111 protein-coding genes (1 of these 111 cut by a window edge) are annotated in these 110479 nt (G+C 61.1%); 53 read left to right on the top strand and 58 right to left on the bottom strand.

From position 1 onward, the window contains the following. From ACRAWE_RS08575 to ACRAWE_RS08560, 4 genes are all read right to left on the bottom strand, one after another. Positions 1-224: the 5' portion of an alkene reductase gene (locus ACRAWE_RS08575; protein ID WP_019455985.1), read on the bottom strand. It extends 880 nt beyond the left edge of the window; 224 of the gene's 1104 nt are visible here — the first part of the coding sequence; it begins with the start codon at positions 222-224; its stop codon lies beyond the left edge, outside the window. Between the two features lie 90 nt (positions 225-314). Beyond that, positions 315-935: a TetR/AcrR family transcriptional regulator gene (locus ACRAWE_RS08570; RefSeq protein WP_019455984.1), complete on the bottom strand. Its 621-nt coding sequence runs from the start codon at positions 933-935 to the stop codon at positions 315-317. Between the two features lie 103 nt (positions 936-1038). Further along, positions 1039-2676, bottom strand: a complete 1638-nt coding sequence (gene eptA / locus ACRAWE_RS08565; RefSeq protein ID WP_063919365.1) for a phosphoethanolamine transferase EptA — start codon at positions 2674-2676, stop codon at positions 1039-1041. Between the two features lie 138 nt (positions 2677-2814). Next, a complete protein-coding gene (locus ACRAWE_RS08560; protein ID WP_432525243.1) occupies positions 2815-3456 on the bottom strand; it encodes an NAD(P)-dependent oxidoreductase in 642 nt (213 codons plus the stop codon). A gap of 138 nt (positions 3457-3594) precedes the next feature. Between ACRAWE_RS08560 and ACRAWE_RS08555 the strand changes: the two genes are divergently transcribed. The 3 genes from ACRAWE_RS08555 (at position 3595) to ACRAWE_RS08545 (ending at position 5781) form a co-directional block, all read left to right on the top strand. Then, a complete protein-coding gene (locus ACRAWE_RS08555) occupies positions 3595-4524 on the top strand; it encodes a LysR substrate-binding domain-containing protein (protein WP_025159706.1) in 930 nt (309 codons plus the stop codon). Between the two features lie 21 nt (positions 4525-4545). Beyond that, positions 4546-4785 (top strand): DUF1289 domain-containing protein, encoded by a 240-nt coding sequence (locus ACRAWE_RS08550; protein ID WP_019455980.1) that lies wholly within the window; start codon positions 4546-4548, stop codon positions 4783-4785. Between the two features lie 99 nt (positions 4786-4884). Continuing rightward, entirely contained in the window at positions 4885-5781 is an 897-nt protein-coding gene (locus tag ACRAWE_RS08545) for an aldo/keto reductase (protein ID WP_019455979.1), read from the top strand. Between the two features lie 60 nt (positions 5782-5841). Here ACRAWE_RS08545 and ACRAWE_RS08540 read toward each other — a convergent pair whose 3' ends face one another. After that, positions 5842-7686: a polyurethane esterase gene (locus ACRAWE_RS08540; protein WP_063919368.1), complete on the bottom strand. Its 1845-nt coding sequence runs from the start codon at positions 7684-7686 to the stop codon at positions 5842-5844. A gap of 241 nt (positions 7687-7927) precedes the next feature. Between ACRAWE_RS08540 and sodC the strand changes: the two genes are divergently transcribed. After that, positions 7928-8449, top strand: coding sequence for a superoxide dismutase [Cu-Zn] SodC (sodC, locus tag ACRAWE_RS08535; RefSeq protein WP_432525242.1), 522 nt, complete (start codon positions 7928-7930; stop codon positions 8447-8449). Here sodC and ACRAWE_RS08530 read toward each other — a convergent pair whose 3' ends face one another. From ACRAWE_RS08530 to ACRAWE_RS08520, 3 genes are read right to left on the bottom strand one after another with little or no spacing between them, the layout of a single operon-like run. Then, positions 8450-10480, bottom strand: a complete 2031-nt coding sequence (locus tag ACRAWE_RS08530; RefSeq protein ID WP_432525241.1) for an FUSC family protein — start codon at positions 10478-10480, stop codon at positions 8450-8452. Between the two features lie 3 nt (positions 10481-10483). Beyond that, positions 10484-11347 (bottom strand): efflux RND transporter periplasmic adaptor subunit, encoded by an 864-nt coding sequence (locus tag ACRAWE_RS08525; protein WP_025159707.1) that lies wholly within the window; start codon positions 11345-11347, stop codon positions 10484-10486. Positions 11348-11350: 3 nt separating this feature from the next. Then, complete coding sequence (locus tag ACRAWE_RS08520) at positions 11351-11587, bottom strand: DUF1656 domain-containing protein (RefSeq protein ID WP_025159708.1); 237 nt, start codon at positions 11585-11587, stop codon at positions 11351-11353. 180 nt (positions 11588-11767) lie between these two features. Here ACRAWE_RS08520 and slyA point away from each other — a divergent pair, with 180 nt between their 5' ends. Next, positions 11768-12199 carry a transcriptional regulator SlyA gene (gene slyA / locus ACRAWE_RS08515; RefSeq protein ID WP_025159709.1) on the top strand — a complete coding sequence of 144 codons (432 nt, stop codon included), beginning with the start codon at positions 11768-11770 and terminating at the stop codon, positions 12197-12199. Between the two features lie 94 nt (positions 12200-12293). Here the strand turns inward: slyA and ACRAWE_RS08510 are convergent, their stop codons facing one another. Beyond that, positions 12294-12758 (bottom strand): glycine zipper 2TM domain-containing protein, encoded by a 465-nt coding sequence (locus ACRAWE_RS08510; protein ID WP_025159710.1) that lies wholly within the window; start codon positions 12756-12758, stop codon positions 12294-12296. A gap of 351 nt (positions 12759-13109) precedes the next feature. Here ACRAWE_RS08510 and anmK point away from each other — a divergent pair, with 351 nt between their 5' ends. The 5 genes from anmK (at position 13110) to pdxY (ending at position 17680) form a co-directional block, all read left to right on the top strand. Next, positions 13110-14231: an anhydro-N-acetylmuramic acid kinase gene (gene anmK / locus ACRAWE_RS08505; RefSeq protein WP_197667555.1), complete on the top strand. Its 1122-nt coding sequence runs from the start codon at positions 13110-13112 to the stop codon at positions 14229-14231. A gap of 45 nt (positions 14232-14276) precedes the next feature. Continuing rightward, positions 14277-14579 carry an MliC family protein gene (locus ACRAWE_RS08500; RefSeq protein WP_019455971.1) on the top strand — a complete coding sequence of 101 codons (303 nt, stop codon included), beginning with the start codon at positions 14277-14279 and terminating at the stop codon, positions 14577-14579. Between the two features lie 89 nt (positions 14580-14668). Further along, on the top strand, positions 14669-15322 hold the full coding sequence (gene pdxH, locus ACRAWE_RS08495) for a pyridoxamine 5'-phosphate oxidase (RefSeq protein ID WP_063919370.1): 654 nt from the start codon (positions 14669-14671) through the stop codon (positions 15320-15322). A 138-nt stretch (positions 15323-15460) separates the two neighbouring features. Beyond that, entirely contained in the window at positions 15461-16735 is a 1275-nt protein-coding gene (gene tyrS / locus ACRAWE_RS08490) for a tyrosine--tRNA ligase (protein ID WP_309531178.1), read from the top strand. Positions 16736-16819: 84 nt separating this feature from the next. Next, positions 16820-17680, top strand: coding sequence for a pyridoxal kinase PdxY (gene pdxY, locus ACRAWE_RS08485; protein ID WP_197798832.1), 861 nt, complete (start codon positions 16820-16822; stop codon positions 17678-17680). Positions 17681-17719: 39 nt separating this feature from the next. Here pdxY and gstA read toward each other — a convergent pair whose 3' ends face one another. The 4 genes from gstA to ACRAWE_RS08465 all read right to left on the bottom strand — a co-directional run bounded on the left by gstA (position 17720) and on the right by ACRAWE_RS08465 (position 20714). Then, positions 17720-18325 carry a glutathione transferase GstA gene (gene gstA, locus ACRAWE_RS08480; RefSeq protein ID WP_432525240.1) on the bottom strand — a complete coding sequence of 202 codons (606 nt, stop codon included), beginning with the start codon at positions 18323-18325 and terminating at the stop codon, positions 17720-17722. Between the two features lie 92 nt (positions 18326-18417). Further along, a complete protein-coding gene (gene dapA, locus ACRAWE_RS08475) occupies positions 18418-19302 on the bottom strand; it encodes a 4-hydroxy-tetrahydrodipicolinate synthase (RefSeq protein WP_432525239.1) in 885 nt (294 codons plus the stop codon). A gap of 357 nt (positions 19303-19659) precedes the next feature. Beyond that, entirely contained in the window at positions 19660-19923 is a 264-nt protein-coding gene (locus ACRAWE_RS08470; RefSeq protein ID WP_019455965.1) for a DUF3811 domain-containing protein, read from the bottom strand. 95 nt (positions 19924-20018) lie between these two features. Next, a complete protein-coding gene (locus ACRAWE_RS08465; protein ID WP_019455964.1) occupies positions 20019-20714 on the bottom strand; it encodes an HD domain-containing protein in 696 nt (231 codons plus the stop codon). A 201-nt stretch (positions 20715-20915) separates the two neighbouring features. On the opposite strand from ACRAWE_RS08465, the gene ACRAWE_RS08460 reads away from it, so the two are divergent. Continuing rightward, entirely contained in the window at positions 20916-21308 is a 393-nt protein-coding gene (locus tag ACRAWE_RS08460) for a nuclear transport factor 2 family protein (protein WP_063919374.1), read from the top strand. On the opposite strand, the gene ACRAWE_RS08455 is transcribed toward ACRAWE_RS08460, so the two are convergent. Continuing rightward, the gene (locus tag ACRAWE_RS08455) at positions 21305-21574 is read right to left on the bottom strand and encodes a hypothetical protein (protein ID WP_019455962.1); all 270 of its coding nucleotides are present in this window, start codon (positions 21572-21574) and stop codon (positions 21305-21307) included. The genes ACRAWE_RS08460 and ACRAWE_RS08455 overlap by 4 nt on opposite strands. Before the next feature lie 275 nt (positions 21575-21849). On the opposite strand from ACRAWE_RS08455, the gene ACRAWE_RS08450 reads away from it, so the two are divergent. Continuing rightward, a complete protein-coding gene (locus ACRAWE_RS08450) occupies positions 21850-22230 on the top strand; it encodes a nuclear transport factor 2 family protein (RefSeq protein ID WP_019455961.1) in 381 nt (126 codons plus the stop codon). Between the two features lie 7 nt (positions 22231-22237). On the opposite strand, the gene ACRAWE_RS08445 is transcribed toward ACRAWE_RS08450, so the two are convergent. Continuing rightward, positions 22238-22618, bottom strand: coding sequence for a RidA family protein (locus ACRAWE_RS08445; RefSeq protein WP_063919375.1), 381 nt, complete (start codon positions 22616-22618; stop codon positions 22238-22240). A gap of 182 nt (positions 22619-22800) precedes the next feature. Between ACRAWE_RS08445 and ACRAWE_RS08440 the strand changes: the two genes are divergently transcribed. Beyond that, positions 22801-23655, top strand: a complete 855-nt coding sequence (locus tag ACRAWE_RS08440) for an aminoglycoside phosphotransferase family protein (protein WP_019455959.1) — start codon at positions 22801-22803, stop codon at positions 23653-23655. Here the strand turns inward: ACRAWE_RS08440 and ACRAWE_RS08435 are convergent. From ACRAWE_RS08435 to ACRAWE_RS08425, 3 genes are all read right to left on the bottom strand, one after another. Further along, positions 23620-24123, bottom strand: coding sequence for a cupin domain-containing protein (locus ACRAWE_RS08435; protein ID WP_063919376.1), 504 nt, complete (start codon positions 24121-24123; stop codon positions 23620-23622). The two genes, ACRAWE_RS08440 and ACRAWE_RS08435, sit on opposite strands and share 36 nt — an antisense overlap. A gap of 24 nt (positions 24124-24147) precedes the next feature. Beyond that, the gene (locus ACRAWE_RS08430; RefSeq protein WP_063919616.1) at positions 24148-24813 is read right to left on the bottom strand and encodes an O-methyltransferase; all 666 of its coding nucleotides are present in this window, start codon (positions 24811-24813) and stop codon (positions 24148-24150) included. A gap of 86 nt (positions 24814-24899) precedes the next feature. Beyond that, on the bottom strand, positions 24900-26087 hold the full coding sequence (locus ACRAWE_RS08425; RefSeq protein WP_063919377.1) for a benzoate/H(+) symporter BenE family transporter: 1188 nt from the start codon (positions 26085-26087) through the stop codon (positions 24900-24902). A 115-nt stretch (positions 26088-26202) separates the two neighbouring features. On the opposite strand from ACRAWE_RS08425, the gene ACRAWE_RS08420 reads away from it, so the two are divergent. Together ACRAWE_RS08420 and ACRAWE_RS08415 are read left to right on the top strand one after the other, a co-directional pair. Further along, entirely contained in the window at positions 26203-26766 is a 564-nt protein-coding gene (locus ACRAWE_RS08420; protein ID WP_019455955.1) for a helix-turn-helix domain-containing protein, read from the top strand. Positions 26767-26960: 194 nt separating this feature from the next. Continuing rightward, positions 26961-29054, top strand: a complete 2094-nt coding sequence (locus ACRAWE_RS08415; protein ID WP_019455954.1) for a prolyl oligopeptidase family serine peptidase — start codon at positions 26961-26963, stop codon at positions 29052-29054. Between the two features lie 77 nt (positions 29055-29131). Here ACRAWE_RS08415 and dtpA read toward each other — a convergent pair whose 3' ends face one another. From dtpA to rsxD, 5 genes are all read right to left on the bottom strand, one after another. Then, positions 29132-30646, bottom strand: coding sequence for a dipeptide/tripeptide permease DtpA (gene dtpA / locus ACRAWE_RS08410; RefSeq protein WP_063919378.1), 1515 nt, complete (start codon positions 30644-30646; stop codon positions 29132-29134). Positions 30647-31250: 604 nt separating this feature from the next. Next, entirely contained in the window at positions 31251-31892 is a 642-nt protein-coding gene (nth, locus tag ACRAWE_RS08405; RefSeq protein ID WP_049201934.1) for an endonuclease III, read from the bottom strand. Further along, positions 31892-32590: an electron transport complex subunit E gene (locus ACRAWE_RS08400; protein WP_019455951.1), complete on the bottom strand. Its 699-nt coding sequence runs from the start codon at positions 32588-32590 to the stop codon at positions 31892-31894. Before ACRAWE_RS08400 ends, nth begins: the two co-directional genes overlap by 1 nt. After that, positions 32587-33216: an electron transport complex subunit RsxG gene (gene rsxG / locus ACRAWE_RS08395; RefSeq protein WP_019455950.1), complete on the bottom strand. Its 630-nt coding sequence runs from the start codon at positions 33214-33216 to the stop codon at positions 32587-32589. Before rsxG ends, ACRAWE_RS08400 begins: the two co-directional genes overlap by 4 nt. A 9-nt stretch (positions 33217-33225) precedes the next feature. Then, on the bottom strand, positions 33226-34311 hold the full coding sequence (rsxD, locus tag ACRAWE_RS08390; protein ID WP_432525238.1) for an electron transport complex subunit RsxD: 1086 nt from the start codon (positions 34309-34311) through the stop codon (positions 33226-33228). Between the two features lie 365 nt (positions 34312-34676). Between rsxD and ACRAWE_RS08385 the strand changes: the two genes are divergently transcribed. Then, the gene (locus ACRAWE_RS08385; protein WP_019455948.1) at positions 34677-35570 is read left to right on the top strand and encodes a helix-turn-helix domain-containing protein; all 894 of its coding nucleotides are present in this window, start codon (positions 34677-34679) and stop codon (positions 35568-35570) included. Positions 35571-35603: 33 nt separating this feature from the next. Here ACRAWE_RS08385 and rsxC read toward each other — a convergent pair whose 3' ends face one another. The 4 genes from rsxC to ACRAWE_RS08365 all read right to left on the bottom strand — a co-directional run bounded on the left by rsxC (position 35604) and on the right by ACRAWE_RS08365 (position 39641). Beyond that, on the bottom strand, positions 35604-37919 hold the full coding sequence (rsxC, locus tag ACRAWE_RS08380; RefSeq protein ID WP_432525237.1) for an electron transport complex subunit RsxC: 2316 nt from the start codon (positions 37917-37919) through the stop codon (positions 35604-35606). Continuing rightward, the gene (gene rsxB / locus ACRAWE_RS08375; protein ID WP_432525236.1) at positions 37912-38484 is read right to left on the bottom strand and encodes an electron transport complex subunit RsxB; all 573 of its coding nucleotides are present in this window, start codon (positions 38482-38484) and stop codon (positions 37912-37914) included. Before rsxB ends, rsxC begins: the two co-directional genes overlap by 8 nt. Further along, positions 38484-39065: an electron transport complex subunit RsxA gene (rsxA, locus tag ACRAWE_RS08370; protein WP_004938443.1), complete on the bottom strand. Its 582-nt coding sequence runs from the start codon at positions 39063-39065 to the stop codon at positions 38484-38486. The genes rsxB and rsxA overlap by 1 nt, the downstream gene beginning before the upstream one ends. A 135-nt stretch (positions 39066-39200) precedes the next feature. Further along, complete coding sequence (locus ACRAWE_RS08365; RefSeq protein WP_019455945.1) at positions 39201-39641, bottom strand: DUF2569 domain-containing protein; 441 nt, start codon at positions 39639-39641, stop codon at positions 39201-39203. A 235-nt stretch (positions 39642-39876) separates the two neighbouring features. Between ACRAWE_RS08365 and ACRAWE_RS08360 the strand changes: the two genes are divergently transcribed. Both ACRAWE_RS08360 and ACRAWE_RS08355 read left to right on the top strand, forming a co-directional pair. Next, positions 39877-40917 (top strand): oxidoreductase, encoded by a 1041-nt coding sequence (locus tag ACRAWE_RS08360; RefSeq protein WP_154746149.1) that lies wholly within the window; start codon positions 39877-39879, stop codon positions 40915-40917. A 75-nt stretch (positions 40918-40992) separates the two neighbouring features. Beyond that, positions 40993-41997 carry a bile acid:sodium symporter family protein gene (locus ACRAWE_RS08355; protein ID WP_019455943.1) on the top strand — a complete coding sequence of 335 codons (1005 nt, stop codon included), beginning with the start codon at positions 40993-40995 and terminating at the stop codon, positions 41995-41997. Positions 41998-42008: 11 nt separating this feature from the next. Here the strand turns inward: ACRAWE_RS08355 and ACRAWE_RS08350 are convergent, their stop codons facing one another. From ACRAWE_RS08350 to ACRAWE_RS08340, 3 genes are all read right to left on the bottom strand, one after another. Beyond that, positions 42009-42554, bottom strand: a complete 546-nt coding sequence (locus tag ACRAWE_RS08350; RefSeq protein WP_019455942.1) for an AAA family ATPase — start codon at positions 42552-42554, stop codon at positions 42009-42011. A 110-nt stretch (positions 42555-42664) separates the two neighbouring features. Further along, a complete protein-coding gene (add, locus tag ACRAWE_RS08345; RefSeq protein WP_019455941.1) occupies positions 42665-43663 on the bottom strand; it encodes an adenosine deaminase in 999 nt (332 codons plus the stop codon). A 135-nt stretch (positions 43664-43798) separates the two neighbouring features. Next, positions 43799-44554 (bottom strand): DeoR/GlpR family DNA-binding transcription regulator, encoded by a 756-nt coding sequence (locus tag ACRAWE_RS08340; protein ID WP_432525575.1) that lies wholly within the window; start codon positions 44552-44554, stop codon positions 43799-43801. A gap of 97 nt (positions 44555-44651) precedes the next feature. Here ACRAWE_RS08340 and ACRAWE_RS08335 point away from each other — a divergent pair, with 97 nt between their 5' ends. After that, positions 44652-45248, top strand: a complete 597-nt coding sequence (locus ACRAWE_RS08335) for an NUDIX domain-containing protein (RefSeq protein WP_063919382.1) — start codon at positions 44652-44654, stop codon at positions 45246-45248. Continuing rightward, on the top strand, positions 45245-45613 hold the full coding sequence (locus tag ACRAWE_RS08330) for a hypothetical protein (RefSeq protein ID WP_019455938.1): 369 nt from the start codon (positions 45245-45247) through the stop codon (positions 45611-45613). Before ACRAWE_RS08335 ends, ACRAWE_RS08330 begins: the two co-directional genes overlap by 4 nt. A gap of 32 nt (positions 45614-45645) precedes the next feature. On the opposite strand, the gene ACRAWE_RS08325 is transcribed toward ACRAWE_RS08330, so the two are convergent. After that, positions 45646-46827: a MalY/PatB family protein gene (locus tag ACRAWE_RS08325; protein ID WP_432525235.1), complete on the bottom strand. Its 1182-nt coding sequence runs from the start codon at positions 46825-46827 to the stop codon at positions 45646-45648. Further along, positions 46820-48439 carry a maltose/glucose-specific PTS transporter subunit IIBC gene (gene malX / locus ACRAWE_RS08320; RefSeq protein ID WP_019455936.1) on the bottom strand — a complete coding sequence of 540 codons (1620 nt, stop codon included), beginning with the start codon at positions 48437-48439 and terminating at the stop codon, positions 46820-46822. The genes ACRAWE_RS08325 and malX overlap by 8 nt, the downstream gene beginning before the upstream one ends. A 223-nt stretch (positions 48440-48662) precedes the next feature. Here malX and ACRAWE_RS08315 point away from each other — a divergent pair, with 223 nt between their 5' ends. Then, entirely contained in the window at positions 48663-49694 is a 1032-nt protein-coding gene (locus ACRAWE_RS08315) for a Mal regulon transcriptional regulator MalI (RefSeq protein WP_019455935.1), read from the top strand. Here the strand turns inward: ACRAWE_RS08315 and ACRAWE_RS08310 are convergent. Continuing rightward, the gene (locus tag ACRAWE_RS08310; protein WP_025159716.1) at positions 49691-50572 is read right to left on the bottom strand and encodes a LysR family transcriptional regulator; all 882 of its coding nucleotides are present in this window, start codon (positions 50570-50572) and stop codon (positions 49691-49693) included. The two genes, ACRAWE_RS08315 and ACRAWE_RS08310, sit on opposite strands and share 4 nt — an antisense overlap. Before the next feature lie 205 nt (positions 50573-50777). Here ACRAWE_RS08310 and blaSRT point away from each other — a divergent pair, with 205 nt between their 5' ends. Next, the gene (blaSRT, locus tag ACRAWE_RS08305) at positions 50778-51914 is read left to right on the top strand and encodes an SRT/SST family class C beta-lactamase (RefSeq protein WP_432525234.1); all 1137 of its coding nucleotides are present in this window, start codon (positions 50778-50780) and stop codon (positions 51912-51914) included. 29 nt (positions 51915-51943) lie between these two features. Here the strand turns inward: blaSRT and ACRAWE_RS08300 are convergent, their stop codons facing one another. Next, on the bottom strand, positions 51944-52849 hold the full coding sequence (locus ACRAWE_RS08300) for a LysR family transcriptional regulator (protein WP_432525233.1): 906 nt from the start codon (positions 52847-52849) through the stop codon (positions 51944-51946). 101 nt (positions 52850-52950) lie between these two features. Between ACRAWE_RS08300 and ACRAWE_RS08295 the strand changes: the two genes are divergently transcribed. Beyond that, on the top strand, positions 52951-54102 hold the full coding sequence (locus ACRAWE_RS08295; RefSeq protein WP_432525232.1) for a serine hydrolase domain-containing protein: 1152 nt from the start codon (positions 52951-52953) through the stop codon (positions 54100-54102). Positions 54103-54147: 45 nt separating this feature from the next. On the opposite strand, the gene ACRAWE_RS08290 is transcribed toward ACRAWE_RS08295, so the two are convergent. The 3 genes from ACRAWE_RS08290 to ACRAWE_RS08280 all read right to left on the bottom strand — a co-directional run bounded on the left by ACRAWE_RS08290 (position 54148) and on the right by ACRAWE_RS08280 (position 57303). Further along, entirely contained in the window at positions 54148-55686 is a 1539-nt protein-coding gene (locus tag ACRAWE_RS08290; protein ID WP_025159720.1) for a YdgA family protein, read from the bottom strand. A 141-nt stretch (positions 55687-55827) separates the two neighbouring features. Continuing rightward, complete coding sequence (gene manA, locus ACRAWE_RS08285; RefSeq protein WP_025159721.1) at positions 55828-57006, bottom strand: mannose-6-phosphate isomerase; 1179 nt, start codon at positions 57004-57006, stop codon at positions 55828-55830. Positions 57007-57075: 69 nt separating this feature from the next. Beyond that, positions 57076-57303: a hypothetical protein gene (locus tag ACRAWE_RS08280; protein WP_154746156.1), complete on the bottom strand. Its 228-nt coding sequence runs from the start codon at positions 57301-57303 to the stop codon at positions 57076-57078. 180 nt (positions 57304-57483) lie between these two features. Here ACRAWE_RS08280 and ACRAWE_RS08275 point away from each other — a divergent pair, with 180 nt between their 5' ends. Next, positions 57484-57816 carry a hypothetical protein gene (locus ACRAWE_RS08275; RefSeq protein WP_019455931.1) on the top strand — a complete coding sequence of 111 codons (333 nt, stop codon included), beginning with the start codon at positions 57484-57486 and terminating at the stop codon, positions 57814-57816. Between the two features lie 229 nt (positions 57817-58045). After that, positions 58046-59443 (top strand): class II fumarate hydratase, encoded by a 1398-nt coding sequence (fumC, locus tag ACRAWE_RS08270; RefSeq protein WP_063919390.1) that lies wholly within the window; start codon positions 58046-58048, stop codon positions 59441-59443. A gap of 48 nt (positions 59444-59491) precedes the next feature. Here fumC and ACRAWE_RS08265 read toward each other — a convergent pair whose 3' ends face one another. Then, a complete protein-coding gene (locus ACRAWE_RS08265; RefSeq protein ID WP_197667571.1) occupies positions 59492-60157 on the bottom strand; it encodes a peroxiredoxin-like family protein in 666 nt (221 codons plus the stop codon). Positions 60158-60259: 102 nt separating this feature from the next. On the opposite strand from ACRAWE_RS08265, the gene ACRAWE_RS08260 reads away from it, so the two are divergent. From ACRAWE_RS08260 to ACRAWE_RS08250, 3 genes are all read left to right on the top strand, one after another. Continuing rightward, positions 60260-61150, top strand: coding sequence for a LysR family transcriptional regulator (locus tag ACRAWE_RS08260; RefSeq protein ID WP_019455928.1), 891 nt, complete (start codon positions 60260-60262; stop codon positions 61148-61150). 1 nt (position 61151) lies between these two features. Beyond that, positions 61152-61841, top strand: coding sequence for a helix-turn-helix transcriptional regulator (locus tag ACRAWE_RS08255; protein ID WP_019455927.1), 690 nt, complete (start codon positions 61152-61154; stop codon positions 61839-61841). Between the two features lie 90 nt (positions 61842-61931). Further along, positions 61932-62300 (top strand): VOC family protein, encoded by a 369-nt coding sequence (locus ACRAWE_RS08250; RefSeq protein ID WP_025159723.1) that lies wholly within the window; start codon positions 61932-61934, stop codon positions 62298-62300. On the opposite strand, the gene tus is transcribed toward ACRAWE_RS08250, so the two are convergent. Further along, on the bottom strand, positions 62290-63228 hold the full coding sequence (gene tus / locus ACRAWE_RS08245; RefSeq protein ID WP_025159724.1) for a DNA replication terminus site-binding protein: 939 nt from the start codon (positions 63226-63228) through the stop codon (positions 62290-62292). The genes ACRAWE_RS08250 and tus overlap by 11 nt on opposite strands. 331 nt (positions 63229-63559) lie before the next feature. On the opposite strand from tus, the gene ACRAWE_RS08240 reads away from it, so the two are divergent. Together ACRAWE_RS08240 and ACRAWE_RS08235 are read left to right on the top strand one after the other, a co-directional pair. After that, positions 63560-65356, top strand: coding sequence for a glycoside hydrolase family 3 N-terminal domain-containing protein (locus ACRAWE_RS08240; RefSeq protein ID WP_432525231.1), 1797 nt, complete (start codon positions 63560-63562; stop codon positions 65354-65356). A gap of 127 nt (positions 65357-65483) precedes the next feature. After that, positions 65484-66770, top strand: coding sequence for a glycoside hydrolase family 10 protein (locus ACRAWE_RS08235; RefSeq protein ID WP_432525230.1), 1287 nt, complete (start codon positions 65484-65486; stop codon positions 66768-66770). A gap of 50 nt (positions 66771-66820) precedes the next feature. Here the strand turns inward: ACRAWE_RS08235 and ACRAWE_RS08230 are convergent, their stop codons facing one another. After that, positions 66821-68089 (bottom strand): MFS transporter, encoded by a 1269-nt coding sequence (locus tag ACRAWE_RS08230; RefSeq protein ID WP_029988790.1) that lies wholly within the window; start codon positions 68087-68089, stop codon positions 66821-66823. Between the two features lie 146 nt (positions 68090-68235). Between ACRAWE_RS08230 and ACRAWE_RS08225 the strand changes: the two genes are divergently transcribed. The 3 genes from ACRAWE_RS08225 to bioD all read left to right on the top strand — a co-directional run bounded on the left by ACRAWE_RS08225 (position 68236) and on the right by bioD (position 71315). Next, positions 68236-69126, top strand: a complete 891-nt coding sequence (locus ACRAWE_RS08225) for a LysR family transcriptional regulator (protein WP_063919397.1) — start codon at positions 68236-68238, stop codon at positions 69124-69126. 159 nt (positions 69127-69285) lie between these two features. Further along, positions 69286-70503, top strand: coding sequence for a sugar metabolism global transcriptional regulator Mlc (gene mlc, locus ACRAWE_RS08220; RefSeq protein WP_004938526.1), 1218 nt, complete (start codon positions 69286-69288; stop codon positions 70501-70503). 143 nt (positions 70504-70646) lie between these two features. Then, a complete protein-coding gene (bioD, locus tag ACRAWE_RS08215) occupies positions 70647-71315 on the top strand; it encodes a dethiobiotin synthase (RefSeq protein WP_019455919.1) in 669 nt (222 codons plus the stop codon). Between the two features lie 5 nt (positions 71316-71320). Here bioD and ACRAWE_RS08210 read toward each other — a convergent pair whose 3' ends face one another. Next, a complete protein-coding gene (locus tag ACRAWE_RS08210) occupies positions 71321-71815 on the bottom strand; it encodes a DUF2938 domain-containing protein (RefSeq protein ID WP_025159726.1) in 495 nt (164 codons plus the stop codon). A 70-nt stretch (positions 71816-71885) separates the two neighbouring features. On the opposite strand from ACRAWE_RS08210, the gene ACRAWE_RS08205 reads away from it, so the two are divergent. Next, the gene (locus ACRAWE_RS08205) at positions 71886-72278 is read left to right on the top strand and encodes a helix-turn-helix domain-containing protein (protein WP_049241177.1); all 393 of its coding nucleotides are present in this window, start codon (positions 71886-71888) and stop codon (positions 72276-72278) included. On the opposite strand, the gene clcB is transcribed toward ACRAWE_RS08205, so the two are convergent. From clcB to ACRAWE_RS08180, 5 genes are all read right to left on the bottom strand, one after another. Continuing rightward, positions 72275-73576 (bottom strand): voltage-gated ClC-type chloride channel ClcB, encoded by a 1302-nt coding sequence (gene clcB / locus ACRAWE_RS08200; RefSeq protein WP_063919399.1) that lies wholly within the window; start codon positions 73574-73576, stop codon positions 72275-72277. The two genes, ACRAWE_RS08205 and clcB, sit on opposite strands and share 4 nt — an antisense overlap. A gap of 125 nt (positions 73577-73701) precedes the next feature. Then, positions 73702-74841, bottom strand: coding sequence for an osmoprotectant ABC transporter ATP-binding protein OsmV (gene osmV, locus ACRAWE_RS08195; protein WP_019455915.1), 1140 nt, complete (start codon positions 74839-74841; stop codon positions 73702-73704). Further along, positions 74838-75488, bottom strand: coding sequence for an osmoprotectant ABC transporter permease OsmW (osmW, locus tag ACRAWE_RS08190; RefSeq protein WP_015377782.1), 651 nt, complete (start codon positions 75486-75488; stop codon positions 74838-74840). The genes osmV and osmW overlap by 4 nt, the downstream gene beginning before the upstream one ends. Positions 75489-75497: 9 nt before the next feature. Further along, positions 75498-76355 (bottom strand): glycine betaine ABC transporter substrate-binding protein, encoded by an 858-nt coding sequence (locus tag ACRAWE_RS08185; protein WP_230328935.1) that lies wholly within the window; start codon positions 76353-76355, stop codon positions 75498-75500. Between the two features lie 64 nt (positions 76356-76419). Further along, positions 76420-77136 carry an ABC transporter permease gene (locus tag ACRAWE_RS08180; RefSeq protein ID WP_019455913.1) on the bottom strand — a complete coding sequence of 239 codons (717 nt, stop codon included), beginning with the start codon at positions 77134-77136 and terminating at the stop codon, positions 76420-76422. Positions 77137-77640: 504 nt separating this feature from the next. Between ACRAWE_RS08180 and ACRAWE_RS08175 the strand changes: the two genes are divergently transcribed. Beyond that, a complete protein-coding gene (locus ACRAWE_RS08175) occupies positions 77641-79128 on the top strand; it encodes an MDR family MFS transporter (protein WP_063919401.1) in 1488 nt (495 codons plus the stop codon). A 50-nt stretch (positions 79129-79178) separates the two neighbouring features. Here the strand turns inward: ACRAWE_RS08175 and ACRAWE_RS08170 are convergent, their stop codons facing one another. Then, positions 79179-79478, bottom strand: a complete 300-nt coding sequence (locus ACRAWE_RS08170; protein ID WP_019455911.1) for a DUF1161 domain-containing protein — start codon at positions 79476-79478, stop codon at positions 79179-79181. An 89-nt stretch (positions 79479-79567) separates the two neighbouring features. Further along, positions 79568-79936: a DUF1283 family protein gene (locus ACRAWE_RS08165; RefSeq protein ID WP_019455910.1), complete on the bottom strand. Its 369-nt coding sequence runs from the start codon at positions 79934-79936 to the stop codon at positions 79568-79570. 148 nt (positions 79937-80084) lie between these two features. Between ACRAWE_RS08165 and ACRAWE_RS08160 the strand changes: the two genes are divergently transcribed. After that, a complete protein-coding gene (locus ACRAWE_RS08160) occupies positions 80085-80411 on the top strand; it encodes a YnfA family protein (protein WP_004938563.1) in 327 nt (108 codons plus the stop codon). A 36-nt stretch (positions 80412-80447) separates the two neighbouring features. Here the strand turns inward: ACRAWE_RS08160 and ydfG are convergent, their stop codons facing one another. The 5 genes from ydfG to fecI all read right to left on the bottom strand — a co-directional run bounded on the left by ydfG (position 80448) and on the right by fecI (position 85970). Beyond that, positions 80448-81197, bottom strand: a complete 750-nt coding sequence (gene ydfG / locus ACRAWE_RS08155; protein WP_198636415.1) for a bifunctional NADP-dependent 3-hydroxy acid dehydrogenase/3-hydroxypropionate dehydrogenase YdfG — start codon at positions 81195-81197, stop codon at positions 80448-80450. A 109-nt stretch (positions 81198-81306) separates the two neighbouring features. Then, a complete protein-coding gene (locus ACRAWE_RS08150; protein ID WP_019456504.1) occupies positions 81307-81828 on the bottom strand; it encodes a GNAT family N-acetyltransferase in 522 nt (173 codons plus the stop codon). A 199-nt stretch (positions 81829-82027) separates the two neighbouring features. Next, positions 82028-84379: a TonB-dependent Fe(3+) dicitrate receptor FecA gene (gene fecA / locus ACRAWE_RS08145; RefSeq protein ID WP_432525229.1), complete on the bottom strand. Its 2352-nt coding sequence runs from the start codon at positions 84377-84379 to the stop codon at positions 82028-82030. Between the two features lie 113 nt (positions 84380-84492). Continuing rightward, entirely contained in the window at positions 84493-85449 is a 957-nt protein-coding gene (gene fecR, locus ACRAWE_RS08140; RefSeq protein ID WP_063919402.1) for a ferric citrate uptake sigma factor regulator FecR, read from the bottom strand. Next, positions 85446-85970, bottom strand: coding sequence for a ferric citrate uptake sigma factor FecI (gene fecI, locus ACRAWE_RS08135; RefSeq protein WP_025159729.1), 525 nt, complete (start codon positions 85968-85970; stop codon positions 85446-85448). The genes fecR and fecI overlap by 4 nt, the downstream gene beginning before the upstream one ends. Before the next feature lie 427 nt (positions 85971-86397). Here fecI and guaD point away from each other — a divergent pair, with 427 nt between their 5' ends. Continuing rightward, positions 86398-87714, top strand: a complete 1317-nt coding sequence (gene guaD, locus ACRAWE_RS08130; protein ID WP_432525228.1) for a guanine deaminase — start codon at positions 86398-86400, stop codon at positions 87712-87714. Here guaD and ACRAWE_RS08125 read toward each other — a convergent pair. After that, entirely contained in the window at positions 87699-88862 is a 1164-nt protein-coding gene (locus ACRAWE_RS08125; RefSeq protein WP_211129414.1) for an MFS transporter, read from the bottom strand. The two genes, guaD and ACRAWE_RS08125, sit on opposite strands and share 16 nt — an antisense overlap. Before the next feature lie 103 nt (positions 88863-88965). On the opposite strand from ACRAWE_RS08125, the gene ACRAWE_RS08120 reads away from it, so the two are divergent. Both ACRAWE_RS08120 and dcp read left to right on the top strand, forming a co-directional pair. After that, a complete protein-coding gene (locus ACRAWE_RS08120; RefSeq protein ID WP_063919617.1) occupies positions 88966-89880 on the top strand; it encodes a LysR family transcriptional regulator in 915 nt (304 codons plus the stop codon). Positions 89881-89986: 106 nt separating this feature from the next. Continuing rightward, positions 89987-92188 (top strand): peptidyl-dipeptidase Dcp, encoded by a 2202-nt coding sequence (dcp, locus tag ACRAWE_RS08115; protein WP_432525227.1) that lies wholly within the window; start codon positions 89987-89989, stop codon positions 92186-92188. 88 nt (positions 92189-92276) lie between these two features. Here dcp and ACRAWE_RS08110 read toward each other — a convergent pair whose 3' ends face one another. After that, positions 92277-93191, bottom strand: coding sequence for a LysR substrate-binding domain-containing protein (locus ACRAWE_RS08110; protein ID WP_063919405.1), 915 nt, complete (start codon positions 93189-93191; stop codon positions 92277-92279). A gap of 106 nt (positions 93192-93297) precedes the next feature. Between ACRAWE_RS08110 and ACRAWE_RS08105 the strand changes: the two genes are divergently transcribed. The 3 genes from ACRAWE_RS08105 to ACRAWE_RS08095 all read left to right on the top strand — a co-directional run bounded on the left by ACRAWE_RS08105 (position 93298) and on the right by ACRAWE_RS08095 (position 96042). Next, on the top strand, positions 93298-94044 hold the full coding sequence (locus ACRAWE_RS08105; protein WP_063919406.1) for a sulfite exporter TauE/SafE family protein: 747 nt from the start codon (positions 93298-93300) through the stop codon (positions 94042-94044). 98 nt (positions 94045-94142) lie between these two features. Further along, entirely contained in the window at positions 94143-95201 is a 1059-nt protein-coding gene (locus ACRAWE_RS08100) for a P1 family peptidase (RefSeq protein ID WP_063919407.1), read from the top strand. A 16-nt stretch (positions 95202-95217) separates the two neighbouring features. Beyond that, entirely contained in the window at positions 95218-96042 is an 825-nt protein-coding gene (locus tag ACRAWE_RS08095) for a M55 family metallopeptidase (protein WP_025159731.1), read from the top strand. Positions 96043-96054: 12 nt separating this feature from the next. On the opposite strand, the gene ACRAWE_RS08090 is transcribed toward ACRAWE_RS08095, so the two are convergent. Continuing rightward, on the bottom strand, positions 96055-96546 hold the full coding sequence (locus ACRAWE_RS08090; RefSeq protein ID WP_019456353.1) for a DUF1003 domain-containing protein: 492 nt from the start codon (positions 96544-96546) through the stop codon (positions 96055-96057). 271 nt (positions 96547-96817) lie between these two features. Here ACRAWE_RS08090 and ACRAWE_RS08085 point away from each other — a divergent pair, with 271 nt between their 5' ends. The 3 genes from ACRAWE_RS08085 to ACRAWE_RS08075 are packed head-to-tail and all read left to right on the top strand — an operon-like array spanning position 96818 to position 100814. After that, entirely contained in the window at positions 96818-99040 is a 2223-nt protein-coding gene (locus ACRAWE_RS08085) for a molybdopterin cofactor-binding domain-containing protein (RefSeq protein WP_432525226.1), read from the top strand. Continuing rightward, the gene (locus ACRAWE_RS08080; protein ID WP_063919409.1) at positions 99040-99498 is read left to right on the top strand and encodes a (2Fe-2S)-binding protein; all 459 of its coding nucleotides are present in this window, start codon (positions 99040-99042) and stop codon (positions 99496-99498) included. Before ACRAWE_RS08085 ends, ACRAWE_RS08080 begins: the two co-directional genes overlap by 1 nt. Before the next feature lie 11 nt (positions 99499-99509). Then, positions 99510-100814: a c-type cytochrome gene (locus tag ACRAWE_RS08075; protein WP_432525225.1), complete on the top strand. Its 1305-nt coding sequence runs from the start codon at positions 99510-99512 to the stop codon at positions 100812-100814. Between the two features lie 98 nt (positions 100815-100912). On the opposite strand, the gene ACRAWE_RS08070 is transcribed toward ACRAWE_RS08075, so the two are convergent. Further along, positions 100913-101803: a LysR family transcriptional regulator gene (locus tag ACRAWE_RS08070; protein WP_432525224.1), complete on the bottom strand. Its 891-nt coding sequence runs from the start codon at positions 101801-101803 to the stop codon at positions 100913-100915. A 110-nt stretch (positions 101804-101913) separates the two neighbouring features. On the opposite strand from ACRAWE_RS08070, the gene ACRAWE_RS08065 reads away from it, so the two are divergent. From ACRAWE_RS08065 to ACRAWE_RS08035, 7 genes are all read left to right on the top strand, one after another. Next, positions 101914-102657, top strand: a complete 744-nt coding sequence (locus tag ACRAWE_RS08065; RefSeq protein WP_063919411.1) for an SDR family oxidoreductase — start codon at positions 101914-101916, stop codon at positions 102655-102657. 59 nt (positions 102658-102716) lie between these two features. Then, positions 102717-103667, top strand: a complete 951-nt coding sequence (locus ACRAWE_RS08060) for an MBL fold metallo-hydrolase (RefSeq protein ID WP_432525223.1) — start codon at positions 102717-102719, stop codon at positions 103665-103667. Between the two features lie 166 nt (positions 103668-103833). Next, positions 103834-104058 carry an AraC family ligand binding domain-containing protein gene (locus tag ACRAWE_RS08055; RefSeq protein WP_432525574.1) on the top strand — a complete coding sequence of 75 codons (225 nt, stop codon included), beginning with the start codon at positions 103834-103836 and terminating at the stop codon, positions 104056-104058. Positions 104059-104077: 19 nt separating this feature from the next. Beyond that, a complete protein-coding gene (locus tag ACRAWE_RS08050) occupies positions 104078-104638 on the top strand; it encodes a helix-turn-helix transcriptional regulator (RefSeq protein ID WP_432525222.1) in 561 nt (186 codons plus the stop codon). Between the two features lie 67 nt (positions 104639-104705). Beyond that, a complete protein-coding gene (locus ACRAWE_RS08045; RefSeq protein ID WP_211129407.1) occupies positions 104706-105338 on the top strand; it encodes a LysE family translocator in 633 nt (210 codons plus the stop codon). Positions 105339-105464: 126 nt separating this feature from the next. After that, on the top strand, positions 105465-106214 hold the full coding sequence (locus tag ACRAWE_RS08040; RefSeq protein WP_154746168.1) for an SDR family NAD(P)-dependent oxidoreductase: 750 nt from the start codon (positions 105465-105467) through the stop codon (positions 106212-106214). Between the two features lie 22 nt (positions 106215-106236). Next, positions 106237-107700 (top strand): aldehyde dehydrogenase family protein, encoded by a 1464-nt coding sequence (locus tag ACRAWE_RS08035; protein WP_432525221.1) that lies wholly within the window; start codon positions 106237-106239, stop codon positions 107698-107700. A 39-nt stretch (positions 107701-107739) separates the two neighbouring features. Here the strand turns inward: ACRAWE_RS08035 and ACRAWE_RS08030 are convergent, their stop codons facing one another. Next, a complete protein-coding gene (locus tag ACRAWE_RS08030; RefSeq protein ID WP_432525220.1) occupies positions 107740-108657 on the bottom strand; it encodes an AraC family transcriptional regulator in 918 nt (305 codons plus the stop codon). Positions 108658-108814: 157 nt separating this feature from the next. On the opposite strand from ACRAWE_RS08030, the gene ACRAWE_RS08025 reads away from it, so the two are divergent. Further along, entirely contained in the window at positions 108815-110083 is a 1269-nt protein-coding gene (locus ACRAWE_RS08025; protein ID WP_432525219.1) for an MFS transporter, read from the top strand. The last annotated feature ends 396 nt before the right edge of the window (positions 110084-110479 follow it).

Raw genomic sequence — 110479 nt, 5'->3', positions numbered from 1 at the left:
AGGCCCGGTGCACCGGCGTAGCCTTTCGCCTGGAAAGAAACCTGCGTCGCTTCGGTCACGATCAGGCCGGCGCTGGCGCGCTGCGCATAGTATTCCGCCATCAGCGGCGTAGGAATGTCGCCCGGCTCGATGCTGCGCAGACGCGTCAGCGGAGCCATAAACACGCGGTTGGGCAGGGTGACGGCGCCAACTTTCAGCGGAGAGAGCAATTTTTCAGTCTTCATAGTGCATCCTGTATTTAATAGACCAGTCGTCTAGTAATGGGCGATAAAAAAACACGAACTGCATTTTTCAATAAAAAGAGATTGTTACCGTTACGGCTGCGGCGAGCGCAGCAGCAACTCGATGCTTTCCAGCGCGCTGGTCAACGGCGCCAACGAGCGACGGATCTTGGCGCGCAGCGAGGCGCCGAGCCACAGTGAATACAGCGTCTCTGCAGTCGCCGCCGGGCTCATGGCTACCGACAGCGAGCCCTCGGCGATACCGCGCTCAATAGCCGCCTGCAGGTGGCCAATCACGCGAGCGGTCCCGATTTCCAGGGCATGACGCATCGGTTCCGACAGATCGCTCACCTCGGCGGAAAGCTTCACCGCCAGGCAGGCGTTGTGGCACTCGCTGCGGCAATGGTAGCTGATGGCCTGGGCGTAATAGCCGAGCAGCTGGTGGCGGGCATCGCCGCGTTCGTCGGCGAACAGCGCCTGCATTTGCGCGTCATAGTGCGTGAAATAGCGTTGTAGCATCGCTTCGCCGAAGGCTTCCTTCGAGCGAAAATAGTGGTAGAACGAGCCTTTCGGCACGCCCGCGGTGGCCAGCAGCTCGCTCAGCCCCATGCCGGTAAAGCCAAGGCGCAGGCTGAGAGTTTCGCCGGTGGCGAGCAGATGTTCACGTGTGTCCACGTTGCAATGCGTTGATTTGGTCATCATGGTGCCGAGCATAATAGACCGATTGGTCTAGGTCAATGGGAATAAAAAAACCGGCGCACAAAACGCCGGTTGTCTGTAAACCATTGTGCCTCAGCGGCACGAGGAAGTTAAGCGCTTACGCCGCGCTGCGGCAACGCTGCAGGATATCCAACCGGGACTGATATTCGCGGGTTTGTACGTTCAGCATGCCCAGCAGGGTGTGGAACAGGTTATCCTGCGAAACCTCGTCTTGTTCCGCCAGCGCGTTCAGGCACTGGCGATCGATGCCGAAGTTGCGTTGATAATCTGCGGACATCCACATCAGGAAAGGCACGTGAGTTTGCTGACTCGGCGCGAAGACATAAGGCGTGCCGTGCAGATACATGCCGTTTTCACCCAGCGATTCGCCATGATCGGACAAGTAAACCAGCGCGGTATTGAACCTATCGTCATACTGCTGCAGCAGCTTGACGGTGGCATCGAGCATCGCGTCGGTATACAGAATCGAGTTGTCGTAGGTGTTCACCAGCTGTTCATGGCTGCAATCCTGAATCTGATTGCTGTTGCAGGTCGGCGTAAACGTCTGGAACTCTGGCGTGCTGCGACGGTAATAAGCGGGTCCGTGGCTGCCCATCTGATGCAGCACGATCACGCCGTCGTCTTTCAGGCTACTGATGTAGTCGTTCAGCTTGTACAGCAGCGCGTTGTCCATGCACACCTCGCCGTCACAGTCCTGCGGCAGTTTCAGCTTGGTCATGTCGATGTGCGGTACCCGGTCGCAAGCGCCTTTGCAGCCGCCGTCGTTATCGCGCCACAGCACGTTGACGCCGGCGTGCGCCAGCACGTCGAGCATGCCTTCCTGGTGCGCCGCCAGAGTCGCGTCGTACTCTCTGCGCGGCATGTTGGAGAACATGCAGGGCACGGAGATCGCCGTCTCGGTACCGCATGAGCTGGCGTTCTTGAAGTAGACCACGTCGTCCTGCTTCAGGCGCGGGTTGGTTTCGCGCGCGTAGCCGCCGAGGGAGAAGTTTTCGGCGCGGGCGGTTTCGCCTACCACCAGGATCACCAGCGTTTTCTTGGCCTGCCCGGCGATCAGCGGCCCTTTGCGCGCGTCTTCGCCGATTTTGACCAACGGCAGATTACGGGTGAAGTAACGCTGTTCGGTGAACTTGATAGAACCGGCGACGAAGTTGGAAGGCGTCAACATTTTCACCACGCTTTTATTGTTGCGGATCAGCGAAGCGTAGTCTTTGTAGAACAGGGCGGCGACGATCAGGATCACCACCAACGACAGCATGACGTTGGCGGCGCGCAGCCCGACCATATACCACCAGGGGCGAGTCTGGCGAATATGGGTGAAGCAGACCGCCAGCGCCGGCAGAATGCCGAGCAGCGCCAGCCACACCCCCATGCGCGGCGTCAGCAGCGCCGTCGCTTCCTGGGTATTGGTTTCGAAGGCGTTTTGCATCATGTTGCCGTCGATCACTACGCCATAGCTGTACATGAAATAGTTGGCTGCGGCGCTGCCGAGCAAGAAAAAGACGATCAGCGGCTTGCGCAGATAGGGCACGGTCAACACGCTGAAGATGATATTCAGCGCACAAAAGATCACCACCGGCATGCTGGCGGCGAAAATCACGCTGTGGACGCTATCGAAGGCGATATACGACCAGGCGCGATGCAGGAATAACGCGTTTTGAAACAGAGTGAAGAACAGGGCGGTGGCGAGGATAAAACCGAGGCTGTTGCACTGTAAGCGTTGACGTAACCACATTGCCAAATCTGGATCCTGAGAGTAGATAATGCCTTGAAATCTACCGGATGAAACTTAAGAAAACCTTAGAAATTCAGAATACTGGCGGCGGTGAACGCGGGGAAAACGCCAGGCCGGGCGGCCTGGCGGCGAGACGGTTTAGTAGGCGGCGGTGAACTGCGCGCGAATAAACTGAGGTTTTTCAATCTCATCAACGATAGCGACCGCCAAATCTTCCACCGAAATGCTGGCTGGTGCTTCGCCGTTCATCAGCAACTGCGTGGTGCCGAGGCGGAACTGACCGGTGCGTTTGCCCGGTTCCAGCAGGGCGGCCGGCGAGAGATAGGTCCAGTCGAGCGCCGATTCGTTGCGCAGTTTGTTGCGCAGATCGCGTACCGCCTGAGCGCCAGGGCGAATCTCTTCCGGGAACTGCGGCGTATCCACCAGTTCAACCCCCGGCGCCACTTCCAGGCTGCCGGCGCCGCCGACCACCAGCAGGCGCTTGACGCCGGCCTGTTCGACCGCGGTGAGGATCTGCTGGGCGCCGCGGACGGTTTTCTCATACAGGTGGTCTTCGCCCCAGCCGGGGTTGTAGGCGCTGATCACCGCATCCTGACCGCGCAACTGTCCCGCCAGCCAGGCGGTATCGGCAACGTCGCCCAGCGCGACGGTCAGATGGGCGTGCTCCGGCAAATCTTTGTTCTGGCGGGCGATCGCCGTCACCTGAATGCCGCGAGCCAGCGCTTCATCCATCACGCGGCGGCCAACAAAACCGGTTGCTCCAATAATGGCTACTTTCATCTGCATGCTCCTTCGGGGATGGGTCAATATCGTGAGGCAGGCCAGTGTGCCTGCTGCGTGGGTTCTACTCTAGCCCTTAACAATAGCCGTGATTAGTGCCATATTCATGCTTTCTTGATTAAGTAAAACTTCCTAATCGTGGATAAACTCAATCGAATGGCAGTATTCGCCACCGTAGTGGCGGAGGGATCGCTGGCCGGCGCCGCGCGGCGGCTGGGCATGACGCCGTCGGCGGTCAGCCAGCACATGCGCTCGCTGGAGAAGGCGCTTGGGGTGCCGCTGCTGCACCGTTCCACCCGTCGTCTGGCGCTGACCGAGGCGGGGGCGGCGTTTTACCCCGGCTGCGAGGCGATGTTGCAACAGGCGCAGCAGGCGGAGCAGCGGTTGGCCGAGCTGCGGGATACGCTGGTGGGCGAGCTGCGCATCGCTACCCCGGTCGGCATCGGCGGCCGCTCGCTGGCGGAGGCGTTGTCGCCGCTGTTGCAGGCGCATCCCAAGCTGACGCTACGGGTGCTGGCGGACGATCGCATCGTCGATATGATAGAACAGCGGGTCGACATTGCGCTGCGAGCCAATCGTCAACTGGCGGACGCCAATATGATCGCCCACCCGCTGACGGAATGGCCGATGGTGCTGTGCGCCGCGCCCCGTTATCTCAGCCAGCATGGGGTGCCGGAAAGGCCGCAGGATTTGGTGCAGCACCGCTGGATCTCCAGCGGCTACAGCGGGGCGCACCTGGACTTGCTGCATCAGTCCGGGCAGCAGGTCAAGCTGCGGCTGGCAGAAGGGCAGATCGTCAGCGAGAGCATGAACGTGATGCGTGCCTTTACCCGCGCCGGGCTAGGGATTTCCGTTCAGCCGCTGTATGAAATTGGCGACGAGTTGCAGCGCGGCGAGCTGTTGTTGCTGCTGCCGGAATGGCGGCCTGCGCCGCTCCGCTTGCACGCGCTGACCCTCGAACGCACCATGCCGGAGAAAAGTCGCCAGGCGCTGCGCTATTTGCGCGACTATTTTCGCCGCAATGGCGAAAAGGGACTTGCCAGCGGCGGCGATGGCGTCTTCAATTAGCAAGAGAATGCAGGAGGCCCCGTGGCGCAGCAGCTTGAATTTTTCGACATCCCCAGCCCGTGTCGCGGCATTTGCCAGGCCGACGATCGCGGTTTCTGCCGTGGCTGCCTGCGCAGCCGCGAGGAGCGCTTCGGCTGGATGAGCATGAGCGACGCGCAAAAGCGCGAGGTGCTGCGCCTGTGCCGTCAACGCTTCCTGCGCCTGCAGCGCGCCAATAAAGCCCCCGACGAGCCGTTGCCGGAACAGCCTTCGTTGTTTTAACCTTTCCTGATCTGCCGCACGTTCGCGCGGCTTAGCGCTTCCCTGGGCCTCACCGGCTTGTGTATGCTGGCTGACAACTAATGTCATGAGGTTTTCGCAATGGTAGAACGTATTCGTCTCGCGCCGCAGGGGCCTGAGTTTTCCCGCATGATTTGCGGTTACTGGCGGTTGATGGAGTGGGGCATGTCGCCGCAGCAGCTGCTGACGTTTATCGAACAGCATGTCGAGTTGGGCGTCACCACCGCCGATCACGCGGATATCTACGGCGGTTATGCCTGCGAACAGGCGTTCGGCGACGCGCTGCGCCTGAAGCCGGCGCTGCGCCAGTCGCTGGAGCTGGTGACCAAGTGCGGCATCGCCACGACCGCCAGGCCCGGCAACCCGATCGGCCACTACATCACCGACCGCGATCATATCGTACAGAGCGCGGAACAGTCGCTGCGCCATCTGCATACCGACTACCTCGATCTGCTGCTGATCCACCGCCCGGACCCGTTGATGGATGCCGACGACGTGGCCGAAGCCTTTGTCGCGCTGCACAAAAGCGGCAAGGTGCGCCATTTCGGCGTCTCCAATTTTACCCCCGCGCAGTTCCAACTGCTGCAGTCGCGCCTGCCGTTCACGCTGGCCACCAATCAGGTGGAAATTTCGCCGATTCATCAACCGGCCATTCTCGACGGCACGCTCGACCAGTGCCAACAGCTGCGCATCAAACCGATGGCCTGGTCTTGTCTGGGCGGCGGGCGCTTGTTCAACGACGCCGAGTTCCAGCCGCTGCGCGATGAGCTGCAGCGGGTGGCGCAAGAGATTGGCGCCGAGACCATCGAGCAGGTGGTGTACGCCTGGGTGATGCGCCTGCCGTCGTCACCGTTGCCGATTATCGGCTCCGGCAAGATTGAGCGGGTGCGTTCGGCGCTGAAGGCGCAGAAATTGGTGTTGAACCGCCAGCAGTGGTTCCGCATTCGCAAGGCGGCGCTGGGGTATGACGTGCCTTAAGGCGGAGCGGCAAGAGCAAAGCCGGGCGGCGCAAGCGCCCGGCTTTTTTTACGTTGGTCCTTAGGCCAACACCACCTGATCGGTGTTGAAGTGATCGAGCGAGACGCCGATCAGCGTTACCTGGCTGTTGCCGAAGGCCAGCACCAGATCGTCGTTTTGCTGCGTGGCGTAGTCGCGGATATTGCCGCTGGCGCCTTCGGTGCCGATAAACACCAGTTTATCGGTGGCGTTGAAGCCATACAGCTGGTCGTGGCCGAAATCGCCGCTGAACAGGAAGGTATTGCCGTTGCCGACGCCCTTCAGGATGTCATCGCCGCTGCCGCCGACGAAGGTCAGGTTGCCGCCGGCGTGGCCGATAAGCGTGTCGTTGCCGGCATTGCCGAACAGCCAGGCGTCGTGGCTGCGAGCCTGCAGGACGTCATCGCCGTCGCCGCCGGTGGTGGCGGCCGCATAGGCTTTGAGGCCCGAATCCGATTTCAATCCGGCGGCGGTCACCTGATGATCCACCTCTTTGCTGAAAATCAGCCAGGAGGTTTCTTTACTGCGCAAGGTGCTGATGTCGTCCGCCAATGTAATGCCGCCCTTGGCGTCGCGCAGGTAAAGCGTATTGCCGTCGTAGGCGACCTCGGTGTTTTTCAACGCCTGCTGGGTATCGAAGATATTGTGACCTTTGCCGCCGGCGATCAGATTATAGCCACCGGCGTCGCGGAAGATATCGTCGCCGTCGCGGCCCTCGAGATAGTCGTTGCCTTTGCCGCCCTTGATCAGGTCATTGCCGTCGCTGCCGATGATAAACGTCGGCCCGCTGTGGGTTTCCGCGTTGCGGTTCAGATCTTCCACCCAGGTATTGCCGCGCGTGACGTTCGACAGGTTGGAGACGATGATGGTCGAGTCTTTGTCGGTCAGCGAATAAAACTCGGAGTTCAGCACCCGCATCAGACCATCCTGATAGAAAAACGGCAGGTGGGACAGCCAGGTTGGAATGTTGAGGATGGAGAACGGCAGCAGGTTCCAGGCGTCCGACGCGTAGTGGTCGTTGAAGTTGACGATATTGTTGGTGGCGGAGGTATGCGGCGCATCGTGGACGCCCAGTGACGGCAGGGTCAGCGAAGTGCCGTCGAGCGCACGGAACACCGGATCGTTCTCATAGCCGATATTGATCACCTTGCCGCCGGCTTCGTACTGGGTCGGCGAGGCGAAGGCGACATAGTTGGACTGCGCGTAGAAACCACCCCAGTTGGCGTCGCTCTGCGCCGCCATGCTGTTGACCGCCAGTCCGCCGAGGCTATGGCCGCTAACCACCACGTCCTCGCCGCTCAGCCCGTGCGCCTGCGCGAATTTTGCCACGTCGCCCAGCAGTTGGCCGAAGGCCTTCAGCGTGTAGCCGTCGGCGTAGCCTTTCGGCCCGAACCCGGCCAACAGATCGTTAATCACATCGCCGATGGTATCGCCGATCAGCGTCTCGCGCGGGCCGCTGGTACCGCGAAATGAGATGCCAATGGCGGTGAGATTGCCTTCGCTGTCATATTTTCCCAGCACCTCGGCCTGCGCGGTGGTGTAACCGGCGGTTTCGCCGTAGTAGGTGCCGCGCGCATCGGTTTTACCGGCGTAGCCCAGCTGCGCGGCGCTGATGACCGACCAGCCGGCATTGTTCACCGCCTCCTGCGCGGCCTGTTCGGAGTCGGGGTTCCAGGGAAGGCCGGGCAGACCGCCCTGTGATTGGGTGCTGCCGATGAGCGCGGTGATCAGCGTCAGCGGCAGGCCCAACCCGAAACCGGTTTGGTGGTAGCCTTCATCGAAGCCGTTATCGATATTGTGGTAAGCGTAGGTAGAGATGGCCAAGGCGTCGGAGAACAGCGCCTTCGACGCGTTTTCGTCAAGATCCTTATAGCTAAAGATGCCCATATCAGTTCCTTATGAAGTATGCCGCCTGGCCTGGATGTGAACTCTCATGCGCTGGCGGTAGAAACAGGGAAACAACGTTAGCCGAACGACAGCTGGTCAGAGGACCAACATCGGTAAAATGATTATTAGCGCTAAATATTAGGCCTGCGAATCAAATTGGCGAGATTGTGCGTTGGTTAACAGTGCCGGCACTGGCTCTCCTATACTGATAACTCGATATAGTCATTAAGGAGACTGATTGATGAAACGTTATTGGTATGCGGCGTTTGGCCTGATGGCCTGTGGGGCCGCTCAGGCGGCAACGGTCGACGTTGAGATGAATTTGGTGACCGGGCAGGGCATCGGTCAGGATATCGGCAAAGTGGTCATCAGCGAAACGCCGTACGGCTTGCTGTTCACGCCGGATTTGAAAGCGTTGCCGGCCGGGGTGCACGGTTTCCACGTGCATGAGAAAGGTAGCTGCGAACCGGGCATGAAGGACGGCAAGGCGGTGGCGGCGCTGGCGGCCGGCGGCCATTTCGATCCGCAAAAGACCGGCAAACATCTCGGGCCGTATGCCGACGGGCATCTGGGTGACCTGCCGGCCATCTATGTGACCGCCGACGGCGTGGCTACCTATCCGGTGTTGGCGCCGCGGCTGAAGAAAATCAGCGAAATTGAAGGCAAAGCGCTGATGGTGCACGCCGGCGGCGATAATCATTCGGATCATCCACTGCCGCTCGGCGGTGGCGGTGAACGTTTCGCCTGCGGCGTGATTAAGTGATCATCCGCCGCTAACGGCCGGGGCAGCGGCGGGCTGGCCGGTAGCCAGCTGCAGCTGCTGCAGCGAACAGTAGAGCCGCCAAATCAGGCCGGCCAGATCGCGCGCCGCCTGTTCCGGGTGGTGCGCCAGCGCGTTGCTGATGCGCTGCAGCTCCTGCAGCGTGGCGTCGAGCGAGCTGTGCTGCACGCCTTTCTCCGTCATGATGCCGCGCAGGTGGTGAATGCAGACGTTGCGCACCGCCGACAGCGGATCGGAACGGGTTTGCCAGTCGCGCAGTTGCCAGACGATATGGCTGCAGTTGAGCAGCACCACGCCCCAGCGCAACAGCCAGGTGCGCGCCTCTTGATCCTGACTTTGGTTAAGCTGGCTGATGCGGTGGTAGATCAGCGATTCGAACTGACTTTCGCTCTGCTGCGGCCGTTTGCTCAACTGATCGATAAAATCGCGCCGCAGCGCGCGGATAATGCGGCGGCTTTTGCGTTTGTCCGAACTGGGGCGCAGGATTTGAAACGCCAGCCCGGCCAGCAGCACGCCGACGACTTTAGCGATATTGTCATTGATAAAGGACTGGTAGTCATAACTCGGCGGATTGCTGACGGTCAGGAACGAGCCCATAAAGACGATCAGCTGCCCCCAGAGCGCGGCATAAGGCGGATGCTGCAGCTTGAGCATCTGCATGGTCACCAGGATCGGGAACAGGAAGGCGCAGAACACCCAAAAATCGTCGATCTGGATCATCAAACCGAATTTCACCACGAAACAGGCGACCGAGAGCAGCAACACCGCCTTGAGCAAGGTGCTGATGCTGTTGATCGGTGAAGGCGTCGAAGAGTAAAGCACGCAGCTGATGGCGGTGAGCGTCAGCGCCGCGCTGCCGGCGTCCCACTGCGTGTTGATCCAGTAGGCACAGCCGATCACGATGCATAAAAAGGTGCGCAGGCCGTTGTAAGCGGCCTCATAACTGTCGGTGTGGCGCGCCAGCGAGGTGACGCGCGGCGGCTGGAGTTCGCTGACCGCCGTGGCGTTCTCCAGCCGCTGCAGCCAACGGTTGCAGCGCAGGTAAAGCCAGCAGAAATGTCGCAGACGCAGCCAGAAGGCGCGATGGCGATAGTCCGTCGGATCTTGCGGGGCGATTTGCTGGAGCAGGCGCGCCAAACGGTATTTGTCGGTGGCGGGATCGCGCAGTTCGTCCAGCAGCTGCGTCAGCACCGGCATCAGGTTGGCGGGGCGAGCCGGCCAGTTCAGCAGCATGCGGCGCAGGCTGGAAATAACGCTGGTAATGCGCAGCTGCTGGTGCAACAGATAATTGAGCAGATTGTTTTGCCGCCGCAGCCGGTAGTGGCTCCAAAACGCCTGAATACGCAGCAGGTTCATGGTCAGGATTTGGCCGATGACCCCTTCGTGCGAGGTACGCATCTGCGCGGTGACCTCCGGCTGCCACAGCATGGCGGCGTGTTCCAGCAGGCGCAACTGCATGCGCCGCAGCGAGGTCAGCAAGGCTTCGCCGTCGGAGGTGCTGGGCAGGATCATCATCATCAACCCGCCGCACAGAATGCCGGTGATCACTTCACAAACCCGTGCCTGGGCAATATCGAAGATCTGCTGGGTATCGGTGACGTTGACCGTACCGAAGGCGATGATGGCGGCGGTATACCCCGCCAGCGCGAAGGCATACGAGACGTTGTTCTGGTAATGGTTGGAGATATAGGTGCACAGCCCGATCCAGGCGGCGATGAACAGCGTGAACAGCCAGGGATCGTTCAGACAGTGGCCGGCGATCGCCACCGACGCGGCGGCGCCCAGCAGGCTGCCGAAGATGCGGCCGATGCTTTTGCTGATCACGCCGCCGATGGTGGGGAAGCTGACCACCGCGGCAGAGGTCAGCGCCCAATAGGGTTCGTCGAGCTCGAGTACGAACGCCACCCACAGCGCCAGACACATCGCCAGCGAATTGCGCAGCGCGTAGCGCCATTGGCCGCCGGTCGCCTTACCCCAGGGGGTGCGGCTCCACTCCAGAAAAGACAGGTTCACACTTTAGTTCCGCTGATGAATCGAAATGGTGCAGGTGGTGCCGGCGACCAGCGTCAAATCGGCGGGCACATTGAGCAATTTTATCCGTACCGGCACGCGCTGGGCCAAACGTACCCAGGGAACATTAGGCTTAACATCCATTAATAGATCGTTGCTGCTGTCAACGCTCTGATCGTAAATGGCGCGGCCGATGCTCTCTACTTCCCCCTGCAGCGGCGTGTTGCCGTTATATAAAACGATGTCCGCTTTATTGCCTTCTTTTATATGCTTCAGCTTGGTTTCTTCGAAATAACCGAGTACATAAAACGAGTGCACATCCACCAGCGCCACCAAGGGCGTGCCGGCGTTGGCGTAGTTTCCGACTCGCGCCTGCAGGTTGGTGATATAACCGTCCGTCGGGGCGTAAATTTTGGTTTTGCTCAAATTCCATTTGGCCTGCTCCAGGTTGGCCTGAGCGGCTTTATAGGCGGCCTTCATTGCCTGAGCGGCTAAATTGGACTCGTCCAAATCTTCAGCGGAAATAACGTTGCGCGGCAAACCGCGGCGGCGGGCGGCCTCGTGGTCCGCCTTGGCCAGATCGGATTGCGCTTTTGCCACAGCGGCCTCGGCATTGTCCAGCGCGATCTGGTAGGGCACCGGGTCGAGGGTAAAAATCAGACTTCCCGCAGGTACGAACTGATTGTCATTCGCGCTTATTTTCTCTAATCTTCCAGAGACTTCAGGGGTGATATTGACGAGTTCGGCGCGCACTTTTCCATCACGGGTCCATGGCGATTGCATATAATAATTCCAGAGCCACCAACCGGCACAGACGGCAATGGCGCAGACGATCACCGTAGAAAAGTATTTTAATGTTTTATGCTGCATGGGTTACCAACTCGCTAAAATCCATAAGGAACCGCTGACGGTCAGAACGAAAATGGACAGATCCATCAACATGGGATGCCAGATTTCGCCGGAATACATCCAGTCTCGCAGCAGCTGATGAATCAGCAGCCATAAGACCAGCCCTAGCAAAAAAGCTTTAAATATAGGCGGAAAATAAAGCGATGCCCCCAGCACCAAATCGGGCAAGGGGGAAGAGGCGTGTAACCATGATGTATTCACATTAACAATCCCTAAGGGTGAATATGTTGAATATTTGCATAACGATTAAACAATAGCGGCTAAAAACAGTGGCTATTTCCACAATATACATTATATACATTTGTGTTTTTAATGTGAGTTACCCAAAATAGTCTAAACTCTGGGAGGTAATGTTAGCATGCTAATTATAAGGAGGGGGAAGTGGAGTCAACATTAGGTTCAGATTTAGCACGATTGGTTCGTGTTTGGCGCGCGCTCATCGATCATCGGCTCAAGCCGTTGGAGCTGACCCAAACACACTGGGTCACTTTGCACAATATCAATCGTTTGCCGCCGGAGCAGTCGCAGATTCAGCTGGCGAAGGCGATCGGTATCGAGCAACCGTCACTGGTTCGTACGCTGGACCAATTGGAGGAGAAGGGGCTGATTACGCGCCACACCTGTGCCAACGATCGCCGCGCGAAGCGCATCAAGCTGACCGAAGCGGCCGATCCGATCATCAGGGAAGTGGACAGCGTGATCACGTCTACGCGCAGTGAGATTTTAAGCGGCATTACCGCCGACGAAGTGCATCTGTTGGTTGGGCTGATTGGCAAGTTAGAACAAAATATCACCGAACTGCAAAGCAAATAATAATATTCTTATTTTTTCTACGATTACAGTTTCACAGCATCAGAAATAAAACCGGAGGCGATTGCCTCCGGTTTGCCGTGTGTCGCCTGCTGACTTACAGCGGAGAGACGGTGATGGTGTCGCCCATGCGCGCCATGCGTACGCGCTGGCCCGGGCTGAACTTGGTGTCGCCCGCTTTCTGTACCACCACGATGTTCTCTTTCTGGTCGGTTTTGATTTCCAGCTCGTAGCCTGAGGTACGGCCGGCCACTTCACCGATGCTGTTGCCTGCCGCGCCGCCGGCGATAGCGCCCGCCGCGGTAGCCAGCGTACGGCCGGTGCCGCCGCCAACGGTGTTACCCAACAGGCCGCCAATCACCGCGCCGCCGATCATCCCCAAGGCGTTGGAGCCTTCGCCGCCCTGAATTTTCACCGGACGCACGGAAACCAGCGTCCCGTAGGTGACGTTCTGCACCTGTTTGGCCTGCGAGGACGAGTAGACATCGCCGGACATGGATTCATTGGCGCACCCAGCCAGCGTAACGGCGGCGACGGCAACGACGAGAAGACGCTTGATCATATAAAACTCCTGATGGTAGTAGTCCATAACCTGGCAATGCTCTCCAGGCAAGATTCAGTGAAAATGATAGACAAAGTATGGCGGAAAGTTGGCATATCACCATGCTCCATCGCTGCACGCAGCTTAACTTTTCTCTGTTCAACCAATAATAAACCGCGGTTTACCTTTATGACAGCCTCGGCGACATTCCGTTGCCGGTTAAGGCACGGTTTAACACATAAAGTGTGCGACAGCGGCGCATCTGGCTCACGCCCCGCAAAAAAAGCATCATAATTCATGGCGTTAATTCGTCAATTCTGGTTTATTTGTCAGGATGAAATTTGCTTACCGCGCAGGTTAGAGGATGTTGCTATGAAGTCAGGCCGCTATATAGGCGTCATGTCCGGCACCAGTCTGGACGGGATCGATGTGGTATTGGCCGCGATCGACGATCGCATGGTGGCGCAGCAGGCCAGCTATAGCCATCCGATGCCGATCGCGCTGAAAAAAGAGATTCTTGGCATGTGCCAGGGGCAGCAGACCACCCTGGCCGCCGTCGGCCGGTTGGACGCTCAGTTGGGCACGCTGTTCGGCGAAGCGGTGCTCGGCCTGCTGAAGCAAACCGGCATCGACGCGGAGCAGATCACCGCCATCGGTTGTCACGGCCAGACGGTGTGGCACGAACCGGAGGGCGACGCGCGTTTCTCAATGCAGCTCGGCGACAACAACCGCATCGCGGCGTTGACCGATATCACCACCGTCGGCGATTTCCGCAGGCGCGATATGGCCTACGGCGGGCAGGGCGCGCCGCTGGTGCCGGCGTTTCATCAGGCGCTGCTGGGGCATCCGCTCGAACGGCGCATGGTGCTGAACGTTGGCGGCATCGCCAACCTGTCTTTGCTGCTGCCCGGTACGCCGGTGCGCGGTTTCGACACCGGGCCGGGCAACATGCTGATGGATGCCTGGGTGTGGCGCCACCGCGCGCAGCCTTACGATCAGGACGGCGGCTGGGCTATGCAGGGGCGAGTCTGCTTGCCGCTGCTGCAGCAGATGCTGGCGGATCCTTACTTCGCGCTGCCGGCACCGAAAAGCACTGGGCGCGAGTATTTCAATATCGCCTGGCTGGAGCGCCAGCTGGCCGGATTGCCGGCAATTGCGCCGGTCGACGTGCAGGCCACGCTCACGGAGTTGACCGCGGTCAGCATCAGTGAGCAGGTGCAGCTGGCCGGCGGGTGTGAAAGGCTGCTGGTATGCGGCGGCGGGGCGCGCAACACGCTGCTGATGGCGCGCCTGTCGGCGTTGCTGCCGGGGACGGAAGTCGGGTTGACCGACGACTGCGGCGTCAGCGGCGACGACATGGAGGCGCTGGCTTTCGCCTGGCTGGCGTTTCGCACGCTGTCCGGCCAGGCCGGTAACCTGCCGTCGGTGACCGGCGCCAGCCGTGAAACGGTGCTGGGTGGGATTTATCCGGTTTTGCCATTGGGGGGCCGTTAGCTCTGTTAGGATAGCCTGTGAAGGATTTTTCTAAGGAGCAACAGCATGAAAAAAGTCATTTTCGTCGCCGGCGCGCTGGCGCTGTCCGGCTGCAGCTACATCCTGCCGCAGAGCAGCCAGACGATGCACTATCAGTGCGGCACCACGCCGCTGACGGTGGCGCTGGACGGCAAGGCGAGCGAAGTCAGCCTGCTGATGGATGGCGAACAGCTGCATCTCAAGCAGGTGCTGGCGTTGACCGGCGCCAAATACAGCGACGGTAAATACACGTTTTGGTCGAAAGACCGCAACGCCTATCTTGAACGCAACGGCAAAGTTGTGATGAGCGACTGCGTGCTGACGGACTAAAGGCCGGTGGCGGCGTCGGAGCGATTGAGTTCCTGACGCCGCAGGCGCAGAATGTAACGACGGATTTTTTCAGTTGGTCGATAACCCAGATGATTGAAAAGAATGAGTTTGATGTTGCGGACCTGCGCCGTGAATACACCCGAGGCGGTCTGCGCCGCAACGATCTGACCGCCAGCCCGCTCGAGCTGTTCGAGCGTTGGTTGAAACAGGCCTGCGACGCGCGCCTGGCCGATCCCACCGCCATGTGCGTCGCGACCGTCGACGAGCACGGCCAGCCTTATCAACGCATCGTGCTGCTGAAGCACTTCGATGAGCAGGGGCTGGTGTTCTACACCAATCTCGGCAGTCGCAAGGCGCAGCAGCTGGCGCACAACCCGCATATCAGCCTGCTGTTCCCCTGGCACATGCTCGATCGCCAGGTGATTTTCCTCGGCCAGGTGGAGCGCCTGTCGACTTTCGAAGTGCTGAAGTATTTCAACAGCCGGCCGAAAGACAGCCAGATCGGCGCCTGGGTTTCGCAGCAGTCGTCGCGCATTTCCGCGCGCGGCGTGCTGGAAAGCAAATTCCTCGAGCTGAAGCAGAAGTTCCAGCAGGGCGAGGTGCCGCTGCCGAGTTTCTGGGGCGGATTCCGCGTGAAATTCGACTCCGTCGAGTTCTGGCAGGGCGGCGCCCATCGCCTGCATGACCGTTTCCTGTATCAGCGGGACGGGAATGACTGGAAAATTGACCGACTGGCACCCTGAAGACGGAAAATCCCCTCTAAGCGCTGGTGCTGACGCCGCCGGCGCTTTATTCTATGCGCTACCCTGAATTTTTATTTCGCCACTGGGCGAAAGGCCGTGTACCGGCAAAGGTGCATTCGTTTATACATGGAGTCATTGATGGCAAGCAGCAACTTGATTAAACAACTGCAAGAGCGGGGCCTCGTTGCCCAGGTTACGGATGAGGAAGCGTTAGCGGAGCGACTGGCGCAAGGGCCAATTGCACTGTATTGCGGTTTCGATCCGACCGCTGACAGCTTGCATTTGGGCCATCTGGTTCCTCTGTTGTGCCTGAAGCGCTTCCAACTGGCCGGCCACAAGCCGGTAGCGTTGGTGGGCGGCGCCACTGGCCTCATCGGCGATCCGAGCTTCAAAGCGGCGGAGCGCAAGCTGAACACCACCGATACGGTGAACGAGTGGGTCGAGAAGATCCGCAAGCAGGTTTCCCCGTTCCTCGATTTCGACTGCGGCAGCAACAGCGCTATCGCCGCCAACAACTACGACTGGTTCGGCGGCATGAACGTGCTGACCTTCCTGCGCGACATCGGCAAGCACTTCTCCGTCAACCAGATGATCAACAAGGAAGCGGTCAAGCAGCGCCTGAATCGCGACGACTCCGGCATCTCCTTCACCGAGTTCTCCTACAACCTGCTGCAGGGCTTCGATTTCTCCGAGCTGTATAACCGCCACCAGGTGGAGCTGCAGATCGGCGGTTCCGACCAGTGGGGCAACATCACCTCGGGTATCGATCTGACGCGTCGTCAGCACCAGAAACAGGTGTTCGGCCTGACCGTGCCGTTGATCACCAAGGCAGACGGCACCAAGTTCGGTAAAACCGAAGGCGGCGCGGTCTGGCTGGCGCCGGAAAAAACCAGCCCATACAAGTTCTACCAGTTCTGGATCAACACCGCCGACGCCGATGTCTACCGTTTCCTGAAGTTCTTCACCTTCATGAGCCTGGAAGACATCAACGCGCTGGAAGAAGAAGACAAGAACAGCGGCAAGGCGCCGCGTGCCCAGTATGTGCTGGCGGAAGAAGTGACCGGAATGGTGCACGGTGCGGAAGGTTTGGCGGCCGCCAAGCGCATCACCCAGAGCCTGTTCTCCGGTGCGCTGCACGACATGACCGAAGCGGACTTCGCCCAGCTGGCGCAGGACGGCATGCCGACCATCAAACTGGACCGCGACGCCGATCTGCAGCAGGCGCTGGTGAATGCCGAGCTGGTGCCGTCACGCGGCCAGGCGCGCACCATGATCGGCTCCAACGCGGTAACCATCAACGGCGAGAAACAATCCGATGCCGAATACCGCTTCAGCGACGTGGACCGTCTGTTCGGCCGCTACACGCTGCTGCGCCGCGGCAAAAAACACTACTGCCTGGTGGATTGGCAGTAAGCGAATCATGACGGTAAGGGGCCCTGGCGGCCCCTTTATTTTTGGGCAGCCGCCCGGCTGCCATATCCCGAACGAGTTCTGTCGATGAAAAACATTCTTTCTATCCAGTCGCACGTGGTGTTTGGTCACGCCGGCAACAGTGCGGCTGAATTTCCGATGCGCCGCATGGGCGTCAACGTCTGGCCGCTGAACACGGTACAGTTCTCCAACCATACGCAATACGGCCAGTGGACCGGCTGCGTCATGCCGGCCAATCACCTGACCGAGATCGCGCAGGGCATCGCCAATATCGATCAACTGAAGCGCTGTGATGCGGTGTTGAGTGGCTATATCGGTTCGCCGGAGCAGGGTGACCATATTCTGGCGATCGTGCGCCAGGTTAAGCAGGCGAACCCGAATGCCTGGTATTTCTGCGATCCGGTGATGGGGCATCCGGAAAAAGGCTGCATCGTGGCGCCGGGCGTGGCCGAGTTTCACTGCCGCCAGGCGTTGCCGTGCAGCGACATGATGGCGCCGAACCTGCTGGAGTTGGAGATGCTGAGCCAGATGGCCGTCACCAACGTGGCCGATGCGGTGCAGGCCGCCCGCGCGCTGATCGCCAAAGGGCCGCGGCTGGTGCTGGTCAAGCATCTGGCCCGGGCCGGCTATCACGCCGACTGTTTTGAAATGCTGCTGGTGACGGCGGAGGAGGCCTGGCACATCAGCCGGCCGCTGGTGGACTTCGGCGCGCGTCAACCGGTCGGCGTCGGCGATTTGACCAGCGGTCTGCTGCTGGTGGATCTGCTGAAGGGCGAGGCGCTGGATAAAGCGCTGGAGCACGTGACCGCCGCCGTGTATGAGGTGATGCTGACCACGCAGGCGATGGGCGAGTACGAACTGCAGGTAGTGGCGGCGCAGGATCGGATCGTGCAACCGCGCAGCGAGTTCAAAGCGGTAAAACTGTAAGTGCAACGGGCCCCGGCGATAGCCACCGGGGCCGAATGTTTACTTCAATCCTTCGGCGTTCAGCGCCGCATCCACCGCCGGGCGCGCCGCAACGCGATCGAACCAGGCCGCCAGATGGGCGTGTTTGCGCACGTCGAACTGCAGGGCGAACGCCCAACGCAACACGGTGAACAGATAGGCGTCGGCCACGCTGAAACGGTTTCCCAACAGGAAGTGCTGCTTCGCCAGCACCGAATCCAGATAGCTGAACTGTTGCTCCAGCCTGGCGCGCGCGATGGTTTTGTATTCCTCGGGCGTTTTCGGGTTGAACAGCGGGCTGAATCCTTTGTGCAGCTCGGTGGCGATGTAGTTCAGCCATTCGATCGCGTGGTAGCGCGACAGGGTGCCCGCCGCCGGAATAAGGTTGCGATCCGGCACTCGGTCCGCCAGGTATTGCACGATCGCTACGCCTTCGGTCAGCAGGCTGCCGTCATCCAGCAGCAGCGCCGGTACCTGTCCCTTGGGGTTGATGGCGAGGTAATCGGCGCCGCTCTCGGTTTTCTTGTGCGCCAGGTCGACCTTCTCCGCCGTAAAATCCAGCCCTGCCTCACGCAGCACGATATGCGGGGACAGCGAACAGGCGCCGGCCTTATAGAACAGTTTCATCGGAAGCTCCTTGTTGATGACGAATGACGGGCATGCTTAACCTCTCATCGTAGTCCCATAGCGCCAAAATTACAGCGGCTTAGCTAACAAATTTAACCGACGATCGCCTCGGCGGGCTGCAGCTGCGCCAGCGTCGCGGCGATCTGCTGTTGCAGCGCCTGCGGCGCCACCTGCATCGGCGAGCGCAGTTCGTTGACGATCAGCCCTTGTTGGGCCAGCACCGTCTTGACCGGCGCCGGATTCGGGAAGCTGAACATCTGGTGGATCATCGGCAGCAGCTCATAGAAGTTGCTGCGCGCCGCGGCCAGATCGCCGGCGGCGACCTGCTGCGTCAACTGGACGAAACGTTCCGGGTGCACATGGGCGGCGGCGGAGATGGCGCCGGTGCCGCCGAGGCACAGCGTGGTGAGGATCAGATTGTCTTCCCCGGTCATCACATCGATTTCGCCATCGGCGATCAGCGCCATGGTGGTGTCAGGGTTGCCGCCGCAGTCCTTGATGGCGGTGATGCGCGGATGGCGTGCGAGCCGGCGCAGCGTAGCCAGCTCCATGGCGATGCCGGTGCGCTGCGGGATGTTGTACAGGATCACCGGCACGGTTGAGGCGTCGGCCAGCTGGGTAAAATAGTCGATCAGACCGCATTGCGAAGGGCGGATGTAGTAAGGCGCCGGGATCAGCACGCCGGCGATGTCGCGCAGCTGAATGGCCTGCTGCATCTGCAGCGTGGCGGCCATGTTATTGCCGGACAGGCCCATCACCACCTGGCGTGCAGGCGCCACTTCCAATACGGCGTCGAGCACCGCCAGCTGTTCTTCTTTGCTCAGCGCGGCGGCTTCACCGGTGGAGCCGCAGACCACCAGACCATCGATGCCGGCGTCGAGCAGGTGCCGCGCCAGGCGTTGCACCGCCGGCAGGTCGACGGCGTCGTGATTGAAAGGGGTAACCATCGCCACCCAAATACCCGAAAATGAGGCCATAAAATATTCCTTCTGTGTGACCGACAGAGAAGCCAGATGAGAAAATTGAAGGCGGGGCGTTGCGTGCCATCCAGTCAGCTCATCTGACGGGACAGCGCGCCCCGGTCAAATGAGCGTCTGTTTCTTCGATGTAACCGCCGCCAAACCGCCAAGGGGCAACGCAGGCGTCATCAGAATATCAGCGTTGCGTGGGTAGGCCATGGCAGTCTCGCGAAAAGGGGGAAGTGGGGTGATAATGAATATTCTTCATCAGGCTGTCAATTTACAACAGATTGATAACATTGTTATTCATGATTCGCCGGTGAGGATGAGTTTGGCTAATAAATAAAAATCCCCGCCGCGGCGGGGAGGGTTGGCTCAGCGCGGCGGGCGGGAGCCGATGGTGGCAGACCAACTGAAAGTGTCGCCACTTGGCCGGTAGCGGTTGGCTTTGCGTTCTGCACGCTCCGCCTTGGCGAGCTTCGCTCTGGCGGCCATGATGCGCGCCACCGCCTCATCCTTGACCTTGTGCTGTTCGGCGTTGGTCAGCGGCCTGCCATGGCTTTTACGCGCCTTGTCCAATTCGGTTTTCACTTCCCGCTGTTCGCTTTCCGTCATCTCTTTCAACGTCAACTTTTTCATCTGTGCCGCCCGTTCGGTGAAGTTGACTTACAGTTTAGCGGCGTTATATGACCGAAAATGTTATGGGCATAACGAAAATGCCCCGTAGGCCGGCATTACACCTCCTCCAGCAGCTCGTCGACAAAGCGCCGCATGCGTTCGGTGCGCTGTTCGGCCATCTGCCGCCCGGCGGCGGTCTGGAAGCCGTCTTGCAGCTTGAACAGTTTGGTTTCGAAGTGGTCTAGGCAGAAACGCTTGTCGTCGTATTGACGATGTTCGGCCCGCGGATCGGCGGCGTCATACAGCGCGCTGCGCATGCGGCCGCCGATATAGAAGCAGCGCGCCACGCCGATAAGGCCGATAGCGTCGAGGCGATCGGCATCCTGCAGGATCTTCGCCTCCAGCGTTTGCGGCGGGATGCCGGCGGAAAAACTGTGCGCTTCAATGGCGTGAGCCACCGCCGCGATGTCCGCCGGCGCCCATTCCAGCCGGGCCAGCGTCAGCGTGGCTTGCTCCGCCGCCATGCGCGAGGCCAGATGGCGCTGCGGCGAATTCTTTTCCACCGCCACCGCGTCATGCAGCAGCACCGCCGCACAGAGAATGCGCCGATCGCCGCCTTCCAGCTTGCTGATCCGGCGGCAGTTCTTCCAGACTCGGTGCAGGTGCGCCACATCGTGCGAGCCGTCGTCAGACTCGAGGGTGAGCGGCAGCAGCGCTTGCGCCAACGCCTGATAGGGGGAAAACGGTTGTAACAGCTCTTGCGTCAGCGAGGGTAAAGACACGTTCAGCTCCTGTTGGGGGAAATCGATCAATCAGCATAGCCGCGTCGGATGCCGGGAAAATGACGGCGAAGCGGCTATTGTTTACTAAAGTGCAACTGACTATTGTCATAACTGCGGTTTTTGCAGCGAAACAAGCAACCTAAAATAGCCACGTTCCGCCGTCTCCGCTTGGTGAGAGCCTGTGTCCGCGGAGATGGCCGGAATATCCTCATCAGCCATGGGAGAAGAGACATGCCAACCCCTCTTGAAATAGTGCGCGCGACCTATGAAGGCAGCTCCGAAGAAAACGGCCGTAATCTGCTGGCGGCGCTGGCCCCCGATGCCGAGTGGACCGAAGCCGCCGGTTTCCCTTACGCCGGCACCTATATCGGTCCGGAGAACATCATCAAGAACGTGCATCAGCGTTTAGGCAGCGAATGGCAAGGTTACCGCGCCGACGTCGATCATTTTTACGACGCCGGCGACAATGTGATCGCTCAGGGTTTTTACCACGGCACCTACCGGTCCACCGGCAAATCCTTCAGCGCCTCTTTCGCGCATATTTATACGGTGCGCGCCGGTAAAATCGTGAAGTTCGTGCAGATCGTCGACAGTGCTAAGGTGCTGGAAGCGATGCAGCCTTAATCGCCGCTGCGCTTGCCGAATTTGCGATCGAACTCGCGCCGGTAGCCGCGAGCCTTGTTGCGATCGCGGATCCACAGATAACCGCACACCAGCGCGACCGCTCCCGAGAAGGTGACGTTGCGCATATCCCGGTCATACCAAAACACCAACAACGCATCCAGCGCCGCTACCAGGGCGATCCATTTATACATATGGGATTGGCGCCGCGTGGCGGCGTTGAGTCGCTTTAACTGTCTGGCTTCGTCCAACACCGGTTTTTGCTGCATAGCGTTTCGTTATCATCTGGCTGTTCACGCTAAATTAGCAGAATCCTCCCGGCCGCCGCAAAGATTAACGCGTGCCGTCCTGCGGTTTTCATCGCTCCTGGCGCGATGCTGAAAATTTCTGCGCAGACGCTTGAATTGTCCATTGGGCATGATAGGTTATTTATTCGCTATTTCTGTGTTTTTATTCACTTGCCGCGTGTCATCAAGCTGCCGCATTGAGCGGTTATGGTGAGGGGTTCGACGCATGCGGCGGTTAACTTCGGCAGGAGGATGTGATGAACGATAAAACGGTACGCCCGCAAGATGTGGTTCAACGCCAGCTCGACGCTTATAACGCCCGTGACATCGAGGCCTTTATGGCCTGCTGGGCGGACGATGCGCAGTATTACGAGCACCCCGACACGCTGTTGGCCAGCGGCAAGGCGGCGATCCGCGAACGGCACCTGGCGCGTTTTCGCGAGCCGAGCCTGTATGGTGAACGGATAAAACGCATGGCGGTGGGGAATATGGTGGTCGATCAGGAAGTGGTGACGCGCAACTTCCCGCAGGGGCGCGGCAAAATGGATGTTATCGCCATTTACGAAGTGGAGCAGGGGCGGATCGCCAAAGCCTGGTTCAAAATCGGCCCCTGCGTACCGGACGAAGGCGCGCTCTAACGCTGCGCTATTGCAACGCCATCACCGCCTCTATCTCCACGCACACTGCAGGTGAGAACAACGCGCTGATCGCCATCAATGAGCAGGCCGGCAGCGCGCCGTCGAAGTAGTCAAACAGCACCGGGCGCACGCCCGCCAGATCGGCGATGTCGGTCAGGAACACGCTGATTTTAATCAATGCCTTGAGATTCACGCCTTCGCTGGCGGCGATGGTCGCCAGCTGTTCGAGGATTTCCTGCGTTTGCTCTGACGCGCTCAACCCCTGAGCGTCGGTGGCGAAGGCGGTCAAGCCCGACACGTACAGGCGATCGCCGTGACGCACGGCGTGCACGTAAGGGCCGCCCGGCGTAGGCAATTGCGGATAATTAATGCGTTTTAATGATGTCATGGTCGAACCCCGCGCAAGACCGGTTAATAAAATCGACAAACTTGGTTAGGATACTGATGAAACGGCGGTCAGACGCCGCGCACCGATGATATTTGAGAGTATCATCTCTCTTTATTTTATACGTCGTCTCTCACCTGAATGTGACAGTGCGGCGCAGCTCGGCCACAAGGACGCATGAGACGATGAACCCGCTTTTTACTCCCTACCTGCAACGCTGGCAACTGGAGCAGGACGGCAAAGCCTTCGAAACCCACAGCAGCTTGCTGATGCCGGTGCGTTACCGCGGCGAGGCGGCCATGCTGAAGATCGCCCGCGAGCAGGAAGAGCGCTTCGGCGGTCAACTGATGTGCTGGTGGCGCGGGGAAGGTGCCGCGCAGGTGCTGGCATGGCATGACGACGGCATTCTGCTGGAGCGCGCGCAGGGCGAAGGTTCGTTGGCACAGTTGGTGCGCGACGGCGACGATGAGCAGGCCACGCGGATCCTGTGTCGGGCGATCGCCGCCCTGCATGCGCCGCGTGCCGCGCCGTTGCCCGAGCTGATCCCGCTGCAGGAGTGGTTCAGCTCGCTGTGGCCGGCGGCGCAGGCGCACGGCGGCATGCTGCGCCTCAGCGCCACGGCGGCGGCGGAGCTGCTGAGCAGCCCGCGAGAAGAAAGCGTGCTGCACGGCGATATCCACCATGACAACGTGCTGGACTTCGGCGAACGCGGCTGGCTGGCGATCGATCCCAAGCGCTTGTTCGGCGAACGGGGCTTCGATTACGCCAATATCTTCTGTAATCCCAACTACGGCATCGCGACCGATCCGGCCATTTTCCAGCGGCGCGTGGAACAGGTGTGCCGCCTGGCCGGGCTGGAGCGCCGGCGCTTGCTGCAATGGGTCCTGGCCTGGTCGGGGCTGTCCGCCGCCTGGTTTATGGAAGACGGCCAGGCGGCGGATATCGACTTCCGCGTGGCCGAGCTGGCGGCGCGCGCATTGGATCTCCCGCTGCCGGACGGCGATTCAGGGTTCATCCTGCCAGTAATCGAGCGAGGTTGAAGGGCGTTGCAGGTAGCGTACCTGCTCGCCATCATTGCCGCGCGCCATCGCCTGGTATTTGCCGGAGTCCGGGTACATCACCAGCTCCGGCTGCTCGCGCGTGCTGACGGACAGGTACTTCAGCGGCGCATCGGAGGTGTTGATGATCTGGTGCGGGTATTCCGGGCCGGGCGGAATGAAGATGACATCCCCGCTGACGATCGGCAGCATTTCTCCGGCCACCCGCAGCGTACCGCTGCCTTCCAGAATGATGAACATTTCCTCCTGAGCGTAGTGAAAATGGTATGGGCAGGAACGCATGCCCGGCGCCACGCAATCGAAAGAGGCACCCAGCTTGTCGGCGGCGGTGCCGGTGCCGAGGCGCGCGCCGACGCTGTCATACAGCGGCGGCCGCCGATCGTGCTGCTTATCTACCCGTTCGACATTGCGTATCAGGCGCTGAGCCAACAGCGCCGCTTTCTCAGTCATAAGCTTCCTTGGTGACATTGTCACTTAAAAGTTGACGATAGCCAGAGAGAATCCGTCCCAGCCCTTGCTGCCCACGGTTTGCAATGCGGTGGCGCTCAGGCGGGGTTCCGCAGCCATCATCGTGAAGAATTCGCGTACGCCTTGTACACGGGCGTCGGTACTGGCAGCATCGGTGACTGCGCCATCGCGCACCACGTTGTCACCGATAATCACCGTGCCCGGGCGCGCGAGTTTAAGCGCCCAACGCAGGTAATCCGGATTGCTCGGTTTGTCGGCGTCGATGAAGATCAGATCAAAGGGAGCCAAGACTTGCAGCGCGGGCAGGTGAGCGAGAGCGGGGCCGACGCGCAGTTCGACCTGGCCGGCGAGCCCGGCGCGAGCAATATTCTGGCGGGCGATGGCGGCGTGGTTTTCATCCGCTTCCAGGGTGACCAACGTGCCATCCGCCGGCAGCGCGCGCGCCAGCCAGATGGTGCTGTAGCCGCCCAACGTACCGATTTCCAAAATGCGTTTGGCGTTAATCATGCGGGCGAACAGCTGCAGCAACTTGCCCTGATTCGGCGCCACGTCATGGGCCGGCAGCCCGGCGGCGGCGTTGGCCGCCAGCGCCTGCAACAGGGCATCGTCTTGTTCTACCAGGCTGTCTGCGATATAGCGATCGACCTGGGACCATTGTTCCTTTTCTTTCATGCGGGCCTCGTGCGGGAAACGCAGTGTGCCCATCCAGTGAAGGTGCCGCCGCGCTGCTTGTCAATGCACCGCGTGCGTTTGGCATTTTATGTTGCTGTTCCTCGCCGCGGCAGCGATAGCAGCAGATGGGCGATGGCGCCGCCGACAATGCCCCAGAAGGCCGAACCGATGCCCAGTAATGTGACGCCGGAAGCGGTGATGAGGAAGGCGATCAGCGCCGCGTCGCGCTGTTTCTCATCATGCAGCGCGCGTTGCAGGCTGCCGCCGATGGTGCCGAGCAGCGCCAGCCCGGCGATGGTGTGGATCAGGGCGGCTGGCAACGCGCTGAACAGCAGGCCGATGGCGCCGCCGAACAGCCCAGCCAGCAGGTAGAAACCGCCGGCGGCCACCGCGCCCATATAGCGCCGCTGCGGATCGGGATGCACGTCCGGCCCCATGCAGATGGCGGCGGTGATCGCGGCGATGCACACCGAGAAGCCGCCGAATGGCGCCAGCAGCAGCGCGGTCAGCGCCGTCCAGGCGATCAGCGGCGAGGTGGGAACACGGTAGCCCGCCGCCTGCAGCGTAGCGATGCCGGGCGCGTTCTGCGAAGCCATGGTCACCACGAAGAACGGCACGCCGATGCCGAGCAGCGTCGGCCAGCTGAAGTGCGGTGCGATAAATTCCGGCATGGCGAACGCCGGCGCCTGCTGCGCCAGATGGATATTGCCCTGCAGTGCGGCGATCGCCAGCCCGGCTGCCAGCGTCAGCACGATGGCGTAGCGCGGCAGATAACGGCGGCTGAGCAGATAGGCCAGCCCCATACCGGCGCTGAGAAGGAAATTGAGCTGCAGCGAAGCGAAGGCGTCCAGCCCGAAACGCAGCAGGATCCCCGCCAACATCGCGGCAGAAATCGCCTGCGGAATATAATCCATCAGGCGAGCGAACAGTCCGGTGACGCCGCACAGCAGGATCAGACCCGAGGCGAAGATAAACACGCCGATCGCGTCGTTGATCGGCGTGCCGGGCAGGCTGGTGACCAGCAGCGCCGCGCCGGGCGTCGACCAGGCGGTGAGGATCGGGGTGCGGTAGTAAAGCGAGAGCCCCAGCGAAGTGACGCCCATCGCGATCCCCAGCACGCTCAGCCAACCGCCGATCTGCGCCGGTGTCGCACCCGCGGCGGCGGCGGCCTGGAAAATGATCGCGGCAGAGCTGGTGTAACCGACCAGAACGGCGACGAAGCCGGCCATCACGGCAGGCAGGGTTAGGTGATGCAGGGTGACGGCGGGACGCATGAGCAGCTCCAATCGCGATTTGTGCGTTATAACGCACGGTAAGAAATCAGCATAGCACCGTGCGCTATAGCGCACAAGCGGGTATAATCGGGCGCGATACGCAGAGGAGAACAGGATGCAGGAACTTGCCGGCCATTTGGCGCACACCCTTCGCACGTTGCGCGCGCAGCGCGGCTGGAGTTTGACGCAGGCAGCGGAATTCACCGGCGTCAGCAAAGCGATGCTCGGGCAGATCGAACGCGGCGAATCCAGCCCGACGGTAGCGACGCTATGGAAGATCGCCACCGGTTTCAACGTGGCGTTCTCCGCCTTTCTTGAGGCGTCGCCCGCGCAGCAGCAGGCGACGCTGCACCGTTACGGCGAGCTGCCGGTGTACGATCAGGACAACGCCGATATGCGCGTGGTGCCGCTGTTTCCCTACGATCGCCAACTGGGTTTCGATATGTTCGTCATCGATCTGGCGCCGGGCGCGCTCAGCGAATCGTCGCCCCATGAGCCGGGGGTAATAGAGCATGTGATCGTGATCAGCGGGCGGTTGGAGTTGGCGATAGACGGCGAATGGCACAGCCTGGCGGCCGGCGAGGCGATGCGCTTTCAGGCCGATCGGCCGCACGCCTACCGCAACGCCGGTTCGCAAACGGTGCGCATCCACGATCTGATCCACTATCCTCAATCCTGACTCAACGCGGCGGCCGTGGGCTTTGACTCCGCGCCGCCAAACGCCTACCTTGTTGAAAATGACTCTTATTTCACAGGCTGTCGCCCACGACGGGGCGGCGTTGCAGCCGACTCAAAAGGAGCTTGATTTTGCCGGTCACCAATCGACGTCAGTTCATTAAACTCAGTGCGCAAACCGCAGGAGCCGTATTCGCGATGACTTCATTACCCAACAGTATCCGCCTGGCGATGGCGGCGGAGGGCGGCGCGGCCGCCGGCGATGAATTCCTGTGGCTGGAAGAGCTGCAGGGTAAAAAAGCGCTGCACTGGGTGCAGCAGGAAAATCAACGCACCACCGCGCGCTTCGCCCAAGGCGAAGACTTTCAGCGCATTGAGCGCGAGGTCCTGGATATCCTCAATAAAGACACCCAGATCCCGTGGGTGAGCAAACGCGGCGAGTTCTATTACAACTTCTGGCAGGATAAAGCCAACCCGCGTGGCCTGCTGCGGCGCACCACGCTGGACGAGTATCGCAAGGCCAAACCGGCCTGGGAGACGGTGCTGGATATCGATGCGTTGGGCAAAGCCGAGGGCAAGGATTGGGTCTATCAGGGCTCGCAGCCGTTGGCGCCGGAATACCGCTATTGCCTGATGCAGCTGTCGCCGGACGGCGGTGACGCCACCGAAATCCGCGAATTCGATCTGGTGGCCAAACGCTTCGTCAAAGACGGCTTCAACGTGCCGGTGGCGAAAAGCCGGGTCTCCTGGGTCGATCGGGACACGCTGTTCATCGCCACCGACTTCGGCCCCGGCTCGATGACCCAGTCCGGCTACGCGCGCATCGCCAAACGCTGGCGGCGCGGTACGCCGCTGAGCGCGGCCGAAACGCTGTACGAAGCGCAGCCCGAGGACATGGCGGTCTTTGCCTATCACGACCGCACGCCGGGCTTTGAACGCGATTTCGTCGGCCGCAGCCTGGACTTCTATCGCCGCGACTATTTCTTGCTGGCTCAGGACGGCCGGCAGAAAAAAATCGATATCCCGGCCGACGCCGAGCTGGATACGCATCGCGAATGGCTGCTGATCAAACCGAGCAGCGATTGGGAAGTAGGGGGCAAACGCTATCCGTCCGGCGCATTGCTGGCGGCCAACTTCGATGACTATCTGGCGGGCAAGCGCGAGCTGCAGCTGCTGTTTACCCCGACCGCCGAGCAGGCGCTGAGCGGCTACAGCGGCACCCGCGATCATCTGATCCTCAGCATCATGGATAACGTGGTCAACCGGCTGGAGGTGCTGACGCCGCAGGGCGGCAGCTGGCAACGTCGCCCGCTGGGCAACCCCGGCGCCATCAGCACCATTTCCGCCGGCGGCATCGACGAAGAGAGCAACGCCTATTTCCTGACCGTCAGTGGGTTCCTGCAGCCGACCTCGCTGTACATGGGCAATCTCGACGGTGGTGAGGCGACGCTGCTGAAACAGGCGCCGCAGGACTTTGACGCCGCCGGCTATCAGGTCAGCCAGCATTTCGCGCGCTCCAAAGATGGCACCCGCGTGCCGTATTTCCAGATCGCCGCCAAAGATCTCAAGCTGGACGGCAGCACGCCGACGCTGCTGTATGGCTACGGCGGGTTTGAGGTGCCGCTGTTGCCGGGCTATCTCGGCGGCAAGGCGCCGGCCTGGCTGGAACGCGGCGGGGTATACGTGGTGGCCAACATCCGCGGCGGCGGCGAGTATGGTCCGGCGTGGCATCAGGCGGCGCTCAAGCAGAATCGTCATCGCGCCTATGAGGATTTCGCCGCCGTGGCCGAAGATCTCATCGCACGCAAGGTGACCTCGGCGCCGCATCTCGGCGCACGCGGCGGCAGCAACGGCGGCCTGCTGGTGGGCAATATGCTGACGCTGTATCCGCAGCTGTTCGGCTGCATCGTCTGCGAAGTGCCGCTGTTGGACATGCAGCGCTATACCCAGCTCTCCGCCGGCGCGTCGTGGATCGCGGAATACGGCGATCCGAGCAAGCCAGAGCAGTGGGCCTATCTCAAAACCTTCTCGCCGTACCACAATATTCAGGCGCAGACGGCCTACCCACCGGTGCTGTTCTATACCGCCACCAGCGACGATCGGGTCAACCCGGCCCACGCCCGCAAAATGGCGGCGCGCATGCAGGCGATGGGGTATCAACAGGCTTATTTCTATGAGAATACCGAAGGCGGGCACAGCGCCGCCGCCGACAAGCAGCAGGCAGCGTTCCACAGTGCGCTGGTGAGCGAATTCATGTGGGCTAATCTGAGCGGCAAGCCCAAGTCAGCGTAAGCTCTTTTCTCGCGGGCATAAAAAAACACCGGGGCGTTAACCCCGGTGTTTTTATTTACGCGCTATTCGCCCGGCGATCAGTGAGTCGCAGTGGCTTCCTGCGCTTTCTGATTGGCGTCTTCGCTGGTGTCCAGCGTCATGCGGTACAGTTTCGGCGCGGTCAGCATCATCAGGATAGCGATGACGGCGGTGGCGATACCGATCTGCATAAACACATGGCTGTAGATGGCCAGTGAAGCGTGCGCGTCGTTGATGTCGCTCGGGACGGCGGTCAGACCGGCGACTTTACCGGCGATCAGCGCCGCGGCGGCGGTGGTCAGGAACCAGGAGCCCATGATGAAGCCCATCAGACGCTGCGGCACCAACTGCGCCACCATCGCCAGGCCCAGACCGGAAATCATCAGCTCGCCGATGCTCTGCAGCGCGTAGCTGAGGATCAGCCAGTTGACCGATACGATGCCCTGTTCGTTGGCGAAGCTGGCGCCCCATGGCAGCACCAGGAAGGCGCAGGAGCACAGGATCATGCCGAAAGCGAACTTGTGCGGCATCGGCAGGCGATCGCCCATTTTGTTATACAGCGCGGCCAGAATCGGGCTGGCGAGCATGATCCAGAACGGGTTCAGCGCCTGGTACTGCTCCGGCTCGAAGGCGACGCCGAGGATGCTGTGTTCCACGTTGTGGATGGCGAAGAAGTTCAGCGAGGTTGGCATCTGGCTGTACAGCACAAAGAACACCACCGCTTCCAGCATCAGCAGGAAGGCGACGATCATCTTGCGGCGTGCGGCGCCGTGCAGGGCGAAGGTTTCCTTGGCGAACACCAGAACGATGCCGGCGGAGATGAGGGCCAGCGCCCAGCGCGCAATCACCTGGTTGTGCAGCAGCCAGCTGGAAACGGCGACCAGCGCCACGATGCCGACCAGCACCATCAGCAGTTTCGGCAGATGCAGCGGCTTGAAGTCAGGTTTGGAGCCGTTTTTCTTCACCCATTTGTGGCACAGCATAAAGTTGACCAGGGTGATCAGCATGCCGACCACGCTCAGGGAGAACGCCACGCTCCAGCCGTATTTCGCCGCCAGCCAAGGGGTCGCCAGCATGGAGAAGAAGGAACCGATGTTCACCGACATATAGTACATGGTGAAGGCGCCATCGAGACGCGGGTCGTCTTTCTCATAGCAGGTGGACAGCAGGGAGGACGGGTTGGCCTTGAACAGGCCGCTGCCCACGGCGATGGTCGCCATGCCCAGATAGACCCAGAAGATGTCGTGACCGGAGTAGGCCACCATGGCGTAACCGGCGGCCAGCACCAACGCGCCGAGCACGATCACGCGCTTGGAGCCCAGCACTTTGTCGCCCAGCCAGCCGCCGATGGCGACGAAGCCGTACACCAGGGCGCTGAAGGAAGAGAACAGGGTGATGGAGTCGGCTTCGCTCAGGCCGAGCATCTTGACCAGATAAACCGCCATGATGCCCTGCAGGCCGTAGTAGCCGAAACGCTCCCACAGTTCGATCGAGAAGATCAGATAGAACGCTTTCGGTTGTTTGAACGCGTTAAGGCTCACGCTCTCCGGATGTTGGTTGTTTGCTGTTGACACTGGTACCTCTGTTTTTTCGCAGCCCGTCTTTTGAGGACGGGAAAGTACAAAAGTTGATGCGGAACGGCATCCTTTTGCGTTGTTATAGGATGGGGACGGCGGTTAATGTTCACTATCTTTGTCAACGTGGCAAGCAGTTTGTCATATTCGGTTACATTTAACGCCGACAGGATTATGCCGCGATGTTGCAAATGTTATGCAGTATTAACTTTCGGGTTTTAATGGTTTGCCGATTTTTTGTTTTGATTAAAAGCTATACCAATTTTAAACAGGGATATATTCTGCTGAATTGCTATTTTTTAGCGCATCAGTGTATGTGTGGTTATTAATCCGTTGGAATGTTGTGTATATGGCGTGTTTTGTAAAATTAAAGAAATTTAGGAAAATGGGGCTGGCATTTGTGAACGCCTTGTGATCCTCAAAGCGTGACGGTCACCGCAATTTTCGACTAATTTTTCGCTTGAAAATAACGCTGCGATGGTTTTTGCACTGAAAACCGCGATAACGCCGGGGTTACTGCTGCGCGATATCACATTTCCGATAAAAAAGAGGCGCTGGCGGGGGGAGAGGAAGCGGCGGGTGCGGTTTGCCGCACCCAACTGACTCAGGATTCCGGATAAACCTTCTCTTTATATTCACACAGGTCTTCGATAATGCAGGAGCCGCAGCGCGGTTTGCGCGCGATGCAGGTGTAGCGGCCGTGCAGGATCAGCCAGTGATGGCAATCGACCTTGAATTCGGCGGGCACCACCTTCAACAGCTTCTCTTCCACCTGATCGACGTTCTTGCCCGGCGCAAAGTGGGTGCGGTTGCACACCCGGAAGATATGGGTGTCCACGGCGATGGTCGCCCAGCCGAAGGCGGTGTTGAGCACCACGTTGGCGGTCTTGCGGCCGACGCCCGGCAGCGCTTCCAGCGCAGCGCGATCCTCCGGCACTTCGCCACCGTGCAGCTCCAGCAGCATGCGGCAGGTTTTGATCACGTTTTCGGCCTTGCTGTTGAACAGGCCGATGGTCTTGATGTATTCCTTGACGCCATCAACCCCCAGCGCCAGCATGGCGGTGGGGGTATTGGCGACCGGATAAAGTTTGGCGGTCGCCTTGTTGACGCTCACGTCGGTGGCCTGAGCGGACAGCAGCACGGCGATCAGCAGCTCAAACGGCGTGGTGTACACCAGTTCGGTGGTCGGGTGCGGATTGTTGTCGCGCAGCCGGGTCAGAATTTCCAGTCGCTTCTGTTTATTCATCAGGCCTTCTCAGCGTGTCCTTGCTCCAGCAGCGGCTCTACCGCCACGGCGCGGGCTTTGCGCGCCTTCATTTTTTCGTCGATCAGATATTTGACCGCCAGCAGCAACCCCAGGCCGATAAAGGCGCCCGGCGGCAGCATGGCCAGCAGGAACGGGCTGTCGAAATGCACCACTTCGATGCGCAGCGATTTGGCCCAGCCGCCCAACAGCTGATCGGCGCCGTCGAACAGCGTACCGTTGCCCAACAGTTCACGCATCGAGCCCAGCGTCACCATCACGCCGGTGGCGCCAAGGCCGATGGCCATACCGTCCAGCGCCGAGAGGCCGACCGGTTTCTTGGCGGCCACCGCTTCGGCGCGACCCACCACGATGCAGTTAGTCACGATCAGCGGAATAAAAATACCGAGCGATTGATATAGGCCGAAGGCATAGGCGTTGATCAGCATCTGCACGATGCTTACCACCGCAGCGATGATCATCACGTAGATCGGAATACGCACTTCGCTCGGCACCCAGCGGCGCACCGCGGAGATGGAGGCGTTGGTCAGCGTCAACACCAGCGTGGTGGCCAGCCCCAGCCCCAGCGCGTTAGTGACGGTGGAGGTCACCGCCAGCAGCGGACACATACCCAGCAGCTGCACCAGGGCGGAGTTGTTCTTCCACAGCCCCTGGACGATCAATTCTTTGGCTTCACTCATTCGGCGGCTCCACACACAGGTAAGCTTTCAAGTTTAGGCGGCAACGTTTCCATATACAACGCGGTGCGCCGCACCGCGTTGACCACCGCTCGCGGGGTGATGGTGGCGCCGGTGAATTGGTCGAACATGCCGCCGTCTTTCTTCACCGCCCAGCGTTTGTCTGCCGGGCCTTCGATTTTCTTGCCGCTGAAGAAGGAAATCCAGTCGGAAATGCGCAGTTCAATTTTGTCACCCAGCCCCGGCGTTTCGTGGTGTTCAATCACCCGGGTGCCGAGCACCGTGCCGCTGAAATCGGCGCCGACCAGCAGCTTGATGGCGCCGGAATAGCCGTCCGGCGCGGTGGTTTCCAGCGCGGCGGCGGTCGGTTGCCCGTTTTTGCGCGCCAGATACAAACGGTGCGGCGCGCTGTCACCCAGCGCCGGATCGCTGACCAGGAAGCATTCGTTCTGCATGACGTTGTCGTAGTTTTCCGGCGGCACCACCTGATCGAGCAGCGCTTTTTGCTGCAGCGCGGCCTGATGGGCGATGGTGGTTTTCGTCAGGGCGTAGACCACGGCGGTCAGGCCGGTGGTGACCGCCGCAAACACCGCCAGCGTGGTGCCGTGCTTTCTCATGGAATTCAGCATGACGGCTCCTTAGCGATGGCCATACACGCGCGGCTGCGTGTAGTGGTCGATTAATGGGACGGTGATGTTGGCCAACAGCACGGCGAAGGCCACGCCGTCGGGGTAGCCGCCATAAACGCGGATCAGCCAGACCAGCACGCCGATCAGCGCGCCGTAGATCAGGCGGCCCTTCGGCGTCGTGGAGGCGCTGACCGGATCGGTGGCGATAAAGAACGCGCCCAGCATGCTGGCGCCAGAAAACAGGTGGATCAGCGGCGAAGCCTGATGCGCCGGATCGAGCCACCAGGCCAGACCCGAACAGAAGGCGATGGCGGCCAACATGCTGAAGGGGATCTGCCAATGGATCAGACGACGCGCCAGCATAAACAGACCGCCGGCCAGGAAGCCGAGGTTGACCCACTGCCAGCCGATGCCGGCCAGCGCGCCGCCGAACAGCGGCTGCTGCAGCACCTGTTCGACGCTGTGGCCGCTGCGCAGGCCGGTCTTGAAACCGTCGAGCGGAGTCGCCTGGCTGATGCCGTCAACGCCCATTTGCAGTTCGTGCAGCGTCGCGCCCTGTGCGGTATGGCCGCTGAAAATGGTCAGCAGCACGTCGTGGAACGACAGCGCGGCGGCGCGCAGTTCATCCGGCGGCAACCAGCTGGTCATTTGCACCGGGAAGGAGATCAGCAGCACCACGTAACCGACCATCGCCGGGTTGAACGGATTTTGCCCAAGGCCGCCATACAGCTGTTTGGCGATGACGATGGCGAAGAAGGTGCCGATGACGATCATCCACCACGGGGCCAGCGGCGGCAGGCTGATGCCGAGCAGCAGCGCGGTCAGCAGGGCGGAGTTATCCGCGAGCCGGCTGCGCACCGGCAGCTTGCGCAGCCTGAGGATCGCGCCTTCTGCAACCAGCGCGACGATCGCCGCCAGCGCCACCTGAATCAGCACGCCGTAACCGAAGAACCAAATCTGCGCTGCGATGCCGGGAATGCAGGCCAACATGACCAACAGCATAATGCGGCTGGTGCTTTGCTGGTTGTGGGTGAAAGGCGAGCTGGCGATGTGTAAGCCTTTGGCGGCTGTGGGTGATACCGGCCTGAACTTCATAGAGTAACGATACCTTCTGCGCCGCGCCTGCGGCAGTTTCGATGCGCCGTTTTGCGGGCGCGGCAAAAATGATAGCCGAGCATTCTACCTGATTCGATGCGAGGGTAATACGCCTTAATGATAGGGGTATTCGGCTTTTCGCACCTGCGGCGATCGGGGTGGCGCGATTTGATTTTTTTTTGGCCGCAAAATCGGCTAACGTGAGGAAATGTCAGTGGAACTTACGCCGCCAGTGGCAACGGAAAACGGGGTAACCGTATGAATGAGATATCATTTTTCTCCAGATTTCCGCACAAAATAACAACTTTCACATAATCCGTGTAGGTTACTATCGCGAACATTATTGAGTTAGTGAATCCATAATAATGACAAATGAAGATATTTTTTTTATTGAAGAGCTAATTGAGTGGGTGGAAATACATCTGGAGAAACGGCCAAACCTGGATGAAGTCGCGCGTATTTCGGGCTATTCCAAGTGGCATCTGCAGCGTAAATTCAAGCGTATTACCGGCATTCAACTCGCCACCTATATCCGTTCGCGCATCCTGACGCGCGCCGCGGTGGCGCTGCGCATTACCCGCCGTTCCATCATCGACATCTCCGACGAGCTGGGCTTCGACTCGCAGCAGACCTTTACCCGCATGTTCAAGCAGCGCTTCGGCACCACGCCCAACCGCTATCGCTCGATGGAGCACTGGGACGTGAAAAACCTGATGCCGCGCTTTAACTTCGAAGCCAGCTATGGCGCCGGCTATTATCCAGAGGTGAAGCGGCTGACGCTGCCCGAGATGCAACTGGTCGGCTTCTCGCGCCGGCTGGATTTCGCCTCGGAACAGGAACTGGAGTACTCCTCCTGCATGGCGATGAAGGATGAAATTTTCAACGATTTCTTCAAGGGGCTGCATGTCGACTGCCGGCGGATTTATAGCATCTATTCCCCGCAAGCCGGGGAAGGCGACGAGCTGTCATCCACCCTGGTCATGGCGGTCGACCCTGAGCACAGAAAGGATATTCTTTCCAACCATCAGATAGACACCATCCATTTGCCAAGCCGCGAGTTTATCTCCATCAACCACAAGGGTACGGCGAAAGAGTGCCTGCAGTTCTTCGGTTACCTGATGTCGCATGTGATGCCGGGGCTGAAGGATAAGGTGCGCGGCAGTTTAGAAATGGAGATCATTCAAACCAAAGAGTGGAACCCAGAGTCTAAGCTGCGTCAGATTGAAGTGGATTACACCTACCTGATCTCTATCGATTAAACGGCGCCCGGGTTCGGCCAGGCGCCGCTGTCATCATTTGTCTTCCGTTTCCGCCGCCAGCGATTCTCTGGCGGCTTTTTTGGCTTTGGCGCGGGCGATGGCCGCCGCAACCGCCGCCTTGCGCGGGTCTTCCTCGGCGGCAGCCGGGGCCGGTTCTGCCGATGCCGGGGCGTCCGCCTGCTGCGCGGCTTTCTTGGCTTTGGCGCGGGCGATGGCCGCCGCAACCGCCGCCTTGCGCGGATCTTCCTCGGCGGTAGCCGGGGCCGGTTCTGCCGATGCCGGGGCGTCCGCCTGCTGCGCGGCTTTCTTGGCTTTGGCGCGGGCGATGGCCGCCGCAACCGCCGCCTTGCGCGGATCTTCCTCGGTGGCCGCCGGGGCCGGTTCCGCCGCCGCCGGGGCGTCCGCCTGCTGCGCGGCTTTTTTGGCTTTTACACGTGCCAACGCCGCCGCGACCGCCGCCTTGCGCGGATCTTCTTCGGTGGCAGCCGGGGCAGGTTCCGCCTCAGCTGGCGTGCCAGCCTGCTGCTCCGCTTTTTTGGCTTTCACGCGGGCCAGGGCGGCCGCAACGGCTGCTTTACGCGGATCGTCCTCTGTGGCGGCAGGGGCGGAGCCGTCTGCGGCCGGCGCTTCTTTGCGGGCTTTCACGCGGGCCAGCGCCGCGGCCACGGCGGCTTTACGCGCGTCGTCGCCGGCGGCCGCCGGTGGCGTTTCTGTTTCCGCTTCGGTTGCCAACTGGGCGCGACGCTCGCGCGCCTGCGCTTTACGCGCCTCGCGGGCGGCGATCATCTCGCTGTTATCCGGCTGTTGGCCGTCGACCGGCATGACTGTCGCTTCGGCATTCTTGCTGCGCACCCGCGCCAGCGCGGCCTGCACCGCACCCTGATCGTCATCGGTCAGTTTGACGGCGGCCTTTTTATGTCGCTCTTCACGCGCCAGTTTTTCACGCTCCAGGCGCGCCAGTTTGGCTTCGTAACGCGCCTTGGCCTCGGCGGTGCGCGCCGCTTCCAGATCGATGGCCTTGATCTCGGCCTTTTCCTGGCGGTAGTACTGCACCAACGGAATGTTGCTGGGGCAGACGAACGCACAGGCGCCGCATTCGATGCAGTCGAACAGGTTATGGTTGCGCGCCTTGTCGTGCTCCTGCCCGCGGCTGAACCAGTACAGCTGCTGCGGCAGCAGCCCGGCGGGGCAAGCGTCTACGCACAGGCCGCAGCGAATGCAGGATTGCTCCGGCTCCTGCGGCGTCATTTCATCGACCGTCGGCGCCAGAATGCAGTTGCTGATCTTGACGATCGGCACGTTCAGCGCGGGCAGGGTGAAGCCCATCAGCGGGCCGCCCATCACCACCATTTGCTGTGCCTGCGGGCGGAAACCGACGAAGTCGAGCAGGTGCTGCACCGGCGTGCCGATGCGGGCCCACAGGTTGCCCGGGCGCTCGATTGCTTCGCCGGTCAGGGTTACCACGCGCTCAATCAGCGGTTCGCCGTCGACGATCGCTCGCTTGATGGCGAAGGCGGTGCCGACGTTTTGCATCAGTACGCCGATAGCCGAGGAGTGCTTGCCGTGCGGCACTTCCTTGCCGGTCAAAATTTTGGTCAGCTGCTTGGCGCCGCCGGACGGGTATTTGGTGGGGATGACGCGCAGCGCAATGCCGGACTGGCCGCGCAGCGCCTGTTTCAGCGCCGCGATCGCCTCCGGCTTGTTGTCTTCGATACCGATCAGCGTGACCTTGGGCTGCAGAATGTGTTGCAGGATCTGCGTACCTTCAACGATCTGGTCGGCGTGCTCCTGCATCAGGCGATCGTCGGCGGTGATGTAAGGCTCGCACTCGGCGGCGTTGAGGATCAGCGTTTCCACGCCGCTCATGCCGCCATGCAGTTTGCTGGCGGTCGGGAAACCGGCGCCGCCCAGACCGGCGATGCCGGCCTGATGGATACGCTCAATCAACTCGGCTGCGGGCGATTGGCGATAGTCCGCCACCGGATCGCGATCGCACCAGCGATCTTCTCCGTCCGCCTCGATGATCACGCACAGCTCCGTCAGTCCGGAAGGATGGGCGGTGATGTGCGGCGCGATGGCGCTAACGGTGCCCGAGGTGGGCGCGTGCACCGGCACGGTGCGGCCGCGGCCGACGGTCAACGGTTGGCCTTTCAGCACCCGATCGCCGGGGTTGACGCACAGTTCGCCTTCCGGCCCCAGATGCTGCTGCAGCGGGATGATAAAGGTGTTGGGCAGAGGAGCGACACGCAGCGGCGCACCGCTGGACTGAGTCTTCATTTCCGGCGGATGGATCCCGCCGTCGAAATCCCAGATCCGGTCTTTTTTAAAGGCGGCGAACAGATTAAGCATGTTGCTCCACGTGGATCACTTGCACCGGGATCGTCTTCATGTCCCACTTCCAGTTGGCGGTGGTGGTGGCGACCGGTCTCATTTCAATACAGTCGGTAGGGCAAGGGGCGACGCACAGATCGCAGCCGGTACAGAGGTCGGTGATGACGGTGTGCATGGCGCGAGTGGCGCCGACGATGGCGTCCACCGGGCAGGCCTGAATGCATTTGGTACAGCCGATGCAGTTGGACTCGTCGATATAGGCCACCTTACGCTCCGGCTCGGCGGCGGCTTCGCTGCCCAGCGGCTGCGGTTCGACGTTGAGCAGCTCCGCCAGTTTCAGCATCACCTGTTCACCGCCCGGCGCGCATTTGTTGATCATCTCGCCGTTGGCCACCGCCTCGGCGTAAGGGCGGCAACCGGGGTAGCCGCACTGCCCGCACTGGCTCTGCGGCAGGATCGCGTCGACCTGCTCGGCGACCGGATCCTCTTCCACCTCAAAACGGCGCGCGGCGTAGCCCAGCACCAGTCCGAACAGCAGCCCGAGCGCGCTTAAAGCCGCGATAGCTATCCACAACGCAGTCATTAGAATTTCACCAGCCCGGTAAAGCCCATAAAGGCCAGCGACATCAGCCCGGCGGTGATCAGCGCGATCGAGGAGCCGCGGAACGGCGCCGGCACGTCGGCGACCGCCAGACGTTCGCGGATGGCGGCGAACAGCACCATCACCAGCGAGAAACCGGCGGCTGCGCTGAAGCCGTAAACGGCGGACTGCAGGAAGTTATAGCCGAGGTTAACGTTAAGCAACGCCACGCCAAGCACCGCGCAGTTGGTGGTGATCAGCGGCAGGAAGATGCCCAGCAGGCGGTAGAGCGCCGGGCTGGTCTTGCGCACCACCATCTCGGTGAACTGCACCACGACGGCGATCACCAGAATGAAGGAGAGCGTGCGCAGATACACCAGATCCAGCGGAACCAGAATAAAGGTGTTGATCACCCAGGCGCTGACGGAGGCCAGCGTCATGACGAAGGTGGTGGCCATTCCCATGCCGATGGCGCTTTCCAGCTTCTTGGAAACGCCGAGGAACGGGCACAGGCCAAGAAACTTCACCAGAACGAAGTTGTTCACCAGTACGGTGCCGACAAACAGGAGCAGGTATTCGGTCATTGCGATGCCTAAAAAAATAAAAGCCGCCTATTATCGGGAATCGGCGGCCGGACGACAACATATGAATCGCAGGGGTATTGCCTTTTTTGGTGAAAATTTACACAAATCACCCAATAAAACGTGCTGCAAGCGCCATTAACGCTCGGTAAAGGTACCTTTAACCCGCTGCGAACGCTTGATGTAAGGCACCAGTAGCGCCGCCATCAGCAACGGCCAGCCGAGGCTGCGCACCGCCACTTCGTCCGGCACCGGCGCGAAGGCGAAGGCTTTCACCGCCAGGAGCACGGTTATCAGCAGCCACAGCAGGAACAGTTTGGGGAAGCGCTGCGAGCGTTGGCAAAACAGCCACAGCAGCCACAGGGTGAAGCACCACATCAAGAGCGTGGTCAGCACCGAAAAATACCACTGCAGGGTAAACGCCTGGGCGTTGGTCAGCAGATAGTCGCGCGATTCGGGCATGAAGATCGCCATGGCGTACAGGAGCAGCATCAGGCTGGCGCTGAGCAGGGTGACGATCAGATAGGCCATCGGGGCCAACAACCAACCGCCGATACGAGAGTATTCAGCTTGAGACATAAACGGCTTCCTGATTGAAACGGGGATCACAGGCGGCATAGCTTAGCGGGTAATAGCGGCTTCGTCATCCCTATCAACCAGATAGCCCGGCATTGCGGCGCCGGGCCGCACGTTTGGCCACTCCGGCGCCGGGGCGTCCCCCGTGTCGAATTAACATCTCATTTACTTCTTGTTCCATCCGGCCGCATGGTGTCAAATCGAAAGGGTCTGTCGTGAGCCTGCAAGAGGAAATTCCATGGCTGAGAAAATTCGTGTCGGGCTGGTCGGTTACGGCTACGCCGGCAAAACCTTTCATGCGCCGCTGATCGCCGGCACGCCGGGGCTGGAGCTGGCGGCCGTCTCCAGCAGCGATGCCGGCAAAGTGCACGCCGACTGGCCGTCGATGACGGTGGTGGGCGATGCGCAGGCGCTGTTCGCCGATCCGACCCTCGATTTGATCGTGATTCCCACCCCTAATGACACCCATTTCCCGCTGGCGCAACAGGCGCTGGCCGCCGGCAAGCATGTGGTGGTGGATAAACCCTTCACCGTGACGCTGTCACAAGCTCAGACGCTGCAACAGCAGGCGCAGCAGAGCGGTTTACTGCTGTCGGTGTTCCACAACCGTCGCTGGGACAGCGATTTCCTGACCCTTAAAGCGTTGCTGAACGACGGTTCGCTGGGCGAGGTGGTGTACTTCGAATCGCACTTCGATCGCTACCGGCCGCAGGTGCGTCAGCGCTGGCGCGAACAGGGCGGCGTCGGCAGCGGCATCTGGTTCGATTTGGGGCCGCATCTGCTCGATCAGGCGCTGCAATTATTCGGCAAGCCCGACCGGCTGTTTGTCGATCTGGGTGAGCTGCGGCCGGGGGCGCAGGCGGTGGACTATTTCCACGCGCTGCTGAACTATGGCGATCGGCGCGTGGTGCTGCACGCCAGCATGCTGGCGGCGGCGGAGAGCCCGCGTTATGTGGTGCACGGCACCCGCGGCAGCTATGTCAAATATGGCCTGGATCCGCAGGAAGACCGACTGAAGGCCGGCGAGCGCCTGCCGCAGGCCGACTGGGGCTATGACATGCGCGATGGTGTAGTGACGCTGTCACGTGGTGATCTGCTGGCGGAACAGCCGCTGCTCAATATTCCCGGCAATTACCCGGCTTATTACGCCGCGGTGCGCGACGCCATCGCCGGCATCGCTGAAAATCCGGTGCCGGCCGCCGATGCTATCGCGGTGATGGCGTTGATCGAACTGGGGTTGGAATCGGCCCGGCTGCAGCAGGCGCTGCCGGTGGCCTGATCCCGTCCGTTTCTCAGCGGCTCGGTGCACAACGCCGGGCCTTTTCATGATGTTAGGTGCAAGGAAATCCGTTTCATGTCCTGGTTGCAGCGTTTGCGCATTGATAAATTTTTACTGGTTCTGATTTTGGTGGTGATCGTCGCCTCGCTGTTCCCCTGCGAAGGCATCTGGAAAACCTTCTTCGAACACCTGACCACCGCCGCCATCGCGCTGCTGTTCTTTATGCACGGCGCCAAGCTGTCGCGCGAGGCGATCGTTGCCGGCATGAGCCACTGGAAGCTGCATCTGCTGGTGTTCCTCAGCACCTTTGCGCTGTTCCCGCTGCTCGGGCTGGCGATGAACCTGCTGGTGCCGGGCGTCATGACGCCGACGGTCTATCTCGGCTTCCTCTATCTGTGCGCGTTGCCGGCTACGGTGCAGTCTGCCATCGCCTTTACTTCGGCGGCGGGCGGCAACGTGGCGGCGGCGATTTGCAGCGCCTCGGCGTCGAGCATTCTTGGCGTGTTTCTGTCGCCGCTGCTGGTGGGGGCGTTGATGCATACCCAGGGCGGCAATACCGACGTACTGCACGCCATCGGTTCGATCATTCTGCAATTGATGGTGCCGTTTGTGGTCGGCCACCTGGCGCGGCCGCTGATCGGCAAGTGGGTCGATCGCCATCGCAAGCTCATCAATCTGACCGACCGCTCGTCGATCCTGCTGGTCGTCTACACCGCGTTCAGCGCGGCGGTGGTGGAAGGCATTTGGCATCGCATCGACGGCTGGTCGCTGTTGACCATTCTGGTGATGTCGCTGGTGCTGTTGACGGTGGTGTTGGTGATCAATACCTACGCGGCGCGCTGGCTGGGCTTCAACACCGCCGACGAGATCACCATCGTGTTCTGCGGCTCGAAAAAGAGTCTGGCGAACGGCATTCCGATGGCCAATGTGCTGTTCCCGGCTGCGGCGGTGGGCGCCATGGTGCTGCCTCTGATGATTTTCCACCAGGTTCAACTGATGGTGTGTGCGGTGTTGGCGCAGCGCTATGCGCGCAAAACCGCCAAACAGCGGGAGCAGGCCGAGGCGCTGGCGACCAAATAGACCGTAGGCCGCTAGCGGCAGCACAGCGCGTCGAGCAGAAAGTCGGCGCGCTCATCGGGTGAGGCACGCGGCAGTTCCTGCAGTCGATAACCCGATCGGCGGTAGACGGCCACCATCGCTTGGTAGGTCTGCTCGGCTTCGGCGAAAGATTGTTTTCTCTCGCTGTCCTGCGCGTAGATCGCTCGCCATGGTGGGGCGATGAACACCGTATCGGCATAGCGAAAATCGGCGACCGCCGCCGTTAAGGGAGCGGGGATCGATAATCCGCACAGCGTCAGGTAACCGGCGATATCCGGCAGGCCGCGATCGAAGAACCAGCATGTTGCGCCCGTCGCTTCCCGCCATGAACGCAGTTCCCAATCCAGCATCCGCTCGGCGAAAGCCTGGCGATCGCCCCATGGCAGCGCATTGCCGCCAATACTCACCTGATCCTGAATAATCGCCCGACCCGCCTCCTGCGAATGCGGGTAACCGCGGCGATGGAGAACGTCGATGAGCGTGCTTTTGCCCGAACCCGGGCCGCCGGTCAGCACGATGCGGCGTAGTTTGTCAGACATACGGAATTCCTCTATTGCGTCAGAGTTATGGATGAAAACAGCGAGAAAGACGGGCAGGCGGAAGAAAACGGGAGGTGAGAAGAAGGCGCCGTTTGGCGCCTTGGGGGGATTTAACCCTGAACTTTGGCGCGCAGCGCCTGTTTTTCCTGCTCGCTGAGGAACGCCAGCTTGAGGCCGTTTTCCTGCGCGGTGCGGATTTCTTCCGGCGTCAGCCCGGCCTGCGGCGCGGCGACGCGGTATTCGTGCTCGATCTCGATGCCCTGAACCGCCGGATCGTCGGTGTTGATCGACGCCAGCACGCCGTGGCGCAGGAAGGTGGCCAGCGGATGCTGCGCCAGTGATGGCACGGTGCTGGTCTGGATGTTGGAGGTCAGGCAGGACTCGATGCCGATGCCATGTTCCGCCAGGAAGTCCATCAGCGCCGGATCTTCGACCGCTTTCACCCCGTGGCCGATACGCTCGGCGCCCAGCTCGCGGATCGCCTGCCAGATGCTTTCCGGGCCGGCGGCTTCGCCCGCGTGTACGGTGATGCGCAGACCGGCGTCGCGCGCGCGGTTGAAGTGGTTGAGGAACAGGCTGCCGGGGAAGCCCAACTCATCGCCCGCCAAATCCAACGCGGTAATGCCGTCGCGGTGCGCCAGCAGTCCTTCCAGCTCCTGCAGACAGGCAGCCTCGCCAAAGGTGCGGCTCATGATGCCGATCAGGCGAATGTCGATGTCGCGATCGCGGCAGCCCGAACGGATCCCGTCGATCACCGCTTCCACCACGCCGGCGACCGGCAGCTGGTGCTTCATCGCCATGTAGTAAGGGGAAAAGCGCAGCTCGGCGTAGTGCAGGCCGGCATTGGCGGCATCCTCGACGTTTTCATAAGCCACCCGGCGGCAGGCGTCCAGATCGCCCAGCACCGCCACACCCCAGTCCAGTTTCTGCAGGAAGCTGACCAGATCCGGTTCAGCGTGGGTGATCTGCACGTGCGGGCGCAGGCTCTCCAAATCGTTGGCCGGCAGGGCGAGATTGAACTGGCGACCGAGGTCGAGAATCGTCTGCGCGCGGATGTTGCCGTCGAGATGGCGGTGAATATCGGTAAGCGGAAGGCGGGGATCGATCATGCTGGGCACTCGCTGATTATCGTAGGTAAAGTGCAGAACAGTATAAAAACAAATGGATGAAACTTGCCATTGCGTTGCATAAAAAAGTGACTTACATCACAAATAATCCCAGGGATAGCGCATTATCACCCTCATTCAGGCCTTCAACACGCTGATGCCCGCCTGCTGCAACGGCGCGATCAATGCGTCGTCGGTGGCGCGTTCAACGATGACGGTGTGCGCCAACGTAATATCCCCGATCGCATATTGTGAGGCGGCATTGAGTTTGGCGGCAGAGGCCAGCACGACGGTTTCCGCCGCACGGGCCGCCAGCGCGCGCTTGATGTAGGCTTCTTCCAGATCGCCGGTGCTCAGCCCCGCAGTGGGGTGTACGCCGGTTACGCCCATAAAATAGATATCGGCGCGGATATGCGACATCGCTTCCACCGCGGCGGCGCCGACGCTAACGATCGAATGCTTATACAGCCGGCCGCCGATCAGGATCACCTCCACCGTGGGGTGATCGGCCAAACCTACGGCGACGCTGGGGCTGTGGGTGACGACGGTGGCGTTGAGGTTGGCCGGCAGTTGCCTGACCAACTCGGCGGAAGTGGTGCCACCATCAATGATCACCACCTGGCCGGGGGCGATCAGCGCCGCCGCCGCTTTGGCGATCGCGCGTTTGGCGGCGGATTCCAAGTGATTGCGTTCGGCGAAGCTGGCGATGGCGGAAGAAACCGGCAGGGCGCCGCCGTGTACCCGCTGCAATAACCCCTCTGCGTCCAGTTCGCGCAGATCGCGCCGGACAGTGTCTTCCGACAGCCCGAACAGCTCGCTGAGTTGCTTGGCCAACACCTGGCCGTCCTGAGCCAGTTTTTCCAGGATGATTTTCTTGCGCTGGCTGGTCAACATGGCCATTTTCCCCTCAAATTTGCTTTGCACGAAATATCTTGATCATACACGAAACTGCACGATAGTATCAATTTCCTTCCTATGGCGGAGAAAAACCATGATTGCCACCAAAGACCGAGTCCGCATTGTCGAAACCCGGGTGTTGTCCGATGACTGGTATCTGCTGAAAAAAACCACCTTTGATTTTCTGCGGCGCGACGGCGTCTGGCAGCGGCAGAGCCGCGAGACTTACGATCGCGGTGATGGCGCCACCATTTTGCTGTTCAACCGGCAGGCGAAGACGGTGATCCTGACGCGCCAGTTTCGCTTTCCGGTCTTCGTCAACGGCCATGACGGCATGTTGATTGAAGCTGCCGCCGGGTTATTGGACGACGCGTCTCCTGAGGCGCGCATTCGCGCAGAAGCCGAAGAGGAAACCGGCTATTTCGTGCAGAACGTGGAGAAAGTGTTCGAGGCGTACATGAGCCCCGGCTCGGTCACCGAGAAGCTGCACTTTTTCGTCGGCGAATATCAGGCGGCCGACCGCATCAACGAGGGCGGCGGGGTGGCGGCGGAGGGCGAAGATCTGGAGGTGATCGAGCTGCCGCTGACGCAGGCCCTGCAGGCGATTCGTCAAGGCGCGATCGTTGACGCCAAAACCATCATGCTGCTGCAGTTTGTCGCTTTGAATCGGATGCTGGAGGAAGAACCATGAAGGCCCAACAAATTTTGATCGCCGGCCCCTATCGCAGCGGCACCGAGGGCGATCCGGCGCGTATCGCCGCCAATCTGGCGCGCCTGGAACAGGCGGCGCTGGCGGTCTATCTGCGGGGACACGTACCGGTGATCGGCGAATGGTTGGCGCTGCCTCTGGCGGCTGCGGCGGGTTCCACCCAACTTGGCGATGCGGTGAGCGAGGCGTTTCTCTACCCGGTGGCTCACCGGTTGATTGCGCAGTGTCAGGCGGTGTATCGCATCGAAGGGACGTCTGCGGGGGCCGATAACGACGTGCGGTTGGCCAAGGAGTGGGGATTGACGGTCTATCGTCATCTGGAGGAGATCCCGGCCGTACAGGCATAACGCAGGGGCGGGCGCAGGCTCGCCCCCTCGCGTTATTTTTCGTTCAGGACAAACCTCAACCCGGCGATCAGCTTATCCATGCCGGCCTCCAGCTTGCCGCGCGGGCAGCCGGCGTTGAGGCGCAGGAACCCGCGGCCTTCCTCGCCGTAGGTGAAGCCCGGCATGATCGCCACCTTTTCACGCTCGATCAGCGCCTGCTGCAGCGCGCGATCGTCAATGGCCAGCGGCCGCAGATCGATCCAGGCCAGGTAGGTGGCCTGCGGCGGGCGCCAGCCCAGCGCGGGAAACGCCTCCGCCAGCCGTTCGGCGACGTAGGTCAGATTATCCTGCAGATAGTCGCGCAGCGCATCCAGCCAGGGTTCGCCGTGACGATAGGCGGCCACGTGCGCCGCCACCGCCAACACCGCCGGCGAGGAGAGGCCGTCGCGGGATTTGAGCTGCTGGAAGTAGGCTTCGCGGCTGGCGTCGTCGCTGATAAAACCGTAGGCGCCGGTCAGCGCCGGAATATTGAAACTCTTGGAGCCGGAGGTCAGCAATGCCCAGGCGCCGGTCGCCACCTGGCTCCACGGCGTATGGCGGTGTTTGCCCCATACCATGTCCATGTGGATCTCATCGCTGATCACCCTCACGTCGTGGCGCTCGCACAGTTCGGCCATCTGCTGCAGCTCTTCGCGGCGCCATACCTTGCCGGTGGGGTTGTGCGGGCTGCACAGCAGCAGGATCTTGGTTTGCGGCCGCGCCAGCAACGCCTCAAGGTGCGCCATGTCGCAGCGCCAGTCGTCGCCGGCTTTTTGCAGCGGACAGGCCAGCAGCTGGCGCTGGTTGGCGAGGATCACCTTGTAGAAGGCGTCGTAGGCCGGAGTATGGGTCACCACGTAGTCGCCCGGCACGGACCATTGGCGGATCAGCTGCGCCGCCATGTAGATAACGGAAGGGCCGTACACCGCCGTTGCGGTGTCGACAGCGGTGTTGAAACGTTGCTGATACCAGTGGCGCAGCGCGCCGAGAAAATCCTCGTGCTGCCAGCGGCTGTAGCCCAGCACGCCGTGCTGCAGGCGCTGCTGCAGCGCCTCGAGAATGCACGGCGCGGTGGCGAAGTCCATATCGGAGATGGTGAACGGCAGCAGATCGGCGCTGCCGAAACGATCGGCGATGTAGTCCCACTGGGTGCACCAGGTGCCGTGGCGGTCGATCGGGGTGGAGAAATCAAACATGGGTGGCTCCCTGCAGCGCCGCGGCAGGTTGCGCCGTGGCTATCAGTGAGTCTAATTCATCCTTCACCGATTGCACCTGCGGGCCGATCACCACCTGCAGATTATGTTCGTTGAGATGCACCACGCCGATGGCGCGGTTGGCCTTCAGCGCGGCATCGTCCACGCGGCTCATGTCATTGACCGACAGGCGCAGGCGGGTGATGCAGTTGTCCAGCGTGATGATGTTATCCGGGCCGCCGAGCGCCGCCAAAATCGCCGGCGCATTGTAGCCGGATTTGCCCACTGCTCCGCTCGGCGCGCTTTGGCTGGCGGCGCTGTCGCTCTCGCGGCCCGGCGTTTTGATGTTAAAGCGCTGGATGGCGAAGCGGAAAATGGCGTAATAGCCGACGAACCAGACGGCGGCCACCACCGGCACCAGATACCACTTGGTGGCGGTGCCGTGCAGAATGCCGAACACCACGAAATCGATGATGTTGCCGTCGGTGTTGCCGATGGTCACACCCAGCAGCGCCATCACGGTAAAGCCCAACCCGGTGAGCAGCGCGTGGATCAGATAGAGGAACGGCGCGACGAACAGGAACAGGAACTCGATCGGTTCGGTGGTGCCGCCGACCACGCAGGCTACCACGCCGGAGATCAACAGCCCTTTGATTTTATGGCGGTTCTCCGGTTTGGCACAGTGGTACATTGCCAGCGCCGCGCCCGGCAGGCCACCGAGGAACGCCGGCATTTTGCCCTGCGACAGGAAGCGGGTGGCGCTTTCGGCAAAGCCGGTGGTGGTCGGGCAGGAGAGCTGAGCCTGGAAGATGGTCAGGGCACCGCTGACGCTATGGCCGCAAACGTCCAGCGTGCCGCCTGCTTCGGTAAAGCGGATCAGCGCCACCAGAATGTGATGCAGGCCGAACGGCAGCAGCAGGCGTTCGCCGGTGCCGAAAATCATCGGCCCGAAGATGCCGGCGCCGTTGATGACGCGGCCCAGGCCGTTAATGCCGGCGGCGAACCACGGCCAGATCAGCGGGATCACCAGGCCGCACAGGCCCAGCACCACGGTGGTCACGATCGGCACGAAGCGGGTGCCGCCGAAGAACGCCAGCGCGTCCGGCAGGCGGATGGTGTGGAAACGTTCATGCAGCAGATACACGATGATACCGACGATCACCGCGCCAAGGATGCCGGTGTCGATCGACTGAATGCCGAGAATGTTCTGGATGTTGTTGGCCTTCAGCACCAACGGATCGCTGCTGGGCAGCACGCCGGCGGCGGTCAGATAGAAGTTGGTGGCCAGATTCAGCACGGCGAAGCCGACAAAGCCGGAGAACGCGGCCACGCCCTTGTTCTCGCGCGCCATGCCCAGCGGAATGGCGATGGCGAACATCACCGGCAGGAAGCTGAAGGCGAAGGAGCCTATCTTGCTCATCCAGGTAAAGATCAGCTGGAAGATCGGATGGCCGATAAACGGCATCAGGGTGATCACATCGCGGCTGCTCAGCGAGCTGCCGATCCCCAGCATGATGCCGCAGAAAGAGAGCAAGGCGACGGGCAACATGAACGTTTTGCCCAGGCTCTGGAAGAACTCCCAGAGGGTGATTTTTGGTTTGTTGGCTGCTGACATAACCGACTTCTCCTGGCGAAAAGACGAGCAAAAAGGGGGCTGCTGATTAGGTAAAAAGAAGATAAAACGTTTTACCTAGCAAAAATGCGCCGTTAATCACAAATTTTCCGCCCGCTTTTTGGCGACAATGCGGCGGTCAGTAAAACGTTTTACTGAGTTAACGGATTCGGTATACCCTTGATCATCACGGCGCGGGTTGCCCAGGAACGGGTTCGCAGAGACTATGAGCATTAAAAAGATCACCATTACCGATGTGGCGCAACAGGCGGGCGTTTCGGTCACCACAGTTTCCCTGGTGTTGAGCGGCAAGGGGCGGATTTCGCCCACCACCGTCGAGAAGGTCAATCAGGCGATAGCGCAGCTGGGCTATGTGCGCAACCGCCAGGCGGCGACGCTGCGCGGCGGCGAGTCCGGGGTGATCGGCCTGATTCTGCGCGACATCTGCGAACCCTTCTATGCCGAAATGACTGCCGGGCTGAGCGAAACGCTGGAGGCGCACGACAAACTGCTGTTTTTGACGCAGAGCGGGCGGGAAGGTCAGGGGCTGCAGCGGGCGTTTGACGCGCTGCTGGCGCAGGGCGTCGACGGCATCGTGCTGGCGGGCGGCATTCGCGCGGCGGCGGGGCTGAAGGAAAAGGCGGCCGAGCAGGGCGTGCCGCTGGTCTGCGTGGCGCGCTCCAGCGGTCTCGAGGGGGTGGACGTGGTACGGCCGGACAATATGCAGGCCGCCAAGCTGGCCACCGAGTTTTTGATCGCCCGCGGTCACAGCCAAATCGCTTACCTCGGCGGCCAGAGCGACTCGTTGACGCGCGCTGAACGGCTGGGCGGATTCTGTGCCACGCTGTTGCAGTATGGCCTGCCGTTTCGCAGCGAATGGATCGTCGAGTGCGATTGCCGACAGAGCCAGGCGGCGGAGGCGGCGGAGCAGCTGCTGCGCCACTACCCGAATATCACCGCTATCGTCTGCCACAAGGCGTCGGTGGCGCTGGGCGCCTACTTTGGCCTGACGCGCAGCGGCCGCAGCATCGGTTCGGACGGGGTCGACGCCTACTACGGGCGACAGGTGGCGCTGATCGGCTTTGGCGACGTGCCGGAGGCCGAACTGACCGAACCACCGCTAACCTTTGTTTCCAGCTCGGCGCGGGAAGTGGGGCGCAGCGCCGCTGCGCGCCTGTTGCAGCGCATCCATGACGCCGATCTGCCGACGCAGAACGTCATCCTGCCGCCGGCGCTGATCCGGCGCGGCTCCGCTTAGTCGCGCCGCTGCTCCTCTTCCGCCTCCCGGCCGATCCAGCCGATAAAGGCTTTCATCGCCGGTGTCAAATCCCGCGATTTCAAATGGGTCAGCCAATAGGCGCCGAGCGCGGCCTCGGCGGCGAACGGCCGCTGCAGCGCGCCGGTGGCCAGTTCGCGGCGGAACATGCTGACCGGCGCCAGCGCCACGCCGTCGCACTGGATCGCGCCTTCCACCATCAGCCTTGAGGAATCGAACACCGGGCCGTTGATCCGCCACGGCGTCACCTGCGCCGCGCTGAACCAGCGCTCCCATTCATCCTTGCGGTAAGTGCGCATCAGCTGCTCGTGCTGCAGGTCCTGCGGCGCGTGCAGGCGCGCGGCAACCGCCGGCGGGCAGAGCACCGTCAGCGGTGCGTCGAACAGCTTGATATTACGGGTGGCGGGCCACAGGCCTTCGCCGAAGCGGATGGCGAAATCCATGCCGTCCGCCGACAGATTGACCAGGTTGTTGTGGGTCAACACCCGCAGATCGATAAACGGATGCGCGGTGCGGAACGCCGCCAGCCGTGGCATCAGCCAGCCGACGGCGAAGGTGCCGACCACCGCCACCGTCAGCACCTCGTGGAAATGCCCGCCTTCGAACTGCTGCAGCACCGCCTCGATACGGTCGAAGGCGTCGTTCAACACCGGCAGCAGCGCCTGGCCTTCTTCCGTCAGATCCAGCCCGCGCGGCAGGCGGCGGAACAGCTGAATGCCCAGCTGTTCTTCCAGCATGCGCACCTGCTGGCTGACGGCGGCCTGGGTCACCCTCAGCTCCAGGCCGGCGCGGGTGAAGTTCAGGTGGCGAGCGGAAGATTCGAACGCCCGCAGGGCGTTGAGGGGAAGTCGATTGCGCATGATTGATAGCCATAAGTTTTTCTTTATGCTGGCTGAAATTATTATCGCTTGTCAACCCGGCGGCAAAATCCGATATTTGGCGCCACTGCTGCGAAAGTGGCGGAGTCCGTAAAGGAATGACATCATCAATCAGGGAAAACGCCGTGTTCAACGCCAATAAAAACTTTTGGCCGCGCCGATGCCCTGCAACCGAAGAGTTTCTATCATGACGAAAATGAATCGCCTGGCGGCCGCGCTGATCGCCGCATTGATCCTGCCGACCGCGCATGCCGCGCAGCAGCAGGATATCGACGCCGTAATTCAGCCGCTGATGAAAAAGTACGGCGTGCCGGGCATGGCGATCGCCGTGTCGGTCGACGGCAAACAGCAGATCTACCCGTATGGCGTGGCCTCGAAGCAGACCGGCAAACCGATCACCGAGCAGACGCTGTTCGAAGTGGGCTCGCTGAGCAAAACCTTCACTGCGACGCTGGCGGTCTATGCGCAGCAGCAGGGCAAGCTGTCGTTTAGCGATCCGGCCAGCCGCTATCTGCCTGAACTGCGCGGCAGCGCCTTCGATGGCGTCAGCCTGCTGAATCTGGCAACCCACACCTCCGGTCTGCCGCTGTTCGTACCGGACGACGTCACCGACAATGCCCAACTGATGGCCTACTACCGGGCCTGGCAGCCGAAACACCCGGTCGGCAGCTACCGCGTCTACTCCAACCTCGGCATCGGCATGCTGGGCATGATCGCCGCCAAGAGCCTCGACCAGCCGTTTATCCAGGCGATGGAACAGGGGATGTTGCCGGCGCTGGGCATGAGCCACACCTATATTCAGGTGCCGGCGGCGCAGATGGCCAACTATGCGCAAGGATATAACAAGGACGACAAACCGGTGCGGGTCAATCCCGGCCCGCTGGACGCCGAGTCTTACGGCATCAAATCCAACGCCCGCGATCTGATTCGTTACCTGGACGCCAACCTGAAGCAGGTGAAGGTCGCACAGCCGTGGCGCGAAGCGCTGGCCGGCACGCACGTCGGTTATTACAAGGCGGGCGCGTTCACGCAGGATCTGATGTGGGAGAACTACCCGTATCCGGTAAAACTGCCGCGACTGATCGAAGGCAACAACGCCGGGATGATCATGAACGGCACGCCGGCCACCGTCCTCACGCCGCCGCAGCCGGAATTGCGCGCCGGCTGGTATAACAAAACCGGTTCCACTGGCGGTTTCTCCACCTACGCGGTGTTTATCCCGGCGAAAAATATCGCCGTGGTGATGCTGGCCAACAAGTGGTTCCCGAACGACGATCGCGTCGAGGCGGCTTACCGCATCATCCAGGCGCTGGATAAGCGCTGACGGACAGGGGCGCCGACGGGGCGCCCCTATTACCGATGCTGCCGTTCACGCCGCTCGCGCATGAAATCGATAAAGGCGCGCAGCTTGAGCGGCAAATGCCGGCCGGCGGGAAAGTAGATGAAAAATCCCGACGTCTCGCTGGCGCAGTCCGGCAACACTTCCACCAGATCGCCCTGCGCCAGTTCTTTCAGCACCGTGCCCTGAAAACGCTGTGCAATCCCCAGTCCCGCCAACGCGGCATCCTTGATCAGCCTATCTTCGTTAAAAATCAAACTGCCGCTGACGTCCAGCGCGCGTTCATCGCCATGTTGACTGAAATACCAGGGTTCCAGTTTGCCGCTGCCGGGAAAACGGTAGCGCAGGCAATGGTGCGCGAGCAGCTCATCCGGCGTGGCCGGTGCGCCGCAGCGCGCCAGATAGTCGGGTGAGGCGACCAGCACCCGGCGTTGCCCGTTGTCGATCGGCACGGCGACCATGTCCTTTTGCAGCATGGCGTGCATGCGAATGCCAGCATCGAAACTGCCCAGCACCAGATCGGAAAAGCGGTCTTCGGTAAACAGTTCCAGCTGCACCTCGGGATAGCGGCGCTGAAACGCCGCCAGGTGCGGCATTACCAGAAGCGAAGCGGCCAACTGCGGCAGCGTAATGCGCAGCAGACCCGCCGGCTGTGCGCCCAGGGTACGCACGTCGTCCGCCGCCACGTCGATCTGGCTCATCGCCGGCGACACCTTCTGGTAAAACAAGCGGCCCTCGTCGCTGAGGCGCACCGAGCGGCTGGTGCGGTGAAATAACCGCACTCCCAGCTGATTCTCCAGCGCCTGAATGTTTTGCGACACCGCCGGCGGCGTGACGCCCAGCTGGTTAGCCGCGCGGGTAAAGTTGCCCAGGCGCGCGACGGCTTCGAAATAGGGCAACAGTTGCAAAAGTGAACTCATAGATTGCTAACCTGTGCTTAATGATCCATTAAATTATGCCGTATTTTAATTTATGAATAACGTTCTAGACTGAATGTACTTTTTATCAAAGAGCAAAAAACATGTTGGCGAAACAACAGACGTTAACAGAACGGCTCGCGGCTATCGATCGGCAGGCGATCGCCGAAGGCCGCATCGTGGGCAGCGTGGTGCTGGTGGCGCGGCAGGGCGAGATTTGCTACGCCGGGGCGGCCGGCTATGCCGATCGCGAGGCGCGGCGGCCGATGCGGCGGGAAACGCAGTTTCGGCTGTCGTCGGTGTCCAAACCCTATACCGCGCTGGCGGCGCTGCGTTTGATCGAACAGGGTAAGCTGGCGCTGGACGATGCGGTCAGCGATTGGCTGCCGTGGTTTACCCCGGCGCTGGCCGACGGCCGTCGCCCGGCGATCAAAATTCGTCATTTGCTGAGCCATACCGCCGGGCTGGATTATCGGCTGAATCAGCCGCCGACAGGCTTATATCACCAGATGGGGATCCAGGACGGCGTGGAGCGCTCGACGCTGACGCTGGAGCAAAACCTGCGGCGGCTGGCGCAGGCGCCTTTGCTGTCGGAACCGGGAGTGCGCTTCAACTATTCGTTGGCGATCGACGTGCTGGGGGCGGTGCTTGAACGGGTGACGAGCATGTCGCTGCCGCAGCTGTTTGTCGAATGGGTCGCGCGGCCGCTGGCGCTCGGCAATACCGCGTTCCATGCCACCGACGCCGCGAACCTGGCGACGCCGTATTACAATACGCCGCAGGGGCCGCAGCGCATGTCGGAAGGCGTGCGGGTGGCGCTGCCGGAGGACATGGGCGCCGATGTCGAATTCTCGCCGGCGCGCGCGTTTGACGCCGAAGCGTTTCCTTCCGGCGGCGCCGGCATGGTTGGCGATGCCGACGACGTGCTGCGGCTGGTGGAGGCGCTGCGCAGCGGCGGGCAGGGCATTCTGCGGCCGGAGACGGTGGCTTTGCTGCGCAGCCCGCATGTCGGCGCCGAGGCGCAAACGCAAGGGCCAGGTTGGGGGTGGGGATTCTGCGGGGCGCTGCTGGTGGATGCCGAGGCGGCAAATACGCCGCAGCATGCGGGCACCCAGGCCTGGGGTGGGGTTTATGGCCACAGCTGGTTCTTTGATCCCGAGGCGCAGCTGAGCGTGGTTGTCTTGACCAATACCGCGTTCGAAGGCATGTGCGGCCGCTATCCGCAGCAGATCCGCGATGCGGTTTATGCGGGGTAAATAAAAAGGGCCCCGCAGGGGGCCCTCGATCAGGCTTTCAGGCGATTACTGCGCCGGTGCCGGAACAGGCTGCGCGTCCTGCGCCGGTTCGTCGTCTTCCGCCGGGGCGCCGCCGCCCAGCAGGCCGAACTGGCCGATGAACTCCTGCAGCGACATCTTGTTGCCGTTCAGGTCAACCTGATTGTCAGCATAGTGGAACTTGCTCGCGATCACGCCGTCTTTCTGGGTAGTCAGCTTGAACATCTGGCCCATCGCCGCCAGACCCTGCACTTGCTGCTGCGCCAGCTTCTGCGCGTCTTCCTCGTTGTAACCCTGCAACAGCGCGGTCTTCGCGGTCACTTCGGTGGCCATCGCTTCCGGAATGGTCAGGCTGAGATCCAGTTTTTTCACCACGCGCGCGACCATCTGGTCCGGCGATTCGGCCGGAGAGCCGGCCTGGCTTGGATCGGTCAGCGCCAGATCCAGCGTGAAGGTGCTTTCACCCTTGCCGTTTTTCCAGCTCAGCGGGGCGATGCTGAGGCTTGGGTTGCCTTTCAGCAGCAGCGGCAGGTTCTTTTGCAGCATCTCGGTGGTCTGCTGTTCGTAGACCTCCGGATCCAGATTTTCACCCTGCTGCAGCAGCGCCATGGTCTGGCGGTTGTAGCTATCGGAGAAATCTTTCAGCGCTTTGCCGTCGACGTTATCGATTTTCAGCGTCAGTTTACCGGCGCCGAAGTCGTTGCCCTGCACCTTGAGCGCGTCCATGGTGTAGTCGATCTGGCCGCCGATATTGCTGCTGCCTTGCTCGCCGAACTTGCTCACCAGGTTGAAGCCGTCCAGGGTCACGGCGTCTTTACCGTCAATCGCCAACTTGAACTGCTTCAGCGTCATCGTCTGATCGCCGAGTTTAACGCCGAACTTGCTCTCGTCGCTGTTGCCTTTCAGCTTGAAGCCCTGGAAGGTGATCTGCTCGGTTTGGCCGAAAGCGTTCGGGCTGCTCACGGTGATGTTGTCGCTGTTGGCGTCGAGCGCGAGGTTCTTCAGATCGCTGGACACGTCGGCGTTGAGGGTGGCGCCGCTGAATTTCAGCGAGGATTTATCCTTCTGGTATTCCAGCGGGATGATGTCGATGGCGGACGCGGTGTCACCGTTGTACGAGATGCGCGAATCGGCGGTAAACAGCGATTTGCCTTTGGTGACCTCAAACAGGCCTTTCACCGCTGGGGTATTTTCCAGCTCGGTATGCACCGACGCCATGCTCGGCAGCAGGTTGAATTTTTTCAGCTGGGCGAAGGGGAACGGACCGTGATCGATGGTTTCCAGGAACGCCACTTCTTCACCGGTTTTCAGCGCCGCGTTCTCACTGGTATCCGTGCCGTCGGAACGCAGCACATAACGCACTTTGCTGCTGAACAGGCCGCGCTGGTAATTTTCATAGCTCAGCTTGACGCCGGCTTTCGGCAGGTAAGCTTTCAACTGGCCGTTGGCGTTGTCGACGACTTCGCCCATGTGTTGCTCGATCAGTTTCCCGGTGTACCAGGATGCCCCGGTCCATGCTGCGCCAAGAACCACAATGACGCTGACAGCGACTAACGATTTTTTCATAGCTCTGTTTCATCCTTTTTTCTTATAACCCTCCGTTGCGAGGGAGGGGGCAAATACGGGCCGACAATAAACGCCCGCAGGCGTTTAATTGTGGGGGCAGCTCTCGCTTTCAGCAAGCAATTTGCTGAAATTTATCAACGGTTAGGCCAGCTGGTTATAAACCCGGGCGATGCGGCCGCTGCCGCTGACGTTGACCGGGGATTCGAAGGCGCCGATAAAGCAGGATTCGCCCGGTTGGAGCGCCAGGCGCTGCCCCGATTTTTCCAGCGTCGCTTCACCGCTGACGCAGAACACGATGGCCGCGCTCTGCTGCGTCAGCGTCTGTGGAGCGGCGGTCAAATCGTGCAGCGAGAAGGCGAAATCCTCCACCGGGATCGGGAAGAACAGCTCATTGCCGCGTTGTTCCGGTTGGGTCAGCAGGCCGGACGCCGGTTGCGGGCGGAACTGCAGGTTGGCCAGCAGCTCAGGCACGTCGATAAATTTCGGCGTCAGGCCGGCGCGCAGCACGTTATCCGAGTTGGCCATCACCTCCAGCGCCACGCCTTTCAGGTAGGCGTGCGGCGTTTCGGCATACAGGAACATCGCCTCGCCCGGTGCGAGCTGCACCACGTTCAGCAGCAGCGGCGAGAACAGGCCGCTGTCGTCCGGGTAAAAGCCGGCGATAAAGCGCACGGTATTCCAGGGTTCACCCTGCTGGTTGTTGAGCGCGGCTTTCAGCACGCCGAGCGCCAGCGATTTTTGCTCGCCGCTCATCGTCAACAGACTGGCGAACAGGGTCGACAGGTGCGCGGTGTCCGGCTGTTGCAGGAAGGCGGCGATGTCGTGGTGCGCGCCGGCGATCGGCTGCAGCAGGGAAACGATATCGGCCAGCTCGCGAAAGCCGTTCATCGCCAGGAACGGCGTCAGGGCGAAGACCAGCTCGGGCTTGTGATTAGGATCTTTGTAGTTGCGTTCGGCGGCGCTCAGCGGGATGCCGGCTGCGTTCTCTTTCGCGAAGCCGATCTCGGCCGCCGCTTTGCTCGGATGGACCTGGATCGACAGCGGTTGATCGGCGCACAGCACTTTAAACAGGAACGGCAACTCGCCAAAGCGGCTGGCGACGTCGGCACCCAGCTGCTTTGGCTGGTCTTCATCGATAAGAAAGCGCAGCGACCGCAGCTCGCCGTCGGCGCCCGGCACGCGGGAAGGGCTCTTGGGATGCGCGCCCATCCACAGTTCGGCCATCGGCTGGTTATCGGGATTGGCGATGCCGTAAAGGCGAGTCAGCGCATCGTGGCTGCCCCAGGCGTAATTCTGTACCGCGTTGGTCATTTTTTGCATGTCGATAAACGTCCTTTGCGTCATTGCCGTACTGACGGCCAATAACTTACTGATTTTTGTATGATTATCTCAATCTTTGCCGACGACCATCATACGCCCGCGTCGACGGTAAAAATCATGGGCGCGATCAAAATAACGCCGGATAACGTCGCGCCCGGCAATGCGGCCAAAGTATAGCGTGATAACGATCGGCGTCTCAAATGGCGCGCCGGCCTCAAGGCGGCCCGGTAAACCCGTTAATCGATTATTTTTGGGGAAGGCGGGGTTATTGCCGACGGCTCGGACAACCTGCCGCATTATTTAATTTTCAGCATGTCAAAATATGTCGACCGAATTTATTTTTTACCGTCTGAGCCATTCCCTTATTATTATTTTCGCGCTGCGCCGGGCGATCACACGCCGAGCTTAAACCTGAATGACAGACCTCGTTACCGTAACCGTTAACGAGTCAATTTAATGAAACAAGAGGTCTGTCGCATGAAAAAACTGTTGTTGCTATTGGGGCTTTGCACCGGCGCAGCCCAGGCCGCGGTGATCGTCACCTATCCCTACGCCGCCCCGCGCGCCGTGGTGATAACGCCGGCGCCGATCGTCGTTGCGCCCGCACCGGCAGCGGTTCCCGTCGCGATCGCGCCCGCCCCGCATCCGTTGGCGCTCACCGCCGGCGCGGTGGCGGCCGGGGCGTATCGCCATAATGAGCGGCAAGACGCCTACGATGAGATCAATCATCTGCAGCAGCAGCGTATCGATGAGCTCAACCATTTGCAGGCGCAGCGCATCAATAACGTTAATTCACGGCATCCGCGTTAGTTCTTATCTGTGTGTCTATTATCCAGGCGCATTCTTCAACGTTATTTTTACACGGGTTAACCGATGGCAAATAACCGTGTCATCAATGGGTCAAAGAGATGAATCGTGCTGTGAGATAACTCTCTTAATGCGAATAGTTATTATGTCACTATACTGGGAGTGCATGCCGACGGGGGGTAGCGCGTCGGCCTGACCCTACAATTTTAGGAATTATGCTAAGGAGACAATGATGGCAGGCGTTCGTATCGAAAAAGACTCCATGGGCCCCATCGAAGTACCGGCCGACAAGCTGTGGGGCGCGCAGACCCAGCGCTCGTTGGCGCATTTCCGCATTTCCACCGAAAAGATGCCGACCGCGCTGATCCATGCGCTGGCGTTGACCAAGCGTGCCGCTGCGCAGGTGAACGTGGATCTCGGGCTGCTGCCGGCCGAGCGGGGCGCCGCCATCATCAAAGCCGCCGACGAAGTGCTGGCGGGCAGCCATGCCGACCAGTTCCCGCTCTCGATCTGGCAAACCGGCTCCGGCACCCAGACCAACATGAACATGAACGAAGTGTTGGCCAACCGCGCCAGCGAGCTGCTGGGCGGCGTGCGCGGTGAAGAGCGCAAGGTGCACCCGAACGACGACGTCAATAAAAGCCAAAGTTCCAACGACGTGTTTCCCACCGCGATGCACGTGGCGGCGGTGATTGCGCTGCGCGAGCACCTGATCCCCGAGCTGAAAGTGTTGCACAAGACGCTGAGCGACAAGGCCGAAGCCTACCGCGACATCGTCAAAATCGGCCGCACCCATCTGCAGGACGCCACGCCGCTGACCCTGGGCCAGGAGATCTCCGGCTGGGCGGCGATGCTGGCGCACAGCCTGAAACACATCGAAGACAGTATCCCGCACCTCGCCGAGCTGGCGCTGGGCGGCACGGCGGTCGGCACCGGTCTGAATACCCATCCGGAGTACGCGGTGCGCGTCGCTAAAGCGCTGGCGGCATTGACCCATCAGCCGTTCGTCACCGCCCCGAACAAGTTCGAAGCGCTGGCGACCTGCGATGCGCTGGTGCAGGGCCATGGCGCGCTGAAAGGGTTGGCGGCCTCGCTGATGAAGATCGCTAACGATGTGCGCTGGCTGGCGTCCGGCCCGCGCTGCGGCATCGGCGAGATCGCGATCCCGGAGAACGAACCGGGCAGTTCGATCATGCCGGGCAAGGTCAATCCGACCCAGTGCGAAGCGATGACCATGCTGTGTGCCCAGGTGCTGGGCAACGATGTGGCGGTGAACATCGGCGGCGCTTCCGGCAACTTCGAGCTGAACGTATTTCGCCCGATGGTGATCCACAACTATCTGCAGTCGATCCGTCTGCTGGCCGACGGCATGCAGGGCTTCAACGAGCACTGCGCGGTAGGCATCGAACCGAATCGCGATCGCATCACCCAGTTGCTGAATGAATCGTTGATGTTGGTGACCGCGCTCAACACCCATATCGGCTATGACAAGGCGGCGGAAATCGCCAAGAAAGCGCACAAGGAAGGGCTGACGCTGAAAGCCGCGGCGCTGAAGCTCGGCTATCTGACCGAAGCGCAGTTCGACGAGTGGGTGCGGCCGGAGGCGATGGTCGGCAGCATGCAGAAGTAATCGCGTTCGCCGTCATCTCTTAACGGGGCGCGTTTGCGCCCCGTCTTTTCAAGCCAATCTCTCCAGCACCGATAACAGCGCCTGCGGCTCCGGCCGCCGGGTGTAGTCGGCGTGCGCTTCGGCATAGGCGATACGGCCATCGCGGGCGATAACGAATCGCGCCGGCAGCGGCAGCGTCCAGTCGTCATTCTGATTGAACTGCGCCAGATCGAGGCCGAGCCGTTGTTGATACAGGGTAATCAAGGCCTCCGGCAGGCGGTAACGCAGGCCGAATTGGGCCGCCAGACGGTTGCCGGCATCGCTGAGCAGCGGAAAGGTCAGATCGTGATCGCGCGCGGCCTGGCGGTTATGCATCGCGCTTTGCGGCGAAACGGCCAACAGCTGCGCGCCGCGTTGCTCTATGGCGGGCAATACGGCCTGCAGCGCCTGCAGATCGAGCGTGCAGTAGGGGCACCAGATCCCGCGATAAAAACTGACGACCAGCGGCCCGTTCGCCAACAGCGCTGCGGAAGCGCATGGCCGGTTTTCGCTGTCCGGCAGGGTAAAGCCGGGCGCGACGTCGCCGACGCTCAGTGCGCGTTCGGCGATGCCTGACGCGATCTGCGCCTGTATCGCCTCACGCATCAGCGCGTGATCTTGCGCAGCGAGTTTGAGCGGCAGTTGGCCGGCTTCGAATGCCGCTTTGAAGGCATCGAGTTTGTCTTGCAGTGTCATGCGTTCTCCTGACGGGAATGAGGGGTTGCGCTTATCTTGCCCATTCCGGAATGGCGCGTGTAGACTGCCAGAGGTGTTAACCGTTATTCCATGAGGGAATGCATGGGCAAATTTGCCGATTACGAAACCTATGCCTGCGTTTACGAGAGCGGTTCCTTTACTGCGGCGGCGCGGCGGCTGCACGTAGGGCAACCGGCGGTCTCGAAGGCGGTGGCGCGCCTGGAACAGCAGCTCGGCACACGCCTGATGCTGCGTTCGACCCACGGCCTGCAGCCGACGGATGCGGGGCAGCAGCTGTATCAACGCACTCGGCGCATTCTGAACGAGCTGGCGGAGACCGAAGCGCTGGTGCAAAACGCCGGCGAGACGCTGAGCGGGCGGCTGCGGGTCGCTTCGGCGGCGGTGTTCGCCCGCATCGTGCCCTTGCCCGACCTGACGGCGTTTATGCGCGCCAATCCGCGTTTGAGCGTCGATCTGTTGCTGGATGACGGCAACCTGTCGCTGATTGAAGAGGGCATCGATATTGCTCTTTGCGTCGGCGAGCTGGAGGATTCCGGCTTTACCGCGCGCAAGCTGGGTGAGGTAAAGCAATGCGTGATCGGCACGCCCGATTATTTTGCCGCCGCCGGCATGCCGCAGCGGCCGGAGGATCTGTTGCGGCACGAGATGGTGATTTACCATCGCCAGGGCGGCGGCGAGCAGTGGCGTTTCAGCCGTGAAGGGGAACAGCGCATGCTGCGGTTGCCGGGGCGCATGCGGGTCAACGCGGCGGAGTGCGTGCGCGAGCTGGTGCTGGCGGGCTTCGGCGCTACCGTCGCCAGCGAAGGCCTGTTTCGCAGCGAACTGCAAAGCGGGGCGGCGATCGCGGCATTAGCGGATTGGCAACTGCCGCCGCTGGCGCTGTGGGCGGTGTTCCCCGGCGGCCATTTCGTCTCGGCCAAGGCGCGGGCCTTTGCCGATTTCGTCCAAACCTCGCTATGCAGGGAGCCGTGATATGTCGCGCGCGCAACGTTTACTCGATCTGATGCAGCTGCTGCGCAGCCACCGTTATCCGGTGGCGGGCCATGCGTTGGCGCAGGCGCTGGGCATCAGCATGCGCACGCTGTATCGCGATATCGCTACGCTGCAGCAACAGGGGGCGGAGATCGTCGGCGAGGCCGGCGTCGGCTATGTGCTGCGCCCCGGCTTTATGCTACCGCCGCTGATGTTTTCGCAGGCGGAGATAGAAGCGCTGGTGTTGGGCATGCGCTGGGTCAGGCGCCGCGGTGACAGCCAGCTGGCGGACGCCGCGGGCCAGGCGCTGGCCAAGATCGCCGATGTGCTGCCTTCGGCGCTGCGGGAAGAGTTGGAGGCCAACACGCTATTGATCGCGCCGGTTCAGGCGCCGCCGGTGGCGGATGAGATGCGGGTGCTGATCCGCGACACCATTCGCCGTGAGCGCAAGCTGCAGATCGACTATCTCGATCTGGCGGGGCAGCGCAGCGAACGCCTGCTGTGGCCCTTTGCACTGGGTTTTTTCGACCAGTTCCAGATGCTGGTCGCCTGGTGCGAGCTGCGTCAGGCCTTTCGCCATTTTCGCCTCGATCGCATTCAGGCCGCCACGCCGCTGGAACAGCGCTATCCGCGCGGCCGACGGCGGTTGCTGAAAGAGTGGCGTCTCAGCGAGGGCATTGCGGAACAATAGCGGCACACTGCTGCCATAAACTGTCAGTCGCACGCCTTAGTCTGTGCCTATCGGGAACCGACCGCTTCCCATCACTCAGAGGACAGACCGATGACCCTTCCCAGCATGACGATGCTTTACGTCGATAACCCACTCAACAGCGCCGCTTTTTATCAACGCCTGCTGGGGCAGGCGCCACAGGAGCTTTCCCCCGGCTTCGCCCTGTTCGTGCTCAACAACGGCTTCAAACTCGGAATGTGGGCCAGGCAAAAAGTGGAACCTGCCGCCACGTTGACCGGCGGCGGCGGTGAGCTGGGCTTTCTGTGCCAGGATGCGCAAGAGGTGGAGGCGCGCTATAACCAGTGGCGCGAACTTGGGTTGACTATCGAGCAAACGCCAACCGAGATGGAGTTCGGCTACACCTTTGTCGCGCGGGATCCGGACGGCCATCGCCTGCGGGTGTATACCCTCAGCGAGTAGCGTCGTCGGTGTACAGGTGCAGGCGCGGCACCAGCAGCCGCAGCGGCCTGGCGTCGGGTTTGTAACGGTGTTTCACCGCCTCGGCGTCGTAGTTGAGCAGCTCGCCGATCTTCGGCACGGCGGCGCCGCTTTCAACCTGACACAGGGCGATCAGCGGCAGCGGGCAGGGGTGCTGCACCTGTTTCTGCTGCTGCTGATACCACACCCGGGCGATCGGCTGCACTTTTACCGGCCGCTTGATTTTCAGCGTAGCCTGCTGCGGCAGCCGGCTGACGTCGTCTATCTCACGGCTGACCAGGGCGGCCCACTGTTCGCGGCTGTGCGGCGGCACCGCGCGGCCGGCTTTCAGGCTTTTCTCCAGCTGCGCCAGAATGTCGTCCCGTTTGACGTTTTTGATGATGTGCTTGTTGGCCCAGCCGAAGCGCACGGAATCGGGATTGGTCAGGGCGGTGAGGGTGCGATAGGCGCTGAGGGTGATCAGCCCGTGCAAATGGGTGTGCACGAATTCGAAACGCTGCTCCGGCGCCAGGCCGGAATCGACGGTGATAATCTGCTCCAGCTCGCCCTTCAGGCGGTTGATCAGCGCCAGCTGCGTTTGCAGCGCCTGATATTCCGGTTGCTCCACCGCCAGACAGATAACGCCGGGCAGGCGCACGGCGGCCTTGCTGCTGACATTCTCCCGGTTGTGGTGAATGAACAGCCGCTGATAATGCTCCAGCGCCAGATCGCGCGCCGCTTGCCCCACATGCTGCTCGACCGCGATATGCGAAATAGCCTGATGCTCCTGGCCTTTTTCTACCTCCGGCAGGCTGAACACCCGCGCCGCCAGCAACCGCAGCGGGGCTATCTGCTGTTGCAACGCGCCGAGCGCCTGCTCCAGTTCGGCAAAGCAGGTGTTCATTCGGCCAATCACATCGTATCTGCTCATCGCGCGCTCCTATTTTAGTTACAACATACTATAGAAGAGTGGCGGACTGGGGGCAACATCGGCAAACGAGGAGGGAGCGGCTTCACTGGCCACCCGGCTTACCAGCGAAAAATGCGCCAGAGAGGCCTTCTACAGCAGGGCGCGAAATAGACATTGCATTGGTAGGGGTTTGATTCATTGATGGATTTTTTCTGTTGGTTGATATTTTGTTTGATCCATTTTCCGTTTGCCGTTGTCCAACCGCTGAAACAAACAGAATGGCAGGACGCTGTGAGCCCTTCGGGTTATCTTTTTTTCTGTCATTAACGGGTGCTTTAAACGGAGGTTTACTGTGGATATTAAACAGAAAGTCAAAAACATGACGCTGGAAGAGAAAATCGGGCAAAAAATCATGCTGGATTTTCGCTACTGGGATCAGAACGGTAGCAGCAATCAGGATATGACCGTTCCCGACGAAGCCATTGGCAAACTGATCGCCGATAACCACATCGGTGGGGTGATCCTGTTTGCCAATAATCTAAAAGACAAACAGCAGATTAAAACGTTGACGGCCTGGTATGCCGCGATGAAAACCCACGCGGGCGTTGGTTTGTTTATTGGCACGGACAACGAAGGCGGCAACGTTTTCCGGCTGCCACGCGGCGACTACGCCTCATTCCCCGGCAATATGGCGCTGGCCGCCGCGATTGAAGGGGGCGCGGATAAACAGCTCGCCGTTGAACAGGGCAAACTGATGGCCCAGGATATGCGTGCGTTGCATATCAATACCAACTTTGCCCCGGTCGTGGACGTTAACACCAACCCGTTCAACCCGGTGATTAACGTTCGCGCCTTCAGCGATGATAAAAACGCCGTTGCCCGCCTGGCGGAAAACATGGTGGCGGGGATGAAACAGCAGGGGCTGATCACCGCGTACAAACATTTCCCCGGCCATGGCAGCACCTCCACCGATTCGCACACCGGTTTGCCCCGCGTCGATCGCACGAGGGAAGAGGCTTTTGCCATCGATATCGCCCCTTACAAACAGGCTATCGATCGCTGCGCTGCGCCGGATATGGTGATGACTGCGCATATTCAGTACCCCGCACTGGATAACAGCCAGATCGACACCCGCAACGGTGAAAAAATCACGGTGCCGGCCACCATGTCGCGCGAAATCCAGACCCAGATCCTGCGCAATGAGCTGGGTTATGCCGGCGTAACGATTTCAGACGCGCTGGATATGGGCGCGATTGCCGAGCATTTCAGCCAGCAAGGGGCGGCTGAAAACGTCTTTGTCGCCGGGGTGGACATCGCTCTGATGCCTGTCAGCATCGCCTCGCCGGCGCAGGCGAACCTGCTGCCCGAGCTTATCCGCTACATTGCGCAGCGGGTGAAAAGCGGGCATCTCAGCGAGGCCGATATCGATGCCTCTGTCGAGCGCATTTTGCGCCTCAAATTACGTCATAACCTGATGGGCCATATCGATAAATCGTGTTCAAACGGCGTTTCGTCTTCCGCGCATCAGCTGGAGAAACGCATCGCCGATCGTTCCATTACCGTCGTTATCAACCGTCAACGTCTGCTGCCGTTAAAGGACAAGGCGCTGCGCTACTTTATTCTGACGCCATGGGGCGAGCAGGCCAAAGGCATTGCGAACGTGATGGCGCAGGAGGGGTATCAGAACGTCGTGGCCGCGAAGGAAACGGAACTGAGCGATGCCCAGATCAGGGAACATATTGCCGGCTGCGACGTGTTCCTGCTCGGCACGCTCTCAACCCGCTTTACGCCTGCCGAGCAGGATGGCGTGGTTACCTCCGCAACCGGGGCGGCTAATGATACCAGTCCTTATCCGGGATGGCTGAAATACGCCGCCGAACAGGGGAAAAAGCGCGTTCATCTTTCACTGCGCGCACCTTACGATATCGTGAACTATGCCGCAGAGGTGGAGGCGGCTGTCGCTACCTATTCCTATTACGGCTATGACAGTGGCGTGTGGCGCGGCCACTCGATGGTATCGCTGGCGCAGGTGCTGACGGGTAAAATCAAACCGCACGGCAAACTGCCGGTTAATACCTGGCATGACTACGATGAGCAAACCAATACCGGCAAGGTGGCGTTCCCTCGCGGGACTGGGCTGAGCTGGTGATGGGATAAGGAGAGGCGTCGTCTGAGAAGGGCGGCGCCGGTCGCTAAACCGCGTTGCGAAAGCGGGCGGTTTCTTGCTCCGCACGCCGCGACATGGGATAACCGTCACTCACGGAAGGAGAACACTGATGCCGACAGGCGCAACAAAATTAGGCGGATGGCTGTTGATGGCCGCCATGCTGGGCGTGGGCGGATGCGCTAAGCCCCCCGAGCCGGAGAAGCCCACGCAGCCCATACCGCCGGCAACGCCGATGCGGGGCATCTGGCTGGCCACGGTTATTGGGCTGGACTGGCCGCCGGCGGCCTCTCTGAAAGCGGCCACCGCGCAAGAGCGGGTTCGCCAGCAGAAGCAGGGGCTGACGGACGCGCTGGACGAGATGGCAAGAGCTGGGATTAACACGGTGTATTTTCAGGTTAAGCCGGACGGCACGGCCCTGTGGCGCTCGAACATCTTGCCCTGGTCTGGGGTATTGACCGGCACGGTGGGCCAGGACCCTGGCTACGATCCGCTGGCCTTTATGCTGCAGGAAGCGCGTCGGCGCGGCATCAAAGTGCATGCCTGGCTGAATCCTTATCGGGTTTCCATGAACACCGGGCAGCAAACGATCGATGCGCTTAACCATACGCTGCAGTCCCCGCCGGCCAGCGTCTATGCGCTGCATCCCGACTGGGTACGCACCGCCAGCGAGCGCTTCGTGCTCGATCCCGGCCTGCCCGACGTGCGCAACTGGATCACCAGCGTCGTGGCGGAAATTGTCAGAAACTATGATGTCGACGGCATCCAGTTTGACGATTATTTCTATTACGAAACGCCGCAATCGCCGCTGGATGATGAAAAGACCTATCGCCAATACGGCAAAGGGTTTGCAGACAAGGCCAGCTGGCGAAGAGACAACACGCTGCAATTGATAAAGCAGGTTTCCGCCACCGTGAGAGCGTTAAAGCCCGCCGTCGCGTTTGGCGTCAGCCCGGCGGGGGTATGGCGAAACAAGGCGGACGATCCTGCCGGTTCAGCGACTCAGGCCGGCGCGCCATCGTACGATACGGCCTATGCCGATACGCGTCAGTGGGTAAAACTGGGGCTGCTCGACTATATCGCACCGCAGCTGTACTGGCCTTTTGAGCGTGAAATTGTCCGCTACGACGTGCTGGCCAACTGGTGGGCCGAGGTGGTGAAAGGCACGCCGGTCCGGCTCTATGCCGGGGTGGCGCTGTATAAAGTGGGTACGCCTTCCGCCAGCGAACCGGCCTGGACCTTCGACGGCGGCGTCCCTGAGCTGAAAAGGCAGTTGGATCTCAACGAAAGCCTGCCGGGGATGGGAGGAACGATACTGTTCCGGCAGCGTTATCTGACTGAGCCGCAAACGCATCAGGCGGTGGAATACCTGCAAACTCGCTGGAAACCCGGTCAATAATCACAGCGTTGGCATCACGAGCCGCGGCTAACCACCGCGGCTTTTTCCATTCACAGGCGCGCCGCTTCCGGCAGCCGTTTCAGGTAATGCACCACCAGCAGCGCCAGCAACAGCATCAGGCTGATGAACGCCGCCACGCCATTCCAGCCGAAACTGTGCCAGAACACGCCGCCGAGGGTGCCGGCCACGCTGGAGCCGACGTAATAACAGAACAGATACAGCGACGACGCCTGTCCTTTGGCGCGGCGCGCGCGGCGGCCGATCCAGCTGCTGGCCACCGAGTGGGCGGCGAAAAAACCGGCGGTGAACAGCATCATGCCGATAAAGATCGCCGGCACCTGCGGCAGCGCGGTAATCAGAATCCCGATCAGCATAATTGCGATCGACGCCAGCAGCACCGGGCCACGCCCGAAGCGTGAGGTGAGCGCACCGGCCTTGGGCGAACTGTAGGAGCCGGTGAGGTACACCACCGACAGCAGGCCGACGATCGCCTGGCTCAGGTGATAAGGGTCCGCCAGCAGGCGATAGCCAATGTAGTTGAACAGGGTGACGAAACTGCCCATCAGCAGGAAACCTTCCGCGAACAGCAGCGGCAACCCTTTATCGTGCCAATGCAGTTTGAAGTTGATCAGCAGGGTGCGCGGGCGCAGCGAGCTGGCGCGGAAATGCCGCGAGGCGGGCAGGATGCGCCAGAACATGCAGGCAGCGGCGAGGGCGAACAGCCCGATGACGCCCAGCGATACGCGCCAGGAGAAGAAATCGGTCAATACCCCGGTGACCAGGCGGCCGCTCATGCCGCCGATCGAGTTGCCGCTGATATACAGCCCCATCGAGAAGGCGACGAAGCTCGGATGGATCTCTTCGCTGAGGTAGGTCATGCCGACCGCCGCCACGCCGCTCAGCGACAGGCCGATCAGCGCGCGCATCAGTAAAATGCCGTGCCAGCTGGTCATAAAGGCGCAGATCAGCGTGCAAACCGCCGCCAGCAGCAGCGCTACCACCATGACCGACTTGCGGCCGATGGCGTCGGACAGCGGCCCGGTGAACATCAGGCCGATCGCCAGTAGGCCGGTGGAAACCGAGAGCGACAGGCTGCTTTCCGCCGGCGATACGCCGAAGTCTTGCGACAGCACCGGCAGAATCGGCTGCACGCAGTAGAGCAACGCGAAGGTCGCCAGCCCGGCGGAAAACAGCGCCAGCGTTACGCGCATAAACTGCGGCGTGCCGCGTTCGATATAGGGGAGTTTATTGTTGAGGGTGGAGCGTTTTACTTTTGGCGCAGCGGCCGCGTCATCGTTGGCGGCCAGCGTCGACGGCATCACGGCCGCAGAACGCACAGGGGTTGTCACAGCGTTTCCTTACCGAACTTCGGGGAGATAACAGACACTTTACAGATGACAAAATGATAGGGAGCGGCTAGTTTTTTGTCTAATATATTAATAATTCAAATTAAGACGTTTTACATATGAATATCGAATTGAGACACCTGCGTTACTTTATTGCCGTGGCCGAGGAGCTGCATTTTGGCCGCGCCGCTGAACGGCTGCGTATCTCTCAGCCGCCGCTCAGCCAGCAAATTCAGGCGCTGGAAGAGATGGTCGGCGCGCGGCTGCTGGCGCGCAACAACCGCAACGTCAGTTTGACGCAGGCCGGGGAGATGTTTCTTAAAGAAGCCTATCAGGTGCTCGATCAGGTCGGGCGCGCGGCGGAAAAGGCGGCGCGCCTTGATCGCGGCGAACTGGGGGAAATGACCATCGGGTTTACCTCCTCCGCGCCCTTTATCAGCGTGGTGTCGCGCAGCCTGCGCGCCTTTCGCCAGCAGTCTCCGCAGGTACATATCAAGATGCGCGAAATCAACACCAAGCAGCAGATCGAACCGCTGCTGAACGGCGAACTGGATCTGGGGGTGATGCGCAACACGCGGCTGCCGGAAGCGCTGCACTATCAACTGCTGCTGCGCGAACCGCTGGTGGCGGTAGTGCCGGAAGGGCATCCGCTGGCGGAAACGCCCGGCGGCGCGCTGCGTTTTCAACATCTGGCGCAGGAGCCGTTCGTATTTTTCTCGCGTGAGGTGGGCACCGCGCTGTACGACGAAATTCTGCTGCTGCTGAGCAAGGCCGGTATCACCCCGTATATCACCCAGGAAGTGGGAGAAGCGATGACCATCATCGGTCTGGTCTCCGCCGGGTTGGGGGTATCGATTCTGCCGGCTTCTTTCGCCCGGGTGCGGGTGGACGGCGTGCGCTATTTGCCGCTGGCGGAGCCGGACGCCACCACCGAAGTGTGGCTGGTTCATCATCGCCGGCGGCCGCTGACTGCGGCGGCGCAGTCGCTGATGGCGTTGATGCTGAAATGACGTTGAGATTGGGCAAATAAAATTCAATTCACGCTGAAATTGCGAGGAATTTGTGCAGCAAATCACATAACGAATCAAATAGTTGACGCTGTATGACAAAAGCCCCACCATAACCCCTAGTCTTTATTTAGAAGCGCGAAAAATAGTAGGAGCAGGTTTGTGATTGCGGTTGGGCAGCCTGGGCATATTGATCAAATCAAGCAGACCAATGCGGGGGCGGTTTATCGGCTAATCGATCAGCTGGGCCCGATTTCGCGCATCGAACTGTCAAAACGCGCGCAGCTGGCGCCCGCCAGCATCACCAAGATCGTGCGCGAGCTGCTGGAAGCCCATCTGGTCAAGGAAACCGAGTACCAGGAGATCGGCAGCCGGGGGCGGCCGGCGGTGGGGTTGGTGCTGGACACCGAAGCCTGGCACTACCTTTCCGCCCGTATCAGCCGTGGCAGCATCACGCTGGCGCTGCGCGATCTCAGCAGCAAACTGGTGGTGGAGGAACAGCTGCCGCTCGCTGCCGAACACCCCGAACCGCTGCTGAAACGCATCCTGACCGAAGTCGATCAGTTCTTTATCCGCCACCAAAGCAAACTGGAACGGCTGACGGCGATCGCCATCACGCTGCCGGGCATGATCGACGTGCAGTCCGGCGTGGTACACCGCATGCCGTTTTACGACGTGCTGGAGATGCCGCTCGGCCCGGCGCTGGAAACCCGCACCGGCCTGCCGGTTTACCTGCAGCACGACATCAGTGCCTGGACCATGGCCGAGGCGCTGTACGGCGCTTCGCGCGGCAGCCAGAACGTGATTCAGGTGGTGATCGACCACAACGTCGGCGCCGGGGTGATCACCGGCGGCCATGTGCTGCACGCTGGCAGCCACAGCGTGGTGGAGATTGGTCACACCCAGGTCGATCCTTACGGCAAGCGCTGTTACTGCGGCAACCACGGTTGTCTCGAGACCGTGGCCAGCATCGAGAACATGCTGGAGATCGCCCAGCAGCGGCTGAGCGGCTCGATGAGCTCCAGCCTGCACGGCGCGCCGTTGACCGTCGAATCGCTGTGCGACGCGGCGCTGGCGGGCGATCAGCTGGCGCGGGACATCATCCTCGGCGTCGGCCACAGCGTGGGGCGCATTCTGGCGATCATGGTCAACCTGTTCAATCCGGAGAAGATCCTGGTAGGATCGCCGCTCAACCGCGCGGCGGAGATCCTGCATCCGGCCATCGCCTCCTGCATTCGGCAGCAGGCGCTGCCGGCCTACAGCGAGCAGGTCAAGGTCGAATCCACGCAGTTCTTCAATCAGGGCACCATGCCCGGCGCGGCGCTGGTGAAAGAGGCGCTGTATAACGGTTCATTGCTGGTGCAGTTGCTGCAAGGCTAACTTCAGAACATCTTATTAATCCGCAAAAGATTGAGCTACCTCAAGCCCCTACGCGGCAGCATCCCCTAGAATTTTTCCGATAGACTTCCTCGCCGCCGATGCGGCGACACATTGTTAACGGGGCATTCCGGGGCATTTTATTCATGTTGAAGCGTTTATTTGTTACAGGCACGGATACCGACGTCGGTAAAACCGTGGTTTCACGCGGGTTGATGCAGGCGCTGGCCGCCAACGGCCGTTCGGTGGCCGGCTATAAGCCGATCGCCGCACGTTGCCAGGAAACCAGCGAGGGCATCCGCAATAAAGACGCTTTGGTATTGCAGGCATCCTCCAGCCTGCCGCTGTCTTACGAGGAGATCAATCCCATCACCTGTCTGGATGAGGTGTTTCACGCCCATGCGAGCGAGGACATCAACTACGGCGTGATGAGCAGCGGCCTGCGGGATCTGTCGGCCAAAGCCGATACGGTAGTGGTGGAGGGCAGCGGCGGCTGGCGGGTGCTGATGAACGATCTGCGGCCTTACGCCGAGTGGGTGGTGCAGGAGCAACTGCCGGTGGTGCTGGTAGTGGGCATCAAACTGGGCTGCGTCAGCCATGCGTTGTTGACCGCTCAGTCGATCATCAACGACGGTCTGCCGTTGTTGGGCTGGGTGGCCAACCGCATCAATCCGGGGCTGGCGCACTATGCCGAAACCATCGCGGCGCTGCAGCAGCGCATACCTGCGCCGCTGCTGGGTGAGATCCCGTATCTGCCGCGCGCGGAACAGCGCGAACTGGCGCACTATCTCGACATCTCCACGCTGCTGCGCTAGCGCGGTCAGGCCAGCAAAGGGGCCAACAGACGGGCGGAGACAAACAGCCCCAGGCCGTACACCGTATGCACCAGCAGGCTGATGATGCGGCTACGCGTCGGGTTGGGGGTATTCGCCGCCGCCACGCCAAAGCCCAGCGCCGGCTGCATCACGAAGAAAGGCGCCGCCAGGCTCAGCCAGCCGCTCAACAGTGCGACCAGCGGCGCCGGTGCGGCGTACCAACCGATGCCCGCCAAACCGAGCGGGATAAAGGCGAAGGCTACGCCGATCGCATAGTGCAGCAACCATCCTGTCGCTTTTTCTCCTCGTCGCACCGGCGACGCCATGATCGGCGCGTGATAAAACCGGCCGTCGAACAGGCCGATAAACCAGCGGCCAACCAGCGCGTAGTTAAGGGGCGGGATGCCCAGCACGCGCTTTTGCACGATGGCCCACAGGTCGGTGCACAGCGTGGCGCCCACCCCGGTCAGCACAATCATCAGTAAAATTTCTGTCGTCATTTTCGTGTCCTTAAAGTCACTCATGGTGTAATGTGCGCACAGTGTGCAACTTAAAGTAGACTTCAAGTCAATGGAAAAAGAACTGGATATTGGCGAGGTGGCGCGTTTGAGCGGCATCGCGCCCTCGGCACTGCGGCATTACGAGAAAAAGGGGCTGATCGCGTCGATAGGCCGCAACGGTTTACGCCGCCAATATGCCGCCGGCGTGCTGGATCAACTGAAGCTGATCGCTCTCGGGCGGTTGGCGGGATTTACGCTGGATGAGATCGCCTCGCTGTTTGACGAGCGCGGGCGCATCGCCCTCGATCGCCGGCTGCTGGCGGCGCGGATTGAAGAACTGGATCGCACCCTGCGGCGTTTGGGGCAGGTGCGCGCCGGTTTGCAGCACATGGTCGATTGCCCTGAACCGGAGCACCTGCAGTGCCCGCAGTTCAGGAAGTTGCTGCAGCAGGGCGAGTTTTAAGCCTCGCGTTTGGGCGGCGGCGCGGTGTGGTAGACCGATACCGGCCGCAGACCGCGCGACACGGTGGTGGCGATCACGCAGGCCAGCAAAATGCCGGGCAGCAGCGCGTATTCGCCGGTCATTTCAAACACCATCAGCGCCGCCATGATCGGCGCATGGGTGGTGGCGGCCAGCAGGGTGGCCATGCCGGTCAGCGCCAGCAGCAGCGGCACCGCCGCATCCATGCCCGGCCACAGGCCGAACAGCTGGCCGATCATCGAACCGAGCGCGGCGCCGACGAACAGCGTCGGGGTGAAGACCCCGCCGGGCGCGCCTGAACCGCTGCTGGCGAGGATCGCCAGCAGTTTGCACACCAGGATCGCGCCCAGCAGCAACACCCCTGGCGGCGCGATCAACAGCGCCTGCACCACGCTATAGCCATTGCCCCACACCTGCGGGAACAGCAGCGAAAGCAGCCCGACGATCAGGCCACCCAGCGCCAGCTGCAACGGCGGTTTCAGGCGCAGCGATCGGAAGGCGCGGCCGGTGGCGGTCATCAGCCATAAAAACAGCGGCCCGCCGGCGCCGGCCACCACGCCGACCAGCGCCATCAGCAGGTATTGCGTCGGCAAGGGGGCGGCGAGCGGCGTCACCAGATAGAGCGGCGCCTGGCCGCCGTTGAGCAGGTTGGTCATCAGCAGCGCGCTCACCGCGGCGATCACCACTGGCCCGAGCGAGGCCAGCATCAGGGTGCCGAACAGGATCTCGGCGATAAACAGGCTGCCCGCCAGCGGCGCATGGTAGGCGCTGGCCATCCCGGCGGCGGCGGCGCAGGCCACCCACAGTTTCCACTCTTTCTCGTGTGTAAAGCGCTGGGCGAACAGCGAGCCCACCAGCGCCGCCAGCAGGATCATCGCGCCTTCGCGGCCGATGGCGCTGCCGCTCGACACCACCAGCAGCGACGCCAGGCATTTCACCAGGCTGGCGCCGGTGTCCAGCTTGCCGTTGCCGGTCTCTATCGCTTCCATATAGTCGGTGGGCGCCGCCGGGCGCTGGTGACGGTAGCGCTGGTGGATATACAGCAGCAGGCCCGCCGCCAGCCCGCCCAGCGCCGGGGTCAGCGCGCGCCGCCAGCCCGGCAGCGCGGCGGCGGCGGCCACCAGGCTGCCGTCGGCATTGCCGAGCAACAGCCACTCGAGGCCAATCATCGAACGGTGAAACAGCCACACCGCCAGGGCGGCGGCGACGCCGATAAACACGGCGATAAACAGGCTGCGCAGCAGGGCGCGATAGTGGTGCAAGTGGACCAATCTTTTCATGCGTGGGCGGCGTCGTGAGAAAAATCAAAGGGTCATCAGCGCATTGTGCTTGGCGCTCCGGCCGATGACCAGTGAATCTTTATCAAACTGCGGCATGGGCGGGGCGGCGGTCGCCCCGGCGCGGGTTACTGCGGGGTCAGCACCCGGCGCGTACGGCCGGAGCTGAGGTAGTCGGCGATGTAATCCTGCGAGATTTCGCCGCTGTAGCGGCCGTCTTCATCGACGATCGGCATCCAGGAGGTGTTGTGCTCGTACAGCTTCGACAGCACCACGCGCAGGTTTTCCTCCGCTCTGGCGGTGACGCGAAAACGGTGCAGGCTGTCGGCGCAGACGCCCGGCGCGCCGCGCGCCTCGCGGCGTTTGACATAGCCCAACGGTTTGCCGTCGGCGTCGACCACCGTCACCGAGCGGGCGTCGATATCGTCCATCAGCCCGAATGCCTCCGCCAGCGGCGTTTCCCGGCGCACCGTCACCGTTTCCTGTTGATCGGCCACGTCGCCGGCCTGTACCAGCAGCAGGCGCTTCAGCGTACGATCCTGGCCGACAAAGGAGGCGACGAATTCGTTCGCCGGCCGCGCCAACAGCTCATCGGCGCTGGCGTTCTGCACGATCTTGCCCTGGCGGAACACCGCGATGCGATCGCCAAGTTTCAGCGCCTCATCGATGTCGTGGCTCACCAGCATCACGGTCTTTTTCAGCTGGCGCTGCATGTCGAGAAACTCGTTCTGGATGGTTTCGCGGTTGATCGGATCCACCGCGCCGAAGGGTTCATCCATCAGCAGCACCGGCGGATCGGCTGCCAGCGCGCGGATCACGCCGATGCGCTGCTGCTGCCCGCCCGACATCTCTTTCGGGTAGCGGTGCAAAAAGCGCTTCGGATCCAGCGCCACCATGCTCATCAGCTCCTCGGCGCGATCGTGGCAGCGTTTCTTGTCCCAGCCCAGCATGCGCGGCACCACGGTGATGTTTTCCTCGATGGTCATGTTGGGAAACAAACCGATCTGCTGGATGACGTAGCCGATTTTGCGGCGCAGGCTGACGGTATCCAGCGTGCTGGTGTCTTCGCCATTGACCAGAATGGCGCCGGCGGTAGGTTCGATCAGGCGGTTGATCATCTTCAGCGTGGTGGTTTTGCCGCAGCCGGAAGGGCCGAGCAGCACGCAGATTTCGCCTTCCGGCACGTCCAGATTGATGTTGTCGACGGCGTTGAACGGCGTGCCGTTCTTTTGCATGAACTGTTTGGTCAGATTTTCCAATTTAATCATGAGCGGATCCCCTTGGGCGTGAGCGCAATTTGCAAACGGTGCAATAACCAATCGAGGACGATCGCCAACAGGCTGATCATCACGGCGCCGGTAATCAACTGGCGGATGTCACTGCTGCTGATGCCGTTGAGCAGCAGCAGGCCGAGGCCGCCGGCACCGATCACCGCGGCGATCGCCATCACGCCGATGTTCATCACCACGGCGGTGCGGATGCCGCCGAAAATCACCGGCAGCGCCACCGGGATCTCTACCCAGCGCAGGCGTTGCCAGAACGTCATGCCGATGCCGCGGCCGGCCTCGCGCAGCCCGCCGGGCAGGTTGTCGAGCGCGGTGTGGGTATTGCGCACGATCGGCAGCAGCGAGTAGAGAAACACGGCGGTGATCGCCGGCACATAGCCAATGCCGTGACCAATCAAGGAAAACAGCGGGATCATCAGCCCGAACAGGGCGATGGAGGGCACGGTCAGCACCAGCGTGGCCAGGCTCAGCACCGGCGTCGCCAGCCACTTGTGGCGGACGATCAGCACGCCGAGCGGCACGCCGATCAGGATCGCCAGGCCGACGGCGACGCCGACCAGCAGCAGGTGTTCCAGCGTCAATCCGGCGATATAGGCCCAGTTTTGCCAGGCGTAAAGTAAGGTATTCATCATGCCTCCCTAAATCAGGCCGCGCTGCTTGAGGAACGCGTCGGCGACCTGTTGCGGCGTTTGGTAGTCGATATCCACCCTGGCGTTAAGCTCGGTGATCACCTGGTTATTGAACTGTTTCGACAGCGTGTTCAACGCCTCTTCCAGCCCCGGCGTGTTTTGCAACACCTCGGCGCGCACCACCGGCGTGACCGCATAGCTCGGGAAGTAGCCTTTGTCGTCTTCGAGCACCTGCAGATCGAAGCCTTTCACCCGGCCGTCAGTGGTGTACACCAGCCCGGCGTCGACGAAGCCGTCGCGGATGGCGTTGTACACCAGGCCCGGATCCATCTGGCGGATTTGCGGGCGATCCAGTGGCATGTCGTACAGCGCCTGCATCGGCTTCAGGCCGTCGGAGCGGCCGGCAAACTCCAGGTCCAGTCCCAGTAGCCAGTTGTGTTTCGGGTCGTTTTTGCGCACCTGTTCCACTTTGGCCACCAGCTGCGACATCGTGCGGATCTGCTCTTTTTCCGCGCGCTGGCGCTGCATGGCGAAGGCGTAGGTGTTGTTCATGTCCGCCGGCTGCAGCCACACCAGACCGAGTTTGGCGTCGAGTTTTTTCACCGTGTCGTAGGTTTCCTGCGGCGACATGCGCTTATTGATGTGGTTAAAGATGATCAGCGAGGTGCCGGTGTATTCCCAGGTCATGTCGATCTGCTTGTTGATCATGGCGTTGCGGGTGATCACCGTGGCCAGGTTGGTCTTGGGTATGACCTGAAATCCCTTGGCCCGCAGGTATTGCACGGTGATCGCCGACAGAATGCGCTGTTCGGTGAAGTTCTTGCTCGCCAGCGTCAAGGGGGCGGCCCAGGCGGCCGCGCCGCTCATCAGCAAGGAGAACAGCAGCGCGTGGCAAGTGCGTTGTAACCATCGAGTCATCGCGTCTCTCCCTTCAGGATGCGGTGTGCGGGCTGAGTCGGCGGCCGAGCCCGGCCAGCGCCAGATCGAGTAGCAGGGCGATCAGCGCGGTGGCGGCGGCGCCGAGGATCAGCGTCGGGAAGTCGTTCAGGTAGATGCCGGGGAAGATCAGCTCACCATAGCTGCTGGCGCCGATCAAAAACGCCAGCGGCGCGGTGCCGACGTTGATCGCCATCGCGATGCGCACCCCGGCGAAGATCACCGGCAGGGCGTGGGGCAGTTCGACCTGGCGCAACCGCTGCCCGGCGGTCATGCCAATACCGTTGGCGGCCTCTGTCAGCGCCGGCGGCACCGAACGCAGACCGGCATAGGTATTGCGCACGATGGGCAGCAGCGAAGCGAGGAACAGCGCCACTACCGCCGGCCGATCGCCGATGCCGATGATCACCATCGCCAGCGCCAGCACCGCCAGCGGCGGCAGGGTGTTGCCGACGTTGAAGATCTGCATCACGTGTTCCGCCCAGCGGCGGGCGAAGGGGCGGCTCAGCAAAATGCCGCTGGGAATGCCGACCAGCAGCGACAGCAGCATGGAACACACCACCAGGAACATGTGCTGTTGGCCGAGGTAGATCAAATCTTCCCGGCGCGACATGAGGGTTTTCCAACCGATGCCGTAAATCAGCAGCGCGATGACGGCGATAAACAGCAGGCTCCCGAAGAGCAGGCGCCGGTATGGCGCGGACTTATGCATGATGTTGCGTCCTCCGTTGCGCGGAGCGGCCGGCGGCGCACTCCACTCTGATTGTTACCCACTGCCCGGCGGGCGTGGCGGTACAAAACGGGCGTTTCGCATGAGGTTAGCGACATTGAGCGAAGGGTGTGTTCGGCATAGCGTGCTGAACGGTGGCTCAATACGTGAGTTAATCAGCATAAGATACTGATATTTAAACTAGAGAAAGCACGAAGCCCAATGACCCCGGCTAGGGAAGGTATAGCACCCTGTCGTTGGCCATGCCAAGTTTTATGAACAAAATCAGTTGATTGAGCTTAGGCGGATCTGCGCCTCAGCCCGCGTCAGCGCTGGGATGCGCGGAAAGTAAAAAAAATCCGCCGCAAAGCGTTACGCCGTAACAATTAGTCCAAATGGTGCGATTCGCCGGCGGCAGCGGCAGGATGTGAGGGCGGATAAACCTGCCGCAGGCGCTTGCTGATATACTCAGGGAAAATAAAAACGCCAGGAAGCCTGCATAACGCCATGACAAATAACGTTTCACCCGCACCTATCGCCCACCGCCCGCTGATCCTGATCGCCTGTATGCTGGCGATGTTCATGTCGGCGATCGAAGCCACCATCGTCGCCACCGCCATGCCGACCATCATCGGCGATCTCGGCGGCTTCTCGTTGCTGGGCTGGGTGTTCGCGGTCTATTTGCTGTCGCAGGCGATCACCATCCCCATCTACGGGCGGTTGGCGGATCTCTACGGCCGCAAGCGGGTGTTCTTCTTCGGCGCCACGCTGTTCCTGCTGGGGTCGGTGCTGTGCGGTTTCGCCCCGGACATGTATTGGCTGATCGGTTTCCGTTTATTGCAGGGGCTGGGGGCCGGCGCCATCATGCCGATCGCTTCCACCATCATCGGCGACATCTACAGCGCCACCGAGCGGCCGAAAGTGATGGGATATCTGTCGAGCGTATGGGGCGTGTCGGCGATCATCGGCCCGCTGTTGGGGGCGTTTATCGTGCAGCACCTGCCGTGGGCGCTGGTGTTCTGGGTCAACCTGCCGATCGGCCTGTTGGCGATGTTCTTCCTTTGGCGCTATTTGCCGGCGCATCAGCAATTGCGCCGGCACGCGCTGGATCTGGCCGGCACCGCCTGGCTGACGCTGTTCGTTTCCGCGTTGCTGCTGGCGCTGTTGCAGATGGAAAGCCTGGGATGGTGGGTGGTGCCGCTGCTGGCGCTGGCGGCGGTGTCGCTGGCGCTGCTGATCCGTCAGGAGCGGCGCGCGGTTGAACCGCTGTTCCCGCTGGCGCTGTGGCAAAGCCGGGTGATCGTCGCCGGCAACATCGGCGGGCTGGTGATCGGCGCGGCGATGATGGGCATCAGCGCCTTTCTGCCCACCTTCATTCAGGGCGTGATGGGCGGCTCACCGCTGGAAGCGGGCACCACGCTGGCCTTGATGTCGATCGGCTGGCCGCTGGCCAGCACGCTGAGCGGCCGTTTGATGCTGATGACTTCGTATCGCGCCACGGCGCTGTTGGGCGCGCTGCTGCTGGTGGCGGGCGGCCTGATCCTGCTGATGCTGCAGCCGGACGGCGGCCTGCTGTGGGGCCGGGTGGCGGCGTTTATGGTCGGCGCCGGCATGGGGCTGTGCAATACCACGTTTCTGGTTTCGGTGCAGAACGCGGCGCATTACAGCATTCGCGGCATCGCCACCGCCTGTACGGTGTTTACCCGCATGGTGGGATCGGCCATCGGCACCGCCATTCTGGGCGCGACGCTGAACCTCAACCTGCAGTGGCGTTTGCCGCAGATCGACGATCCGGTGCAGCGGCTGATGGAGCCGGCGGTGCGGCACAGCATGGGGGGCGAGGCGCTGGCGCAGTTGACCCAGCAAGTGGCGGCTTCGCTGCATTGGGTGTTCCTGGTGTCGGCGTTGGTGTCGTTGCTGGCGCTGGCGGCGGCGATGCTGATCCCGGCCCGTTGTCGGCCGCAGGGCGAAGAAGAAGAGGCGGAGCAGGCGTAAGGGATGAGAAAAGGGCGCTGCTGCAGCGCGCCCTGGGTAGCCGGTGCGGCTTACTGCGTGTTGGAGGTATCCTGGCTGGTGCCGGTCTGCGCCGCGTCACCGCGATCGTCGCCGTTGTTCAGGCGGGTATAAACGATCTTCTGGGTGTCGTTTTCGCAGTGCCCAACCACTTGGCCGCCCGCTTGATCGGCCTGATCGTTTGGCACGATCTCCAGTTTGAAGCCGGACTCCGGAACGCCGTTATTGACGATTTTTTGCGAAATGTCGGCTTTCACGCTTTCGCAGGAGGCCAGGGCCGCCAATGGCGCGCCGGCCAGCAGCACAGCGGTTAATATCAGCGTTTTTTTCATCACGTCATCCTTTTAGACAATGGACTTCCTGTAACAGGATAGCAGCAACGGCGGCCGGGTTTCACGCTCGCCCGCCCGCCGCAGGGGGATTAAGGATTAATCCGACGCCCGGTCTGGCGATCCAGACATTTACGGGTATCCGGCTCCCAGTAGGCGTTAACGTTGTTGCTGTCGTTGCAGCGATCTTCGTCATCCGCCGCGCGGTCGGCCTTGTCGAACTCTTTCTCGACGCGGGTATTAACCTTGTGGCGCAGGGTTTTGGTATCATTCCACTGCTCTTTGCTCTGGCGCGCTTCTTCGGTGCTCATCGCGCCGCTGCCTTTGCCATCGACGGTGACGCAGGTGCTGCCCTGAGTGCAGGTGGCGGCCAGCGCCGGCGCCTGCCAGGCGCCCATTACGGCCAGCATGGCGACCGGCAGCATCCCGCGCAGCAGTCGTTGGGTCGAAAATGTTTTCATCGTTTCATCCTTATGAGTGAGTGCGCCTGATGATGGCGACACTGGCGTTACCTCGCCCGCAGGCGTGGTGACAAATATACCACCGCGCTCCTGGAATTCACCAGCCAAGCGCCGATTCGTTTAATTTACCGAGAGAAAACTGCGACCGATGTTAAAAACTACGCTGTTGTTTTTTGCGACCGCCCTGGCTGAAATTATCGGCTGTTTCCTGCCTTATCTGTGGCTGAAGAAGCAGGGTAGCGCCTGGCTGCTGCTGCCGGCGGCATTGAGCCTGATGCTGTTCGTCTGGCTGTTGACGCTGCATCCGGCGGCCAGCGGGCGGGTCTATGCGGCCTACGGCGGCGTGTATGTGGCGACGGCGCTGCTGTGGCTGCGGGTGGTGGATGGCGTGAAGCTGTCTGCGCTGGATTGGGTCGGCGCCGGCGTGGCGCTGGCGGGCATGCTGATTATCGTTTCCGGCTGGCGCGCGGCCTGAGGAAACGCGGCGGGAGTCGCCTCCCGCCGTCGCGGCTCAGGCGCCGCGGTGGATGTTCAGCCCGGCGAAGGACTGGCTGACCGGCATCATTTCCAGCGTGTTGATGTTGACGCGCGCCGGCAATGTCGCGACCCAGAACACCGACTCGGCGATGTCTTCCGGCGTCAGCGCATCGGCGCCTTCGTAGGTTTTGTTGACCTTGCCGTCATCACCCTTGAAGCGCACGTTGGAGAACTCGGTACCGCCCACCAGGCCGGGCTCGATATCGGTCACGCGGATGCGCGTGCCGTGCAGATCGGCGCGCAGGCCCAGGCTGAACTGCTTGACGAACGCCTTGGTGGCGCCGTACACGTTGCCGCCGGCGTAAGGCCAGTTGGCGGCGGTCGAGCCGATGTTGATCACATGGCCGACGTTGCGCTCGACCATGGCGGGCAGCAGCGCGCGGGTCATGTTCACCAGCCCTTTGGCGTTGGTGTCGATCATGGTTTCCCAGTCATCGGCGTTGGCTTTGTGCGCCGGCTCCAGCCCCAGCGCCAGCCCGGCGTTGTTCACCAGCACATCAATCTGGCGCAGCTCGGCCGGCAGCGCTTCGATCGCCTGCTGAATGGCGGCGCGGTTGCGCACGTCGAGCCGCACGATATGCAGCGCTTCGCCCAGTTCTTCCTGCAGCTCTTCGAGACGCTCAAGGCGGCGCCCGGCGGCGATCACCCGATGGCCTTCACGGATAAAACGGCGTGCGATCGCCTCGCCGAAACCGGAGGTGGCGCCGGTAACAAAAATAATCATGTTGCTGTTCCTCAACTGTTTTTACCCTACATGCCTCTATCATTAGCACAAACCCGCAGGCAGTGGCAGCGGTTATCGCGGCGGAAAGAAAAAAAGCAAACCGGGCCGATCAGCGTTGAGGCGGCAGGTGGTACACCACCGCGTCATACTTGATGCGTTCGCAGCGGCCGGCCAGCACGCCGCCCAGCGACTCGACGAGGCGGCGGCTGGCGGTATTCTGCTCGGCCACCGGGTAGAGAAAGTGCGGCGGCTGAAAGCGCTCGCTGGCCCAGCGCGCGATACCCTGTACGATTTCACGGCCGTAGCCCTGGCCATGCAGGCCCTCTTTCACCCAGATGCCCAGCTCCGGGGTATGGCTGCGCAGGTTGTGCGCGCCGCCGACGCCGACGAACTGCCGGTCTTCGCGCCGGCGGGCGACGAAGATCACTTCTTCGCCTTCGCGCATCAGCGGCAGCCAGCTTTGCCAGACGTTGGCGAAGTCTTCCGGCGACGCTTCCGGTTCAAAGGTCATAAAGCGCGTCAGAGTGGGGGTGATCGCCTGGTAAACATCGTCGGCGTCTGCTGCGGTAAAGGGGGCAATCAACAAACGGTCGGTGTCCACGCGGCACTGAGAAAGGTCATTGTGATTCATGTTATTTTCCCTCGCTTTTCAGGCCAGAACGGCAAAAAATCCGCGTCCATAAATCGGGGCGGATCGTCGATATTACGCGTATTGGCGTCAGAAGCGACTTATTTTTCACCGCTGCGGCGGTGTGCAGGCGCGGCATTTCGCGACGTCGTCACGTTGGTGGGGAAAGCGGCGGGCGGGGTTGGCCGCCCGCCGCTGAGGGTCAGAACTTCACCGAACCTTGCAGATAGATCGTGCGCGGCTGGCCGATGTACAGACCTTTGTTGTTGTCGTCATAGGCGCGGGTGAAATACTCGTGGTTGAACAGGTTTTTCACGCCGACGCCCAGATTCAGGCCGGCCATTTCCGGGCCGAAATCATAGGCGGCGCGCACGCCCCACAGCATATAGCCGGGGATGCGGCCGGTGCTGCCGTCGGCGCTTTCCGCCACGGTGTTGGCGTTGTCGGCGAACTGGCTGGATTGGAATTCGCCGTTAAGGTTAAACGCCCAGCTGCCTGGCGTGTAGTCCAGCCCCAGCGTGCCTTTATGCTTCGGCGAGAACGGCACCTGGTTGCCCTTGTAACCGCCGTCTTCACGAATGGTGGCGTTGACGTAGGCGTAGCTGGCGTAGGCGGTCAGGTCGTCCAGTTTCGGCGTCAGCTGCGACAGATCGTAACGCAGGCTGCCTTCCAGCCCGGCGTGGCGGGTTTTGCCGCGCGCGGTCACGCTGTCGGTCACCTGGTTGGAGTCGTACTGGTTGTTGAAGTTGATCAGGAACAGCCCGATTTCGCCGGTCAGCGCATCTCCGGCGTAGCGGGTGCCCAGCTCCCAGGTGCGCGCCTTCTCCGGTTCGATCTTGCCGCTGTCCACCGCTTTGCCCATCTGGCTATATTGCACGGTGCCGAAGGAGCCTTCGGTGTTGGCGTACAGGTTCCAGTATTCGTTCAGGTGATACATCACGTTCAACGCCGGCAGCGGCGCGTTATAGCTGACGTCGAGGCGGTTGTTCTTGATGTAGTTGTTCTGATACGACTTGATGTATTCGTAGCGCATGCCCGGCGTGATGGTCCAGTCGCCGATGTCGATGCGATCGTCGATATAAAACGCGTGCGCCTCGGTGCCGGACTGGGTGTCGCGATCGTACGGGCTGGCGGTGGACGGCAGCTTGCCGGTGCTGGCTTTAGTGTAGTAGCGCAGCTCGTGGGTGGATTCGCTGACGTAGCGATAACCGACGCCGACCTCGTGCGCCGAATCGCCCCAGCGGAAACTCTGGCTGTAGCGCGGTTCCACGCCGCGCACCCAGTATTCGCGTGGCGACAGCGTCAGGTTTTTACCCTGATCCAGATAGCCGCTGCGCAGGGTGTAGGTGTAGAAGCTCTGCACGTCGAACTTGTGCTGCTGATCCGGCTGATACTGGTAGCCGAAGTTGGCCAACTGGCGGCGGCCCCAGAACTTGTCGTACGGGCGCGTCGACTGGAACGGGTTGGCGTTGTAGTCCGCCCGGCTCAGGCCGCCCGGCATCTCCGCTTCGCCTTCGTAGTATTGCAGCAGGCTGTTGAAGGTGTGCACCTCGTTCGGCGCGTAACGGCTTTTCAGCATCACGTCGTCGATTTTGGTCGCGCTGTGCTCGCGCCAGTCGCTGCCGCGGGTGCCGGAGTAGAGCAGCGCCGCGCCGAGGCCGTTGTCGGCGGTGCCGCCGATCATCAGGTTACCGGTGCCTTTCGGGTGATCCTGGCGCGAGGTCGGGCTGAGCTGCCCCTGCATGCCGGCCTCCATGCCGAAGGTTTTCGGGATGGCACGGGTGACGAAGTTGACGACGCCGCCGACGCTCTGCGGCCCGTAGCGCACCGCGCCGCCGCCGCGCACCACGTCAATCGCATCCATATTGCCGAGCGAGACCGGCGCCAGCGACAGCTGCGGCTGGCCGTAAGGGGCGAAGGGCACCGGGATGCCGTCCATCAGCACGGTGGAGCGGCTGGCGAGGCGCGGGTTGAGGCCGCGAATGCCGAAGTTCAGCGCCATATCGTGGCTGCCGGTGCCGTTGTTCTCCGGCGCCACCACGCCCGGTACGCGGTTTAACGCTTCGCGCACGGTGGTGGTGCCGGTTTTGGCGAACTCTTCGCGGCGCACCACGTCGCGCGCGCCGGGATGTTCGAATACATCGATCTGGCGGCCTTCCGCCAGCCAGTCGCCGACCACGGTGATGTCTTCTTCTTTCTGCGGCTGCGGCAGTTTGGCCAGCGTGTAGCCGTTGTTGCCGAGCGCTCGGGCCTGCAGGCCGCTGCCCGCCAGCAGGGCATTCAGGCCGTCGTCGACGCCGTAGCTGCCGTTCAGGCCAGGCGAACGTTTACCGGCGGTTAACGCGCCGTCTACCGAAAGCGCGATGCCGGCGCGAGCGGCGAAAGCGTTCAGCGCGCCGTCCAGCTCACCGGCTGGAATGTGATAGGTGGCCGCGGCGCTGGCGGCGCTCGCCATCAGCGGTGCGGCGAATGCCAGGCCAATGGCCACGGCCAGCGGTTTGGCCCGTTTTCCCCAAAGCGAAGCCGGAGCGACCTTTCCCCAAGCGTTGTTCATACCTTCTCCTGAATCATTTTTATTTATTGCTGCAGTGTTTTCCTGGGAGTCGGATGAGCAAGGCAAAAGGGACAATCAAAAATGCGATTTTTTATCATTTTCATTTAAAAAGTTCAGGCGGGGACGATCTGCAGCCAATAGCGGGTAAAGCTCTGCAGACGTATCGGCAGCGTCTGGCTGAGCAGGGCGAGAGCGCGATCGGTATCGTTGAGTGGGAAACTGCCGCTGACGCGCAGGCCGGCAACGGCCGGATCGCAGCTCAGATGGCCGCGCCGGTAGCGCGCCAGTTCGGCGATCACCCGCTCCAGCCGCCACTGGCTGACGCTCAGCACGCCGCGCAGCCAGCCGTCCTCTTGCGCGGCGGGGTGTTTGTCGCCGAAGGCCGTGGCGCTGAAGCTGATCTGTTCGCCGGCATCCACCCGGCGCGTTTGCCGCGCGTCCTGCGCCAACTGCGCTTCAACCGCATGCTCCAGCACCGTCAGACGCGTCTCGCCGCCGCTCTCGCGCACCAAAAAGCGGGTGCCGAGCGCGCGCATCGCCCCCTGCGGGCTTTGCACCCACAGCGGCCGGGCGTCGCGTCCGGTGATCAGGCTGATTTCCCCGGCGTGCAGGCGGATCAACCGTTGGCGATCGTCGTAATGCACATCGACCGCGCTGGCGGTATTCAGCACCAACTGGGTGCCGTCGCTTAATACAATGGGTTTGATTTCGCCGGTGGCGGTGCGGTAGTCGGCACGCAGCTCCCGGCCGAGCGGGGACTGATAAAAGAAGCCGCCACCGCCCACGCCGAGCAACAGCAGCAGGCTTTTCAGCAGCGTGCGGCGGTCGATCGCCGATTGGCGGCCGGCGCGATCGAGCGCGCGGTAGCTGAACTTGCCCGGCACGCCCTGCAGCTGGCTCTGCAACGCTTCGACGCGCCGCCATGCCCAGCGGTGATCGTCATGCTGCTGGTGCCAGGCTTGCCACTGTTGGCGCTGGCGTTCGGTGACGTGCTCATCGCACAGCAGGGCGTACCAGTGTGCGGCCATTTTCAGCGCCTGGCGCTGCTCCGGGGTGATGGCGTTGCTCATGAGAAAACGTCGTTTTCCAGGCTGAACAACAGGCAGTGTTCGGTGGCCTTGGCCATGTATTTTTTAACCGAGCTGACCGACACGCCGAGGCGCGCGGCGATGTCCGCATAGCCCAGGCCTTCGAGCTGCGACAACAGAAAGGCCTGCTTCACCTTGGGCCCGAGGCCGTCGAGCATGGCGTCGATCTGCTGCAGGCTTTCCAGCAGGCTCTGGCGCTGCTCCGGCGACGGGGCGTAGCCTTCCGGGATCAGCGCCAGCATCTCCAGATAAGCGCGCTCCAGCGTTCTGCGGCGGAACAGATCGACCATCACCCGCTTGGCGACGGTAACCAGAAAGTCTTTCGGTTCGCGCAGGGTCGCCGCGGCGTCGCTTTTCAGCAGGCGCATGAAGGTATCTTGCGCCACGTCGTCCGCATCGAACGCGCAGCCCAGCCGTCGGCGCAGCCATCCCTGCAACCAGGCGTGATGGGTGGCGTAGAGGCGCGATAGCGCGGTGTGCGGGGCAGAAGCGGTGGCGGACATGATTTTCGCATTGCTGGTCAAAAAGATGCGCGGATGATAATTGAGAATGGTTATCGTTTCAAGTTTGGCCGTTGTCCTCAGGCCGAGATTCAACCCCCAGGCGCGGCGTTGAAATAAGCCGTGCGCCGTGAAGATATTCGCTTGCCCATTCATGGTGCAGCGGCGCGGTGTTATTTTGGCAGGCAAACGGTTGCTATTGATCTGCCGGAGAGGATCGATGGTTTGCTTTATTCTTTTTTGCCGGTCAATTCCTCTGATTAATTAATATCATTTTGTTTTTTAACAATAATGTATTTTGGCGCCGTCAACTGGCATACGGCTTGCTATGCTTAAGCCGGTCTTAGCGTTTGGGTAACAAAAGGCATTGTTTCATCTGCGTGGGTTATTACGCGGGTGAGGCGCGCCGGTCGCGACAAGGAAGAAAATAATGGCACTGCAATTCACCACGGCTATTCGTGGCAATTTTTTTGATATCTCCGCCTGTGTGGAGGAGCCGCAACAGCTCGACGAACGCCTGCGGCATGTTCCCGACGGTTTGCTGCTGCTGAACGACGGCGTCATCGTCTGGTTCGGCAGCTGGCAGCAGGGCGAGGCGCTGCTGCCGCCGGGCTTCGCGGTCACGGAATATCGCGACAAACTGATCGTGCCGGGATTTATCGATACCCACATCCACTACCCGCAAACCGAAATGATCGGTGCCTATGGCGACCAGCTGTTGGGCTGGTTAAACAATTACACCTTCCCGACCGAAAGCCGTTACGACTGCCAACGGCACGCCGACGAGATGTCGGCCTTCTTTCTGCAGCAGTTGCTGAGTAACGGCACCACCACCGCGTTGGTGTTCGGCACGGTGCATCCACAGTCGGTCGACGCCTTGTTCGGCCAGGCGCAAACGCTGAACATGCGCCTGATCGCCGGTAAGGTGATGATGGATCGCCATGCGCCGGAGGCGCTGCTGGAAACGCCGGAGCAGAGTTACCGCCAGACGCGTGAGCTGATTGAACGTTGGCACGGCAAAGGCCGCCTCGGTTACGCCATTACGCCGCGCTTTGCGCCCACCAGTACGCCGGCGCTGCTGGCGCAGGTTCAGCGGCTGCGCGAAGAGTATCCCGACGTCTGGCTGCAAACGCACCTGAGCGAGAACCCGCAGGAAGTGGCCTGGGTTAAAGCGCTGTTCCCGCAGCACCGGAGCTATCTGGATGTTTACCATCGTTATGGCATGACTGGCGATAAAAGCGTGTTCGCCCACTGCCTGCATCTGGAGGAACAGGAGTGGGACTGCCTGTGCGATACCCGCTCGGCGATCGCCTTTTGCCCCACCTCCAACCTGTTCCTCGGCAGCGGGCTGTTCGACCTGCAGCAGGCCTGGCGCAAGCGGGTGAAGCTCGGCATCGGCACCGACGTGGGGGCAGGCACCACCTTTAACATGCTGCGCACGCTGGGCGAGGCGTACAAGGTCGGCCAGCTGCAGCATTACCGGCTCTCTGCTTTAGAGGCGTTCTACCATGCCACCCTGGGCGGCGCCCGCGCGCTGTCGCTGGACGACAAAATCGGCAACTTCAACGTCGGCAAAGAGGCGGATTTCGTGGTGCTCGATCCGGCGGTGACGCCGCTGCAGCAGTTGCGCTGCGTCAACAGCGCCACGTCGGCGGAACAAGGGTTCGTGCTGATGACGCTGGGGGACGATCGCAACATTTATCGCACCTATGTGGACGGTAAGGTGGTTTATCAGGCGGCGCGCTGACGCAGCCGCGCCTGCAGCCAAACGCTGAGCGGCGCGGCGACGACGGCGCTCAGCGCGCACAGCCATAACAGACGTTGCAAACCGAGCGGGGTGAAGCCGCTGCCGAGCAACGCGGAGGAGAGCAAAAAGGCCGCCGTGGCGCTCAGGTGTATCAGGGCGGTTTGCAGCACGCCGAAGGCCGCGCGTTGCTGATGGTCCGGCCAGCGCATGCTCAGGGAAGAGATCGCCACCAGTCGCGCGTAGGCCGCCGCGAGAAACGCAATCATGAACAGTTCGCCGCGATCGCCACCGCACGCCGCCAACCACAGGCTACCCAACAGCAACAGCGTGGCACCCAGCGTCAGCGTCACGGCGCCAAAACGTTGCAGCCAGCGTCCCGCCAGCACGGTCGCCAGATAGCCGGCCACGCCGCCGATGAGAAACAGCCAGGCCAAATGCGCGTCGGCCACCTGTAGCCGCTGGGTAAGCAGCGGCGCCAGTACCGGAATCAGCAGCATCGGGCTGAACTGTGTCAGGCCGGCGGCGGAGGCGAACAGCAACAAACGGCGATCGAGCGTGGCGGGGGCGGCGGCCTGCGGCTGCGGCGCATCCCTGGGAACGAACAGCGCCACCAACACCGCCGCCAGCAGACACAGCCCACCGATCGCCACCAGCGCAACGCGCCAGCTCGCCACCTCGCACAGGTACAGCATGCCCGGCATGCCGACAATGCTCACCAGCGAAAAGGACGAAATCACCGTCGCCAGCATCCGGCCGTGCAGCGCGGCCGGCGCGGCGTTGAGCAGCAAGCCGATCCCGACGCCCATCGTGGTGCCGCCCAACAGACCGGCCAACAGCCGCAGCGCCAGCAGCCAATAGAACTGCTGAGTGGCGGCGATCACTAAGGTCGTCACGCCCAGCAGCGCGACGTTGAACAGCAGAAAACGCTGCTTCTCAACGCCGCCGATCCAGAAAAACGCGCCGATGCCGGAAATTACCGCGGCCAGCGTATAGGCCGCGCTGACATAGCCGGCGAAGCTGACGGGCACCGAAAAATCGGCGGCCATATAGAGGAATATCGGGTTGAAAACCATGTATTCCAGGGCGTTGGTGAACTGAATAAAGGTGATAACCAGCGCGATCGCCGTAAGCTTTCTTGTCGGGGACATAAGCATCCATCGGTTGCAGAATCAGGCCGGCAGTGTAGCGTTTGGCGTTTACCAGGATTAGGTGGTAGAAATGGCAGGGTTTATTATCAAAATCGGGATAATCATGCGCGCCAAATTGGATTTAAACCTGTTACGCATTTTTGTGGCGGTGGTGGAACAAGGCAGTTTCGTCGGGGCCGCTCGGGCGCTGGCCATGCCGACCTCTAACGTCAGCCGCGCTATCTCGCAGCTGGAGCGCCAGCTCGACCAGCGATTAATCGAACGCAGCACCCGCTCAATGCGGTTGACGCCGAACGGCCAGCTATTGCATGAGCGGACACAGCCGCTGCTGGCGTCGCTCGATCATACCGCGCAAACGCTCAGCGAACGGCAGCAACAGCTGCGTGGGCCGCTGCGTCTGTGCGTGCCCAATGAAGTGGGGCCCTACCTGTTGGGCGATCCGTTAGCGGCCTTCGCCGTGCAGCATCCGCAGATCGAAATCAGCTGCGTCACCAATCTGGCGGGGATGGCGTCGCTGCTGGACGATGTCGATCTGGCGGTCATGATCAGCCGTGGCATGCTGGACGACAGCGACTATGTCGCGCAGCCGCTGGCGACCTTTCCTTGCATCGTGGTAGCCGCTCCGGCGCTGTTGGCGCAGTGGCCGCCGACGTCGAAGATTGAACAATTCACGCAATTGCCCTGTATCAGCACGGTGGATGCGCTGAAGGGGAGGCCGTGGCAGTTCGTTCACCCGGACGGAACCTTCGTTACCGTACCGGTCAATGCGCGTTATCGCGTCAATAGCGGGGAGATGGCGCTGAAGGCCGCCCTGGCCGGCGTGGGCTTCGCCATGCTCTCCGAGCTCGGCTGCCGGCCGTTTCTGGCCGACGGACGTTTGGTTGAGATACCGCTGGCGTTGCCGCCGGCGCCGCTGCAGCTGTATGCCGTTTACCCCGGCCGCCGCTATCTGCCGGCCAAAACGCGTGCGCTGCTGACGTTCCTGATACAGCAGGTTGGCGAGGCGACTAACTTCTAATCACTTGTTTTTGCTCAAACTGCCAACTGCGCCTAAGCTAGGTGGTGACTCAGAGGGAGCCATTCCCCGAGACCTTATTCCGTGAACATGGAGGAGTTTCGATTTGATGCGTTTATCCACATTGGTGCTGGCGATCGGCATGGCGCTGGGCTCGCAGGCACAGGCAGCAGAAACCCAACCACACGCCGACCATAGCGCGCTGCCCAGCGGCCAGGCGAAGGAGGCTACCGTGACCGGTGAAGCCAATCATCACGACCAGCAAAAGACTCAAAATCCGTTCTTCTATCAAAGCCGTCTGCCGTTCCAGGCACCGCCGTTCAACCTGATCAAGGAAAGCGACTACGCGCCGGCGATCGCAGCGGGCATCAAGCAAAAGCGGGAAGAGGTGGAGAAGATCGCCAACAACCCGGCTAAGCCCAACTTCAAGAACACCTTCGTGGCGCTGGAGCAGGCCGGTTCGCTGCTGACGCGGGTAATGAACGTGTTCGGCGCCATGACCTCGGCCAACACCAGCGATGCGCTGCAGAAGCTGGATGAAGAGACTTCGCCGAAGCTGGCGGCGCTGAACGACGACATCATGCTCAACGGCAAGCTGTTCGCGCGCATCAAGGCCATTTATCAGGATCGCGATGCGCTGAAGCTGGATCCGGAGTCGCGTCGGCTGGTTGAAGTGACCTACAAAAACTTCGAGCTGGCGGGCGCCAACCTGTCGGACGCCGACAAGGCCAAGCTGAAAGCGCTGAACCAGGAAGCGGCGACGCTGAGCACCCAGTTCACCAACAAACTGCTGGCGGCGAGCAAAAACGGCGCGCTGGCGATAACTAACCAGGCGAAGCTGGACGGCCTGTCGGAAGGCGAGCTGGCCGCAGCCGCGCAGGCGGCCGCCGAGCGCAAGCTGGAGAAACAGTGGCTGTTGGTGCTGCAGAACACCACGCAGCAGCCGCTGCTGCAGAGCCTGAAAGATCGCGACACCCGTAAAGCGCTGTTCGACGCCTCCTGGACGCGTGCGGAAAAAGGCGACGGCAACGATACCCGCCAGACCATTTCCCGTCTGGCCAAGGTGCGCGCCGAGCAGGCCAAACTGCTGGGCTACCCGAACTACGCCGCCTGGAAGCTGCAAAACCAGATGGCCAAGACGCCGGATGCTGCGCTGAGCTTTATGCGCAACATCGTGCCGGCGGCCACCGCGCGCGCCGAGCGTGAAGCCAAAGACATTCAGGCGGTGATCGATCAGCAGAAGGGCGACTTCAAGGTGCAGGCCTGGGACTGGCAGTTCTACGCCGAACAGGTGCGCAAGGCCAAGTACGATCTGGACGAGTCGCAGATCAAACCTTACTTCGAGCTGAACAACGTGCTGAACAACGGCGTGTTCTACGCCGCCAACCTGCTGTACGGCATCAGCTTCAAAGAACGCAAGGACATCCCGGTCTACCAGCCGGACGTCAAGGTGTATGAAGTGTTCGACAAGGACGGCAAATCGCTGGCGCTGTTCTACACCGATTACTTCAAGCGCGACAACAAGGGCGGCGGCGCCTGGATGAGCAACTTCGTCGATCAGTCGAAACTCAACGGCACCAAGCCGGTGATCTACAACGTGGCCAACTTCACCAAACCGGCGCCGGGCCAGCCGGCGCTGCTGTCGTATGACGACGTGATCACCATGTTCCACGAGTTCGGCCACGCGCTGCACGGCATGTTCGCCGATCAGGAATACCCGAGCCTGTCGGGGACCAACACCGCGCGCGACTTCGTCGAGTTCCCGTCGCAGTTCAACGAACACTGGGTCAGCGATCCGAAAGTGTTCAGCCACTTCGCCAAACATTACCAGACCGGCGAGGCGATGCCGCAGGAACTGGTCGACAAGATCAAGAAGGCCGACAAGTTCAACAAGGGCTACAGCATGACCGAGCTGCTGTCCGCCGCGCTGCTGGATATGCACTGGCACATGCTGACCGCCGATCAGCCGCAGCAGGACGTGGACAAGTTCGAGGCCGAGTCGCTGCAAAAAGACAAGGTGGATCTCAGCTATGTGCCGCCGCGCTACCGCTCCAGCTACTTCCAGCACATCTGGGGTAACGGCTACGCCGCGGGCTACTATGCCTATCTGTGGACGGAAATGCTGGCGGACGATGCCTTCCAGTGGTTCACCGAACACGGCGGACTGACCGCCGAAAACGGCCAGCGCTTCCGCGACATGATCCTGTCGCGCGGCAACAGCCAGGATCTGGAGAAGCTGTACATCGACTGGCGCGGCAAAGAACCGAGCATCGAGCCGATGCTGCTCAACCGCGGGCTGAAGGACGAGTAAGTTCGTCCATTCCCGGTAAGTCAACAAAAGGGCGCGTGATGCGCCCTTCGTCTTTTTTGGCGTCGAGGCGTTAGAGAAAGGTTGAGGGTTAATCCGTTGCCGTGCGGTCGGCAAGATCCTCCTCTCCCTGGCGCAGGAATGCCACCAACCGCTGCGCCGGCAGCGGCAGCTGCGCCAGTTCACGCACCGCAATAGACAGACGCCGGGTCGCCCAATCGTCCGTCAGCGCGAGGGCGCTGCGTTGAATTTCTGCATGGCGCCGGGCACTCTCTTCCGGCACTACCGCCAGCCCGGCGCCGCGCAGCACCATGCGGCAGATGGCGTCGAAATGGCCGGCGCGCGCCCGCAGCCGCATTGGGCCGCCGCTGCGTATCGCCAGCTGCTCCAGATGCTGTTGCAGCGCGCTCTCTTGCGGCAGGCCGATAAAATCAAAAGGCAGGGCGTCCGCAAAGCCGATCTGGCGGCGGCCGCTGAGCGCATGCCCCGGCGGCAGCGCCAGCACCAGACGATCCTGGCGAAAAGGATAGCTGACCAGACCGCGCAGGTCGGCGTGATCCGCCACGATGCCGATATCCGCCGCCCGTTCGGCGATCGCCTGCGCGATAGCCGGGCTGGGCAGCTCCTCCAGCGCGATGTCGGTGTGCGGGTGCAGCGCCAGAAAATCCGCCAGCAGCTCCGGCAAAAAGGCGTCGGCGGCGACGGTATTGGCGACGATGCGCAGTTGGCTGCGCTGGCCCGGCGCAAACTCGGCCATTTCGCCGCGCAGCCGGTCGCGCTGTTGCAACAGCAAACGAGCGTGTTGCAATAAGCGTTCACCGGCGGCCGTCACCTGGACGCCGCGCGGATTGCGCGTCAGCAGCGCCACACCTGCCTGCTGCTCCAGCCCGCGCATGCGGGCGCTGGCGGCGGCCAGCGACAGCCCGACGCGCTCGGCGCCGGCGGTGATGCTGCCGGTCTCGATCACCGCCACCAGCAGCCGCAGATCGATAAAGTCAAAATGCATGCGTTCTCCCTCTGTCTTTGCCGCAGGCAGGCTCTGCCATTGCCGCATTGTGCCGCGCCGCGCCGCTGGTCACAATCGGGCCGTTGATTGCCATAAGGATAGACGCATGTCGCTGACGCTACTGGATATTATCGCACTGACGGGCATTTTTACGCTGGCCGGCACGGTCAAAGGGGCGATCGGTCTGGGATTGCCGACGGTGTCGATGGGGCTGCTTAGCCTGATGATGCCGCCGGGGCAGGCCGCCGCGCTGCTGCTGTTGCCCTCACTGATCACCAACCTGTGGCAGTTGCTGTGTGGGCCGATGCTGGGGGCGCTGTGCCGTCGGCTGTGGCCGATGATGCTGTGCGTTACGCTGGGCACGTTGCTGAGCGCTGGTGCGCTCACCGCCAGCGACGGCCGCCTGGCGCCGCTGGCGTTGGGCGTTTGCCTGATCGGTTATGCGCTGTTGGGTTTTACCCGTTTCAATGGGCGCATTTCCGCCACGGCGGAGCCTTGGCTGGGGCCGCTGTGCGGCTTGGTGACCGGTGCACTGACCGGCGCCACCGGGGTGTTCGTCATACCGGCGGTGCCCTATCTGAACGCATTGGGCCTGGCGCGTGACGATCTGGTGCAGGCGCTGGGGCTGTCGTTCACCGTCTCGACGCTGGCGCTGGCCGCCGGTTTGGCCTGGCATCAGGCGCTGCCCGGCGCGCTGCTCGGCGGTTCATTGTTGGCGCTGTTGCCCGCGTTGGGCGGCATGTGGCTGGGCGGGATCGTGCGCCGTCACTGCAGCCCGCTGATTTTTCGTCGTTGCTTTTTTAGCGGATTATTGGTCCTGGGGGCAGAGATTGTGTGGCGGGGGATGCATTAGGCGGTAAATTTTACTTGCGCCTTCCGCTTTCAATTTACGGCGCGGCGCATTGCGCGATATTCTGGTTTCCTGATGGGCTAACGGCGGACGAGGGAACCATGACGGACAGCCAGGTGTTTGAACAACAAAGCCTCGACAATCTGCTGAGCTATTGGCGGCGTCATCGCCGCCTGCCGGGCGCGCGTTACCCGGCCGGCCCGACCGACAGCCTGTGCGACGTGCCGGGCGTCAGCGTTGGGCATCACACGCTGGCCGACGGCGAATGCCAGACCGGCGTCACCGCCATCGTGCCGCCGGGCGATCTGTTCAACCAACCGCTGCCGTGCGGCAGTGCGGTGCTCAACGGTTTCGCCAAGCCGCTGGGATTGGTGCAATTGAATGAGCTGGGGGAGTTGCAGACGCCTATTCTGCTGAGCAATACCTTCGCCGTCGGCACGCTGTTTAACGCCATGGTGCGGCGCAGCTGTCTGCGCTATCCGCAGATCGGCCGCGGCAGCGCCACCATTAATCCGCTGGTGCTGGAGTGCAACGACGGCTACCTCAACGATATTCAGGCGATGGCGGTGCGTGAGGAACACGTCTTCAGCGCGCTGGATAATCACTCCACCCGCTTTGCGCGCGGCAGCGTCGGCGCCGGGCGCGGCATGAGCAGCTTCGGCCTGAAGGGCGGCATCGGCACCGCCTCGCGCTATTGCCCGGGGTTAGGCACCATGCTTGGCGTGCTGGTGCTGGCCAACTTCGGCACCCTCGACTCGCTGACGCTGAGCGGCGTGCGCGTAGGTCCGGCGCTGGGCAAACTGTTGGCGGATCCGCCGCCGCAGGTAGACGCCGGTTCGGTCATCATCATCATCGCCTGCGATCGGGCGCTGGACAGCCGTCAACTGAACCGTATCGCCCGCCGAGCGGGCGCCGGTTTGGGGCGGGTAGGCAGCCATTGGGGGCACGGCTCCGGCGACATCGCGCTGGCGTTCTCCACTCGGCTGTTGGGGGCGACGTTGCCGGACGAACGGCTGGAGCCGCTGTTTGCGGCGGCGGCGGACGCCACCGAATACGCGGTGCTGGATGCCTTGCTGAGCGCGGAAGGCGTCAGCGGTTTCCAGCAACATGCGCGCGTGGCGCTGGGCCCGCTGCTCGATCGGCTGGCGGCGGCAAATTAACTTACGGGAGCCCGATGTGAAGGTCTTTATCTCTGCAGATATCGAGGGGATAGCCGGCGTAATGCGGCCGGAGCAATGTAACCCGGCCCATGCCGACTATGCGGCGGCGCGCGAGCTGATGGAGCAGGAAGTCAACGCCGCCATCGACGGCGCTTTCGCCGGCGGCGCCACCGAGGTGACGGTGGCCGACAGCCACGCCATGATGCAGAACCTGCGCGCCGATCGCATCGATGCGCGGGCACGGCTGGTGCAGGGCAAGCCGCGTGGGCTGTCGATGGTGGAAGGGCTGCAGCATCAGCGTTACGACGGCCTGATGTTTATCGGTTATCACAGCGCCGCCGGCGAGCGCGGCGTGCTGGCGCACACCATCAACGGCCGGGCCTTTTATCGCGTCAGCCTGAACGGCGACGTGGTGGGCGAAAGCGATCTGTATGCGGCGGCGGCGGCCGAGTTGAACGTGCCGCTGTGGCTGGTGAGCGGCGACGACGAGCTGCAAGGCTGGATCGCCGAACGCTATCCGCAAGCCGGCTATGTCTGCGTGAAGCGCGCCATCTCGCAAACCGCCGCTGAATCGCTCAGCCCGCAACGGGCGCGCGCCGAGATCCGCGAACGCGCGATGCAGCAGGTGCGACAGGGCGCCAGGCTGCCCGTGGAACGCCGCTTCATGCCGCCTTATCGGCTGACGCTGATGGCGGCCAAACCAGTGCTGGCGGATCTGTTCAGTCTGGTGCCCGGCGTGCAACGCCAGGACGCGCTCACCGTGGTCTTCGACAGCGATAACATGGCGGCGCAAATCAGCCTGCTCAGCGTATTTTCCTATCTGGCGACGACGCAGAGCTGAGCATCCCGGTCATTACTGCCGGTCGCGTTGGGTTAACTGGATAGTGAGGTGCTCAATGCGTTCGGCCATCTGCTTGGTCAGGGCGGTGAGCTCGGTGTTTTGTTTCAACAGCTCGAGCAGCTGTTCGGATTGCCGTTCGACCAGGGTTTGCCGCTGCGCCATCGCCTCATCCAAATCCTCCCGGTGCTGGGCATCGGCCAGGGCGTGCGCCTGATCGCGCTCGGCCTGACGGGTTTGCGCCAGCAGGATCAGCGGCGCGGCGTAGGCGGCCTGCAGGCTGAACGCCAGGTTCAGCAAAATAAACGGATAAGGGTCAAATTTGGTGAAGCCCGCCAGGTTGAGATAGATCCATACGCCGACCACCACCGTTTGCCCCACCAAAAACGTCGGGGTGCCAAAGAAACGGGCGAACGCCTCGGCTTTCAGGGCAAACCACTGATCGCCAAAGGTGTGAGTCAGGCCTTTCAGCGGGCGATACAAGCGAAATTTTTTGTGTTCCGACATAGCGGTAAGACTCGTTGCGGTTGGAAGTGCCTCATTTATAGCACAAATGAATGCAAAATTTTGTCCGCGCGACGGTCGGGCGTTGCCGGCCCGCACCGCACGATTCTCCAATAGAAAATCCCTTTTCAACATTAAGCCTACTAAATAATAGGCTACGCTAATTATTGCTCTGCTGCGCTATATCACCTGACCGGCGCGGCAAGCCATTCCCATAACAAGATTTGTTTCGCCGAAGGCAGTGACGCCTTCGGTTTTTTTGGAGTCATGAGCAATGAGCATATCCCAAGTTCCGCTTTCGCGGCGGCGGTTCATCGTCGGCGCCGGGGCGTTGGTGATCGGCGCTTATCTGCCGTCCACCGGCGCGCTGGCGCGCTCGAACGCCCCGGCCGCCTCCGGCGCGGCGGCGTTTGACGCCAACGCCTTCGTCCAGATCGGCACCGACGGCATCGTCACCGTGATCAGTAAACACACCGAAGTGGGCCAGGGGGTCTATACCGGCATGGCGACGCTGGTCGCCGAAGAGCTCGATGCCGACTGGGCGCAGGTGCGGGTCGTGGCCGCGCCGGTGGACACCTCCGTCTACAAGAACCTGGCGTTTGGATTCCAGGGCACCGGTGGATCCAGCTCGGTCGCCAATGCCTATGAGCAGATGCGGCGCATGGGCGCCATGGCGCGTGCGCTGTTGGTGCAGGCCGCCGCGCAGAGTTGGAAAACCTCGGCGCAGGAAATCACCGTGCAGGCGGGCAAGATTCGCCACGCCGCCAGCGGGCGAGAAGCGGGTTTTGGCGAGTTCGCCGCGTTGGCCGCCACGCTGCCGCCGCCCGATCCCGCCAGCCTGACGCTTAAGGATCCGGCCCATTTCACCCTGATTGGCAAAACGCGCGGCCTGCACCGCGTCGATTCGCTGGCGAAAACCAACGGCAGCGCGCAGTTCTCGCAGGATATCCACGAGCCGGACATGCTGACCGTCACCATCAAGAAGCCGCCGCGTTTCGGCGGCAAGGTGGCGACCTTCGACGCCGAGCGCGCGCTGGCGGTGCCGGGAGTGGTGGCGGTGAAGCAGATCGCCACCGGCGTGGCGGTTTACGCCAAAAATACCTGGGCGGCGATCCAGGGACGGGAGCGGCTGCGGGTAACCTGGGACGACGCGCAGGCCGAACGGCGCAACACCGAAGAGATTTACGCCGAATTCCGTCAGGTGGCGCAGAAAACCGGCGTGGTGGCGAAGAGTCTCGGTAAGCCGGACGAGGTGTTCGACAAGGCCGACAAGGTGATTGAGGCCGAATACACCTTCCCGTACGTCGCCCACGCCCCGATGGAGCCGCTGGACGGTTACCTGTTCTGGGATGGCGAAAGCGTCAAGGCGCGCTATGGCTGCCAAATCCAAACGCTCGATCACAAGCAGCTGTGCGATCTGTTCGAACTGCCGCCGGACAAGGTGCAGATTGACACTATTCTGGCGGGCGGCAGCTTTGGGCGGCGCATCGATCTGGGTAACCCGACGCTGGGGCCGGACCTGGCGGCCGACATGGCGGCTGCCGCCAAAGGCATCGGCCCCGGCCACGGTGTGAAGGTGGTGTGGACGCGCGAGGACGACATCCGCAATGGTTGGTATCGCCCGATGATCCTGCACCGCCTGCGCGGTGCCATCCGTGGTGGCAAGGTGGTGGGGTGGACCGATACCGTGGTCGGCCATTCCTGGACGCGCCACAGCGCGATGGATGCGCTGGTGGTCAACGGCCTCGATCAGATGATGGTCGAGGGTGCCAGCGAGGTGCCTTATACCTTCGAAGCCTTCCGCTGCGATGCGCACATCGTGCCCGGCAAGGTGCCGACCACCTCACTGCGATCGGTCGCCAGCACCCACACCGGCCACGCGGTGGAGAGCTTTATCGATCAATTGCTGCAGGAGACCGGGCAGGATCCGGTTGAAGGGCGGCTGGCGTTGATGGGCGAGGCGCCGCGTGCGGCGGGCGTGCTGCGGGCGGTGGCTAAAGCCGCCGGCTGGCAGGGCGCCAAAGTGGTGGACGGACGCGCGCGCGGCGTGGGCGTCGCCAAGGCGTTCGATACCTATGTGGCGCAGGTGGCCGAGGTGTCGATCGGCGAGGGCGGCATTCCGAAAGTGCACAAGGTGTGGTGCGCGGTGGACTGCGGCGTGGCGGTGAATCCCGACGTGATCCGCGCGCAGATCGAAGGCGGCATCGGCTACGGCCTCAGCATGGCGCTATACGGCAACATTACGCTGAAAGACGGCGTGGTTGAACAGTCCAACTTTAATAATTACCGCCCGCTGCGCATCGATGAGATGCCGGAGATCGAGGTGATCATCGTGCCCTCGAGCGAGAAACCGACCGGCATAGGCGAACTGGGGGTGCCGACCATCGCTCCGGCGGTCGGCAACGCGCTGGCGCTGCTCGGGCGGCCGCGCAGCTCGCTGAACCTGCCGCTGCATAATCCCACCGCGAATCCGGCGTCTGACAAGGAGAGAACCTGATGATGCAATTAACCGTAAACGAGCAGCCGCTGACCTTTGAGGGTGACCCGCACATGCCCCTGCTGTGGTTCTTGCGTGACGAAGCCGGCCTGACCGGCACCAAGTTCGGCTGCGGCATCGCCATGTGCGGTGCCTGCACCGTGCATCTGGACGGCGTGCCGGTGCGATCGTGCATGACGCCGGTCTCCGCCGCCGTCGGCAAGAAAATCACCACCATCGAAGCCGTGGGCGCCACGCCGGAGGGCAAAGCGGTGCAGGAAGCCTGGCTCGACCTGGACGTGGTGCAGTGCGGTTACTGCCAGTCCGGCCAGATCATGAGCGCCAGCGCGCTGTTGGCGCAAAGTAAAAATCCAAGTGATGCGGACATCGATGCGGCGATGGGCGGCAACGTCTGCCGCTGCGCCACCTATGTGCGCATTCGCGCCGCCATCCACCAGGCCGCCAAGGCATTGGGTTAGGGAGAGATGCGATGAGCAACGCCTTGAAAGGGCTGTTATGGCTGATTATCTCCGTGGCGGTACTGGCGGGAGGGTACGCGCTGTACACGCAGCTGCGGCCAACCGGCGCGGAACCCGCGGCGCCGATCGCCGGGGCGCCGGCCGGCATCACCGATAAGCTGGCGCGCGGCGAGTACCTGGCGCGCGCCGCCGACTGCGTGGCGTGCCATACCGCGCCGGGCGGCGCGCCTTATGCGGGCGGCTTCGCCTTTAAACTGCCGTTCGGCACCATTTACGGCACCAACATCACCGCCGACAAGGAGACCGGCATCGGCAACTGGAGCGACGATCAGTTCGTACGCGCGGTACGTGAGGGCATCGGTCCGCAGGGCAACCTGTATCCGGCGATGCCGTACACCTCGTACACCGGGCTGAGCCGCGACGACGTGCTGGCGATCAAGGATTATCTGTTCAGTCTGCCGCCGGTGAAACAGGCCAACCCGCAAAACGATCTGTCGTTCCCGTTCAACCAGCGTTGGGGCATGAAATTCTGGAACCTGGCGTTCTTTAGCGAGCAGCGTTTTACGCCGGATCTCAACAAGGACGAACAGTGGAATCGCGGCGCCTATCTGGCGACGGCGCTGGGCCACTGCGGCGAGTGCCACACGCCGCGCAATCTGGGGTTTGGTCTTAACCAGAGTAAGCACCTGAGCGGTGAAGTGGTGCAGGGCTGGTTCGCTGCCAACATCACGCCGGACAAACAGACCGGTATCGGCGGTTGGAGCGACCAGCAGCTGTCGCAATATCTGGCTACCGGCCATGCGCCGGGGCGCAGCAGCGCCGCAGGCCCGATGGCGGAAGCGGTGGAAAACAGCCTGCAGTTCCTGACGCAAGAAGACAATCTGGCGTTGGTGAAATACCTGCGCGACATCGAGCCGATCGCCGGCGACGCTGCCGCCGCGGTGAACCTGCAGCCGAAGGGCGCGGCGGCTTCCACCCCGATCCTGCCGGGCGGGCAAGACAGTTCGCTCGGGCGCCGGCTGTTCGCCAACGACTGCAGCGGCTGCCACCAGTGGAACGGGCCGGGCCGCCAGAGCGAGTATGCGTCGCTGGTGGGCAGCACGGCGGTGAACGATCCGCAGGGGCGCAGCGCGGTGCAGGCCATCCTGAAGGGGACGAGCATCAGCATCGGCGATCGGCATGAGATGATGCCGGCGTTCGGCAGCGCCTATTCCGACGAGGAAGTGGCGGCGGTCGCCAACTTCGTGGTCGGCCACTTCGGCGATAAGCAGGGCAAAGTCACCGCCAAGCAGGTAGCGGAGCAGCGCAAGCAGTAACGCATCGCGGCGGCGTGTATGTTGAGGGCGGCGATATCGGTGATATCGCCGCTTTTTTATGGCCGTTGCGCCGGCGGCAGTGCGGTGAAAAAGTAGGACTAGCTCTGGCTTAATTGATTGAAAAGATAGTCAAAGACTAAACGCACGCGCGTAGGGCAGGCGTGTTGATGCGTATGATAGAGGTTGACCGGCCAGGGCGGCGGGGCGTCGCCCGGCAGAACGGCTACCAGCTCACCCGCGGCGAGGTGTTTTTCAACCAAATATCCGGCCAGTTGGCCAAAGCCTAAACCGGCGAGCACCGCTTTACGTTCTATATCGGGCGTGTCGGTGACGAAGGCGGCGGACTTCGGGTAGAGATAACGTTTTTGGCTAAATTCCCAGGGCCAGTAGCGCCCTGTTTTGTGGTTCACCAGCGCGACAATAGGCAGATGGGCGAGTTGGTCTATCTGCTCCGGCGGCGGCAGGCGAACGAGCAGCGTCGGCGAGGCAACCAGATGGAAAGGCATGGTTCGGGGCTGGCGAACGATACAGGTTTGGTCATGCAGAAAGCCGATGCGAATGCCGATATCAATTCTTTCATCGACCAGATCGCTGTGGATGTTCGACAGGTGGAATTCGAGCGTAATCGCAGGATATAAACGCGCGAACTCTGCCAGTATCGGCATGACGACCTCGCTGCCATAGGTGTGCGGCGCCGTGATGCGCACCACGCCGGTGAGATCTTCCGCCTCTTTCCCTTTCGCCTGAAACAGCTTGTTAAACTGATCTATCGCCGCTTTGGCTTGCTCAGCAAAGCCGAGGCCGAAATCCGTGATTTTTACGTTTCTGGTGTTGCGGTGGAACAGCTGTTCACCGAGCAACGACTCCAATTCTTTGATAGCTCGGGTGACTTTCTGCGGGGAAATGCCGAGTCTGGTCGCTGCGCGTTTAAAGTTCATCTCCTCAGCGGCGCAGCAGAAAATGCGCAAGGCTTCTTGTCTGTTTTGCACTCTCGCCTCTTTGTTCCAAAAAATGGAATTCTAAAAGCATAACACTTCCATTTACTGATGGTAAACGGCGGATAAAGTATTCGTACTGACCAACAGAAGAGGAACGAGAGATGAACCGTATTTCAGGCAAAGTGGTGGTGATTACCGGCGCCAGCAGCGGGCTGGGCGAAGCGACCGCAAAACATTTGGCGGCGCAGGGGGCGACGGTGGTGGTGGCGGCGCGCAGGAAAGATCGTCTTGATACGCTGGTTCGGCAAATCGTTGGCGACGGCGGCACCGCGTTGGCGCTGCAGGTGGATGTGACGAAGCGCCAGGAGGTCGAAGCGATGATCGCCCAGGCCGTCAGGCAGTTTGGCAAAATTGATGTCTTGGTCAACAACGCGGGGCTGATGGCGATCGCACCGCTGAGCGCCGTAAAGGTCGATGAATGGGAACGGATGATCGATATCAATGTGAAAGGCGTGCTGTACGGCATCGCGGCCACCTTGCCGCTGTTCGAAAAGCAGCAATTCGGTCATTACATTACCATTTCCTCCATTGCCGGCAAGAAGGTGTTCAGCCCCGGCGGCACGGTCTATAGCGGCACCAAATTCGCAGTCAGCGCGATCGCCGAAGGTTTGCGCCACGAAGTCGGCGGAAAGATCAGAACCACGACGATCGCCCCCGGCCTGATCGACACCGAACTGAAACAGGGCAGTTCGCACGCGGAAAGTTTGCAGGCCGTCGGCGAACTCTACCAGAGCCAGGCAATTTCCGCCGATGCCATCGCACGCGCTATCGCCTATGCGATCGAGCAGCCTTCGGACGTGGATGTGAGTGAGATTGTCATCAGGCCGACCGTGCAGGAATTTTAAATCGCCAGAGGCACCTCCTGGGCTTTTAGCCGTATTTTCTTATCGTTACGAGGTATTCTATGCGTCGCAATCTGCTTATTGGCGCCTTTTTCGCCGCTTTTTCTGCCGCTGCAATGGCCGCGGCGCCTTTTTCTAAAACAGACAATCCCGGGTTCTACCGGATCATGCTGGGTAATCTGGAAGTGACGGCCCTGTCTGACGGCATCAGCCCCATGCCCGCCGATAAAATCTTGATCAACACCCGGCCGCAGCAGCTTGAAGCGGCAATGGCGGCCAACAACCTGTCGCTGCCGTTGCCGACCTCGGTGAACGCCTACCTGATCAACACCGGAAGCAAGCTGGTTCTGGTCGATGCCGGCACCGGCGCGCTGCATGGCGACACGCTGGGCAACATGATGAAAAACCTGAACGCTTCCGGCTATCAGGCGGAGCAGGTGGATGAGATTTATTTAACGCACCTGCATCCCGACCATGTGGGAGGCTTGATGGCGGACGAGCGTCTTGCCTTCCCGAATGCCACCGTTTGGGTGGAAAAAGACGAAGTCGCTTTTTGGCTGAACGAAGAGAAAAAACGGCAGGCGGAAGAGAAAGATAAACGTTTCTTCGATGCCGCCATCGCCTCATTACAGCCTTATGTCACGGCGGGAAAACTGAAAACCTTCGAAGGCAATCAGGCACTCACCCCGGGCATTTCGGCTATCGATACGCGTGGGCACACGCCAGGGCACAGCGTGTTCGCCGTCGAAAGCAAAGGGAAAAAGATGGTGATTTTGGGGGATATGATCCACGTTGCCTCGGTGCAGTTTCCCGATCCGAATGTCGCCATCGCCTATGATATCGATGTCCCTGCCGCCGTAGCGCAGCGCAAGCGGCTGTTCGATGACCTTGCGCAGCAAAGGGCGCTGGTCGCAGGGGCGCATCTGTCCTTCCCGGGCCTTGGCTACATCAATAAAAAGGGGACGGGTTATGACTGGCAGCCGCTGAACTATGGCGCGCTTAATCAACATTAATCGGCATAAGCATGAGGCAATAAGGCAGGAGAACAATGTGAAGGGGCCAGGCGGCCCCTTTTCTTGATGTTCAGAAAGCCGCTTCCCTGCAGGGCGAAGGGCTTTCACGCGGTACGTAGTGTGTTATTTTGGCCGGCGTGGATAATCAGGAATCGGGTACAAGGTGATGGGAAATTCGGCATTTATGCATCGTTTTGCTGCATTGGGCGGGCTTGAACTGCTCGTCGCGGACTTTTCAGACCATCGATTTGGCGTGCATTGGCATGATACCTGGTCGATTGGCGTTGTCCTGCGCGGCGCCAATAACAACAGCGCCAAAGGCGATGCCGACGGTATCGTCAGCCGTGGGCAACGCGCCGGGGCAGATGCATGCCGGGACAGTGCTGGGTGATGAGGGATGCCATTATTTCATGTTTTATCCCAGCCACGAGATGCTGCTGGACGCGGCGGAAAACATGGAGATGCCTCTGCCGCCGGCGGTGCAGGGGAAGCATATCGACCATGCGCCTTTCGCCAACCGATTGTGTGAGGCCGCCGCGGTGCTGACCGCAGCGCAATCCAGCCATTTTGACCGCGAGGTGGCATGGAGCCACTGCGTGGCGGATCTGCTGACGGTGTGTTCACCGCGGCGAGCGCCATTGGCAGGCGCCGGCCTCACGCCGGGTTTGCGCAGAGCGAAAGAGTATCTGCACGATAACCCGGCGCGGGAAGTGCGTCTGGAGACGCTGGCGCAGGCCGTCGGCATGTCTAAGTTCCACCTTTGCCGTCAGTTCTCGGCGCAATTCGGTTTATCGCCGAACCGTTATCAGCGGCAACTCAGATTACAACAGGCCAAGAGCTTGCTATCCCGAGGCGGCGACATCGCGGAAATCGCCAGCGCCTGCGGATTTGCCGATCAATCGCACATGGGAAGGGTGTTTAAGTCGACTTACGGCGTCACACCGCGCAGCTATCGCGACCGATGCAGTTGAGCAATATCATTCTATCTCGCCGACGCAAAGGGACTGACAATGCGCCTTTTTGACGACGAGAGAAACCATGTTCATCGATATTTCCACGCTGGGTTTATTTGCTCTTTCAGCCGCCGCGTTAACGCTTATCCCTGGCGCCGACATGCTTTGCGCACTGTCTAATGCCATAAGCCAGGGAACGAAAGCGGGGCTGGTTACCGTATTGGGCGCGGTCACTGGGGTGACGTGCCACATCGGCCTTGCCATTGCCGGCGTTACGGCGCTAATTGCCTCTTCGCCCGTGTTGTACGAGTGCTTTGTCGTTGGCGGCGCGCTTTATATCCTGTGGGTTGGCTTTGGCATTTTTAACAGCAAAAACGCTGTCAGCCTGCAAAACAACCGTGAACGAAAAAGTCTTAATAAACTTTATTCGCAGGGGCTACTGACCAATTTGCTGAATCCTAAAGCCATCATCTTTACTCTGGCGTTTATCCCGCAGTTTATTCGAGTGGAAGCCGGCATGCCGGGCATGCAGATGCTGATATTAGGCATTGAGCTCATTGTTATTATGTTCCTTATTGAGATACCTCTGGTCTTTCTTGCGGGTAAAATTGCACTGAGCATTCAACTGCGTCCGACTGTCGGCATCTATGTGAATAAATTTTTTGGCGGCGTCATTCTGTTATTGGCCATTGCCATTCTGGCCGCGCGTTTATTCTAAAAGTTCAAATTCGCTTTTGACAAAGTTGTTCGATCGATAAGGTTTTATGTTCGCCCCGCTATGCTGCACGGCGAGCCATTACCGTAATATTCTCCCGAGTTTCACTGACACTGAGGAGAATGACTAATGAAACGCTTTGAAAATAAAGTTGCCCTGGTGACGGGCAGTTCAAAGGGAATTGGCGCAGCTATTGCTAAACGCCTGGCGGCGGAAGGCGCCGTGGTTTTCATTAACTATTCCCGCGGGCGTGAAGATGCCAACCGGTTGGTTAAAGAAATCAATGAGCAGGGCGGCGTCGCTTTTCCGCTGCAGGCCAATGTCGGCATTGAGGCCGAGGTCAACGGCCTGATGCAAAGCATTGTCGAGCAGTATGGTCGCCTGGATGTACTGGTCAATAACGCCGGGGTGTATGCCACCAATAGCCTGGAGGCATTCAGCGACGCGGAATATGAAAGACACTTCAATTTAAATGTCAAAGGGCTGATTTATTGCTGCAAGGCGGCGGTCGCCGCCATGCCTGAATCGGGCGGCAGCATCGTCAATATCAGCTCCAGCGTGACGTCGTTTACGCCGGCCAATTCGCTGGTTTATACCGCTTCAAAGGCCGCGGTGGATTCTATCACCAAGACGCTGGCCAACGAGCTGGGCGGGCGCAAGATCCGGGTCAATGCGGTCAACCCTGGCTTGGTCATCACGGAAGGCGTGCATGACAGCGGCTTTTTCGACGCCGATTTTAAAACGCACATTGAATCCATCACCCCGCTGGGGCGCATCGGCACACCGGCGGATATCGCACCGGCCGTGGCCTATCTCGCCTCGGACGAGGCGGGTTGGGTGACCGGCGAAAGCCTGATCGTCGGCGGCGGTTTACATTAATTTTGCTATGAATGGAACAGAGATGACATTAGATAAAGCCTACGGGCCACTGATTAACGGCGTGTTCGAGCTGGATGGCGCGGACATTCATCCCGTCATTTCCCCCTCGACCGGGGAGCGCCTGGCGGATTTACACTACTGTAACGAACGGGACGTCGAGCGCGCCGTGTTGGCGGCGGAAGCAGCTTTCCCCGCCTGGAAAGCATTAGGGCAGCAGGCCCGCGCCCGCCTGGTGGCGCAGCTGGCGGATGTGCTGGAAAGCGATCTGGAAAGAATGGCGCAAATCGACGCGCAGGATGTGGGCCGCTGTATCAGCGAAGTGCGCCGCGATTATCAAACGGCGGTCAGACACTATCGCTATTTCGCTGCGGTGGTCATGGGGCACGAAGACAGCGGCAGAAGCATTGCGGACGGCTACAGCCTGGCGAAACGCGAGCCGCTTGGTGTCTGCGGGCAGATTATCCCCTGGAATGCGCCGGCGATCATGGCGGCGTTCAAGCTGGCGCCGGCGCTGGTGACCGGCAATACGGTGGTGCTGAAGGCCGATGAAAATGCCTCGCTCTCCACGCTGGAGCTGGGCAAGATGATCGCCAACATTTTCCCCGCCGGCGTCGTGAACATCATTACCGGGCTGGGAAGCGTGGCGGGGGCGGCGCTGACCTGCAACCGCAAGGTGCGCAAGCTTTCGTTCACCGGCAGCACGGAGGTGGGCAAGCTGGTAGCCAAGGCCGCCGCGGAGCGGCTGGTGCCCGTTACGCTGGAGCTGGGCGGGAAGAGCCCCAATATTGTGTTCCCGGACATCGAAGAGATGGATGCGGTGGTGGACAACGTGACCTTTGCCGCTATCCACAATAACGGCCAGTCCTGCTTGGCGGGGACCCGGCTGTTCGTTCACGCGGACATTTATGACCGTTTCAGCGCCAAGCTGGTGGCGGCTTTCGAACGGGTGCGCGTCGGTTCACCGCTGGCCGAGCATTCCCGGGTCAGCTGCCTGGTTTCCGAGAAACAGGGCGAGCGGGTGCTGGCTTATATTCAGACCGGTCTTGATGAGGGTGCCACCCTGCTGACCGGCGGCAAACGCCGCGCCGTCGCCGGCTGCGAGCACGGCTACTTCATTGAGCCGACGATTTTTGCTGCGGAAAATGGCATGCGCATTTGCCAGGAAGAAATTTTCGGGCCGGTGCTGACGCTGATAAAATGGTCAGACTACGACGAGATGATCGCCCAGGCTAACGACAGCGAATATGGGCTGGCGTCGGGGATCTATACCCGCAGTCTGAAAAATGCCCTGGCGACCGCAGACCGGCTGGAAGCCGGCTCCGTTTGGATCAACCGCTATTCGAATATTACCGATGGCACCGCGTTCGGTGGTTACAAGAACAGCGGGATCGGCCGTGAGTTCTGCAAGGAAACGCTCAATGCCTACACGCAAATAAAAACCATCACGCTGCAGACGGATCTGCCCGCCGCCTGGTTTGCCGAATAAGGATAAGACCGGCACAGGGACGTGCCCCCGTTGGCCGCTTCATGCGGTATGGCTGCCGATGTAACTCCTTGGCGACGCGCCCATGCTTTTCTTGAACGCGGTGCTGAAGGCGCTTTCCGATTCATATCCCAGGTCAAAGGCGATCTGGGATATTTTTTCTTTATTGGCGACCATTCGCTCGATGGCCAGGCTAAAACGCCAGATGCGAATGTATTCGTTGACGCTGTAGCCGGCCAGCTTTCTGAACCGGGTGGTAAAGGCGGTGCGTGACATACCAGCCACGCCGGCGAGTTCGTCCAGACGCCATTTCCTGCCCGGCTGGTCGTGTATGCTGGTCAGCGCCAGACCGATATTTTTGTCCGCCATGGCGTAAAACCAGCCTTCGCCGCGCCCGAGTGCGCCGGAAGAGAGCAGCACGCGCAGCGCCTGCGTCAAAATGATCTGCAGGAGATGCTCGGTGATGAGCTCGCTGCCCGGGCCGGGTTTTTCTATTTCCGATGAGAGGCGACTCAAGTAATCCTTAATGCCGGCGTTCTCTTCCCGCTGCGTTTTGATCACGATGGGTTCGGGCAGGCTGGTGATAAAACGGAAGGTATCGTTGATCTGAAACACGAACCGGCAACCGACAAAGGAGAAATCGTTCCCGCCGTTGCTGAAGCAGGAGGAGCGGTCTTTCATCACGTGAATTTTTCTTATATCGATGGCCGGCGCGTTAGGCGCATCAAAAATGCTGAATTCGCGACCGCTGGATAAGATCAGCACATCGCCTTGTTCAATCGGGTAACTGTTTGCATCGCCCGCCATGTTAATGAAAAAAGATCCGCGTTTGGCGATATAAATTTTCATCCCGGAATAGCCGGGAAACAGCGCTTTGGTATTGGCGCTCAGGTCAAACGTCACAATTTTCTGGCTGCTGATTTTTAGCCGGGAAACAATATCGGATAACGGATCCATCATTACCTGCTTGTCTGATGCGTTTACTGTAGAGAATAGCCGCTATTTGGCTATCGCAGTATATTTGGCCTCGCCGAGCGGCGAGGTGAAAGCATTATGGGTGAGGCGAAAGCCGGTGTACAGGCTATCCCGCTGTCCTGTCCGAACGATAAGAAAAAAAGTGCGAACGCGAAAGTTCAGCATCCGGCCGGGTGTTACGATCGTTTTTTTTCATGATGGTGACATAATGACTTCTTACCGGACAAACCGCAGCCAGGTGAGCCTATTGGCTGCGTTGACGATCGCGTTATTTTTTATCTTGTTGAACAGCGGCTCTCCCACGCCGTTATATCCCTTATATCAACAAACCTTTGCCCTGAGTAATATCGACCTGACCTTCATTTTCTCTTCTTACGGGTTTGGCGTATTGCTGGCCTTGTTTTTATCACGCAGGCTCACCATCACCGATAACAATGCCCGGTTGCTGGTGGTGGCTTCGCTAGTGTTGGTGGTGGTGCCAACGCTGTGCTTTTCCATGGTTCGCTCTTTGCAGGCGCTGTGTCTTTTCAGGTTTATTTCCGGCTTGGGGGCCGGCACGGCCACGGCCATCATCAACATCTTGTTGATCAAGTTCAGCCGTGGCGACAGCGCCAAACGCGCCGCGCTGCTGGGCAGCTTGGCGTTGGTGACCGGCCTGGCGCTCGGGCCGGTGATCGGCAGCGTTTATGCTCAGCTGGCGTTTTACCCGCTCACCGCGCCGGCAATGACCGTTGCCGCGTTGGTTTTACTCTCCGCGATCGCCATCGTTCTGCTTTGGCCGAAGACAGGATTGCCTGCCCTCGGCGTTGCGGACACGAAAACGGCAGAAAAGGGCGCCGGTTTTAGCCAACCGCTGTTCTATCTGTTGGCGCTGTGCGTGTTTATCTCCTGGTCATACGCTGCGCTGATCCTGTCGCTGGGGCCGACGGCCGCGATCCATGTCTTCGGGCTTAAATCAGCCGCTGATTTTGGCTATATCGCCACCGGGTATTTACTGGTGGCCGGCGTGGTGCAGTTCACGATCCCGCGTTTTCTTCAGCCTGAATTTTCTTTAGTGTTGGGGCTGATTGCGCAGGTTTTCTCCATGGTCATGATGACCATGGCGCTCGAGAGCGGTTCTGTGGCCGGTGCGGCGGTGAGCCTGGCGCTGTCCGGCTTCTCGTATGGCGCGGTTTTTGTGGGCGGCGCTATTCTGGTCAACAAGCTCTCACTCGCGGCGCCGGGATGGAACGCGGTATCGAAGTTTTACTTTATCGTCTATTTGTTCAATATCACGCCGCCGGCCGCAGGCTGGCTGGCGGATAACATAGGGGTATTGAGCGCCTTGCTGGCCGCTATTGCCCTTTTTATGGCGATATATATCGCCTTTGCCGCGCTGGCGCTGTGGGCGCTGTTGTTGAGAAAGGCGTGATGGGGGAATGGCTTTACAAAGCCCCCTGGCTTTCCATAAACTTGGCGGCGTGTTTAGACGATGAGCGTTGGCAATTGCCGCATAATAACGGCGGCCCGGCGAGCAATCTGGTTCTGACACGCACATGTTCTACATATGTTCAGGTAAGAGAACGGCCCCATCGGTTTTTGCCGGCGCCCCGGATACCGGCGTCGCAGTGAGGATGGGGTGATGCTGTGCCGGCACCAGTGAAGAGAGCAATATCCGCCTTCACCGGCAGCCTCACGCATAGGTTACTGACCTGTTGATGAATTCTTAGATGGCCCGCCGTCTAACTCATTACAGGATTAACATATTGCGATGCTTACCCTAAATCATTCCCCCGTTTCACCGCGTTTTTTACCGCATTCACTCCCC

The sequence above is a fragment of the Serratia sp. BFP-2025 genome (assembly GCF_050880365.1).
In the GTDB taxonomy this organism is placed as follows: Bacteria; Pseudomonadota; Gammaproteobacteria; order Enterobacterales; family Enterobacteriaceae; genus Serratia; species Serratia surfactantfaciens.
Note: the sequence above shows the minus strand (reverse complement) of the source record. Positions and strands in the feature narration are given on the sequence as shown.

What these genes read in the sequence shown, in the direction of transcription:
- ACRAWE_RS08570 (WP_019455984.1), bottom strand. Translation starts at nt 935, where the DNA reads ATGCTCGGCACCATGATGACCAAATCAACGCATTGCAACGTGGACACA.
- eptA (WP_063919365.1), bottom strand. Translation starts at nt 2,676, where the DNA reads ATGTGGTTACGTCAACGCTTACAGTGCAACAGCCTCGGTTTTATCCTC.
- ACRAWE_RS08560 (WP_432525243.1), bottom strand. Translation starts at nt 3,456, where the DNA reads ATGAAAGTAGCCATTATTGGAGCAACCGGTTTTGTTGGCCGCCGCGTG.
- ACRAWE_RS08545 (WP_019455979.1), top strand. Translation starts at nt 4,885, where the DNA reads ATGGTAGAACGTATTCGTCTCGCGCCGCAGGGGCCTGAGTTTTCCCGC.
- ACRAWE_RS08540 (WP_063919368.1), bottom strand. Translation starts at nt 7,686, where the DNA reads ATGGGCATCTTTAGCTATAAGGATCTTGACGAAAACGCGTCGAAGGCG.
- sodC (WP_432525242.1), top strand. Translation starts at nt 7,928, where the DNA reads ATGAAACGTTATTGGTATGCGGCGTTTGGCCTGATGGCCTGTGGGGCC.
- ACRAWE_RS08525 (WP_025159707.1), bottom strand. Translation starts at nt 11,347, where the DNA reads ATGCAGCATAAAACATTAAAATACTTTTCTACGGTGATCGTCTGCGCC.
- ACRAWE_RS08510 (WP_025159710.1), bottom strand. Translation starts at nt 12,758, where the DNA reads ATGATCAAGCGTCTTCTCGTCGTTGCCGTCGCCGCCGTTACGCTGGCT.
- anmK (WP_197667555.1), top strand. Translation starts at nt 13,110, where the DNA reads ATGAAGTCAGGCCGCTATATAGGCGTCATGTCCGGCACCAGTCTGGAC.
- ACRAWE_RS08500 (WP_019455971.1), top strand. Translation starts at nt 14,277, where the DNA reads ATGAAAAAAGTCATTTTCGTCGCCGGCGCGCTGGCGCTGTCCGGCTGC.
- pdxH (WP_063919370.1), top strand. Translation starts at nt 14,669, where the DNA reads ATGATTGAAAAGAATGAGTTTGATGTTGCGGACCTGCGCCGTGAATAC.
- tyrS (WP_309531178.1), top strand. Translation starts at nt 15,461, where the DNA reads ATGGCAAGCAGCAACTTGATTAAACAACTGCAAGAGCGGGGCCTCGTT.
- pdxY (WP_197798832.1), top strand. Translation starts at nt 16,820, where the DNA reads ATGAAAAACATTCTTTCTATCCAGTCGCACGTGGTGTTTGGTCACGCC.
- gstA (WP_432525240.1), bottom strand. Translation starts at nt 18,325, where the DNA reads ATGAAACTGTTCTATAAGGCCGGCGCCTGTTCGCTGTCCCCGCATATC.
- dapA (WP_432525239.1), bottom strand. Translation starts at nt 19,302, where the DNA reads ATGGCCTCATTTTCGGGTATTTGGGTGGCGATGGTTACCCCTTTCAAT.
- ACRAWE_RS08470 (WP_019455965.1), bottom strand. Translation starts at nt 19,923, where the DNA reads ATGAAAAAGTTGACGTTGAAAGAGATGACGGAAAGCGAACAGCGGGAA.
- ACRAWE_RS08460 (WP_063919374.1), top strand. Translation starts at nt 20,916, where the DNA reads ATGCCAACCCCTCTTGAAATAGTGCGCGCGACCTATGAAGGCAGCTCC.
- ACRAWE_RS08455 (WP_019455962.1), bottom strand. Translation starts at nt 21,574, where the DNA reads ATGCAGCAAAAACCGGTGTTGGACGAAGCCAGACAGTTAAAGCGACTC.
- ACRAWE_RS08450 (WP_019455961.1), top strand. Translation starts at nt 21,850, where the DNA reads ATGAACGATAAAACGGTACGCCCGCAAGATGTGGTTCAACGCCAGCTC.
- ACRAWE_RS08445 (WP_063919375.1), bottom strand. Translation starts at nt 22,618, where the DNA reads ATGACATCATTAAAACGCATTAATTATCCGCAATTGCCTACGCCGGGC.
- ACRAWE_RS08440 (WP_019455959.1), top strand. Translation starts at nt 22,801, where the DNA reads ATGAACCCGCTTTTTACTCCCTACCTGCAACGCTGGCAACTGGAGCAG.
- ACRAWE_RS08435 (WP_063919376.1), bottom strand. Translation starts at nt 24,123, where the DNA reads ATGACTGAGAAAGCGGCGCTGTTGGCTCAGCGCCTGATACGCAATGTC.
- ACRAWE_RS08430 (WP_063919616.1), bottom strand. Translation starts at nt 24,813, where the DNA reads ATGAAAGAAAAGGAACAATGGTCCCAGGTCGATCGCTATATCGCAGAC.
- ACRAWE_RS08425 (WP_063919377.1), bottom strand. Translation starts at nt 26,087, where the DNA reads ATGCGTCCCGCCGTCACCCTGCATCACCTAACCCTGCCTGCCGTGATG.
- ACRAWE_RS08420 (WP_019455955.1), top strand. Translation starts at nt 26,203, where the DNA reads ATGCAGGAACTTGCCGGCCATTTGGCGCACACCCTTCGCACGTTGCGC.
- ACRAWE_RS08415 (WP_019455954.1), top strand. Translation starts at nt 26,961, where the DNA reads ATGACTTCATTACCCAACAGTATCCGCCTGGCGATGGCGGCGGAGGGC.
- nth (WP_049201934.1), bottom strand. Translation starts at nt 31,892, where the DNA reads ATGAATAAACAGAAGCGACTGGAAATTCTGACCCGGCTGCGCGACAAC.
- ACRAWE_RS08400 (WP_019455951.1), bottom strand. Translation starts at nt 32,590, where the DNA reads ATGAGTGAAGCCAAAGAATTGATCGTCCAGGGGCTGTGGAAGAACAAC.
- rsxG (WP_019455950.1), bottom strand. Translation starts at nt 33,216, where the DNA reads ATGCTGAATTCCATGAGAAAGCACGGCACCACGCTGGCGGTGTTTGCG.
- rsxD (WP_432525238.1), bottom strand. Translation starts at nt 34,311, where the DNA reads ATGAAGTTCAGGCCGGTATCACCCACAGCCGCCAAAGGCTTACACATC.
- ACRAWE_RS08385 (WP_019455948.1), top strand. Translation starts at nt 34,677, where the DNA reads ATGACAAATGAAGATATTTTTTTTATTGAAGAGCTAATTGAGTGGGTG.
- rsxC (WP_432525237.1), bottom strand. Translation starts at nt 37,919, where the DNA reads ATGCTTAATCTGTTCGCCGCCTTTAAAAAAGACCGGATCTGGGATTTC.
- rsxB (WP_432525236.1), bottom strand. Translation starts at nt 38,484, where the DNA reads ATGACTGCGTTGTGGATAGCTATCGCGGCTTTAAGCGCGCTCGGGCTG.
- rsxA (WP_004938443.1), bottom strand. Translation starts at nt 39,065, where the DNA reads ATGACCGAATACCTGCTCCTGTTTGTCGGCACCGTACTGGTGAACAAC.
- ACRAWE_RS08365 (WP_019455945.1), bottom strand. Translation starts at nt 39,641, where the DNA reads ATGTCTCAAGCTGAATACTCTCGTATCGGCGGTTGGTTGTTGGCCCCG.
- ACRAWE_RS08360 (WP_154746149.1), top strand. Translation starts at nt 39,877, where the DNA reads ATGGCTGAGAAAATTCGTGTCGGGCTGGTCGGTTACGGCTACGCCGGC.
- ACRAWE_RS08355 (WP_019455943.1), top strand. Translation starts at nt 40,993, where the DNA reads ATGTCCTGGTTGCAGCGTTTGCGCATTGATAAATTTTTACTGGTTCTG.
- ACRAWE_RS08350 (WP_019455942.1), bottom strand. Translation starts at nt 42,554, where the DNA reads ATGTCTGACAAACTACGCCGCATCGTGCTGACCGGCGGCCCGGGTTCG.
- add (WP_019455941.1), bottom strand. Translation starts at nt 43,663, where the DNA reads ATGATCGATCCCCGCCTTCCGCTTACCGATATTCACCGCCATCTCGAC.
- ACRAWE_RS08340 (WP_432525575.1), bottom strand. Translation starts at nt 44,554, where the DNA reads ATGTTGACCAGCCAGCGCAAGAAAATCATCCTGGAAAAACTGGCTCAG.
- ACRAWE_RS08335 (WP_063919382.1), top strand. Translation starts at nt 44,652, where the DNA reads ATGATTGCCACCAAAGACCGAGTCCGCATTGTCGAAACCCGGGTGTTG.
- ACRAWE_RS08330 (WP_019455938.1), top strand. Translation starts at nt 45,245, where the DNA reads ATGAAGGCCCAACAAATTTTGATCGCCGGCCCCTATCGCAGCGGCACC.
- ACRAWE_RS08325 (WP_432525235.1), bottom strand. Translation starts at nt 46,827, where the DNA reads ATGTTTGATTTCTCCACCCCGATCGACCGCCACGGCACCTGGTGCACC.
- malX (WP_019455936.1), bottom strand. Translation starts at nt 48,439, where the DNA reads ATGTCAGCAGCCAACAAACCAAAAATCACCCTCTGGGAGTTCTTCCAG.
- ACRAWE_RS08315 (WP_019455935.1), top strand. Translation starts at nt 48,663, where the DNA reads ATGAGCATTAAAAAGATCACCATTACCGATGTGGCGCAACAGGCGGGC.
- ACRAWE_RS08310 (WP_025159716.1), bottom strand. Translation starts at nt 50,572, where the DNA reads ATGCGCAATCGACTTCCCCTCAACGCCCTGCGGGCGTTCGAATCTTCC.
- blaSRT (WP_432525234.1), top strand. Translation starts at nt 50,778, where the DNA reads ATGACGAAAATGAATCGCCTGGCGGCCGCGCTGATCGCCGCATTGATC.
- ACRAWE_RS08300 (WP_432525233.1), bottom strand. Translation starts at nt 52,849, where the DNA reads ATGAGTTCACTTTTGCAACTGTTGCCCTATTTCGAAGCCGTCGCGCGC.
- ACRAWE_RS08295 (WP_432525232.1), top strand. Translation starts at nt 52,951, where the DNA reads ATGTTGGCGAAACAACAGACGTTAACAGAACGGCTCGCGGCTATCGAT.
- ACRAWE_RS08290 (WP_025159720.1), bottom strand. Translation starts at nt 55,686, where the DNA reads ATGAAAAAATCGTTAGTCGCTGTCAGCGTCATTGTGGTTCTTGGCGCA.
- manA (WP_025159721.1), bottom strand. Translation starts at nt 57,006, where the DNA reads ATGCAAAAAATGACCAACGCGGTACAGAATTACGCCTGGGGCAGCCAC.
- ACRAWE_RS08280 (WP_154746156.1), bottom strand. Translation starts at nt 57,303, where the DNA reads ATGCGGCAGGTTGTCCGAGCCGTCGGCAATAACCCCGCCTTCCCCAAA.
- ACRAWE_RS08275 (WP_019455931.1), top strand. Translation starts at nt 57,484, where the DNA reads ATGAAAAAACTGTTGTTGCTATTGGGGCTTTGCACCGGCGCAGCCCAG.
- fumC (WP_063919390.1), top strand. Translation starts at nt 58,046, where the DNA reads ATGGCAGGCGTTCGTATCGAAAAAGACTCCATGGGCCCCATCGAAGTA.
- ACRAWE_RS08265 (WP_197667571.1), bottom strand. Translation starts at nt 60,157, where the DNA reads ATGACACTGCAAGACAAACTCGATGCCTTCAAAGCGGCATTCGAAGCC.
- ACRAWE_RS08260 (WP_019455928.1), top strand. Translation starts at nt 60,260, where the DNA reads ATGGGCAAATTTGCCGATTACGAAACCTATGCCTGCGTTTACGAGAGC.
- ACRAWE_RS08255 (WP_019455927.1), top strand. Translation starts at nt 61,152, where the DNA reads ATGTCGCGCGCGCAACGTTTACTCGATCTGATGCAGCTGCTGCGCAGC.
- ACRAWE_RS08250 (WP_025159723.1), top strand. Translation starts at nt 61,932, where the DNA reads ATGACCCTTCCCAGCATGACGATGCTTTACGTCGATAACCCACTCAAC.
- tus (WP_025159724.1), bottom strand. Translation starts at nt 63,228, where the DNA reads ATGAGCAGATACGATGTGATTGGCCGAATGAACACCTGCTTTGCCGAA.
- ACRAWE_RS08235 (WP_432525230.1), top strand. Translation starts at nt 65,484, where the DNA reads ATGCCGACAGGCGCAACAAAATTAGGCGGATGGCTGTTGATGGCCGCC.
- ACRAWE_RS08230 (WP_029988790.1), bottom strand. Translation starts at nt 68,089, where the DNA reads ATGCCGTCGACGCTGGCCGCCAACGATGACGCGGCCGCTGCGCCAAAA.
- ACRAWE_RS08225 (WP_063919397.1), top strand. Translation starts at nt 68,236, where the DNA reads ATGAATATCGAATTGAGACACCTGCGTTACTTTATTGCCGTGGCCGAG.
- bioD (WP_019455919.1), top strand. Translation starts at nt 70,647, where the DNA reads ATGTTGAAGCGTTTATTTGTTACAGGCACGGATACCGACGTCGGTAAA.
- ACRAWE_RS08210 (WP_025159726.1), bottom strand. Translation starts at nt 71,815, where the DNA reads ATGACGACAGAAATTTTACTGATGATTGTGCTGACCGGGGTGGGCGCC.
- ACRAWE_RS08205 (WP_049241177.1), top strand. Translation starts at nt 71,886, where the DNA reads ATGGAAAAAGAACTGGATATTGGCGAGGTGGCGCGTTTGAGCGGCATC.
- clcB (WP_063919399.1), bottom strand. Translation starts at nt 73,576, where the DNA reads ATGAAAAGATTGGTCCACTTGCACCACTATCGCGCCCTGCTGCGCAGC.
- osmV (WP_019455915.1), bottom strand. Translation starts at nt 74,841, where the DNA reads ATGATTAAATTGGAAAATCTGACCAAACAGTTCATGCAAAAGAACGGC.
- osmW (WP_015377782.1), bottom strand. Translation starts at nt 75,488, where the DNA reads ATGAATACCTTACTTTACGCCTGGCAAAACTGGGCCTATATCGCCGGA.
- ACRAWE_RS08185 (WP_230328935.1), bottom strand. Translation starts at nt 76,355, where the DNA reads ATGAGCGGCGCGGCCGCCTGGGCCGCCCCCTTGACGCTGGCGAGCAAG.
- ACRAWE_RS08180 (WP_019455913.1), bottom strand. Translation starts at nt 77,136, where the DNA reads ATGCATAAGTCCGCGCCATACCGGCGCCTGCTCTTCGGGAGCCTGCTG.
- ACRAWE_RS08175 (WP_063919401.1), top strand. Translation starts at nt 77,641, where the DNA reads ATGACAAATAACGTTTCACCCGCACCTATCGCCCACCGCCCGCTGATC.
- ACRAWE_RS08170 (WP_019455911.1), bottom strand. Translation starts at nt 79,478, where the DNA reads ATGAAAAAAACGCTGATATTAACCGCTGTGCTGCTGGCCGGCGCGCCA.
- ACRAWE_RS08165 (WP_019455910.1), bottom strand. Translation starts at nt 79,936, where the DNA reads ATGAAAACATTTTCGACCCAACGACTGCTGCGCGGGATGCTGCCGGTC.
- ACRAWE_RS08160 (WP_004938563.1), top strand. Translation starts at nt 80,085, where the DNA reads ATGTTAAAAACTACGCTGTTGTTTTTTGCGACCGCCCTGGCTGAAATT.
- ydfG (WP_198636415.1), bottom strand. Translation starts at nt 81,197, where the DNA reads ATGATTATTTTTGTTACCGGCGCCACCTCCGGTTTCGGCGAGGCGATC.
- ACRAWE_RS08150 (WP_019456504.1), bottom strand. Translation starts at nt 81,828, where the DNA reads ATGAATCACAATGACCTTTCTCAGTGCCGCGTGGACACCGACCGTTTG.
- fecA (WP_432525229.1), bottom strand. Translation starts at nt 84,379, where the DNA reads ATGAACAACGCTTGGGGAAAGGTCGCTCCGGCTTCGCTTTGGGGAAAA.
- fecR (WP_063919402.1), bottom strand. Translation starts at nt 85,449, where the DNA reads ATGAGCAACGCCATCACCCCGGAGCAGCGCCAGGCGCTGAAAATGGCC.
- fecI (WP_025159729.1), bottom strand. Translation starts at nt 85,970, where the DNA reads ATGTCCGCCACCGCTTCTGCCCCGCACACCGCGCTATCGCGCCTCTAC.
- guaD (WP_432525228.1), top strand. Translation starts at nt 86,398, where the DNA reads ATGGCACTGCAATTCACCACGGCTATTCGTGGCAATTTTTTTGATATC.
- ACRAWE_RS08125 (WP_211129414.1), bottom strand. Translation starts at nt 88,862, where the DNA reads ATGTCCCCGACAAGAAAGCTTACGGCGATCGCGCTGGTTATCACCTTT.
- ACRAWE_RS08120 (WP_063919617.1), top strand. Translation starts at nt 88,966, where the DNA reads ATGCGCGCCAAATTGGATTTAAACCTGTTACGCATTTTTGTGGCGGTG.
- dcp (WP_432525227.1), top strand. Translation starts at nt 89,987, where the DNA reads ATGCGTTTATCCACATTGGTGCTGGCGATCGGCATGGCGCTGGGCTCG.
- ACRAWE_RS08110 (WP_063919405.1), bottom strand. Translation starts at nt 93,191, where the DNA reads ATGCATTTTGACTTTATCGATCTGCGGCTGCTGGTGGCGGTGATCGAG.
- ACRAWE_RS08105 (WP_063919406.1), top strand. Translation starts at nt 93,298, where the DNA reads ATGTCGCTGACGCTACTGGATATTATCGCACTGACGGGCATTTTTACG.
- ACRAWE_RS08100 (WP_063919407.1), top strand. Translation starts at nt 94,143, where the DNA reads ATGACGGACAGCCAGGTGTTTGAACAACAAAGCCTCGACAATCTGCTG.
- ACRAWE_RS08090 (WP_019456353.1), bottom strand. Translation starts at nt 96,546, where the DNA reads ATGTCGGAACACAAAAAATTTCGCTTGTATCGCCCGCTGAAAGGCCTG.
- ACRAWE_RS08085 (WP_432525226.1), top strand. Translation starts at nt 96,818, where the DNA reads ATGAGCATATCCCAAGTTCCGCTTTCGCGGCGGCGGTTCATCGTCGGC.
- ACRAWE_RS08080 (WP_063919409.1), top strand. Translation starts at nt 99,040, where the DNA reads ATGATGCAATTAACCGTAAACGAGCAGCCGCTGACCTTTGAGGGTGAC.
- ACRAWE_RS08075 (WP_432525225.1), top strand. Translation starts at nt 99,510, where the DNA reads ATGAGCAACGCCTTGAAAGGGCTGTTATGGCTGATTATCTCCGTGGCG.
- ACRAWE_RS08065 (WP_063919411.1), top strand. Translation starts at nt 101,914, where the DNA reads ATGAACCGTATTTCAGGCAAAGTGGTGGTGATTACCGGCGCCAGCAGC.
- ACRAWE_RS08060 (WP_432525223.1), top strand. Translation starts at nt 102,717, where the DNA reads ATGCGTCGCAATCTGCTTATTGGCGCCTTTTTCGCCGCTTTTTCTGCC.
- ACRAWE_RS08055 (WP_432525574.1), top strand. Translation starts at nt 103,834, where the DNA reads ATGGGAAATTCGGCATTTATGCATCGTTTTGCTGCATTGGGCGGGCTT.
- ACRAWE_RS08050 (WP_432525222.1), top strand. Translation starts at nt 104,078, where the DNA reads ATGTTTTATCCCAGCCACGAGATGCTGCTGGACGCGGCGGAAAACATG.
- ACRAWE_RS08045 (WP_211129407.1), top strand. Translation starts at nt 104,706, where the DNA reads ATGTTCATCGATATTTCCACGCTGGGTTTATTTGCTCTTTCAGCCGCC.
- ACRAWE_RS08040 (WP_154746168.1), top strand. Translation starts at nt 105,465, where the DNA reads ATGAAACGCTTTGAAAATAAAGTTGCCCTGGTGACGGGCAGTTCAAAG.
- ACRAWE_RS08035 (WP_432525221.1), top strand. Translation starts at nt 106,237, where the DNA reads ATGACATTAGATAAAGCCTACGGGCCACTGATTAACGGCGTGTTCGAG.
- ACRAWE_RS08030 (WP_432525220.1), bottom strand. Translation starts at nt 108,657, where the DNA reads ATGATGGATCCGTTATCCGATATTGTTTCCCGGCTAAAAATCAGCAGC.